Source organism: Vogesella indigofera (assembly GCF_028548395.1).
In the GTDB taxonomy this organism is placed as follows: domain Bacteria; phylum Pseudomonadota; class Gammaproteobacteria; order Burkholderiales; family Chromobacteriaceae; genus Vogesella; species Vogesella indigofera_A.
Window position 1 is genome coordinate 167,598 of the sequence record NZ_JAQQLA010000001.1, and the last position, 106,144, is coordinate 273,741.

Sequence of the window (106,144 nt, forward strand, 5' to 3'; positions counted from 1 at the left end):
ATGCTTTTCAGTACATCAGTTGCTATCACCCTAAGGATTACATTGACGCGCTGTACAAGGCGTATCAGCACGAGGAAAGCCCCGCCGCCAAGGACGCGATGGCGCAGATCCTGATCAACAGCCGCATGTGTGCCGAAGGCCGCCGTCCGATCTGCCAGGATACCGGCATTGCCGTGGTGTTCCTGAAGGTGGGCATGAAGGTGCAGTGGGACAGCACGCTCTCCGTGCAGGAAATGGTCAACGAAGGCGTGCGTCGCGCCTACAACAACCCGGACAACAAGCTGCGCGCCTCGGTGCTGCTGGATCCGGCCGGCCTGCGAAAGAACTCCAAGGACAACACCCCGGCCGTGGTGCACTTCGAGATCGTCGAAGGCGACGGCGTGGAAGTGATCTGCGCCGCCAAGGGCGGTGGCTCCGAGAACAAGTCCAAGTTCTACGCGCTGAACCCGTCCGACTCCATCGTCGACTGGGTGATCAAGACCGTACCGACCATGGGCGCCGGCTGGTGTCCGCCGGGCATCCTCGGCATCGGTATCGGCGGTACGCCGGAAAAGGCGATGCTGCTGGCCAAAGAGTCGCTGATGGACCACGTCGACATCCACGAGCTGAAGGCCAAGGCCGCCAGCGGCGCGGAACTGACCAAGGTCGAAGCGCTGCGCCTGGAGATCTTCGAGAAGGTCAACGCGCTGGGCATCGGTGCGCAAGGCCTCGGTGGCCTGACCACCGTGCTGGACGTGAAGATCCTCGACTACCCGACCCACGCGGCATCCTTGCCGGTGGCGATGATCCCGAACTGCGCCGCCACCCGCCACATCCACTTCCATCTCGATGGCAGCGGCCCGGCGCACCTGGAAACGCCGAAGCTGGAAGACTGGCCGGAAATCACCTACGACACCAGTAACGGCAAGCGTGTCGACCTCAACAATATCACCCGCGAAGAAGTGGCCAGCTGGCAGCCGGGCGACGTGCTGCTGCTCAACGGCAAGATCCTGACCGGCCGCGACGCCGCGCACAAGCGCATGATCGACATGCTGAACAAGGGCGAGAAGCTGCCGGTGGACTTCACCAACCGCTTCATCTACTACGTCGGCCCGGTGGATCCGGTGCGTGACGAAGTGGTCGGCCCGGCCGGCCCGACGACCGCCACCCGCATGGACAAGTTCACCCGCCAGATGCTGGAGCAGACCGGCCTCTTGGGCATGATCGGCAAGGCCGAGCGCGGCCCGGCGGCGATCGATGCCATCCGCGACAACAAGGCGGTTTACCTGATGGCGGTCGGCGGCTCGGCCTACCTCGTGTCCAAGGCGATCAAGGCCTCCAAGGTGGTCGGCTTCGAAGACCTCGGTATGGAAGCGATCTACGAGTTCGACGTGCAGGACATGCCGGTGACCGTGGCCGTGGATTCCTGTGGCACGTCGGTGCACAACACCGGCCCGGCCGAGTGGCGCGTGAAGATCGGCAAGATCCCGGTCAGCGCCGTCTGATCCGGCTTGCGGCCAACCTTGGCTGCAGACAAAAAAACCGCCAGCCCCCCATAACGGGGACTGGCGGTTTTTCATGGGTACACCGGCGCTTTAGCGCGTGGCGTACACCCACTGCTTGCCCTTGGCATCAAACGCCATCACCTGGTAGGGCTGCTTGACGCCGGTTTCCATGCCGGGGCTGCCCTGCGGCATGCCGGCCACCGCCAGGCCGCGGATGGCCGGTTTCTCGCGCAGTACCTTCTGTACCAAATCGGCCGGCACGTGGCCTTCGAACACGTAGCCGCCGATGCTGGCGGTGTGGCAGGAGCGCAGCTTGTCCGGCACCTGCAGCTTGTCCTTGATCGCGGCCATGTCGCTGCGGTTTTCGCTCGCGAGCGGCAACTGGTGGCTAGCCATGTGTTCGGCCCACTTGCTGCAACAGCCGCAGTTGGGGTCCTTGAACAGGGTGGCGACCGGTGCGGCCAGCACCGGCAGGGAAAGCGCCAGCAGTGTGCCGGCGCGGAACAGGGATCGGATCAGCATGGGGAGCCTCGTCGGGAATAGGGGGCAGGTGGCCAGTGACAGACCCTGGCCGGCGTCACTGGTTCCCGTCGTGACGGGCGGCCGCGGTCAGACGGTCAGCTGCACGCTGCTGCCGCTGTTGCTGTCGTCGTCGCTGCCGTAGGCGCGCAGCATTGCCATTAGCCGCATCATGATGCGACCATCCTGCTCGCTGTCGGCACTGGCAACGTCGCCGTCCTCGCTGCCGGTGCTGCTGCGTTGCGCTTCTTCGTAGGCGATGCTTTCTGCGAAGCTGACCTTGCCGTCCTGGTTGCTGTCGGCGCTGTCGAAGTTTTCCGCCAGCGCGGCGAAGCGGGCCGCCGCAACGCTGTCGCCGGCCTCGCTGGCGTCGGCGGCCATCGCCGACAACTGCTCCTGCCCAAGGCCGGTGTCGTCCTCGCCGCCTGCGGGCGGCGGCGGTGGCGGCATGCCCTGCATGCCGCCCGCCATCATCATGCCGCCCATGCCCTGGCTGCGCATGGCGTTGAACTGGCTGTCCAGCTCTTCCTCCAGCTCTTTCAGGCGCGTGCTCAGCTCGCTCTTGCTGACCTTGCCGTCGCTGTCGCTGTCCAGTGCGGCAAACAGGTCTTCATTGTCGCTGCCAAAATCGCTGGCTTCGAGATAACCCTGGTTGTCGGTATCCAGCTTGCTGAAAATCTCGCTGGCTACCTGCTCGCTGTCCGGGCGTTTCATCGCGCGCGGACCGCCACCCATGCCACTCATGCCGGACAGATAGCTGCTGCCGACACTGCTGATTGCGCTGCTCATTGTCATGCTCCTCGTCTCGCCTGCGGAATCCCCGCCGGCCATGCGGCGCTGTTGCGGGTGATGACAATTTATAGCCGGCGTGTCAGCACCATTTATCCGTTTTGTATCAAAGCTGATACAGAGCGCCGTGCGCGTCGCGCGGCAGGGTCAGCCGCGCGATCAGGCCGCCCTGCGGCGCATTGTGCAGCGTCAGCGTGCCGCCCATGCGCCGGGCCGCGTCGCGGGCGATGGCGAGGCCCAGGCCGACGCCGCCGGTGTGGCGGTTGCGCGACTCTTCCAGCCGCACGAACGGTTCGAACACCGAGCTCATGCGGTTTTCCGGAATGCCGGGGCCGTGGTCGCGGATCTCGATACACACCGTATCGCCGGTTTGCTGCAGGTGGATGTCGGCGCGCTCGCCGTAGCGCAGCGCGTTTTCCAGCAGGTTGTCGAGGCAGCGGCGCAGGCTGCCCGGCAGCGTGTACAGGCTGTCGGCGTGGCCGTCGACGCTGACGTGGTGGCCCTGTTCCTGCGCGTCCTCGGCCAGCACCTGCAGCAGCGCGGTGATGTCCAGCATCTGCCAGCTTTCCTGCTGCGATTCGTCGCGCAGGTAGGCCAGCGTCGCGTCCAGCATCGCGGTCATGTCGTCGATGTCCTTGCCCAGCTTGGCCTGCAGCGCGGTGTCGTCAAGTTGGGCGCTGCGCAGGCGGATGCGGGTCAGCGGCGTGCGCAGGTCGTGCGAGACCGCGGCGAGGAAGCGGTTGCGCTCCGCCATCTGCTGGCGCAGCTTGTCCTGCATGCGGTTGAACAGCCGCGCCGCCTGTCGTGTTTCCTGCGGTCCGCTTTCCGCGATCGGCGGCGCCTCCAGGTTGTCACCCAGCCGGGCCGCGGCCTGGGTCAGCTGCTGAATGGGGCGCGCCAGCCGCCGTGCGCCGTACCAGGCCAGCAGGCCGATGATCGCCAGCGTCACCAGCTGCGCCAGCCAGAATGGCGCCGGAAAGCGGTTGCGATTGTCCGGTGGCGGCGGTGGCGGCTGCTGCACGGCATCGCCGGGCGCCAAGGTTGGCCGCAGGCCGGCGCCGGGGGCGGTACGCTCCAGCGGCGGGCGCGGCGGCGGCTCGTCACGCGAAAAGTGCGGTCCGAAAAACAGCAGCAGGCTGGTCATCACCAGATGGGTGGTCAGCAGCGCCGCCACCACCAGCCCGAACAGGCGGGTGAAGACGGTATCGGGAATCAGGCGTTTCATTGGCGTACCTTGCAGTCAAACAGGTAACCCTCGCCGCGCACCGTCTTCAGCAGGCGCGGCGCTTTCGGGTCGTCGCCCAGCTTCTGGCGCAGGCGCGATACCAGCAGGTCGATGCTGCGGTCGAAGGCCTCCACCGTGCGCCCGCGCGCCGCGTCCAGCAGCTGCTCGCGGCTGAGGATGCGCTGCGGCCGCTCCAGGAAGGTACACAGCAGCCGGTATTCGGCGTTCGACAGCGGCACCAGCAGCTGCTGCGGGGTGGTGAGTTCGCGCTTCAGGTGGCTCAGCGTCCAGCCGTCGAAGTGCACGTCCTGCTGCGGGTTGCCGTTGCCGCCGGCGGCGCTGCGCAGGCTGCGGCGCAGCACGGTGTGGATGCGAGCCACCAGTTCGCGCGGGTCGAACGGCTTCACCACGTAGTCGTCGGCGCCCAGCTCCAGCCCCACCACACGGTCGGTGGCCTCGCCGCGCGCGGTGAGCATGATGATCGGCAGCTCGCCCTCGCTGCGAATCTGGCGGCACAGCGCCAGACCGTCCTCGCCGGGCAGCATCAGGTCCAGGATCACCAGGTCGAAGCGCTGTTCGGCCAGCGCCGCGCGCATCGCCACGCCGTCGCCGACGCAGGTGCAGTGCATGGCGTAGGCTTGCAGGTACTGGCCGAGCAGGCTGCGGATCTCCGGGTCATCGTCAACAATCAACAGGCGGGTGGCGGGGCTGGTCATGCGGGCTTCCGTTTCGGTTCGGTGGTGGGCAGCCGTGATTATGGCTGATCCTGCGGCGCCGCCGGCGCGGCAAGTTCGCTGTTCATGTGCGCCAGCAGGCATTGCCGCACCAGGCTGGCCTGTTGCGCGTCCAGGCTGTCGAGGAAGGCGAGCCACGCCGCGGGCAGGGCGCCCGCCGTTTCGCTGGCTGCCACGCTGGCGCGCAGTGCCGCCGACAGGCTGCTGCTGTCGTCTTCCAGCTGCCGGCGCAGGGTCAGCTGCGCCTGTTGCCGCGCCTGGCGGCGGGTGGCCTGCTCGCTGAGTTCGGCGATGTCGGCTTGCAACCACAGCGCCTGCTGTTTGGCGTTTAGTTGCAGATAGGGCAGCAGCGGCTCCAGCTGGCCGCCGAGGCTAGGCCGCGGGTGATGGGTACCGCTCTGGTGCGGCGGCGGGGCGGCCGGCGGCTGCGCCAGCGCGCCGTGCAGCACGGTCAGGCAGAGCAGGGTGGCGAGCAGGCGCGGCAGGGCGGGACGTTTCATCATGGCTTCCTTTGCATGGAAATGGGGACAAGTGACGGGGGCATCCCACAGCCTGCAGTGTCCGTTACCGCCGTGTCGGGGCGTTGTCGGCTTTGTATCGGCGCTGACACAGTCGTGCCGTTGCGGAGCGGTGATGGACCTTGGATGGCGCAATCGGTCCGCAGCCGGTCGGCTTTGCGCCTCGCGGCCAACGTTGGCCGCAGCCACAATAGCCTTATCCCCTGCCACTACCCGAGGAAGCCGCCATGTCCCGTTCCGCCCTGCTTGTGATTGATGTCCAGGATTCGTTCCTGCAACGCTCGTACTGGGATGCCGCTGCCTTGCCCGCGTTTCGCGACAAGCTGCTGGCGCTGATTGCCGGCGCCCGCCAGCGCGGCCTGCCGGTGGTGCATGTGCTGCACGAGGACGGCGACGGCCCGTTTTCCACTGCGTCCGGTTTTGTCCGGCCGATGGCGTGGCTGCCGGACGGCGCCGATGTCACCTTTACCAAGCACGTGCACAACGCGTTTACCGATACCGGCTTGCAGGCGTGGCTGGCGGCGCGCGGCATCGACCGCCTGATCGTCAGCGGCATCCGCAGCGAGCAGTGCTGCGAAACCACCACCCGCGTCGGCAGCGATCTCGGCTTTGCCGTCGACTATGTGTCGGAGGCGACGCTGACCTTTGCGATGACCCATCCCGTCAGCGGCCGCGTCTACAGCCCGGAAGACATCATCGCCCGCACCGAGCTGGTGCTGGCCGGCCGCTTTGCCGAGATCCACAGCGTAGACAGTGTGCTGGCGCGACTGGACGCCGAGGAGGTGTGCCATGCTTGAGCTACGCCCCGGCTGCGAAGCCTGCGATGCCGACTTGCCCGGCGACAGCGAGCAGGCGCTGATCTGCAGCTTCGAGTGCACCTTCTGCCGCGACTGCGCGGCGCGTTTGGCGCATCGCTGCCCCAATTGCGGCGGCGAGCTGCTGCCGCGGCCGCGGCGAACGGGCGCGAAACTGGTGGCCAACCCGGCCAGCAGCCAGCGCGTGTACAAGCCGCGCCAGCTGTAGCCGTGCAATCGTGAACACACTGTTGCTGTTGCCACTGGCATCCGTGGCGTAAGGTAGCAGACCGGGTTCACCCGCCCGGCCGCCGAGGTGGCCGGGCACAACTTCGCAGGAGCAAAGGCCATGAACTGGCAAGACCGACTGATTGCCCTCGCCATCGTCGCGGTGTGGGGCTTCAATTTCGTGGTGATCAAGTGGGGTGTGGCCGGCGTGCCGCCGTTCCTGCTCGGCGCGCTGCGCTTTGCCGCGGCGGCGGGCATCGGTCTGCTGTTCGTGCGCCGCCCCAACATCCCGTGGCGCTGGCTGGCGCTGTATGGCCTGACCATGGGGCTGGGGCAGTTTGCCTGCCTGTTTTCGGCGATGAAACTGGGCATGCCGGCCGGCCTCGCCTCCATCGTGCTGCAGTCCTCCGCCTTCTTCACCCTGCTGATCGGCATGGCCTGGCTGCGCGAGCGCTTCAGCGGCTGGCAGCTGGGCGGGCTGGTGGTCGGCGGCTGCGGCCTGTACCTGATCGGCGGCCTCGGCGCCGCCGGCCTGCCGCTGGCCGGCTTTGTGCTGACCCTGTGCGCCGCCGCCTGCTGGGCGTTTTCCAATGTGGTGGTGCGCCGCATCGTCGGCGCCGGCTACCAGCCGGACATGCTGGGGCTGGTGGTATGGGGTAGCCTGGCACCGATCGTGCCGTTCTTCGCGCTGTCGGCCATGTTCGAGTCGGCCAGTATCGACTGGGCGCAGGTGGTCAGCGGCAAGAGCCTGTTCGCCATCGGCTATCTGGCGCTGATCGCCACGCTGTTCGGCTATGGCCAGTGGAGCAAGCTATTGAGCCGCCATGCGGCCAACGTGGTGGCGCCGTATTCGCTGCTAGTGCCGCTGGTGGGGGTGTTGTCCTCGGCGCTGGTACTGGGCGAGCGCCTCAGCTTCTGGCAGCTGGCCGGCGGCGTGGTGCTGGTGTCCGGACTGGCCATCAATATGTTCGGTCCGCGGCTGCTGGCCTTGCTGCGCAAGCCGCAGCCGGCGTAAGGTTGGCCGCATGGCAAACGACATCACCCTGCGTCCGCCCGGTGCGGACGATTTTGCCGCCTGGCTGCTGCTATGGGACGGCTATAACGCCTTTTACGGCCGCCACGGCGCCAGCGCGCTGCCGCCGGCCATCAGCCAGCTCACCTGGCAGCGCTTTCTCGATCCGGACGAGCCGGTACATGCGCTGCTGGCCTGGCAGGGCGGGCAGCTGCTGGGTCTGGCGCACTATATCTTTCACCGTAACACGCTGATGCTGCACCACGCCTGCTACCTGCAGGACCTGTTTACCGTGCCGGAAGCACGGGGCAGGGGCGTGGCACGGCAGCTGATTGCCGCCGTGGCCGACGCGGCGCGCCAGGCCGGCAGTCCCAGCCTGTACTGGCATACGCACCACACCAACCATGCCGCGCGCCAGTTGTATGACCGTGTGGCGCGCGATACCGGCTTTGTGCTGTACCGCCAGACTTTTTAACTCCCGACAGGACGCGATATGAAACTGTACCGACTGCTGACCGGCCCCGACGACGCCACCTTCTGCCACCGCGTCAGCGAGGCGCTCAACCGCGGCTGGCACCTGCACGGCAATCCGACGCTGACCTTCAACGGCGAGCGCGTGATCGCGGCGCAGGCGATCGTGAAAGAGGTCGACGGCGAGTACGTGCCGGAGATCCGGCTGGGCGAGCTGTAGTCCCATCCGCTGCACATAAGGTTGGCCGCATGAAAGATGTGTATTTCCTTCTCACGCCGCGCTATCTGGCGCTGGATTTCGTCGGCCCGGCCGAGGCGCTGCGCATGGCCATCGACGAGGGCGCGCCGTTTCGCCTGCACGTCGCCGGGCCGGAACCGGAGTGCGTCAGCTCGCTGGGGCTCACGTCGCTGATCGACCCGCTGCCGCCGGCGCTGGCCGATGGTAGCCTGGTGATCCTGTGCGGCACGGTGGACGAGGATGCCGACTACGCCACACCGGCGGCGCAGCGGCTGATCGCCTGGCTGCAGCAGCACATCACGCCGCAGGTGAGCCTGGCGACGGTGTGCTCCGGCGCACTGCTGGCCGGCATGGCCGGGCTGCTAGACGGCCGCGCCTGCACCACCCACCACAGCATCACCGCCAAGCTGGCGGCACTGGCGCCGAAGGCGCGGGTGCTGGATAACCGCGTGTTTGTCGAGGACGAGCACATTGCCACCTCGGCCGGCATCACCACCGGCATGGATCTGGCGCTGGCGCTGATCGAGCACCACGCCGGGCCGGATGTGGCGGCGCGCGTGGCGCGGCGCATGGTGCTGTACAGCCGCCGTGCCGGCGACGATCCGCAGCTGTCGCCGTGGCTGGCGTTCCGCAATCACCTGCACCCGGCGGTGCACCGCGCGCAGGACCTGATCGCGCGCGATCCGGCGCAGCGCTGGCCGGTGGAGGCGCTGGCCGAACGCGTCCATCTCAGCCCGCGCCATTTGACGCGGCTGTTCCGCGAGCAGGCCGGCGTCGGCATCGTCGAATACCAGCAGCGGCTGCGGGTGGCGGTGGTGCGCCAGCTGTTGCATCAGGGCGTGGCGGTGGAGCGCGCCGCCGAAGGCGCCGGTTTTGCCTCGGCGCGCGACATGCGGCGGGTGTGGCACAAGTTCGAAAGCGTCAATCCCGGCCAGCTGGCCTGAGCGCCGGGCTAGCTTGCGTTAGCGCCAGTTGAAGTTCAGGCTGCGCGAGCCGTTCCGGCCCAGTTGCACGTTGCGCTGCTGGCGCATGCCCATATAGCTGGCCTCGACCCGGTAGCTGCCGGCCGGCAGGTCGGCATACAGCAGTGGCCCGGCCTGTTGCAGCGACAGCACCGGCTGTCCCTTGCTGCTGCGGATATCGACATCGACGCCGACCACATACTGGCCGGCACCTTCGGAAAAGGTCAGGTGCAGGCTGTAACCGGCACTTTGCTTGATGGCCTGCGATTCGTCCTGACCGACGCCGCCACTGAGATAGGCGATGCCGTTCTGTTGCTGAATTTGCAGATTGGCAGTCTGCAGCGTGGCCGGCATGACGTCTTCTGCGTGCAGTGCCAGCGGGGACAGCCCGAGCAGCAAGCCCAGCATCAGGTCCGAATATTTCCGTGTATGGATGGTGTTCATGATCAAGACTCCTTGCGGGCGGGGTGCCCGCTCATGTCGCCGTCGCACGGCGCTGGCGTAGCCAGTCGTTTGCCTGCGTGCGCAGGCCGCTAGCGGTGGCGATGAGGGGGTGCGGCCATGGCGCCGCCTCGGGAAGGGGCACGTCCGGACACACGCTTGAGTACGAGAATGTGACACGCGGGGGTGTCTTGTCGGTGCGGTGACGCACATGCTTTGCAGCAGCCGGGTTGCACCGCCCCTTGCTGGCGGCCAACGTTGGCCGCAACGGCCGGGCTTTCGCCGCCGCTGCCGCCCGCAATGCAGCAGCCGGCGCAATAACCCCGTACAATCCGGCCATTGTTTTTGCGGTACACCCCATGAAAGCCACACCAAAACCGACCGGCAAGGCCGGTCTGCACCCGCGCAACGCGCACCGCCAGCGCTATGACTTCCCGGCGCTGATCGCCAGCCTGCCGGAGCTGGCCGCCTTTGTGCGTCCCAACGACTACGGCGACGACAGCGTCGATTTTGCCGATCCGGCGGCGGTCAAGGCGCTGAACCGCGCGCTGCTGGCGCACTACTACGGCATCGGCTTCTGGGATCTGCCGCCGGGCTACCTGTGCCCGCCGATTCCGGGGCGCGCCGACTACATCCACCATCTTGCAGACCTACTCGCCGGCTGCAACGGCGGCACGGTGCCGCCGCGCGTCAACGTGCTCGACGTCGGCGTCGGCGCCAACTGCGTGTATCCGATCATCGGCCGCAGCGTGTACGGCTGGCGCTTTGTCGGTAGCGACATCGACCCGGTGTCGCTGAAAGCGGCGAAGGCGATTGCCGATTTCAACCCGGTGCTGTCCGGCGCGCTGACGCTGCGGCTGCAGGCCGACGCGGGCAAGGTGTTTGCCGGCATCATCCAGCGCAAGGACCGTTTCGACGTCACGCTGTGCAACCCGCCGTTCCATGCCTCGGCAGAAGAGGCGGAGGCGGTATCGCGGCGCAAGGTGACCAACCTCACCGGCGAGGTGCCGGACAAGCCAGTGCTGAATTTCGGCGGCCAGCACGCCGAGCTGTGGTGCGACGGCGGCGAAGTCACCTTCCTGCGCAACATGGCGCAGGAGAGCCGCGAGTTTGCCGAGCAGTGCTGCTGGTTCACCTCGCTGGTGTCGCGCGAGGCGCACCTGCACGAGCTGTACCGCCAGTTGCGCAAGCTGGGTGCGAAACAGGTCAAGACCATCGACATGGCGCAGGGGCAGAAGATCAGCCGTTTTGTGGCGTGGACCTTCCTCGACAACGCGGCGATGGCCGAGTGGCGCGAGGAGCGCTGGCAGGGGTGAGGCCGCGTCGCCTGTCGCCATAAAAAACCCCGCCAGCGATACTGGGCGGGGTTTTTCGTTGCCGGTGGCGCGAGCTGCGGCGGTGTTCAGTCCGGCTTGGCGGCCTGTTGCGCGGCGGCTTCTGCGGCGGCGGCGCGCAGCTTGTCCTTCTTGCTCGGGCGCTTGCCCTTGATGCCGCCGTTGTCGTCGGCTGCGGCCAACCTTGGCGCGGGTTCGTCAACCGGCACGAAGCCGGCCAGCTGCTCGCGCGGCAGTTTCAGCTGTAGCCGCTTCTCGATCAGGCGGAAGTGGGCGCGGCTGTCGGCGTCGATCAGGCTGATGGCGAGGCCGCTTTCGCCGGCTCGGCCGGTGCGGCCGATGCGGTGGGTGTAGTCCTGCGGCGAACGCGGCAGGTCGTAGTTGATCACCACCGGCAGCGCCGGGATGTCGATGCCGCGCGCGGCGAGATCGGTGGCGACGATCACTTGCAGCGTGCCGTCCTTCAGGTTCTCCAGCACCCGCTCGCGGCGGCCTTGCGCCAGCTCGCCGAACAGCGCGGCGGCGCGGATGCCCTCGCGCTGCAGCGTCTGCGCCAGCTCGGCGGCACCGTGTTTGCTGGCGACAAACACCAGCATCCGCGCGCCCTCCTGCTCGGCGATCAGCTGGCACAGCAGCGCGGTACGCTGGCGATTGTCGACCTCGATCGCGCGCTGGCGGATGTCCGGCGCCTGTTCCGCGATGTGGATGCGCTGCGGGTCGGTGAGCAGGCGCGTCGCCAGCTGCTGCACGTTGGCCGCAAAGGTGGCGGAGAACAGCAGCGTCTGGCGCTGTGCCGGCAGCGCGGCCAGCACCTGTTCCAGTTCGTCGGCAAAGCCCTGTTCCAGCAGGCGGTCGGCCTCGTCCAGCACCAGACTGCGCACCTGGTCCAGGCGCAGCGCGTTGTTGGCCAGCAGCTCCAGCAGCCGGCCGGGGGTGGCGACGATGATGTCGGCGCCGCCGCGCAGCGCCATCAGCTGCGGATTGAGCGAGACCCCGCCGTAGACGGTGACGATCTTCGGCGGCGGCAGGTGGCGGGCCAGCTGCTGCAGCACGCTGCCGACCTGTTGCGCCAGCTCGCGCGTCGGCAGCAGCACCAGCAGCGTCGGCTGCTTGCCGTCATGGCGGCCGTGCTGCCAGCGCTGCAGCAGTGGCAGGCAGTAGGCGGCGGTCTTGCCGGAGCCGGTGCGGGCGGTGGCCAGCAGGTCGCGGCCGTGCAGGATCGCCGGGATCGCCTCGCGCTGGATGGCGGTGGCGGTGTGGAAGCCCTGTTCGTCCAGCGCATGCAGCAGCGCCGGGTCAAGGCCGAGGGTGGAAAAGGGCATGGGCGGGCGCGGGGCGTGAATTCGTGAAGGCGGCAGTCTACGGCTTTTGCGCGCGCGGCACTATGGCGATGCGCGCCGGGCTGCTGCCTGACGGGGACGGGCAGGGGACGCGGGTTACCGATTGACGCAACTGTCATTCCCTTGGATGATTCAAGCGATTGTTTTAATGATGGCGCAGACCATCATCCGCGACACACGAGGAATCATGAAAAACCGCGAACACGATCTGTGGGTGCCGGTCACCGCCACCGACACGCTGTACCTGAAGCGCATCCGCCATCCGGAAAAGGACGGCGCGCCGGTGCTGCTGCTGCACGGGGTGATGGCCAACGGCCGCATCTTTTATTCGGACAATGGCAAGGGGCTGGCGCACTATCTAGCGCGCCACGGCTACGACGTGTTCGTCGCCGACCTGCGCGGTCGCGGCCGCAGCACGCCGCGCATCGGCCGCGGTGCGTGTCACGGCCAGACTGAAACCATCACCGAAGACCTGCCGGCGCTGCAGGCGGCGATCCGCCAGCTGAAGGGTGAGGTGGCGGTGCACTGGATGGCGCATTCCTGGGGCGGCGTGCACATGAGCAGCTGCCTGTTGCGCCAGCCGCAGCTGATCGCGCAGGTGGCCAGCCTGGTCTACTTCGGCAGCAAGCGCAGCGTGCACGTGCGCAATCTCAACAAGCTGCTGGAAGTCGACCTGCTGTGGAATATCGTCGGCCGCGTGCTGTGTCGCAGCGTTGGCTATCTGCCGGCGCGCCGCCTCGGCCTAGGCGCCGACGACGAAACCGACAAGAGCCACCGCCAGAGCAAGGTCTGGGCACAGAATCGGCCGTGGGTGGACAGCGACGACCGCTTCGACTACCGGCAGGCGGCGCAGACGCAGCAACTGCCGCCGGCGCTGTACTTCGCCGCGCAGAACGATCCCTGCCGCGGCCACCCGGCCGACGTGAAGCGTTTTCGCGACGAAAGCGGCGCGCACCTGTCGCGGCTACGGCTGCTGGCGCGCCACAGCGGCCACCGTCACGACTACAACCACGTCAGCCTGCTGACCCACCCCGACGCGGTGCGCGACCATTTTCCGCTGGTGCTGGAATGGCTTGCCGGCCGCTACGGCATGGTGCAGGAAAACTACTGAACACAGCGCGTGGCCGGGGTTGGCCGCAAGCCGGCGCCGATGCCTGACGGGAAACTACAGCGGGCTTGACCTGGCGCATTCGCCGCCGGCGGCCGGCTGTGGTAGAAAGCGGGCTGTGTTTATCCTTGCGACCGTTTCCGGCCATGTCCCAACTGCAATTCGACCTCGACCACGTCATCGACACCCTCGCCAGCGAGGGCTGGGTGGTGATCCCGCACGCGCTGTCCGCCACCATTACCGCCAACCTGCGCACTGCCTGCCTCGAGGTGTGGCAACAGGGCCTGTTCCATGAGGCCGCCACCGGCCGTGCCGACGGCCAGGCGCGCCGTGCCGAGATTCGCTCCGATTCGGTGCTGTGGCTGGACCAGGTGGCAGCGCTGCCGGCGGTGCAGGCCTACAACGCGGCGATGGACGACATCATGCAGGCGGTTAATCGCGGCCTCTACCTCGGCCTCGTCGAACTGGAGTCGCACTTCGCGGTGTATCCGGAGGGCGCGTTCTACAAGAGGCACCTCGACCGCTTCCAGGACGACGACGCGCGCACGCTGACCACGGTGTTCTATCTGAACGAAGGTTGGCCGCAGGATGCCGGCGGCCAGATCCGCCTGTATCTGGATGCCGACTGCCGCGAGTTCATCGACGTCGAACCGGAAGCCGGCACGCTGGTGCTGTTCCTGTCCGACCGCTTTTGGCACGAGGTGCTGCCGGCACGGCAGCAGCGGCTGTCGGTCACCGGCTGGTACCGCCGCCGCGGCGGCAACATGCCGTGGTGAGTTGCTGCTTCGCCACAAGCACAGCGCCCTGCGGGGCGAGTGCAAGTCAGCGAAGGTAAGCAAACGCCGCATCTCATGGTGAGAGTGCGGCGTTTTTACGTGATTCTGAAGTGAGCGCCGGCTTCAACGACGGTGCAACGCCTCGCTGCCCAGCATGCCCGGCGCGCTGCTGTTTGCGGCCAACGTTGGCCGCAAACAGCGCCTGATCCGGTCGTGCTTAATCCGGCAGCGCCGTCGTGGTCGTAATGTCCTTGCCGACCCGCTTCAGATGTTGCTCGACATAGAATGCGGCTGCATTTTCATCCCCAGTCGCAATCGCCTCATAAATCAGCCGATGCTCCGCGACATAAAGGCTGATTCGTGCCTCGTCGTAGATGCCGTCGTCGCGCAGCCGTTGCCAGAGCGGCTGCTCCATGGTCTTGGCAATTTCGTCGGCAATCCGGATCAGCAGGCTGTCCCCGGTCATCACCGCCAGTTGCCGGTGAAATAACCTGTCGGTTTCGCTCCACAGCTGTTGCTGGGCGGTGACGTCGATGTCTTTTACGTTCTGCATTTGCAGCAACAGCCGCTCCGCTTCTTCGTTGCGTTGCCCTCGCCGCGCCGCGAGCCGGGCAATTGCGGGTTCAAGCATCAGCCTGACCTCCAGCGTGGAAACGGGGCTGTCATCCGAGGACGACTCTTTCTCGTCCGGCAGCGGTGGCAGCGAACCGGGCAGCGGGGAGCAGACATAGGTGCCCGAGCCGCGACGGGTCATGACCAGTTGCTGATTCTGTAACGCGCCAATCGCTTCACGCACGGCCGGTCTGCTGACGCCAAACCGGATCGCCAGCTCGCGCTCGGATGGCAGCCTGGACTCCGGCGGAAACTCGCCCGAAACAATGCTGCGGCGGATCTGCTCGGCGACCTGTTCATAGATGTGCCGGGCACGAAATGGTGTTGCCGGATCAGTACTGTTGCTCATGTTGGTGGTCTCCATATGACCAGTTGTTGCACAACTGGTCATTTTTTCTGGCCTGCGTGTGGCGGGCTCAACGCTTTTTCTTGTGGTGTTGCGTCATTATTGGTAATTTTTCAACCAGATTAGAATTTTTGGTATGAGACATTTACCAATTTTAGCCCGATTTATCGACAGACAGGTTGCCAATCAGCTGTTTTGGACAACTATCTGGCCAATCAAAGGATCTGGAAAGCATGAATGCCCTGACGATGCTGTCACCACAGCAAACGGCCGAACTTTTACCGTATGGCGCACTGTGCGATGCAATTGCCGCTGCATCAATTGACTATATGGCGGGCCGGATTGTCAGCCCGGAACGGCAAGTGCTGCCGTTGCAACATGGTGGCGTGCTACTGTCGATGCCGGCGACCGGTAGCGATATCGGCATGCACAAGCTGGTCAATGTTTGTCCCGATAACCGCAGCAAGAACCTGCCGACCATCCATGGCGTAGTCAGTGTCTACGACAGCGAAAGCGGCAAACCGCTGCTGTTGCTGGATGGCCCGACCGTCACCGCACACCGCACCGCCGCGGTATCGCTGCTGGCGATGCGGACGCTTGCCGCCCAGCCGGTTGCACGCATTGCCATCATCGGCTGCGGCCGGCAGGCCGCCGGTCACCTTGATGCCATCGCTGCGCTGTACCCCGGTAGCCGGGTCGACATCCATGGTCGCAGCGCTGAAGAGGCGGCGCTGTTTGCGGCGGCGCACCAGCATCTGCCGCTGGAGTGCGTACCGGCCAGCGGCGAGGTTGCCGAAGACGTGACCGTTGTCATCACTCTGACCACCAGCCAGCAACCGGTTTACCACCAGGCGGCTCGCCCGGGGCGGCTGCTTATCGGTGTCGGTGCCTTCCGTCCTGATATGGCCGAATACGCGCCACTGCCCATTCATGGCAGCCAGATCTTCATTGACGACCCGATCGGCGCGCGCCACGAAGCCGGTGACCTGATCCAGGCCGGGATCGACTGGGACAACGTCGCCTCGTTGGCCGATGCCGTCAACGGCGTGATCGACCCGGCGCGTCCCAAGCTGTTCAAGAGTGTGGGCACCGCGGCGTGGGATCTGGCGGCCGCGCGCTGTGCCCTGAACTGCCTGCGTTGATGGCGCATTTAGCCAAGAGAGGAGCCGGAATGTCAGTCTCGGACGTCATCGTGGTCGGTGCCGGTGTGGTCGGTATCACCACCGCATTGAAATTGCGTGCTGCCGGCCTGAGTGTGTTGCTGGTGGATAAGGCCGAGCCGGCGGCCGGCACCTCGTCTGGCAACGCCGGCGCGTTTGCCGTCAGCGAGGTGGTGCCACTGGCCGAGCCGGGGATCTGGCGGAAGTTACCGTCCTGGCTGGCCGATCCGCTAGGGCCGCTGGCCGTTCGCTGGCGCTATCTGCCGTCACTTGCTCCCTGGCTGCTGCGTTTTGCCTGGGCTAGCCGGCAGGGGCAGGTTCAACTGCTGACCCGGCAACTGGCGGCGCTGTTGGGCAACGTCAATGCGGATTTTGCGCCGCTCATCGCCCGCAGCGGGCTGGATGAAATGTGGCGCCGTCATGGCGCTCTGGCCGTCTATGCCTCGGATGCCGCGCTAACAGCGGACCTGTCGCGCTGGCACAACCGGGGGGAGTATGGCGTCAAGTGGCAGGCACTGGACGACGAGGCCACACGGCAGGCCGAACCCGCCCTGCTGGCGCCGTGGCGTAATGCAGTATCGATCCCAGAATGGTCGCACGTCGATGACCCCTACCTGTTCACGCTGGGGCTGTTCGAGCAGTTTATGCGCGAGGGCGGGCAGTACTTGCAGCAGGAAGTGACCGGGCTGCTCAAGGAGAAGCAGGCCGTCCGCGGCGTGACGCTGGCCAATGGCGAGCAACGCCTAGCCGGAAAAGTGCTGATCACCGCGGGGGTCTGGAGTGATCACTTTGCGCGGCAGGCGGGCTTCAGCTTGCCGCTGGAGAGTGAGCGCGGCTATCACCTGACGCTGCCGGAAGCCGGCGTGACTCTGCAACGCTACCTGCTCAACGTGCCGGGCAGCTTTGTCGTGCTCCCGATGGTAAACGGCGGCATCCGTCTGGCCGGCACCGTCGAACTGGCGCATCGGGATGCCACGCCGGACTACCGGCGGGCACACCTTCTGCTGGACAAGGCGCAGGACATGCTCGGGCCGCTTAATACAAAAAACATGACGGCATGGATGGGTAATCGCCCCTCCGTCCCGGAGACGGTTCCGGTCATCGGCCCATCCTCGCGTGTCGACGGTCTGTATTTTGCCTGTGGTCATGGCCACCTGGGGCTGACCCTGGCGGCCACAACCGCGCGCTTGCTCCATGACCACTTTCTGGGCCGCGCTGACATCCCCCGCCACCTGTGGCCGGACCGCTACGACACACTGAATAAACAAGACGGCCAGCGCGTGCCACAGCTGGAAATAAGAAGTTAAGTCGTTGCTATGCCCCGTTCAATCCCCTTTGTCAGGACACTCATCATGAAACGTACTTTGCTGTGGACTCTGCTCGCCCTTGCCGCTAGCGGCGCCAATGCCGCCGATGTCGTCAAAATTGGCTTTATCGGTCCGTTGACCGGCCCCGATGCCCACTGGGGCAAGGACAATCAAAACTGTGCCCAGCTGGCGATCGAGACCCTGAACAGCAAGGGGATCAAGATCAATGGCAAACCGGTGCAGTTCACGCTGGTTTCCCAGGACGATCAGGAAGATCCGAAACAGTCCACCCTGGCGGCACAGCGGCTCCTCGATGACGGCGTCAATGCGGTGGTCGGCCCATTCGTCTCCGGTACCACCATTCCGGCGTCCCGCATCATCAATCAGTCCGGTGTGCCGCAATTTTCGGTGGCGGTGAATGCCACTTACACCAGCCTGGGCTACGGCAATGTTTTCCGCCTGAGTGCCATCGATACCCGAATGGGGCCGGCTATCGCGCAATACGCACTCAATGAGCTGAAAACCAAGCGTATCGCCATTGTGGACGACCGTACGGCTTACAGTCAGGGTCTGGCCGACAAGTTTGACGCCGAAATCAAGCGCTTGGGCGGGCAGGTTGTGCGCCGTGAGTACACCACGCCTGGCCAGAACAACCTCAGCCCGATCGTGACCGCCATCAAGGCTACCAAGCCGGATCTGGTCTTTGTCGCGGTATCGGACAGTCAGGCGGCGCCGTTTGCCTTGCAAATGAAGCAACTCGGCCTGACCACCAAGGTGCTCAGTGGCGACATGATCCAGACGGATACCTTCATTAAGTTGTCGGGCAAGAATGGCGAAGGCTTCATGGCCGCCGTGGCCGGTAACGTGCTGGAAAGCCGCCCGCAAGGGGCCGCGTTCATGAAGCGCTACCAGCAGAAGTACGGTAAGTTGCCGCTGTCGTATGGTCCGCAACACTATGACGCAGTGATGCTGGCGGCAACGGCCATGCAGCAGGCGAATACGATAGACCCGGTGAAGGTCAAGGCCGCCCTCAAGAAAATGACCTACGAAGGCGTGAATGCGACTTACCGCTTCGATGCCAAAGGCGACCTGGTGAAGGCACCGATCACGGTGTACCAGGTCAAGCAGGCAAAGTGGGCCCCGATCAAAGTGACTTATTGAGCCGTTTCTCCCTGCTGGTCAGTCTTAGCCCCGTCCAAGGACGGGGTTTTTTTGCGGCCAACGTTGGCCACCATGCCATCGGCCGGCACAGCCGGGCAGCGGGTACGCCGATGACGCTGTTTTAGCGGGTGGCGCGTGCCCGGCGACGCGGCCCGCCGGCGTTGCGGTTTGGTGAATTGTGACGCTGTGCAAGCGCCGGCAGCGTTGCCGGTCCGTGCTAGAATCAGCGGCGATCACCAAAAAATAGGCAAGGGATAAAGCGATGTCTGGCAATAGCATGGGCCTGCTGTTTACTGTTACTTCATTCGGCGAAAGCCACGGGCCGGGAATCGGCTGCATTGTTGACGGCTGCCCTCCGGGCATGACCCTGTCCGAAGCCGACATCCAGGCCGAGCTGGACCGCCGCAAGCCCGGCACCAGCCGCCACGTCACCCAGCGCCGCGAGCCGGACACCGTCGAGATCCTGTCCGGCGTGTACGAGGGCAAGACCACCGGCACGCCGATCGCGCTCTTGATCCGCAACACCGACCAGCGCAGCAAGGACTACGGCAATATCGCCGACACCTTCCGTCCCGGCCACGCCGACTACACCTACTGGCACAAGTACGGCATCCGTGACCCACGCGGCGGCGGCCGCTCGTCGGCGCGCGAGACCGCGGTGCGGGTCGCCGCCGGCGCCATCGCCAAGAAATGGCTGCATGAACAATACGGCATCGTGATCCGCGGCCACATGACGCAGATCGGCGATATCGAGATCCCGTTCCAGAGCTGGGACGAGGTCGGCAATAACCCGTTCTTCGCCGCCGACGCCAGCAAGGTGGACGCGCTGGAAGCGTATATGGACAGCATCCGCAAGAGCCTGGATTCGGTCGGCGCGCGCCTGCGCGTGGTGGCCGACAATGTGCCGGTGGGCTGGGGCGAGCCGGTGTACGACCGCTTGGACGCCGACATCGCCTACGCGATGATGAACATCAACGCGGTGAAGGGCGTCGAGATCGGCGCCGGCTTCGGCTGCGTCACCCAGCGTGGCAGCGAGCACGGCGACGAACTGACGCCTGAAGGCTTTGCCAGCAACCACGCTGGCGGCATTCTCGGCGGCATCTCCACCGGCCAGCAGATCGAAGTGTCGATGGCGATCAAGCCGACGTCGTCGATCGCGCAGCCGCGCCGCTCCATCAACAAGGCCGGCGAGGCGATCATGGTCGAGACCCACGGCCGCCACGATCCGTGCGTCGGCATCCGCGCCACGCCGATCGCCGAGGCGATGCTGGCACTGGTGCTGATCGACCACGCGCTGCGCCACCGCGCGCAGTGTGGCGATGTGCGGGTCGATACTCCGCGCATTCCCGGCCGCATCGGCTAAGCGTCTTCCATCCAAGAGGCAGCGTCAGGCTGCCCGTCGTTCGCACACAATAGGGTTTGCCATGTTCAAAAGTCTGTTTGGCAGCTTGACCGGCAAGGGGCAAGCGCAAGAGGTCAAGGAAAGCCGCGAGGTGAAAACTGCCGCCGCCAGTATGCCGGCCGCGGAGAGTGGTGACAATATCGCGTTGCCGCACACGCTGGGCTTTGTCACCCACCAGCCGTTGCACGACCTGCAGCAGCGGGTGGTGGCCTACGAGTTCATGGTGCGCGATACCGTCAAGCGCCGCGAGTCGTCGGCCGGCCAGTGGCTGCAGTTCGACCGGCTGATGATCAGCACCCTGATCAATATGGACGTGTTCCGGCTGCTGAATTCGCGCCGCGCGCTGGTGCACGTGTCGACGCTGTCGCTGCAGGACGCGTCGCTGGAGGCTTTCCCCAGCGACCGCGTCTATTTCGTGCTCAACCCGGCGATCGACGATCCGGTCAGCAATACCACCATCGCGCTGATCGACCAGCACCGCGCGCAGGGCCGTCGTTTTGCGCTGGAGCCGTCGCTGTTCGACCGCCGCGTGTTGCCGGAAGCGCTGCAGGACGAGCTGTTCTCGCGCATCGACCTGCTGATCCTCGACTTCAGCGGGGCCGCCGACGAGGTGCTGGCGCCGTTCATGGACCAGATGCTGGCGCGTTATCCCGCCGCGCGCTGGTATGCGCGCAATATCAGCTCCAGCGAGGATTTCGATGTCTGTGTCAAGACGCCGGGCGCCGCCAAGCGCTTCGTGCTGTTCCAGGGCGCGTTCCTGACCGCGGTGCGCTCGCAGTCCGCCGGCAAGGCCGACGCCAGCCAGATGCGGGTGCTGGAAATCATGCGCCTGCTGCGCGCCGGGGCGGAAACGCAGGAGATCGACGCCCAGTTCAAGCTGGATTCGGTACTGCTGTTCAAGCTGCTGCGCTTCATCAACTCGCCGGCCAACGGTCTGTCGCGCAAGGTGATGTCGATCGAGGAGTCGCTGCTGTTGCTGGGGCGCGAATCGCTGTTCAAGTGGCTGACGCTGCTGCTGTTCACCTCGCGCAAGGACGACGGCCGCTCGGTGGCGCTGCTGGAGCGCTCGCTGTTCCGCGCCCGCTTCATGGAGACGCTGGGCAAGCTGGGCGGCAACAACCGCCTGGAGTGCGAGCACCTGTTCCTGTCCGGCATGTTCTCGCTGCTGGACGCGCTGATGCACGTGGAGATGGCCAGCGCGCTGTCGCCGCTGGACCTGCCACCGACGGTGGCCGATGCGCTGCTCAGCCAGCGCGGCATGTTCGCGCCGTATCTGGCACTGGCCATTTCCGCCGAGCAGGACAACGCCGACCGTATCGTGGCGCTGGCCGAGCTGCTGAAGCTGGAGCCGGCGGACGTCAACAAGGCGCACATCGACGCCATGGTGTGGGCGCAGGAAATCCTGGTGCAGTCGGAGTAAGCCGATAGCCGGTGCCGTCGGGCGCCGGCAGGTAACAAAAAAACCCCCTGTTTCGCAACAGGGGGTTTTTTGCGGCCAACGTTGGAGGGCTTAACCGCCGACGTTGTAGTTCGGTGCTTCCTTGGTGATCTGTACGTCGTGCACGTGCGATTCGCGCATGCCGGCGGAGGTGATTTCCACGAAGCCAGCCTTGTCGTGCATTTCGTCGATGGTCTTGCAACCCAGGTAGCCCATCGAGGAGCGCAGGCCGCCCACCAGCTGGTGGATGACCTGGGCGATCGGGCCCTTGTAGGCGACACGGCCTTCGATGCCTTCCGGCACGAACTTGTCGGCGTTGGCGTTGCCGTCCTGGAAGTAGCGGTCGGCGGAACCCTGGCTCATTGCGCCCAGGCTGCCCATGCCGCGATAGGACTTGTAGGAACGGCCCTGGTACAGCTCGACTTCGCCCGGCGCTTCTTCGGTGCCGGCGAACATGCCGCCCAGCATCACGCAGTTGCCGCCGGCGGCCAGCGCCTTGGAGATGTCACCGGAGAAGCGGATGCCGCCGTCGGCGATCATCGGCACGCCGGTGCCTTTCAGCGCTTCGGACACGTTGTGGATGGCGGTCAGCTGCGGTACGCCGACACCGGCCACGATACGGGTGGTGCAGATGGAGCCGGGGCCGATGCCCACTTTCACGCCGTCGGCGCCAGCGGCTACCAGCGCGCGGGCAGCATCGGCGGTGGCGATGTTGCCACCGATCACGTCCACCTGCGGGAAGGTATCCTTCACCCACTTCACGCGGTCCAGCACGCCCTGGCTGTGGCCGTGGGCGGTATCGACCACGATCACGTCAACGCCGGCTGCCACCAGTGCCGCCACGCGGTCGGCGGTGTCGCCACCGGTGCCGACCGCCGCGCCGACGCGCAGGCGACCCTGGCTGTCCTTGTTGGCGTTCGGATGTTCGCTGGTCTTGACGATGTCCTTGACGGTAATCAGACCCTTCAACTCGAAGGCGTCGTTGATCACCAGTACCCGCTCCAGGCGATGTTTGTGCATCAGCTCGCGCGCTTCATCGATGCTGCCGCCTTCCTTCACCGTCACCAGACGCTCGCGCGGGGTCATGATGGAGGCCACCGGCTGGTCGAGACGGGTCTCGAAACGCAGGTCACGGTTGGTGACGATACCCACGACCTTGCCATCCTGTACCACGGGCAGACCGGAGATCTTGTGCTGACGGGTCAGCAACACCAGGTCGCGTACCAGCATGTCCGGGGCGATGGTGATCGGGTCCTTGACCACGCCGCTTTCGTAACGCTTCACCTTGGACACTTCCAGCGCTTGCTGCTCGGCGGTCATGTTCTTGTGAATGATGCCGATGCCGCCTTCCTGGGCCATCGCAATCGCCAGACGCGATTCGGTGACGGTATCCATTGCAGCGGAGACCAGGGGCAGATTCAGGCTGATGTTACGGGTGAGGCGAGTGGACAGGGCAACGTCACGTGGCAGAACGGCGGAGTGGGCCGGCACGAGGAGAACGTCGTCGAAAGTGTAGGCCTTCTCGATGATGCGCATCTTGCTTTCCTTTAGCGGCAAAAACGCATTATACCGATCCCGCGCACGCAGTGCAAAAGGCAGTGGTGAATGAGGTGCGCGCCGGTGGCGGGCATGGTCGCAACAAAGCTGTCTGCCGGTGCGGGCGCACGCTAGAATGGCGGTTCATGGTAAGGCGGAAGGCGAGAGGCGATGAAGGCTGTTTACGGGGTGTTTCTGGGCGCACTGCTGCTGGCGACGGCGGCGCAGGCGCAGGTCTATCGTTGGGTGGACGGCAATGGCCGCACCGTGTTTTCTGACCAGCCGCCACCGCAGGGCCGGAAGTCGGAAACCGTGAAGCTGCGTCCGCTGCCGGCTACGACGGCCAGCCCGGCCTCGGCACCAGCCAGCGACGGCGGCCTGCCGCAGCAGGTGAAGCAGCTCAACGACCGCATCGACGAGCACAACCGCAAGATCAAGCAGGAAAACTGCAGCACCGCGCGGACCCATCTGGCCAAGCTGGAAAGCCTGAACCAGCCCAAGGCGAGCACCAAGGCCGCGCCGCAGTCGGAGGCGACGCTGAGCGCCGCCATCGCCGCCGCGCGCGATCACGTCAGGACCTGGTGTGGCAACTAAACCGCCGGCCTTCGACGCCAAGGCCTTTCTGGCCAACCTGCCGAGCCTGCCGGGGGTGTACCGCATGCTGGACGCTGCCGGCAACGTGCTGTACGTCGGCAAGGCCATCGACCTGAAGAAACGCGTCAGCTCCTACTTCCAGAAAACCGACCACAGCCCGCGCATCCAGCTGATGGTGCGCCAGATCGCCGCCATCGACACCACCGTGGTGCGCAGCGAGGCGGAAGCGTTGATCCTGGAAAACAACCTGATCAAGGCGCTGACCCCCAAGTACAACGTCCTGTTTCGCGACGACAAGTCCTATCCCTACCTGATGGTGTCCGGGCACGCCTTTCCGCAGCTGGCCTATTTCCGCGGCGAGCCGAAAAAGCCGCACCAGTACTTCGGCCCCTATCCCAACGGTTACGCGGTGCGCGAAAGCATCCAGGTGCTGCAGAAGGTGTTCCGCCTGCGCACCTGCGAGGACAGCGTGTTCGCCAACCGCTCGCGCCCCTGCCTGCTGTTCCAGATCAAGCGCTGCTCGGCGCCGTGTACCGGCGAGATCAGCAGCGAAGCCTACCGCACCGACGTGCAGAGCGCGGTCACCTTCCTGCAGGGCAAGCACAACGAGCTGATCGACCTGCTCACCGCGCGCATGTTGGCCGCATCGGAGGCGATGCACTTCGAGCAGGCCGCCGAATTGCGCGACCAGATCCAGGCGCTGGCGCGGGTGCAGGAGAAACAGTTCATTTCCAGCAATACCAGCCAGCTCGATGCCGACGTGATCGCCATCGCCAGCGCCGGCGGCGTGGTGTGCGTCAATCTGGTGATGATCCGCGGCGGCCGCCACTTGGGCGACAAGAGCCTGTTCCCGCTCAACGCCGCCGACAGCCTTGCGGCCAACCTTGAGGCCTTCCTCGCCCAGCATTACCTCGGTGCGCCGCTGCCGGCGGCCATCATCCACAACGAAACGGTGGCGCCGGAGCTGCAGCAGCTGCTGATCGAGCAGGCGCAGAAGCGGCTGCAGTTCATCGGCAACCCAATCGGCGAGCGCCGTGTGTGGCTGGAAATGGCGGAGAAGAACGCGCAGCTGGCGATCAGCCAGCGGCTGGCCAGTGCCGCCAGCCAGAACGCCCGCCTGGCAGCGCTGGCGCAGCTGATGGAAGTGGAGGAGGTGGCGCGGCTGGAGTGCTTCGACATCAGCCACACCATGGGCGAGGCCACCGTGGCGTCGTGCGTGGTGTACGACCGTGGCGGCATGCAGCCGTCGGAGTACCGCCGCTTCAATATCGAGACCGCCGCCGCCGGTGACGACTACGGCGCCATGCGCGAGGCGCTGACCCGCCGCTACAGCAAGCTGGCGGCCGGGGAGGGCAAGCTGCCCGACGTGCTGCTGATCGACGGCGGCAAGGGCCAGGTCGGTGTGGCGCTGGAAGTGCTGGCCGAGGTCGGTGTCGACGTGCCCATTGTCGGTGTCGCCAAGGGGGAAAGCCGCAAGCCGGGGCTGGAAACGTTGATCGTTCCCCATCTGCAAAAGACGCTACAATTGCCGCGCGATCACGCCGCGCTGCACCTGATCCAGACCGTGCGCGACGAGGCACACCGCTTCGCCATTACCGGCCACCGCGCGCGCCGCGCCAAGGCGCGCACCAGCTCGACGCTGGAGGACATCGCCGGTGTCGGCCCGACGCGACGCCAGCGGCTGTTGACCCGCTTTGGTGGCCTGCGCGGCGTGGTGGCGGCAAGCATCGACGATCTGGCGCAAGTGGACGGCATCAGCCGCGCGCTGGCAGAAAAAATTTACCAAGCCCTGCACTGAATAAAGACAACCGGATAATGCCCTTCAACCTGCCGATTTTCCTGACCTGGCTGCGCGTCGCCCTGATCCCCGTCTGCGTGGCCGTGTTCTTCCTCCCCGACAGCGTGTTGTTGTCCCACCATCGCAATAGCCTCGGCGCCTTCATCTTTGCGCTGGCCGCCGCCACCGACTGGCTGGACGGCTACCTGGCGCGCCGTCTGGGGCAGACCTCGGCCTTTGGCGCCTTCCTGGACCCGGTGGCCGACAAGCTGATCGTGGCGGCGGCGCTGATCCTGCTGGTGGAGCTGGGGCGCACCGAGGGCTGGATGGCGATGATCATCATCGGCCGCGAGATCGCGATTTCGGCATTGCGAGAGTGGATGGCGGCGCAGGGCAGCCGCGGCAGCGTGGCGGTGGCCTATATCGGCAAGCTGAAAACGGCGGCGCAGATGATCGCCATTCTGTTGCTGCTGTATGCCGGCCCGGTATTGCCGGCTATTGATACCCTGATCCTCGGAAATATTTTCATGGTGATCGCCATTATTTTGACTTTGTGGTCAATGGTTTACTACCTGAAGATGGCCGCCACGCAGTTTTCTGGCAAAAAAATCGAGTTGTGAGAGGTTGACAATAATTTTTTGGTCATTATAATTCGCAGCTCTCGACAACGCAGTAACACAGCGACGACGAGAAGTGATGCGGGAATAGCTCAGTTGGTAGAGCGCAACCTTGCCAAGGTTGAGGTCGCGAGTTCGAGCCTCGTTTCCCGCTCCACACCGGTTTTACAGATGTACAGCAGTATCATGCGACGCGGGAATAGCTCAGTTGGTAGAGCGCAACCTTGCCAAGGTTGAGGTCGCGAGTTCGAGCCTCGTTTCCCGCTCCACCCGGTTTTACAGATGTACAGCAGTATCATGCGACGCGGGAATAGCTCAGTTGGTAGAGCGCAACCTTGCCAAGGTTGAGGTCGCGAGTTCGAGCCTCGTTTCCCGCTCCATACAATTTACGGCGTTATTGTAGTACCCCCTGCGGGAATAGCTCAGTTGGTAGAGCGCAACCTTGCCAAGGTTGAGGTCGCGAGTTCGAGCCTCGTTTCCCGCTCCAAATTCAGATGATTCGCCATGGCGAGCATCAAATGCTTACGGCGCGATAGCAAAGCGGTTATGCCCCGGATTGCAAATCCGGTCAGTCCAGTTCGACTCTGGATCGCGCCTCCAGATAAAACCCCGTTAAGTCAAAGACTTATCGGGGTTTTTTCTTTTCTACAGTCTGGCGATTGTTCCGATTCGCCTGCTATTCCCCGCCATTTCCCGCCGTTAACCACTCGGTAAAAGTGGACGACCACGCGTAGACTATACACTTTGCCGTACACGTGAGTTTTCCCGATGGCCACCAAACGACAACGCCCCAGCGGCAGCTGGGAGTTCATCATCCGCCGAAAAGGCGTCTTGCCCAAAGCTGTTTCCCTCACGTTCCATGATGAAACCGAAGGCGATGCCTACTGTGCGCGGCTGGAGTCCTTGCTGGATCGCGGCATCGTGCCGCCCGACCTGGTAGACCAGCGGCCAGACATTGCGACCATTGCCGATGCTATCCGCAGCTACCGGCAAACCGTGTCCGTCGCTGAGTCTGACAAGCCCATGCTGGATGCCGTATGGAACCGTGTTGGCGAAGTGGCGTTGCGCTCGGTGAATTACAACTGGGCAGAAACCTGGGTACGCCAGATGAAGCAAGAGCAACAACTGTCGCCATCGACCATCCGGCACTATGTCGGCACGCTGGCCCGTTGCCTCGATTGGCTCATGCGACGGCCAGACAGCACGTTCGTCAGCAATCCGCTGCGACTCTTGCCCAAGCGGTATTCAGCCTACACCGAAACCGACAAGGCCGTGATACAGGCCGCGAATGGCAAGACAGGCCAAACCGTCATCACGGAAGACCATGCGCGTGACCGACGGCTGAACGACGGTGAGGAGGAGGCCATCCGCGCAATCATCGCCGGCAGCAAGCCAGTAGGCCGCCAGCGCCCGCTGGAACTCAAATACCAGGCGGCCATCCTCTTGTTGTTTGACCTGGCCTTGGAAACGGCCATGCGCATGCGCGAGATGTACACCCTGACGCTGGATCAGCTCGACATAGAAAAGCGCACCATTTTTCTGGATCGCACCAAGAACGGCGATAAACGACAGGTGCCGCTGACTACCGTCGCGCTAGCCGCCATCGCGCGATATCAGGATGCCGTGGCAAAGAACGAAGATGGCATGGCAGGATGGGATGGAGAGGGGCGGATGTTCCCTTGGTGGAATGGCGAAACTGACTCCGTTGCGCTGGGCAAAATATCCAATCGCTTGTCTGGCCAGTTCGCCCGTATCTTCAGCGCGGCAGAGTGCGAAGACTTGCGATTCCACGACCTGCGCCATGAAGCTTCCAGCCGGTTTTATGAACGGACCCAGCTGTCCGATCTGCAGATCGCAAAAATCACAGGCCACAAAGACCCCCGCATGTTGGCTCGCTATGCCAACCTCCGTGGCAGCGACCTGGCCAATCAACTCTGGTAAAACAAAACGGGCCGCAAGGCCCGTTTCTTATGCTGCTGCACTTTCTAGACCGGTCAAATCCGGCAGTCCCTTGCGGCGCGACCGTACTCGACTGCCGGCTTGCGCCACGGCAGTTTTCACTCTGGCGCCGGCCTCCAGTTCGCCCTTGGCCTTGGCCAGCCGCTCAGCTGTCTGGCGGCGCGCCTCCTGCCGCAGGTAGTCCATCAGGTCGTCTTTTACAAACACCCATGCCATACCAATTTTGCAGCCTAGCACCTGGCCAGCTGCAGCCAGCTCCCGCATGGTTTCATCGCTGACATTCAGCAGCCGGGCCGCGCCCGAAATATCCAGTGTTTCGCTCATTTTCACCCCCGCTTACGCCACGTGGCGGATTTCGTTAATCAGGTCCGTCACCACCGGCGGGCACACCGCGTTGCCCAGCATGTGCACGGCGAGGCGATGCTGTGGCGGCAGAATGTAGCCTTCCGGAAAGCCCATGGCACGGCGGCACTCCTGCGCTGACAGCATGCGCATCCGGTCGCCATCGACAATCGCCCAACGGTCATGCGTGGTGATGGTGCCGATTGGCCGCTGCAGGCTGCGGCCGCCACGCTCGTTACCGTAGTACGCGGTAAGGAAGCGCTCACCATGCACGGCTCTGCCATTGGCAATCCTTGCCAGCGTATTGGACGCCCGACCCGGGCGCTCGATCTGTGACCAACGGCCCGCGGCGAAGTCGATGATTGCTTCCGCCGGAACATGCTCCCGTTGCGGCAGGCGAAGCGTCAGCGGGTTGCGGCTACGGGTGGCCACGATGAACATGCGCTCCCGGTTTTGTGGCACGCCATGGTTGGCCGCATCGACAACATGGGGCGTCAGCGCATAGCCCAGTGCCTCCATGGCCATGCGCCATGCCGGGTACAGCGACCACTGCAGGAATTCCGGCACGTTCTCGATGATGGCAACGGCTGGCCTGTGATGTTCGGCAGCGCTGACCACCGCCCAAGCCGTGCTGCGGCTGGAATCGTGCTGCGGGTTGCCGTGCGACTTCCCTCTGGCCTTGCTGTGGCCTTGGCAGCATGGGCTGGCCAGCAGCAGGTCGTGCGCCGGCACCTCGTCCCAATTGGCCTGATGCAGATCCTGGCAGACATGCAGTGCACCCGGGTGGTTAGCCGCATGGGTCTGCACGGCGTCTTGCCAATGGTTGGCCGCCCATACGATTTCGCAGCCAGCGGCATGAGCGCCGGTAGAGAACCCGCCGGCACCGGCGAACAGGTCAATGGCCTTCATGCGAAATCCCCCTCGCCAATATCGATCAAGCTGGGGCCGCAGTCCGGGCAGCCGCATTCGCTCTTCGGGCGCTCCATCGAAGAGCACCAGCCGGCGCCCGGCACCGCCGCACGCGGCATCACCTGGTAGCACTCGCCGTAGGCCAGATACGTGGTTTCATTCATGGTCGATACCTCCTCAAACTTCCTGCAGTAACAGCGGCATGCCCTGGGCCATGGCTTCGCCACAGCACACCAGGTAGGTTTCCCGCTCTTGGTTGAACTCGATGGCCATGCCCAGGGCATTGGCCGCCATCTGCACCAGGGATTCCGCATCAACGTGGCCCAGCGTCTCAATGGGCACCTGCAGCACCAGGAACGGCTGCGCCTGCTCGTCGCAGTCGGACACCGCCTGCAGCCCGCAGGTGTTCAGCTGGCTGGCCAGCTTGTCCGCCAGCTGCAGCGCGACAAGGTTGGCCGCAGCGCTGTCGATGGTCTGCTGCATGCGCTGGGCGGCGCGGACAAAGACCCGCGTTTCCAGGGGCGGGAAAATGAAATCCGGTTGCATCGTGGTTCCTCTCAGTGCCAGGCCGGATTGGCCTGCAGTTTTTGCAGCTGGGCCTTGGCCGCGGTGATGGCGTTGGTCAGCTGGTTGGATAGGGAAGGGGTGCCGCGCACGACACGGCTGCGCTTGGCCGGCGCCGCGGCGCGGGCCTCGGCCAGTGCGCGGGCGGTGGCCACGCTGTCGAAGATCTGGATGCCGGCGCCAGTGCCGGCGGCGAACTGCTTGTGGAGCGCCTGGGAGCGCACGCGGCGCAGGGTAGATTCGCGCTCACTGGTGGCCAGCGCCTCGGCATGGCGGATCAGCTCTTCCACGCCGGCGGCGAAACCGGCCAGCTGCTGGCGCTGGCGGTCGAAAACATCGCTGGCGGTGCGCTTGGCCACAACCTGGGCAGGAAGCAGGAACGGATCGTGATCTGGCGGCTGGATGGCCAGCTGGCGCTCGTAGTCGGCCATGGCCTCGATGGCACCGGCCATGTCGAAGTCGGGCTGCGGCTGAGCCGGGGCGATGGCCGAAATCGACGATTCCGTAGAGTTATTGACACGAGTCCAAGCGGCCGCTTCGCGTCCGTGAAAAACCTTCCACTCATGCATGCGGCTGATGGCCAACTGCCCGCTTTCTTTTTCAACCACCCCAAAGGCAGCCGGCTGCGCCGGTTCGCCGTAGCGGTTTGTCGGCTCGTTCACCTGCTTGGCCAGCGTCAGCGGCATGTCCTTGCGCTTGGCCTCCCAGCCGCCCATCACCTCCACGAAGCGGCCCCAATTGCCGGCATCTGCGGCGGCAGCGGCACGCATCATCACGTCCTCGGCGTCCTGGCTCATGTAGTCCCAGCGGCGTAGCTCACGCCACACACCCACCGGCGGGCCGCCCACTTGCTGGAACTGGCGGATGCCCCACGTTGCCGCCCAGGCGTCCACGCGCTGCACGGTGCGGCTGGCATCGGTATCGCGGTTGGCCGCATCGTATTCGTCGGCCAGCGGGGCGGCGCTTTGCGCCTCGTAGTCTTCACCGATGGATTCGCCGGTGGTCTTCACGCCGTCGATGTTCTTGGCCACGTACTTGGCGATGTAGCCGGCGGCGGTGCCCTTGTTCCAGTCGATGGCCTTGAAGCAAATACGCGCCTCGATGGCCTTCCACACACCGCGCGGCGGCTGGCTCCAGAACAGCGCCTCCCAGCCAACCTGCTCCATCAGGTCGGCAAGATAGCCCTTGGCACCGTCCGCCTTGCGTTCACGCGCCAGCGCACGAGCGGTCGCCTTGTTGGTGGCGTAGCTCAGGCCCAGCTCTTGTCTGTCCTCGCGCACGGCGTAACGCGCCACGATGCGGCGGAAGGCCGGCACATCAGCTGGCGACATGAAGAACAGACCATGGAAGTGCGGGGTGCCGTCGTGGTGCGGCTCGGCTACGCGGAAGCCGAAAATGCGGATTCCGGCGCGATCCAGCGCGGCGGTAATACGTGACCAGACCGTGCCCAGGTAATTGCGGGTGTCGGTCGGGGTGATGCCCTGCAGGTAGTGCTGATTGCGTCGGCCCGTCTTGGCCACGCGCGGGTGATAGCGGCTTGGCGCCGTCAGGGTGATGAACTCGCCGGCCATCTCCATGGCCTGGGCGATGTATTCGAAACCGGCAATGCGCGTCATCAGCTCGGCGCGCTTCACTGCCGGGTTGGACGTGCCCTTGTCGGCCAGCTCGGCCAGCGAGAATTCCTCGCCCAGCTCGTTGATGGCCACCAGCGCTTCCAGCAGTGCGCGGTTGCGGCGCGTCTGGTCGGCGCGGCGGTTTACCGCATCGTCGCTGCAGTACAGCGCGCGCTGCTTGTGCACCAGGCCCAGCGACAGCGACAGCGCCTCTGCCTTGCGGCCATTCGCCTTGCGCAGGTTCCGGCGCCACCACAGGCTGCAGCCCACGCGGCGGGCGATGGCCTCATTGTCCTGGCCTTGCGGCAGCGGCAGGCCGTGGGCCTCGCAGTACGCCTCCAGCTCGTCCAGGCTGGCACCGTTGACGCGCAGCCGCTCACCCTCGGTCGCCTTCTCGATGGCAAAGGCCACCAGCGCATCCTCGCTGGCGCCCAGCTCCAGCGCCTGCGCGGGGAACTGCTCCACCAGATGGCGCAGCCACACGTTGGCCTCTGCCTCGCGGCCATCATCCAGCACACCCATCCGCACCGCCGGCGCACGCAGCGGGCGGTTGCGCAGCCTCAGCCATTCACGGCGCACCGCCCGCGCCAGATGGCGCGGGAAGTGTTCGAATTTGCCGAGGGCGAAGCTGTCGGGGAGGTGGCTGAACGGGGCGACGTACATGGCTATTGCTTCTCTTCCGGAGTCCACACGCCATCCACCCACTTGCCGTTGTCGGCCAGGGTGCGCCAGTAGTAGTCGCGTCCTTGGTGGTTCCACAGGTCGGGGCGCATGTTCATCACGAAGCGGCTGATGATTTCGCGGCCAACGTGTTCGGCCAGTTCACCGGCGGCACGGTCTTTACTGTCTGCCGGGTTGGCCTGGGCGATATGCCACAGCTGCACCAGGTAGCTATCCGTGTATTGGGGCAGCTTGTCGGTGTCGATGTCGAAAGTGATAGACGTTTTCATGGCCACCCCCTTACGCCGCGATCCGGCCATCAGTGGCCAGATGCAGGGCTTCCACGACAACCGGCGACGGTGCCAGCGGGCGCACCTCGGCAGGGATGCCGCCACGCTTCAGCAGCTCGGCGGTGCGGGCGCTATCCCACAGCAACGCCTCGATCTCGGCATGCAACATGCCCAGCTCCACCAGCCCCACGCGGCGCACCGGCAGCGCGTGCAGGGTGGCCAGCTGGTTGATGGCGGCTTGCAGGCTGGCAATGCTGGCCATGGCATCCTGAATCTGCGCCAGCGCCTCCAGCTGCGGCAGCGTCAGTACCCGCGGCTGCATCTCGGCCACGCTCACCCCGGAGCGGTTACCACCGGCACCCATGCCACGCAGTGCCTGTAGGCAGTTGTCTCGTGCGATCGAATTCATGTTGTTACCCTCGCATCAGGTTGATCAGCGCCAGCACCGCCAGCAGCCCTGCAAATACCCCCACCGCGTGCCAGTCCTGCTTGGTCTGACCCAGCCACAGCACCCGCGGCAGGTGCGGGGTAAAGCACTCCGTTCCGTTGGCAAAACGCACTCGTTTCATGGCGATCTCCGTTTTTCAGGCAAAAAGAGTCCCTACGGGCCGCGCCGGCGGCTCGCATGGTGGTAATTCAGTAGGGGGGATTGGTTAGCTGGTCAGGTAACGTCCAGCTCTAGCTGCTTGTCGTCAGGCGGCATGCACTTCTTGCCGCGCTGGATATAGACGTCGGGGTTTGGCTTGCCACTTGGCGACAGGGTGCGCACCACCTCGGTCAGCGTCACAAAGGTGTGGCCGCATTCCAGATCGCTGCATTGCACATAGGCTTCACGCAACTTTCTGGAAATCCGGCGGCTGGAACGTGTGTGCGCTACGGCTTCGCAGTGCGGACAAGTAAAGGCCATGGTTACGGCTCCCGGCTGAACACTTTGAAGGTCAGGTCATTCATCTGCGTGGCCTTGGTGCAGATGGCCATGCGGATGGCGTCCAGGCGGGCGCGCTCTTTCTTGCACACCTCGCCGTCGCGGGTCGCCTCGCGCCACTCGCGCGCCAGCTTGCCCACTTCCTCCACCAGCGCCATGTACAGTGCCTGGATTTCTTCGTCGTCCACGCCATCAACCTGCGACAGCGGGATGAACACACCGCCGCTGTCGGCGGCCACCGCCTCGGCAAACAGGCTGGTGCCACTCATGGCCTGCATCTGCATGGCTTGGTGCACGGTGATTTCCTGCCCCTTGCGCTCGTAGACGCGGTTTTCCAGTCCATCCTTGGACAGGCCCAGCGCGGCGGCCATCGCCGCCCAACCACCCGGCATCGCGCGGCACATCTGCTGATAACTGGTGCGAAGTCTGTCCATGGTGTATTTTCCGTTTAGTCTTTTGGCATTTTTATTGGGGGGCTTTAAATGGCTGTCGTACCGAAGTCTGATAACCAACGTGTAAAACAACTTGCGGCTTCACTGTCAGCCGAGTCGCTCATGACTGTTCCATGCCAGCCGCTGCCCGATAAACCAGTTCTCGAGTGTTTCCGTATCGTTCCAGAGCAAGTGCAAGCTCATGGTGGTAAGCAGGTGACGGGGTGGACAATTTGGGAGTGGCCCAATGTGCTGATTGAGGCTGAGTTTCATGCTGTCTGGCAGCGCCCCGATGGCACGCTGGTAGACATCACCCCAAGGACGCAGAGTTTCGAATCCATCCTTTTTCTGCCGGACCCCAAAAAAGTGTATCGGGGCCGACAAGTCGATAATGTCAGGAGGGCATTGAGTGACAGCCTGCTGGTGAACAGATTGATCCAAGCCAGCGAAGAACTCTTTCGGGCCATGAATAAGGGTGATCTGGCCGACCAGCACGGAGAAATCGAGGCCACTCCGGCGATCATCAAGGCATACGAGCGTGTGGCGAAGGCCCACCAGCAAGTCGTGACCAAGTTTGGTATCTGAGTTGCCTACGGCCGTTGCTTTGTGAATGAGCCAGCTCATGCAGACTCTCCCGCCTGCCACTGCAGGACACCGCGGCAATCTGGTTGCACGCGGCTGCCAATGGCTTCCTTCAGGTAAGTCAGCACCCCGGCAAGCTGGTGGTCATTTCGGCAAGTCAGCAGGTACTTGGCGATGTAGCCATTCACGCTATGAGCAAAACCAAAGCGCTTTTTGATGTAGCGGTTTAGCACTTTTGTCTTTGCAGCGAAATTGACCTTGCTGCTGTTCGTCTTGGATTCCACCGGAATTACCTCGTTCGTGTGGTTTCGAATTGCGCTTGCGCGCACTAGAGTGGATTTAGGCCGCACGATGCTCAGCCTTCAGGACAGCCAGACCCTTGCGGTAGACCATCGCGGCAAAGGCGCTGTCGCCCAAACCGTACTGCACCGCCAGCGCCTCTAGCTCGTCGCGCTCCGCTGTCGGTAGCGACATTTGCACCCGTCGCTTATCGGCGCCGTTACGGACACGGGCACGCGTAATTACCTCGTTCGTAGTATTCATGGCTGTCCTGTGATACGTTCGTGTGTAACTGTGATGCATATTGTGTATTTTCCAGACGAACGTCTGGAAAGTCAACTGGATTCCATTCAATCGTGAGCATTGGCAATCGACTTCTAGAAGAACGTAGGCGTCTAAATCTCAACCAGACAGACATGGGGAAGCTTGGCGGAGTGGCTTATGGCACTTATGCAAACTACGAAAGTGGCAAGCGCTTCCCCGATGCAGAGTGCCTCGCAAAGCTATACGCGGCGGGCGTTGACGTGCTTTATGTGATTTCCGGTGTACGCAATACGGCGAACCTGACAAATGTCGATTCCGTGCTGCTGGAGCAATTCCACCGGCTGGATGAGCGGGCGCAGCGCGCCACAATGGCCATGATGCAAACCTACAACAGCTCCGTATGAAAACAATCGAGTTCGTCTACCAGGGTCCTAGCTCTGAGCCATCTTCCCGGCGTCTGACTGACTGGAAGGAAAGCGGCAAGTACATCGTTGGCTTCTGCGAGGTGGCTGGAGCAGTACGCACATTCCGTAAAGATCGCGTGGTGCAATACGGGGAGGGGGTAGCCGAGTTTCTGCAGGAGCCTTGCCCAGCGCCGCCGCCCAAGGCGATTAAGCAACCTGAAATCCTGTTCACTGGCTTTACTGCCGCCGAACGTTTCGAGTTGGAGCTGTTCGCTTCGGAAGCCGGTATGAAGGTGGTGAAGTCGGCGACCCAGCACCTAGCCTACCTGTGTGGCGGTCCGAATGCAGGCCCCACCAAAGTGGATAAGGCTAGGAAGAACGGGGCATGGATTCTTGATCGGGATTCGTTAAATGCGCTTGTTGAAACCGGTGAGCTACCTGAATCATAAGGTCGTGATGTCACGCGACAAGCCCTTCCTGGGGCAATATCGACACGGCCAGAACTTAACTATGTGCGTTGAGAAATGACTGATAAAGCTAAAAATATGGAAGTGAATGCAGCTCTGGCAGATGAAGAGGTCGAAGGCCTGGAGGAAGATTCACAACAAACTGGTTGGGGTGAAGATTACCCACTAGATGCTGTCTTTGTTCGAAATGAGTATAGAACCGTAAGTGAAGTTGTTAAAAGAGTCGACGCTGGTCGATATCAGCTAGATCCTGATTTCCAACGCGATTTTGTTTGGCCCATTGACAAGCAGTCACGTCTTATCGAATCCTGCACTATGCGGATTCCACTTCCTGTTTTTTATGTGGCAGAAAAATTAGATGGCGGCATTGCTGTGGTTGATGGTCTCCAGAGATTGACAACCTTTCATCGATTTTTAAATGATGGTTTTGAATTGGTTTTGAAGGCGGGTGAGAAACAAACGCATCACCCATTGGATGGTATGAGATTCTCAGATTTGCCAATTCAACTGCAGGAGCGAATCGAAGATACGCAACTCACTCTTTATATTCTTGATGCGAAAGCCCCCGAAAGAGCAAAGCTAGATATATTTGAGAGGGTTAATAATGGTGTTCCCCTTACGCGTCAACAAATGCGTAATTGCATTTTTAATGGCCCTGCTACAAACTGGTTAAAAAAGGCGGCAAGTAGTTCGGAGTTTCTTTCTGCTAGCGGGCGTTCGTTGGATAAAAAAACTATGCGAGATAGAGAAGCTATAAATCGCTTCTGCGCATTTTATTTGCTTGGTGAGAGTTCGTATACGAGTGCAGATATGGATGATTTCCTTGCTCGTGCACTAAAGGAAATGTCTAAGCCTTCTGCCGATTTAGAATTGTTGTCGAAGCGATTTAAAAATTCGATGCAGGCAAATCGATATCTCTTTGGTGATCATGCTTTTAGGAAGTCGTTGGCATATGGCTTTTCCTATGCAAATCGAAGTGTTCTAAACATTGCTCTTTTTGATGTTTGCTCTGTGTTGTTTGCTGATGCTAGCTCGTCAGTGGTGAAAGAAAATGAAGAATATATAAAAAATGCTTTCTATGCACTGCTTGATGATTCGGACTTTGTAAATGCGATAACATATTCGACTAATAGTACTCGGCAGGTCGCTAAGCGCTTTGAAATGGCTAGGGCTGAATTGAAAGATTATTTATTATGATTGATTATTTTCGTGTTTGCAATCTCAAGTGTTTTGAGAATCAAGCTTTCCCGGTTTCGTCACTTACATTGTTGACCGGTTTTAATGCGGCGGGAAAGTCAACGGCCTTGCATGGTTTGTTGTTGATCTCTCAGTTTGTTCGGCAAGGTACTTGTTTTGATAGATTGCCCTTAAATGGTGAACTTGTTCGTTTGGGCACTCCTGGTGATGTCCTTAGAGAGGGAAATACTTCCTCGCTGATGATCGAGATTGAGGGACATGGAGCAATTGTTTGTTGGATATTTCAGGCTGGAGAGAGCCGTACAGGTCATGACCTCGAAGTTAAGTATGTAATTACACCTGACTCTAGGGGTGCACAGGTAAGTGAGCTTATTAATGTTGATGGTTTAAACAAGTTCTTGCCAGATTTAGCTCCCGAAGGTGCGAGCTTAGTTATTAAAACCCTTGCTGAACTGGTGTATATATCTGCCGTTCGATCGGGTGCGGATGATGTGTTCCCTATTCCAAACAGTCCAGATATTGTTTGGGCTGATGTCGGTGTGAGGGGGGAATATGCTGCATGGTGGTTTGCCGATTGCATGGATGATGACGTAGAAGTGGATAGGCGGCATCCTAATGAGTTAGCTCCAAACTTAAGAAGACAATTCAATGCTTGGGCGGGGGAACTTTTCCCTGGAGTAGAAGCGAATGCTCAGATCATTCCTGGTACTGGTCTTGTTAAACTGGAGCTGAGAAATAATCCAACTGGTGCTTGGCGCCGTCCTGCAAATATTGGATATGGTCTGAGTTATGCCTTTCCAATCCTAGTCGCAGGGTTGCTTGCAAAAAAAGGGCAGATACTTGTTGTTGATAGCCCAGAAGCTCACCTCCATCCAATGGCGCAGTCACGTATTGGTTATTTTCTTGCCGTAATTGCCCAGGCAGGGGTCCAGGTTTTAATTGAAACACATAGTGATCATGTTTTAAATGGCATTAGGTTGGCGGTTCAAAGAAGGAAGCTGTCGCCAAGAGATGCTGCCATTTATTTTTTCAACCATGCTCCAGTAAATGATAATGATCCGGCTCATGTTGTCTCGCCTGTTGTTTATGAAGATGGGAAGCTGAGTGAATGGCCAAATGGGTTTTTTGACCAGGCGGAAAAGGATTTGGGTGAACTTGCAGGCTGGAGTTGATTGATGAGCTGGTTTGTTAATGATGTTTCATTGTCTGGTCAGTATGATAAAGCTGCAGATTTTAATGGTGAGCTAAAGGAAATATTGGCGGCCAAGCTCGCTAACCCATTGTTGAAATCCTTTTTTTATTGCTCTAAATCACTGGCCTGCTGCCAAGTTACTTCTGTTCAAAATTTACAGCAGGCTGTTATGTCTGAACGGAATCCCGACTATACAAGGTCTGTCTTGAGTTGGCTAACTAGCGTTGGGCCATTTTGGGAAGACATTCGTCAGAATGTTCCTGATGATTATTTTGAGTTTGATGGTGTAGATGTTACTGATCGCGGCTTGGGTGAAGCTGCAAGGCATTTGTCTTTGAATTTAAAAGCTGATTCTTTCAGCTTTAGTGGTGGTGGATTCGATTTTTCTCCCGTAAAAATTCTACATGGTTTGCCAGAGGATCCTCTTGGTGATATTGATGTTGTCAATATTTGGAAATTGGCTGAGCTGATTGGTTCGGCCGTACAAAGAGCTCCACTTCCAGTTAACTGGGTGCAGATGCTAAATTTGTGTCGTGAAAAATATTCGAACCTTGTCTTGATTGATGAATGTGTTGACTCGTTAAAAAGGGAACCATTTTCGGAGTATGCTTGCCATCGATTCATTTTTTTGCTTTCTATTTTGGATCGATATCAAGCTTGTTTAAATATTGGGGAGGATGGTGAAAGTGAGAGAAATGAACTGCGCGATAATTTTTTTACCGGAACAAAAGCATTGTTTACTGATGAGTCCAAAAGCAATAAGATCGATTTTGAGTCCGAAATGACTTTTGTAGACCCGTCGAATGGGGAGGAGGTTTTTTGTCCGTTTCATGGGAAAATAAAAACTCCGCAGTATAGAGTTCATTTTGAGTGGCCGCCTGTCAGGGATAGGAAGATTAGGGTTTTTTATCTGGGGCCGAAAATTACAAAAAGCTAAGTTTCTTTACTGGGCTAATGTGTCGAAGTGTCTTTTCTATCTATAGGGAATTTTTATATATCTTCGACTAAATCATGTAGCCGTATTTCCAGCTTGACCCCTGTAGTAAACCCTCCTCCGCCATCAATGGTGTGATCCACGCTTGCGGCCAACCATTGCGTGCCGTCGATCACCGGCTTGAAGCCCGACACCCGTACCGGCACTTCCGGCATCAGTTCTGCATTACCTCTGGTCAGCGTGATACTGAATTCCGCCACGCCGCGCTGCAGCTTTTCCCACGCCGCGCGGGCCGCCCGGGTGGCCGTGGCTTCGCTGGCGTATACGTGGCGCAGCACCTTTACGTTGTCGGCCGCTGGCTCGAAGTGCGGCTGCTTGGTGGCCTGCAGCTTGGTGCGCTTGCTCTGCCTTCCTCTCTTGGTGCGCTCGTGCACGCGCTGGAACTCGGTCTTGGCGTCGACGGTGACTTCGCCTTTCTTAGCGCCGGCGGTGTCCTGCCAGCACGCCTTCACCGCGGTGTAGTTCTGCCGCTCGGCCACGCTGAAGGTGTGGCGATCACCGTCCCGCCGCTTGATGGTGACCGTGCCCAGCGCTTGGCCGCTGGCGGTTTCGCCCAGCCCTGCTTTGTAGAACAGCAGGCGCTTGGATTTCACCGTAGCCACGGCGTCGAACTGCTCTGCCAGGCGGGTGAGCAGGTTGGCGTCGGATTCGCTGGTCTGGTCGATGTGATCCACCAGCTGGTCGGCAAAGTCTGCGCCCACCACCGGTATCAGGTTGTTCTGCCCGGCGATGGTCTTGATGATGGTTTCCACGGTTTGCTTGTGGAAGCTGCGCTCGCGCTTGGTGGTCATGCCTTCGCGCATGTCGGCACTGCGGCCGCGCAGGGTCAGCACGTCGGGCGTACCGCTGTGCTCCACCTCGTCGACGGTGAACTCGCCCTTGTCCACCAGTGGCGCTCCCTTCCAGCCGATGGCCACCTGCAGGGTGGCGTTGCGCGGCGGTATCTCCAGCAGGCCGTCGCTGTCGTCCAGCTGGATCTCCACCTGGTCGGCTTCGAATGCCCGGTTGTCTGTCAGGTGCAGGCTGATCAGCCGCGCCCGAAACCGTGACGTGATGTCGCGGCCATTCAGGCGGATGAGGTAATCCGGTGCCGGGTGGTCGGCCTGCTGGCTCGGCAAGCCTGGCGTGACGAAAGCGCTAAAGCTCATCAGAAGAAGCTCCGCATGATGCTGGCCAGATCGCCCAGCATGTCCTGCATGTTGTCGTCGGCGCGCAGCAGGTTCAGGGTGAACTCGTAGCGCCGCGCCGCGCCGTCGGCAAAGAACAGGGTTTTGGTGATGTCCAGCGATTCGATGACGAACAGGCCGAGGATGTCGCCGGTGCCTTCGATCAGCGGCCACGCTTTGCCCTGGTCGCCCATCTGGCGAATCATTTCCAGCGAGGCGCGCCCGCCGGTCAGTTCCGGCAGCAGCACGCCGGACAGGCTGATGGTTTCGTCATCCGGTCCCACAAACTGGTGCGCCGGCCTGGCGCCGACGCGACTGCTACCCGGGTGGCGCCATGCCAGCCGCTGCTTGAAATCCTGGTAGGGCAGGGTGTCCATGCTGAACACGAACATGCCCAGGGTGAGCATTGCCATGGTGAGGTGTCCTTAGTCGCTGTCACGCAGGCTGGATCGCTTGCGCGCGTCTTTCTGTCGCTGCAGCTTTTCCACTTCGATGGCCACCAGCTTGGCGAGGCGCGCTTCGTCCATGCCTGGTGCTGCGTTGATGATGATCTGGATCGGCTGGCTGCTGGCGGGGGCGGTGGCCGCCGGTGGGCTGGCCGATAGCGGCGGGCGTGTATCCAGCGCGATGCCACCGGCAGCAGCGCCAGCCGACACCGCGATGCCGGCGCCGGCGGCGGTGACTTTCTTGGCTACGCTCAGCACCGCGGCCAGCGGTCCGCCCTGGTTGTCGGCCAGACCTTGCGTAAGCCCAGCCATGGTGAAGCCGCCCAGCTGGGCAAACACCCGCGACGGCGAGTGGATGCCCAGCTTTTCCTTGAACCAGCCGATTGTCTTTTCGCCTGCGCCGGTGATGGCGTTCTTGACGGCCCCCATGCCGGACAGGATGCCGTTCGCCAGTCCCTGCAGGATGTTGGCGCCGAACTGCGTGAACTTGGCCGGCAGGGATACGCCGAACCAGCTCATCACGCCAGCGAATGCCTGGTAGAAAAGGCCCAGCGGTGACCAGTTGATGATCAGCTGGCCAACGCCCAGGATGCCGCCGGCAAAGGCTTGTTTGATGCTGGCCCACAGCGAGCTGGCCACCGACGACACGGCATTGAACGCGGCAATGGAGGCGCCCTTGATGCTGTCCCACATGCGGCTGGCACCCGCCTTGATGCCATCCCACATCGCGGCGAACTTTGGCCCGATGGTGGACCAGTTGGCCCACAGCAGATAGGCGCCCCCTGCGATGACGGTAATGGCCAGCCCGATAGGGTTGGCCATGAACAGCCGACCCAGCCACATGAAGGCGCGGCCAACCATGCCGATGGCGCCACCCAGCTTGCCCAGCACACCCACCCCGCTGGTCAGGTTGATGCCCAGCACGGTCAGGCTGAGCTTGGCCATAGCCAGCGGCCCGAGGATGGCGGCCACGGCCAGCCCCAGCCCGCCGGCGGCTACCATCAGCACGGCGGCCACAGCAGCGACTTTCATCAGCGTGCCAGCCAGCAGCGGGTTTTCCTTGGCCCACGCGCCCAAGCCTTCCGACAGGTTGCCCAACCATTCGGTCAGCATTTTCAGCTCAGGCGCGATTGCCTCGCCAAAGTTAACCATGGCGTTGGTGAACGTACCGCTGGTGGCATCCCACAGGTTCTGCAGGGTGCCCAGCTGGGCGTTAACGCGCTCCTGCAGCGATGCCTGGCTTTCCAGCTTGGCGCGCATGGCGGCGATGCCGGTGTTACCGGCCTTGCTCAGCGCGGTCATCACTTCGGCCACTTCCTTGTCGGAGCCGAAGACGGTTTCGATGACGGTCTTTCGTTTCTGGTCGGACAGGCTGTTCAGCTTCATGATCTGGTTGACCATGTTGTCGACTCCGGCAAAGTTGCCCTTGGCGTCGACAAAGTTCAGCTTCACGCCGGTGCCTTTCAGCACCTCGTTGCTCTTGTCGACCTTCTTCTTGTCGACCGATCCGCGAATGATCTTGTTGTAGGCGTTGCCCGCGCTGCCGGCGTCCATGCCCGCCGCGTCGGTGATGGCCAGCAGCGGCGCCAGTGCCTTGACGGCATCGATGCCGCCCTTGCGCACGTAGGACAGCACCGGCCCCATGGCCTTGAAGCCTTCCTGTATCTGGCCAACGTCCATGCCCACGGAGAACAGGCGTTGCATCTGGTCGGCGGCAGACACCATGTCCTTGTCCAGCACGCCCATGGAGTCCTGCAGCACGCTGATGGCGCTGGCCGACTCAGTGAAGCTGACCTTGGTCAGCACGGCCAGCTTGGCGGTGGCCTCGCCGGCGCCGCCCAGCACCACCTGGGCCGACATGCCCTTCTGGATCAGGATGCGCATCATGTCCTGGAATTCGGACGTGGTGCCCGGCAGCTGGTTACCCAGCTGCACGGCCAGTGCGTTGACGGCGCCGAACTCCTTCCGCACCTGGCCGCCGGCGCCCATCATGGCCACCTTGAGCTGGGTGGCCGAGTCTTCCGCTTTGGCGTATTCGCCAACCGGCACCATCAGCGCGGCGCCGGTGGCGGTGCCTGCTGCCAGTGCGCCGGCAGCGTTGCCGGCCAGCTGGTCGCGGACGGCGGTGGTTTTGCCGTAGCTGGCATGCGCGGCGGTCAAGCGCTTCTGCTGGGCGTTGACGCGCGCCAGCCGCTGTTCCTGCTGCTGCAGGCTGCTGGTGGTGGCGGCGATCTGCTGCTTGAGGTCGCGCTGGTGGCTGGCCAAGTTGCGCGTGCTGATGCCGGCCAGCTCCAGCCGCCCGCGGGCGGTCTGCAGTTTCTGGCTGAGTTCCTGCTGGCGCTGCTTGAGGGCACTGGCTTCGCGCACGGCCTCCTGAAACTGCCGTGTCATCGCCTTGGATGGCGCCGCGGTGCCGGCCATTTCCTTTGACAGCAGCCGTACCTTGTCCTGCGCCAGCTTCAGCTGGTTGCCGGTGATGGCGGCGTCGCGCGCCATGTTGCGGAAGGTGGTGATGTCACCCTGGGCGCTTTTCAGCGCCTTGAGGCTGTCGCGGGTTTCCTTGAGGGTGCGCGTCAACCCGACGCTGGATGCGCTGGCCGCCTTGAGCGGGCCGGTAATCTTGTCGATGGCCTTGAGGACGACTTCCAGTTTCAGGTTGCGCGCTGCGCTCATGCTTCGTCTGCTCCGCTTCGTTTTCTGGCGCGTTCACGCCACTGCATCAACTCGGTAAGGGTGAACTGGCCCATCTCTGCCGGCGTCCAGTGGAAGATGGCCGCCACGTCGGCCATAGCGTCTTCCACCACGTTCGGCAGCATTACGCGGGGGCCGATTCCTTGGTCGAACCAGTCGTCTCCGTCGGCTCCGTCTTCTCGCCAATCTCCGCTTTCACCTGATCCACTACGGACTTCGGCACCAAAAAAGCGGACACCTCCTGCCCCAGCGCCAGCAGGTCTGCCGGGTCCATGTTCTGCACGTCACGTTGGGTGAGGGTGGGGGTGGTGAGGCGCGGCAGTACCACGACCAGCGCGTTGACATCCATGTTCAGCACGTCGGTCAGCGAGGTGCCTTTCAGGGTGTTCACGGTGGGGCGGCGCAGCTCTACTTGCTTGATTTCCTGCTGGCCACGAGTGACCGGGTTTTCCAGGGCGACGATGATGGTTTTACTCATGATGGGGTGTCCTGTTGGGTAGGTAGGTCGGCCAACGCGAAAGGTTGGCCGCAATGGTTATGCCAGGCCGATGGCGCGGCGCTGCTCGGCGAGGCGGTCGACGCCGCCGACGATTTCGATCATGCCCAGCACGTCGATCTCGACCAGCGCTTCGCCGTTGACTGTGAGTTTGTAGTAGGCCAGCGATGCCTTGATCTTGAATTCGGTGTCGTCACCGGGCTTGTGGCTGCCCGCGTCGATCTCGGTGTAGCGGCCACGCATGACCACCTCGATGGCGTCCACCTCGCCGGTGTCGTCACGTTGGCCCGCGCCGGCAAAGCGCAGCATCACGCCGTCCACCTTGGTGATGCCGAATTCCTTGATGGCGTCGTACATGTAGCCGCCGAAGGTGAGTTCGGCTTCCAGTTTCTCCATGCCCAGGTCCACGTCGACCGCGGCATTCATGCCGGCACCGCGCCACTCTTCCAGCTTGCGCGCCAGCTTGGGCAGGGCGACTTCGGCTACTTGGCCGCGCCAGTCGGTGCCGTTTTGGAACATGTCGAAATTCTTAATCTTGCGGGGCATGCCCATGGTGCAGTCCTTTCAGAGGCAGGCCGGTTGCCCGGCCCGCGTGGTTACACGGCGACGGCCTTGGCAAAGTCGACCAGGTAGCGGTCGGTGATGCGCTGGCGGAAGGTGAGGTTTTCGAGCGGTGGCACCGGGGTGTAGTCGTAGTCGATGTACAGCTTGCCGGCCTTGAGGGTGTCCTTGGTGTTGATGTCCACATCCACCCAGGCTTCGCCGCCGATCAGATATTCCAGGCGGGTCCACTCGCGGAACTTGGCGTTCAGCCCTTCCACCAGATCACGGGCACGCGATACGGTCAACGGGCCATCCACCGCCCACATGTGCGCCTCGGCCATGGTGTCGGCCACGATCTGTGCGGTGCGGGTGTAGTTCTCGAACTGGAACAGCGGGTCGATGCTGCAGGTGCGCGAACCCCAGAAGCGGTAGCCGCCCTCCTGAATCAGGGAGGTGACCTCGTTGGCGTTCAGATAGCCGGCGTCGGTGTTCGGGTCCTGCAGATCCCAGAACACGTCGTGGCTGATGCCGGTTACACCGTTGACCGGCACGTTGGACAGGGTTTTGTGCCAGCCGATTTCGTGGTCGATCTTGGCGCGCAGGCCCAGCGCACGGGCGATGGCGTAGGCGCTCTTTTCCTGGTTGGCCGTGGTATCCCAGCCGGTGAAGTCCGGCCAGATGGTCATGATTTCGCGGGCGCCGAAGTTGTCGCGGTAGGCGACGGCAGCTTCCTTGGTTTCCGCGCCGAAGGCCGAGGCGTACACGAAGCCGCGCAGCTTCTGCGCAATGCTCACCAACTCGGTAGCCACCGGCAGGCTGTCCAGCCCTGGCACGCCGAGAATGCGCGGCTTCACCTTCAGGCGGGACTTGGCCGCCAGCAGCGCTTTCATGCCGGTGTAGCGGGCGCCGTCCACGGTGCCGATCAGGTTGGAGGTGGTTTCTTCCGGCGTAGCACCTTCGCGGGCCCGCACCATGACAATAATCGGGTTGGTCTGGTCGCTGATGGCGTCCAGTGTGTGCGCCATGGTGCCGGTGTCGCCGGCCTTGCCCAGGGCGTTCATCACGTTGGTGATCAGCACCGGGGTGTCGTAGGGGAATACGGTGTCGTCGGCGTCTTCGGCGGTACACACCACCCCGATGGTGGCGGTTTCCGCGGTGCGGATGGTACGGGTGCCATCGCTGGCTTCCACGACCCGCACGCCGTGGTGGTATTGGTCTGCTGCCATTCCTGTGATCTCCGGAGATTAGAATGCAGAGCAGAGCATGCCGCGCGTGCGCTTTAGCCGCTGCTCGTGCTTGTTGTGCCGGCTTGCGGCACAAGCGGCAGACAGCTATCACGGAAAGAATCAGGCCACAGGCCGAGCAACGAGCATGGACCCTTCATCTGCCACCCTGCTACGAGACATCCTCGGAGCGGCAGACACTGGCGATATGCTGTTGATATTGGAGTGTGTCATCGGGAAGTCTGAAGGCATCGCCATGGACATCGATGCGGAGCGAAGAGGGGAGTTGGCCAGCGATCTGCTGCAGCTGGTCAACGATGGCTTGGCGCGGGCCAGTCGTCGGGCGGGCGTGCTGGCTCAGCTGACAGAGCGCGAGCGCGATATTGCCAGCCTGCTGGAGTGCGGCATGACCAACGACGCGATGGCCGCCGCACTTTTTGTCAGCGAAAGAACGGTGCGGGCACACCTAGAGATGATCGCCCGAAAGCTGGGCACTACCAACCGCACCGAGCTGGTTGCCCGGTTACTGGGTGCCAATACTGGCGGTTCCGCCAATACCAAGTGAATACAGTTTGATTCAAAATATGGCATTGTTATTTTGTTTTGAGCGATGCCCGACCTATGTGTACCCGAATTGCAGCCACCACCCTCAATCCCCTGATCGGCGACAGTCCGGCCGATACCCTCGAAAACCTCTGTTCCTGTCTGGCCGGGATGGGGGAGGCAATGAGCAACCACCACAAAGACCCCACGTTACAGTTCTTCATGACCTCGGTGAGCAGTGCGTTGCAGTTTGAGGCAAGGCAGCTACAAGGGGACCGTGACCACTAAATGTTTTCCTCCAGATAACAAAAACCCCCGCAGTTAACAGTGCGGGGGTAAGTTTTGTTTCAGGTTATTTCTTCATTACCTCATTGACCACCTTACTTTGTACCGTCAATCGCATGCACTCATTGTTAATTGCATGCTCTAAATCTGGATTCACCTTGTCGGCTTCCTTGATGATTGCATCAGTACAATCTGCCTGAGTCTGAGCAGCAGAGAGCCCAAATAAACCCATGTTGAATAGATACACCATATAAGCAAAAGAAAGTGCTGCGGCCAAGGTGGTGAGAAATGTTCGACCCATCTCATTATCCATGAATGGTTGTTTATACCTTTGGCATGGTAGGTGTTGCCTACGTTATTTGCAACTATTTGTTTTAAATTTGTGCTTAATACATAAGTGGCACGGCTGCTTATTTTATTTGTCGACGGGAGCGGGCCGGCCTTCATCTGTTTCGATGCTCTTCTGGCAGTGGCCGGGGTCCAGCCAGTCAAGCAGCCGGCACAGTAGGCACCAGTGCCAGATGCCGGCGCGTGCGCCTTTGCCGGCGCGGCTGCTAATGGTTTCGTCCTCGCTACCGCCCCACGCCGCATTCAGCATCTGGTCGCCGCCGACGGCGATGCGCACCGTGCGCGGCGAGCCGACCAGCGCAGCGGGCAGTCCCCACAGCAGGGCCAGCAGCGCGGCCAACGTTGCGGCCAGCCACAGCCCGAGCAGGACCAGGCGGCGCCTCATGCGGCACTGCCAGGCCAGCTGGCCTGAATGTCGATGGCGGCCAGCTCTGCCTCGCTGTCAGCGGCCTCCACCTCTGTTTTCAGCTGGCGCGCATGAGCGTGCAGCGCAGCCGCGTGCTGCGCCAGCGCCACAGGTATGCCGATCACGCCGGCTGCATCGAGGGTCAGTACGCTGTTGTCGGCGCAGGTCCATTCAATGCCGAACGGCTGGCCGGCTGCCAGCGCAGCCTGGGCAGCCAGCGCGGCGGCAGTGATGCGCTGCACACTGCGTGGGGTGGAGTCGAGCAGCTTGCCGCGATACAGGAAGCCCGCTTCTTCGCGTTGGTCACGCTCGGCGGTGATGGCGGCCAGTAGCTCGATGCGGCGGGCGGCGAAGTGTGTAGCTTCGCCAGCGGCATCAAGCGTCCATGCCTCACCATCCCACACATGCAGCGAACTAGGCGGTTCCGGCACCTTACGGATGCCGAGTGCAGCAAGTTCTTCTGTAGTAGCGAGTGCCAGCCAGCCCGGTGGGTAGGTCACCTCCTGGTGAGTAAACCCGGTGTCAAAAATCGGTTGTCCGTCTCTCAGAAACACAATGCATCCTCCGTTTGTTATGGTGCTGCGCCGTAAATCGTGCCGCGCACAAGGTAGGTCACCGCACCGCCGGCGACGGCGATGGCCGCGCCAGCCGCACCGCCTGCACCGGCGGCGTCACCAGATGTCGCGCCAAAATCCTGAGGCCGTTTGCCGGTACCACCAGCCACCCCCAGTGCTCCGCCCGTACCGCCTGCGTTTGCATAGGTAGCGCTGTTACCCGTTGTAGTACCGCCACCGCCGGCCGTGCTTTGTGTGGCCGTGGCGCCGGCTGTTGGCGTGCCGGTGCCCGATCCGTTGCCGCCACCACCCGCACCGCCGCCGCCACCACCTCCGCCGGCAATGACACCCGCGTTGCTGACTTGCAGCGGCACCGCCGTTTGCACTGCGATACCACCAGTGCCACCGGGTTTGCCCACTGTCGAGCCGGTGTTGGCTGCACCGCCAGCTCCCAGCGGCACCCCACCGCCACCGCCACCGCCGCGGTACACACCGGTACCGCCCTGACCACCGGTACCACCACGGCCGTACACCGTGCCCTGGTTGTCGAAGATCACGGTATTGCCGGCAAACTCGGCTCCGAACGAGAAGCACGCGGCGGCAGCGGATGCTGCGATCAGGGTCACCCCCGGCAGCACCTTGACGCGGATGACCGCGCCGGTACGCCAGCTACCACCCAGTGCGGCCAATGTTGCCGTATTGAGCGCCGTGGCACTGAGCGCCAGATCGGTCGTTGCAAATAGCACTAGCACCTCGGCACCCGCCAGCAGCGGTGCCGCCAAATTAGCTGGCACCGTCATTTCACGTCCTTCACCAGGGAGACAAATACGCGAGTCGCTGTTTCGACGTAGTACGCCAGGTAGTCCACAGCACCGGCGGCCGTGGACAGCGCCGGCGCAGTGCCGCCGCCAAATTTCCAGTTGGCGCCGAAGGCCAGCGTGCGCGAGCCGGTAGCATCTTGCGTCACGGCGATGATGCCGCTCTGGCCAGCAACGGCATTAGTCGGTGTGCCGAGTGTGCGGTTACCCGCCAGCGTGAGGCTGTAGTTGTTGGAGAGGGCCAGATCCACGGCGATGGTGGCGGCATCGGTCAGTGCTGCTACGGTGCCGCGCTGCGCGGCACTCCAGCCTTGAACTCGATCGATCTCAGCAACCAGATCGGTGCCACTGGTGATCTTGCTCCAGTCCAGCGACGGAATATCCGCGGCGGTCAGAGCCGCACCGCCGGTGACCCGGCCGTAGGCATCGACCGTCACTTTCGGATAGGTGCCGGCGCCAACACCACTGGCGGACAACGCGACGGTCGGGTTGCCAGCGACGCCATCGCCGTTGGTCACTGTGACGCCGGCACCGGCTGTCAGCGTCCGTGCGGCAACTGTGCCCGCGCCGGTACGGATCACCATGCCGGTGCTGGCGAGGTTGTGCAACGCGAGCACGTTGCTGCCGGCGGCGAGTGCCACTTGGTTGCCAGACACGGCCAGACCAGTGCCGGCGGTGACCGTGCCGGCGCCGGCAAACTGCGTCCAGCTGACGCTGGTGGTGCCGAGCGTGCCACCCGGATCGACAGTACACACCCAGCCGCTGTCGGCGTTGCTAGTGCCGCTCTCAACAAAGACAAAGGCGCTGATCAGCTCGCCCCACGCGTCGGTGTCGGTGGTGCGCGTCCACGCGCCGGCCGCTACCAGGTAGATGCCGTTCTGGCTGGCAGTGGCCTGGTTTTTCACCAGCACACGATCACCGGCGACCAGCGCTACGCCGTCGACAGTCTGCGTGCCGGACAGCGTGATATTGGCTGTGGTGGCGGCGCGTACCGAGGTCTTGACCTCAAGGCCGGCCGCCATGTTGTCGACGTATTGTTTGGTGGCGGCATCGAGGGCGTTGCTCGGGTCGGATGCGAGAGCGACCTGGGCGAACGACGGCTTGGCGCCGCTGTGGATCGCCTGTGGCAGCGACAGCGTGATGCCGCCGGACGCCGCCGACACGTTGACCTGGTTGGTGGTACCAGCCAGCGAGGTGACTCCGGTGTTGGTGATCACCGGATTGCCGGCGACGCCATCGCCATTGCTGATACTGATGCCGGCACCGGCGGTCAATGTACGTGCGGCCACGGTACCGACACCGGTGTTGACGTAGAAACCGGTGGTGAGGAGCGCGGCCAGTGCGGTCAGATCAGCATCGAGCGGCTGTGCGTCGGTGATGCCGTAGCCCGCCAGCGTGCTGGGGTTGCTGCCGGCGGTAACGCGGCCCTTAACGTCGACAGTGACGCTGCGGTAGGTACCAGCGGCCACGCCAGTGCTGGCCAGCGTCATCGCCGAGGTGACATTGCCGTTGCCATCGAACGCTGCCGCCCAGCTGCCGTCGCCGGTCATGGTGATGGTGCGAGCGGTCTTGAGGCGGGTGGCGTACATCACAGTCAGCGCGCCGGATACCGCGTCGTCGATCTGTTTTTTCAGGAAGGCTGTGCGGTTGGCCAGCACCTGCACCGGGATGTTGTCCGGGCAGTCCGGGCCTCCGGTCAGGATGGCATCCGCTTCAAAGTAGGGCACGCCGGCCGCCCAGGTGGCGGTTTCAATCAAGTTTCCCATGAGTTCTCCGGGTGATCGGGGTTAGGTGGAGCCGCGTGTGTAGCTGCCATTGCGACTGGCCAGTCCGTTGCGGGTGAGTGCTGCCTGGCTGAAGTCCAGCTCGAACAGGTGGCAACGGACGGGGGCAATCTCGGCCAACATCTGGCGAGCAAAGGTTGCCTGCTGCACCGTCAGGCGGCTGTGGCAGACCACGCGGTATTCGGCCCAGGCATCGGCGCGGGTGCCGCGCTTGTTGAAGGCCGTACGGGTGCGGGTGCCGTCGCGGCGGTAGCCGGAGCGACCGGTTTCGATGTCAACCTCACCGAGACCCAGCGCGCGGAAAACATCACGCACGGCAGCCACAGTGCCTTTGCGCTTGTGGATGTCGATCGACTGGCGGATCAGCGCGCGCTGGCGCTCTACACTGCTGGCGGCGTCGAAGCCTTCCACCGAACGTGCCCACGCCAGCCATGGCAGGAAGGCGACGGGGCAGCGGTTGGCATCGGCCAGCCAGCGCAGTGGTGTCGGGTCGATACCTGGCGCACAAACTTCCGCTGTTCTGATTTCCAGCTGCGTGCTACCTGGCGGTAGCAAGGTGCGATGGGTCATGGCGCGGCGCTTAGCGTGATGGCGGTACAGTCTGGAAATTCGCCATCGGCACAATCAATATCCGCTGCCGGTAGCAGTAGGGTGACGCGCTTCACATCGGCGGCATGCAAGGTGGCGTCGATCAGCGATCTCGGAACGCTTTCCCCGAGACGACGCTGTTCGGCAAGCATGGCATCCAGTCTCAGCCTGGCTGCATCCAGTCCGCCCCCCGCGGTCAACGCACCGTCCTTGAACTCGATTTCTGCCGTGATGGCAAATGCCTTTGGCTGGCCAGCCGCAGCTTCTACGGTGTCGCAAAGCGGGATGCGGTCTTCTGCTGAAAGGTAGCTGGCCACGGTGTCCAGCAATGCCTGGTCCGGCGTGCCGTTACTGCGACGATCCATGATATAGACCCGTATCAGCCCCGGTTCCGGTCGAATCACCTTGGCGTGAAGCACGTTGGCCGATGCGGTCATGGTGTGGAACAAGTAGGCGCCGCGACTGCCGGCTACGGTGAGTCCTTCCAGCGACAGCTGGCAGCGATAGCGCAGTCGATCATCGTCTTCCCATACCGCCGGCACCGGTGGCACAGCGTCAAGGTTGGCAGAGGCAATCAGCAGGCGCTCAACGCCGTAATCGGCGGCACGATTGTCAAGGTCGGCGCCGGTGGCGAACGCCAACATAGTTGCACGGGCAGCCTCATTTATCCGCTGACGCAAGATCAACTCGCGGTAGGTGTTCTCTCGCAGCATGCGTACCAGCGGTTCAGACTCCAGTTGCAGGGTTAGGCGGATGGCGTCCTGTTCGTCTGCAGGGTACAGAGCGATCAGTGCTTCCTTGCGCTCGGCCAGCAAGGTGTCGAAGTCCAGCGCTTCGACCAGATCAGGTGGCTCCAGCTTGCTCAGGTCTACGGTCATGTGCGTGTCCTTGTATAGGGCACTGACAGAGCCACCGCTTTACCGGCCAGCGGCCCTTCGGTACGCACCATCGTCAAGTTGAATTCCCACCGGCTGGTTTGTTCGCCCATGTCCAGCGATACATTGGCCGGACGCGCCCGCGGTTCCCAGCGCAGTAGGGCCATTACGGTGGCGGCGATCAGCTGCAGCCGCAGCGCCTTGGTCATCGGCTGGTCAATCATCTGCATGTTGTAAGTGCCGTATTCGCGCAGGGTGATGACACTGCCAATCGGCGTGCCGATGATGTCGGCCACCGATTGCTGCAGGTGTTCGGTATCGGTGATGGTGCGGCCGGTTCGTACATTCAGGCCGGTGTAGGTTGCGGTCATAGTGGCGCCCCTGTTGTGCCGCCGTCAGCATCCGGGTGGCGGTGGGTCGCCAGTACCACCCCGTTGCTGCTGATACTGCCGGTGTTGGTCAGTTCTCCGTTGTGATCGATCGGGCCGCTGATGGTGGCGCCGGTGCCGGTGCCAGCGTTATTCAGCCCGTCCAGGTATGTGAGCGTCCCGCGCACCAGCACGTTGCCGGTGAACTCCGATTCCGGGCAGTCGACGGTGCATTTTTCGGAGGCTTCTACCAAGGCGGTCTTGATACCGGTTGCCGACAGCGCACCAGTGGCGTGGTTGTAGAGGATGCGGGCACCGTCCGGGTACTCGCGCAGGTGTTCGTCCGGGCTGGCGCTGGGGGCTGGAATAGCGTCAGAAAAGATGCCCAGCAGCACGATGCCGGCGGCCATCTCACCGCCGGGGCTTAGCACCAGACACTGTTCGCCCGCTGTCGGAGGGTTCCATTCGCGAGTGGTGCCGGCGCGCAGACTGAGCCAGGCCAGCCAGTTGCTGTCGTTGCCGCCGGATTTCACCCGCACGCGCGCCGTTGCGTGGTTGACCTCGGCTATGGTGCCGAGGCGTATCACGTTGTCGGTGCGGCGGATTTGTTCTGCTGATTCGCTCATGTGGCAAGGTTGCCGCGCGCCGGGCGGCAGGTCATGCGGTGGATGTTGTGTCGTTGACTGGCACAAGTCCGGCTATCTGGCGAGGTGCGCCAGCACCAGTTCGGTGATCTGGTCTTCGTCCTGGTCGGTGTAGCCCAGCAGCTCGCGGCGGGTGTACTGCACTTCCGGCCCACCGGGGCGCACGCGGTCGCGCAGGCCCAGCTGGTGCACGCTGGCGATGCGCTGCACCTGGCCGGCAAAGCTGACCACGGCGGCGTCACTGCTGGCCTGCATCTTGAGATAGCGGGTGGTTCGCATCTTGGCGAACATCTGCCGGCGGATGTGGCCAGCCTTCTGGCGCAGGCGGGGGGCGTAGGCGGTGCCGTCCGGGTTGGCCTGTGAGGCAATGCGCTTTTGCTGGCTGGCGCGCAGCTGTTTGGCCACGTCGCGCGCCAGTTGCCGGCGGGCGGCGGGGGATATTTGCTGCAGCAGGCCATCGGCCCACTGGTGCAGGCGGGTCAGGTCGTCGGCCATGTTTCACTGCCATCGATGGTGTCGCGCACCAGCAGCTCCCATGTCCAGCCGTCGTACTGGTCGACCGGTTCAGGCAGGCATTCTGCCACCAGCTGCTGGCCGTTCTCGCTGACGCGCACGCGCTCGGTGAGCTTGAGCTTGATGGCGATGTCCACGACCTTGTGGCTGATCTGCTCTGCCTCAAACTTGAAGCCGTCGCGCATCAGATCCTTGTTGCGCAGCATTTCCGGTTGATGGCTGCGTAGCCACACCAGGGTGGCCAGCATCAGCAGGTTGGGGTGGTCGCCGTAGTCGGTGACGATGACGTTGAGGGTGTAGCCGTATTCGAACGACAGCGAGGCGGTGCCGGTCGACACCACCTGACCTTCATCGATGAACACCTTGAGCTTGTCCGGGTTGGCCTTCACGTCCGGCAAGGCGGCCTCGATGGAGCGGCGCAGCGAGGTGGGCTTGTTCATCGGCGTAGCTGCTCACGGGCAGACTGGCACGGCACGCAGCGAGTGCAGCCAGGCACTTTCTCTCGGCGTAGCGGTGGGATTTCATCGCCACAGTCATCGCAGTGGCTAAGGCTCGGCCCCAGCGCGCGACTGGCCGCTGCCTGCCGTGCCAGTGCTTCATCACGGAAGCGTTGCTCCCGATCCTGGGCAAGGTCGAATAGTTTAGTCATCGGCTGGCTTCGCTTGTCGTTGCTGACAGGTGGTAATGGCGTCGATTTTGGCGGCGCAGGCGTCAAGCGCCGCCCGCGTCTGCTGCAGTGCCGCTGCCAGCTGGCCGTTGCGCTGCGGTGCCGAGCGCGGCAGCAGGCAGGCCGTTACCGGCGGGCACGGCTGGACGATCTGCACCGGCGCCGGCTGCAGCGCTGGCGCCGGCGGTGTTGTCGAGCACGCTGGCAACAGCAGCAGGCAGCTGAGTAGCAGCCCATTGTTTTGCGGATTCGGTTTCATTGATGGCGGCTTCCAGTTTGGCGGCCTGCAGGTTGGCCGCATGGTTGATGGCTTCCAGCTTGGCGATCAGCGCGCGGGCGTCCTGCTGCTGGTCCACGGCAAAGCGTTGCAGCCATTCCAGCTGCTGCGCCTGGGTGGCGTTGGCCTGGCGCGCGGTGTCGCGCTGGGTTTCTGCGGCCAACAGCTCACGCTGCAGCCGGTCGTGGTCATCCTTGAGCTGCCAGACGGCGCTGGCCCCCTTCCACAGCAGCAGGCCGGCAACGAGCGCCGCGCCGAGGCGCAGCATGGTGGCGGGTGTCATGCGGCCAACCTTTCGTAGCGCGCGGCGGCGCGCGCCAGCTTCACGTCGTAGAGGTTTTCCCGGTACTTCGGCCCGTTGTAGAGACGGGCGAAGGCGGCCCAGCGCCCTTCGCGCAGCGCGCGGTGGATCAGCGGGCTGGCCTCGATGAAGCGGGCGAAGGCTTCCAGCTGCTGCCCTTCGTCCTGGCACTGCAGGGTGGCGAAGGCTTCGACGCTGGCGTAACCCAGCCGCTGCCAGTGATAGCCCATGATCTGGAACAGCCCCCAGCTGGCGGATTCGTAGGCAATGGCGCGGTCAATGGTGGCCGCGCCATTGAGGCGACCCCATTCCGCGCTGCCGCCGGCGTAGCCGCCACGCTTGGTGGCTACCAGGTTCGGATAACGCTCGGCCAGTGCCTTGGCATCTCGGCCCGCCGCCTGCAGGCGCTGGTAGAACACATGACGTTCGAACAGCACATCCGGGCGGCCATCGGCGGCAAAGCCGCTGCCGTCGCTTTCCACGTCGCACACGGCGCGGATACTGGCAGCGGTTACCTCCAGCCGCTTGGCCACGCGCTTGATGTCCGCTTCGGTCAGTGCGCGCGGGTGGCGCTGGCCATTGCGCAGCGCGTCCAGCGTGCGTGGCCCGGCAGCACCATCTACCACCAGCCCCGCCTTGCGCTGGAAGGCCGACACCGCCTTGGCGGTAGCTTCTCCGTAGTCGCCATCGACCAGCACCTTGATTCCGGCGGCCACCAGCAGCCGCTGCAGCTCGGTCACGGCGGCGCCCTTGCTACCGACGATCAGAACCATGATGTTTTCCTTAGGAGCGTGAGCAGGCGGCAGTCGGCGGCGTAGGGGTCAACCTGGCGGAACAGCTCCACCACGTTGCCACGCACCGCCCATAGCGCGGCGGTGAATACGGCATTGATGACCAGCTGCGGCCAACTGGTGCCGTGCACCCGGCCGAACAGGATCAGCAGTGCCAGCGCGCCGGTGGCCACAATCAGCAGATAGGCCAGCAGGCTGGCGTAGGGGCGGTGGGCGCCGCCGCCACGCGCAAACAGGATCAGGCGTAGCGCCGACAGCGCGCACAGCAGGGCGGTGAACAGGTCCAGCTTGCTCATTTGCCACCCCCGCGTAGGCTGGCCAGCAGGGCGCCTGGGTCGCCGGCGCGGTCGATCAGCCAGATCAGCAGCTTGATGACGATGGCCGCTGCCAGCAGGGCACCGACACTGGCCGGCACCTGCACTTTTTCCGGCAGCACGGTGGCCAGCAGGCTGGCTGCCATCGGTGCCGCCAGCAGACCGGCAAAGAAGGCCAGACAGAGATAGGCGATCTTTCGCGGGTTGCTGATGTCGTTGCTGCTGAGCACGAACACGGCGGCGCCGGCAAATGCGCCCAGGACAACGCCGGCATCGACACCGGGGAAGAGGGCAAACAGGCTGGCGCCGGTGAGCGCAAAGGTGGCGGTAGTGGTGCTGGTCGGTTCTGCCATTTTCAGTCCCATAGGTTGACCATCCGCTTTTGCGGTGGCGTGGTGAGTTCGGGGAGTTCCACCAGGGTGCCGTGCGGCAGGGTAGGGCCAAAGTCGGCCAGGCCCGGATTGGCCAGCAGCACCTGCTCGTTGACGCCGGCGGTGCGCCCGTAGTGGCGCCAGCAAATGGCGTCCACGGTGTCGCCCTGGTGCGCGCGGACTTTCATCAGATCAGCTCGATGGTGCTGCGCGACTTGCCGGCAATGTCATTGATGGCCCACAGCGCATCGCGGCGCAGGTCATCAATGGTCGGGTCCAGTCGGTCGGCGCGCTTGTCGCCGGCAGTGGTGGTGTCAAAGTCGCGCAACCGCTCCACCAGGATGGCCTTGGTGCGGCAGCCAACCGCGCGCAAGTAGCGCTGCAGGATGATGCTAACGCCCGCGATTTCATCTGCTGGCACCTGGTCCGCCTTGGCGTAGCCCTTGGCCAGCTGCTGCTGGCGCCAGTCGCGCAGCTCATGATTGACCGACGCCATGGCCTCGGTGACCGCTCCCAGCAGACGGCCCGCTGTTACCGTGTTGTCGATGCGCATGGCGTCCCGCAGGTCCGACAGATTGATGTCGGGCCAGAACGGGCTATTGGGGACGGTTACGGCGGGGCTTTGGCTTGGGTCGTCTTCTGCTACGGCAATGAATCCCATGGCTGGCCTTGTCAGAAAAGGGACGGTGGAGGGGAGCGTCAGGCGATGGCGAGTGTCTGCCCTTGCTCCCCTGCCGTCGGTTCGCGGGGTACGCTCGGTTTAGCCGTTTCCGGCTGAGTTCTTGAGATTGCGGGTAATGCGCTCGATGTCCTTCACCACCCCCACCTTGTCATCCAGCGACTTGGCGCGGGCCAGATACTCCAGCGCCGCTTGCGGGTCGGTCTGTTCGATGGCAAGGCCGGTTTCCTTGAGCAGCTTGGCGCGCACCGGGTCGAACATGTCGCAGGCTTCGGTGAGGGAAAGCGCGTTTTTCAGCACGGCAGCATCGAAGGCGGTTTTCTCGTCGCGGGCACGTTTGGCCGCGTCCGCGATTTCTTCTGCCAGGGTGTTGGCCGCGTCGCGCTTGTAGGTGTCTGGCATGGCCAGCTTGAAGCGCAGCGCATAGGCGCCAATCATCAGTGCCGTAAGGTAGTTACCGGCATCGACTGCCCACAGCATGACGGTCATCAGCACGTCATCCTGCTGACCTGTTTCCCCCAGCAGCACACCTTCCACCCATGGCTGGTATTCCGGCAGCACCTTGCGCTTGTATTCCGCCTTGGCTTGGTTGGACTGGATCTGCTTGAGCCGGCGCTTGTCCTCGGCCAGCTTCATCAGCATGCGCTCGTAGTGAGTGGCATCACGCAGGCCGCCGCCGTCATTGACGGCGACCTGGGCTGCGGCCTTTCTCAGAAAGTGACGGCGGGCTGGGCTGGTCATTACGCAGCCACCTCGGCCACCAGTTCGATGTTTTCCACCAGGCAGCCGGCCTCGTAGTTCTCCACCACGTAGGCATCGTTGGACGACTCGTAGAACGCGATGCGGTCGAACTCTTCTTCGTCCTTCACGCTCTGGCGGCGGGCACCGTCCTGATAGTAGATGGACAGGTTTTTCAGCGGGGTGATCAGCAGGGCGTTATCGGGGAAGAACGGCACGCGCACCGCCGGCAGGTTGCCGATGCGCTTCTGGCTGATGATGGTCTGCAGCGCCAGTTGTTCGCTAGGCGCGTTGTCCTTGTTGGCTTGCGGGAAGTATTTGTCGCCCAGCAGCTTGCGGCCAACGATGACTACCAGGTCGGTGTCTTCGGCAAACTGCGGTTCGATCAGGTTGTCGACGGCATCCATGACCAGGGCGTCGAGGTTGCGATAACCATCCGCCACGGCCACGCTCGGGCCAACTTTCACTTTGCCGGAACCTGCCGCCACTTCGGCCATGACGCGCTCTTCCGCTTCCAGGCGGTATTTCTCCAGCCAGCCGATGTTCACGTCCTGCAACAGCGGGTTGGTGGCAATGTCGGTGGTGGCGGCAACATGGGTGCCGTTGAAGCCGATCATGATGCGGTCGCGGGCCTGCTGGCGAATGGTGACGGCACGCACGCGCGACTTGAAGTCCTTGAACTTGCTCCAGGCATCCAGCTTGGCGTAGTTGATGGCGGTATCGAAGTTGGTTTTCTCGCAGCGGTACTTGTGCGACTGCAGGCCGGTCGGGTCTTTCGGCTGGCGGCGCGCGCCGCCGGAAGTATCTGTACGGCTGGCTACCGGCGAGGCGGCATACAGGCCCAGCGGCTCGCCTTCTTGATCGTCCACCGGCTGGATGTTGATCATCTGCAGGAAGTTGGCCGATTCCTGGATTTTTTCTTCCAGCGTCTGCTGCACGGTCGGCACGACGGAGTAGGACTTGGTCGGCTCGGCGGCATTGTTCAGCGTGGCCAGGGCAATTTGCAGCTCGGTGAAGCGCTTGCGGGTCAGTTCTTTCATTTTCGGTCCTTTGGGGTGACGGGGTGTGGTGCCGCGTGATTAGCAGTCGAGCACATCGTCGGCGTTGTCTTTGGCGCCGGTGGCGAAGCTGCGCGGCTTGCCGGCATCGTCTTCACTCAGCTGCTGCACCAGGGCATCGTGGGCCGCCTTGAGCTGGTCAAAGTCTTTCTTGGCCACGAACTCGCCAGTGGCCGGCGAACCGGTCGGCAGCGCGGCAAACTTCTGCAGCAGGTCTTTCTGGCTGTCGGCAATCAGCTCGATGGCCTGGGTGAGGGCGGTGAAGTTGCCGTCATTGGTGGCCTTGTGGCCGCCCAGCATCTGCTTGATCTTGGCGGTGAAGGTTTCCAGCGCACTGGTAGTGACGCCGTCTTCTTCGAACTCGATGTCGGCGAGCAGGGCTTCGGTGAACAGGTTGGCCGGGCGCTGCTTGCGGGCGGCCAGCGGATTCGATTGCGCACCGGCACAGAACTTGAGCATTTCGGTGCCGAGGCTGGCCGGGGTGTCGGTGACGGCGACCCCGACCAGGTAGGCCTCACCTTTACCGGCAAAGTCGGGGTCAATCTCGATGGAGGTGAAGACCTTCTGGCGCTTGATGTTGACCATGTCCACCAAGTCAGTGGTGGGGTCGATCTGAGCAAACAGCCCGAGCTGTTTTTCACCGTTGATGGTGACTTCCTCGGATTTCAGCGCCTGCACATCGCCGTACATGCGGAAAGTGCTATCCGGCGCGATGCTGCGGAAGTGTTCTAGGTTGACGCGGGCACCGTAGGTGGCCGGGTTGTAGTTGGCCGCCATCTGCTGGATGTCGAGGCGGGAAATGGTGCGGCCATCGGTGGTGGCGCCACTTACGGCCACGCGGAAAAACTTGGATTTCTTGGCGGCTTTGTCGGCCATGTCGGTTTCCTCTGTCGGTCGGTCCAGGGTTGATGCGGCCATGTTGTTGTGCTGGGCCGGCCTCATCAATCGGTGGTTGTTGTGCCGGACCGCCCGACAATCCGGCCTGCAGGCCAGCGCCCCGCCGTGGCGGCACCATCGCCACATGATTGAAATTGCCCAAGACCTAGACCCGCGCCGCATCGCCCGCGACCTGTACTTTCAGGGCTGGCGTATTTCCCGCATTGCCGAAACGATCGGCGAGAATCCGGCGACCGTGCACAGCTGGAAGCGGCGTGACAGCTGGGATGACATGACCCCGGTTGACCGGGTGGATGTGGCGCTGGAAGCGCGCATGATTCAGCTGATTGCCATGCCGAACAAAGGCAACAGCGAGTACAAGGAGCTGGACGCGCTGGGCCGCCAGATGGAGCGCACCGCACGGGTGCGCAAGTTCAACAACGGCGGCAACGAGGCGGACCTGAACCCGAAGGTGGCCAACCGCAATGCCGGGCCGCGCAAGCCGCCGGTGAAAAACGGCATCAGCGAGGAGCAGCAGGAAAAGCTGGTGGCGGCTTTCATGGATGGCCTGTTCGACTACCAGAAGCATTGGTACCGCGCCGGCCTGAAAGAACGGATCCGCAACCTGCTGAAAAGCCGCCAGATCGGCGCCACGTTCTACTTTGCCCGCGAAGCACTGGTGGACGCGCTGCAGACCGGGCGCAACCAGATTTTCCTGTCGGCCAGCAAGTCGCAGGCGTTCCAGTTCAAGAGCTACATCCAGCAGTTCGCCCGCGAGGTGGCCGAGGTGGATTTGAAGGGCGTCGACAAGATCGTTCTGCCCAACGAGGCCGAGCTGATCTTCCTGGGCACCAACAGCCGCACCGCACAGAGCTATCACGGCAACCTGTACCTGGACGAATACTTCTGGATTCCCAAGTTCCAGACGCTGCGCAAGGTGGCCAGTGGCATGGCCAGTCAGAAGCGCTGGCGCCAGACCTACTTTTCCACCCCCTCGGCCATTTCGCATGAGGCGTACCCGTTCTGGTCCGGCCAGCTGTTCAACCGTGGCCGCGCCAAGGCCGAGCAGATCAAGCTGGATGTCAGCCATGCCGCACTGGCCGCCGGTCGACGCTGCGAGGATGGCCAGTACCGGCAGATCGTAACCATTGACGACGCACTGTCCGGCGGCTGCGACCTGTTCGACCTGGACCAGCTGCGACTGGAGTACAGCCCGGACGAGTTCCTGCAGCTGTTCCAGTGCCAGTTCATGGACGACAGCGGCAGCGTGTTCCCGTTTGCCATGATGGAGCGCTGCATGGTGGACAGCTGGGAGATATGGGACGACTTCAAGTCGTTCGCCGCGCGCCCGTTTGGCAACCGCCCGGTGTGGATTGGCTACGACCCCAGTTTGTCCGGTGACAGCGCCGCGCTGGTGGTGGTGGCGCCGCCGCTGGCACCTGGCGGCCCGTTCCGCATACTGGAGCGCCACCAGTTCCGCGGCATGGACTTCGCCCCCCAAGCCGAAAAAATCAAGCAGGCATGCAACCGCTACAACGTGACCTACCTGGGTATCGACGTGACCGGCCTGGGGCAGGGCGTGTACCAGCTAGTTCGCCAGTTCCGACCGGATGCGACTGGCTTCAACTACAGCCCGGAGGTGAAAAACCGCTTGGTGCTGAAAACCTATGACGTGATCAGCAAGGGCCGGCTGCAGTTCGACGCCGGCTGGAACGAGGTGGTGGCGTCCTTCATGTCGATCCGCAAAACGATGACCAGCAGTGGCCGGCAGGCAACCTATGCCGCCGGCCGCTCGGAAGAAACCAGCCACGCCGATCTGGCGTGGGCAACGATGCACGCCCTTTACAACGAACCGCTTGAAGGGCAGGACGGTGCCCTGAAAGGCACAGTGGAGATTTTCTGATGTCCGAATTGGATACCCTGCCAACCCCTGCCAATGTCGAGGCGTTTGCCTTTGGCGACCCGGAGCCGGTGCTTGATCATCGCGGGCTGATGGACTACCTGGAGTGCGCACCCACCGACAACTGGTTTGAGCCGCCGCTGAGCTTTGACGGCCTGGCCCGCGCCAAGGATGCCAGCGTGCACCATGCCAGCGCGCTGGTGGTGAAGCGCAACATTCTGGCCAGCACCTTTACCCCGCACAAGCTGCTGAGCCGGTCGGCGTTCTCGCGGCTGGCCATGGATTACCTGGTGTTCGGCAACTGCTACCTGGAGCAGATCGAAAACCGCTTCCGTGCGGTGATCAGCCTGAAACCGGCACCGGCCAAGTACGTGCGCCGCAGCCTGGATATGACCGGCTACTGGTGGGTGCCAAAACTGGATAACGCCCACCTTCTTGGCCGCACCATCCACCTGATGGAACCCGACATCAACCAGGAGGTGTACGGGCTGCCGGATTATCTGGCCGGCCTGCAGTCAGCTTTGCTGAACGAGTCGGCCACGCTGTTCCGCCGCCGCTATTACCTCAACGGCTCACATGCTGGCTTTATCCTGCACCTGACCGACAGCGCAATGAACCAGGAGGATGTGGACGCGATCCGCGATGCGATGCGCCGCAGCAAGGGGCCGGGCAACTTCCGCAACCTGTTCCTGTACACGCCCAACGGCACCAAGGACAGCTTGAAGGTGATCCCGGTGGCCGAGGTGGCGGCCAAGGACGAATTCCTGGGCATCAAGAACGCCACCCGCGACGACGTGATGGCCATGCACCGTGTACCGCCCCAGCTTATGGGCGTGCTGCCGAACAACACCGGCGGGTTCGGCGACGTGGAGAAGTCGGCCAAGGTGTTCTGGCGTAACGAGCTGGTACCGCTGCAGGAGCGCTTCCTCGAAATCAACGATCTGCTTGGCATCGAGGTGGTGAAGTTCCAGCCGTACCAGCTGGACGACTGACACCTCGCCAGCACCCCACCCAACCGCCGCAAGGCGGTTTTTTTTCGCCTGCAGTCAGTTGGCCAGCGCCGCGTCGCCTGGCTCAATTTCCAGGCTGCCAACCCCCGGCGCGCGCCCTCGTAGCCCCGCCACGCCTGCCCGCTTCATGCGTGGGTTTTTATGCACCAGCATGACCCCAATGTGAACCCGTGTTGACGCGGCTTTCGACCATATTTTCCCCCCACAACAAGATTGGCATTTTCATGCGCTACAGCATAGTTTTGATGCAGGCACTGCGATAAGAATGCGACACTACTTTTATCAGAGTGGTTAAATTGGTGGTTGTTATTTTAAGTGTTTGATAAATATGCTTTTGAAATGGATTGCAAATCCGGTCAGTCCAGTTCGACTCTGGATCGCGCCTCCAGACAAACCCCCAGCAAACCAAGTTTGCTGGGGGTTTTGTTTTGTCCGCCTTGCCTGTTGCGCTACGGCGGCACCGCCGATGCCGATTGCCGTGCCCGGCGATGTTGCCTAAGCTGGGAGCATCTCCCTGTTGCGGCCAACCTTTGCCATGAACATCCCCGTTACCGATTGTCTGTCCCTGCTGCACCGCTGCAGCTCGCTGGCGCTGGCGACACAGTCGCAGGCGCTGCCGGGTTATCCCTTTGTCACCGTGTTGCCGTTTGCACTGGATGCGGCGCACCGGCCGTGGCTACTGATGAGCGAGCTGGCCGAGCATTGCCGCAATGTGCGCGCCGACGGCCGCGTCAGCGTGCTGCTGCAACAGGCGGGGGAGGACGTGCTGCAAGGCGAGCGCATGACGCTGGTGGGCGATCTGCAGGCAATGTCGCCGGACACGGCGACGCAGGCGCGGCTGCTGCGCTATTGCCCGGCGTTCGCCGATTACCTGGCGCTGGGTGATTTCCATTTCTTCTGCCTGCAGCCCAAGCGCCTGCGCTTTATCGGCGGCTTCGGCCGCATGGGCTGGGTCGATGCCAGCGACTGGGCGGCGTTGCCGCAGCTGGCGGCGGCGCAGGAGCAGGCGCTGCTGGCGGTACTGCAGCCGGCGGATACGGCGCTGCAGCTGCTGGGGCTGGATGTCTGCGGGCTGGACGTGCTGCGCGACGGCGTGCGGCAGCGGCTGGACTTCGCCACACCGGCGAGCGAGGCGACCTTGCTGGCGACGGCACAGGCGCGACTGGCCGCGGCCGCTTAGGCGCGCTGCCGTCAGCGGGTAGTGCTGGCGCACAAGACCCTGCGCAAGACTGCAGCCGTTCGAGTACGGAATGCTGCCGCGTGCTCTAACCCGTTTGCTGGCCTCGTTCAGACTCTGCCGGACTAGGCGTTGCGCCAGTCGCAGATAATCTCCCTGTGTGCAGCGTCGGGCGGCGAGCCAGCCGCATTCGATGCCGCCCGCAAGCCGGGCGCCGCCGAGGCCACAGTGAGCCTCTGTACGATTCCTGCCTGCCTGCCCAGCCGGGCAACGGCAGCGCGCTGGACGCCTGCTACATCCGCACCTTCACGCCACGTCACACCGCAGATCGGGCTGCAGCCAACCTTGCGTTGGCCCTGAGCGCCGGACTGCATGATGTAGCAATCCCCATCCCGTCCAAGGGCAAGTCCCAGTTTCTCTCTGCTGCTGGCAAGACCCGGTACTTGCCGGTCTGGTCACGCTCATGCGACGGCGTATCGCCGGATGCTCGGTGTGATTCACAAGGCCGAAGTACTGCCGCTAGGCGGTTGGCGTGGCGGTTTTGATGGTGTCCTGTGCCAAAAGCCGAATGTTTTTGATCGATTGTATGCAAATTTATGTTTGCGATTTCGATTATGTCAAAAGAGTGCATGGATTGGTTTGTGGCTGCAATTGACCGGCTTTGGCAATATTTTTTGCAGAAAAGAATAAACGGTAGCGTTTTCTGAAATGGCGGTGCCGGCGCCAGGCAAGCGGCGTAAAGGCAGGCGCCGATCGGAGTATTTGCCGGTCCCTGTGCTTGCGGTAACATCCCGCCCCTTGTTTGTCACGGTACTGCGTTAGCCCCCGGCGGCGGGCGGCAGCGCCGCTGGCAAACCCTGGACAAATCAGACGATCTGCCGCCTGCCGGATTGCCGCCTTGAATAACAACAGGCAGCCGCTGCGGCCAACATTAGGGACAAGAAATACATGGGCTTGATGCGCAAAAAAAGCGTTCAGGGCATGCTGGAGTTCGCGCAGACCTCACAAGGGTTGCGCAAGGAACTGACGGCGTTCGACCTGACCATGCTGGGGATTGGTGCCATTATCGGTACCGGGATTTTCGTGCTGACCGGCACCGGTGCCACCGTGGCCGGGCCGGGGCTGGTGCTGTCGTTCGTGATCGGCGCGCTGGCCTGCGGTTTTGCTGCGCTGTGCTACGCGGAATTCGCGGCGATGCTGCCGATTTCCGGTTCGACCTATACCTACGCCTACGCCACGCTGGGAGAACTGGTGGCGTGGATCATCGGCTGGGACCTGATGCTGGAATACCTGCTGGCGTCGTCGGCGGTGTCAGTGGGCTGGTCCGGCTACTTCCAGAGCCTGCTCGCCGGCTTCGGTGTCACCCTGCCCGAGGCGCTGACGGCGGCCGCCGGCGCGGTACCGGGCAAGGACACGCTGTTCAACCTGCCGGCGTTCTGCATCGCGATGATCATCACCGGCTTGCTGGCTTTCGGCATCAAGGAATCCAAGCGCGTCAACAATATCGTGGTGCTGATCAAGGTGGCGGTGGTGGTGCTGTTCATCGTCATCGGCGTATGGCACGTGAAGCCGGTGAACTGGTCGCCGGCACTGCCGTACGGCTTTGACGGCGTGTTCCACGGCGCCGCCATCGTGTTCTTCAGCTTCCTCGGCTTCGATGCGGTGACCTGCGCGGCGGAAGAGGTGAAGGACCCGGCGCGCGACATTCCGAAAGGGGTGATCTGGTCGCTGGCGATCTGCTCGCTGCTATACGTGATCGTGTCCGCGATCATGACCGGCATCGTGCCATACGCGCAGTTTGCCGGCATCGACCACCCGGTGTCGCTGGCGCTGCAAGTGGCGAAGCTGGACTGGTTTGCCGGTTTTGTCGATCTGGGCGCCATTCTCGGCATGATGACGGTGATCCTGGTGATGACCTACGGCCAGACCCGCATCCTGCTGGCCATGTCGCGCGACGGGCTGCTGCCGAAGGTGTTCTCCGAGATCAATCCGAAATACGGCACCCCATACAAGGCGACGTGGCTGATCGGGACGGTGATCGCGCTGATCGCCGGTTTCGTGCCGCTGCACACGCTGGCGGAGCTGGTCAACATCGGCACCCTGGCCGCGTTCTCGCTGATCGCACTGGCGGTGATCGTGCTGCGCAAGCGCGAGCCGGATCTGCCGCGCAAGTTCTACTGCCCGGCGGTGCCGTACGTGCCGATGCTTGCGATCCTGTTCTGTGTGTTCCTGATGACGCAGCTGTCGGCGCTGACCTGGCTGTGCTTCGTGGTGTGGCTGCTGATCGGTCTCGGCGTGTACTTCGGCTATTCGCGGCGCAATTCGCTGCTGCACAAGCCACGCTGATCCGCTGTCAGTAGCGGTAAGCGGATGCGGCCAACCTTGGGTTCAAGGTTGGCCGCATTGTTTTGGTGTGGCGTGGTTGTGCTGGCAGCACACATTGCCGTGTCGTTTGAAACGGGTGTTTAATGGTTGGTCGCCGCGCCCGGCGCGGCCACACCATAACAACACATCACCACCGCACACGAGGATTCCCCATGCTTCACGGCCAGCCCCGCAAGGTCGCCATCGTCGGCGCCAACCGCATTCCCTTTGCCCGCTCCGGCACCGCCTACGCCCAGCTTTCCAACCACACCATGCTGACCGACACCCTGAAGGGACTGGTGGACAAGTACGGCCTGCAGGGCAAGGTGCTGGGGGAGGTGGTGGGCGGCGCGGTGATGAAGCACGCCCGCGACTGGAACCTGGTGCGCGAATGCGTGCTGTCGTCCGGCCTGCACCCGGCCACCCCGGCCTACGACGTACAGCAGGCCTGCGGCACCGGGCTGGAAGCGGCTATCCTGGTTGCTAACAAGATTGCGCTGGGACAGATCGACGTCGGCATCGCCTGCGGCAGCGACACCACTTCGGATGCGCCGGTGGCGGTGCATCGCGGCCTGCAGCGGGCGCTGATGGACCTCAACGCCGCCAAGGGCAGCGGTGCCAAGCTGCGCCATCTGCTGCGCGCACTGAAGCCGGCGCACCTGCTGCCGGAGCTGCCGGCCAATGCCGAGCCGCGCACCGGAAAATCCATGGGTCAGCATGCCGAAATCACCGCCCGACGCTACGGCATCAGCCGTCAGGCGCAGGACGAGCTGGCGCTGGCCAGCCACCAAAAGTTGGCCGCAGCCTACGAGCGCGGCTTTTTCGACGATCTGGTGATGCCGTACCACGGCCTGCAGCGCGACAACAACCTGCGCCCGGACAGCACGCTGCAGAAAATGGCGACACTGGCACCGGCGTTTGATCGCGGCAATGGCAGCATCACCGCTGCCAACGCCTCGCCGCTCACCGACGGCGCGTCGGCGGTGCTGCTGGCCAGTGAGGAATGGGCGGCGGCCAATAATCTGCCGGTGCTGGCCTGGCTCGACGCCGGCGAAGTCGCGGCGGTCGATTTTGTCGACGAGCGCGAAGGGCTGCTGATGGCGCCGGCCTACGCCATTCCGCGTCTGCTGCAAAAGCATGGCCTGCGCCTGCAGGATTTTGACTTTTACGAAATCCACGAGGCCTTTGCCGCGGTGGTGCTGTGCACCCTGGCCGCGTGGGAGTCGGACGACTTCTGCCGAGACCGCCTGGGTCTGCCCGGCGCGCTGGGCAGCATCGACCGCAGCAAGCTCAACGTCAACGGCAGCTCCATCGCAGCCGGTCACCCGTTTGCCGCCACCGGCGGCCGCGTGGTGGCGACACTGGCCAAGCTGCTGGCCGAGAAGGGCAGCGGCCGCGGGCTGATCTCGATCTGCGCCGCCGGCGGTCAGGGCGTCACCGCCATCCTGTCACGCTGAGCAAGGCGGCTAGGCTTGGCCGCAGATTGCCGCCGGCAGCGCTTATGCGCTAGAATCAGCGCCCTGTCTGTGCCCCTGTGGTGAAATTGGTAGACACAAGGGACTTAAAATCCCTCGGCGCAAGCTGTACCGGTTCGATTCCGGTCGGGGGCACCAGCCACTAGCACAAAACCCGCATCCATCAGGTTGCGGGTTTTTTGTCGTCCAGGCTTTACGTAGATTGGGCCGCCGGTCGCCAGCGCCGCCACAGCGGGGCGAGGCTGCCCTGGGTCAGGCTGACGCCGAGCAGGATCAGGCCGCCGCCCAGCCAGTGGTAGGCGTGGATGGTTTCGCCCAGCGTCACGCTGGCGATCAGCGCGGTAAACAGCGGCAGCAGGTTCATGAAGATGGCGGTGCGTTCACTGCCCAGCTGCTGCAGGCCGCGCATCCAGAAGTAGGCGGCGAGGATGGAAGAGGCGATGCCGGCGAACAGTACCAGCGGGATGCCGGCGGCGGGGATGGCCAGGCTGTCGGCGCTGGCGGCAAGCGGGCTCAGCATCGCCACCGCCAGCAGCACCTGGGCGTACAGGTTCAGCCACTGCCCGAACGGCGGCGCCCAGCGCTTGTAGAGGATGCCGTACAGCGCGTACGACGCCGAGCCGATCAGCATCAGCGCGTCGCCACGGTTGATGCCGCCGGCCAGCAGGCTGGCCGGATCGCCGTGGCCGAGCAGGTACAGCACGCCGGCCAGCGACAGCGTCACGCCCAGCATGGCTGCCGGCGCGATGTGCTGGCGGAACACCACGCCGTTCAGCACCAGCCCCAGCAGCGGGATCAGCGCGCAGATCACGCCCATATTGGTGGCGGTGGTGCTGTGCGCGGCGTAGTAGGCCAGACACTGGTACATCACCATGCCCAATAGCGACAGCACGGCAAGCTGCGGCAGGTGCGGGCGCAGCTCGGCGCGACGGCGCCACAGCGGGCGCGCCAGCAGCGGCGTCAGCACCACGGCGGCGACCAGCCAGCGGTAGAAGGAAATGGCGGCCGGGTCGAACACGCCGGCGGCAGCCTTGGAAACAACGGTGTTGGCGGCCCAGATCAGCACCGCCAGCAGGGGAAACAGTACGGCCATGACAACGCTCCTGCAGCAAGATGGCGCCAGTGTAAGCCTGTCTGTTTTGTTGCTTATAATGCGAAACAGACAAACTCATGCACCGAATCCGACAACATGCTGCCGCCTTACTCCGCCATCGACCTGCAGCTGCCGCCGCCGGCACCGCTGTACTTCCGCTACGAGCAGTTCATGGCCAATACCGACTTCGGGCCGCACCGCCATCCGTGGGGCCAGATCAATCGCATCAGCCTCGGCCTGCTGGAACTGGTGCTCGACGACAGGCGGCTGATCGCGCCGGCTGATTATCTGGTGTGGGTGCCGGCGGAGATGGCGCACGCCGCGCACGTGCGACAGGCGATGGACTATCTGTCGGTGTATGTCAGCCCGGCGCTGGCTGCGCGTCTGCCGGCACACGCCTGCCTGATCGCGCAGACGCCGCTGGTACGCGCCTTGCTGGAGGATTTCCGCCAGCGCGAGGTGGCGGCGATGGGCGACGCGTGGGATGTGTGTCAGGCCGAGCTGCTGGTCGAGCATCTGGTGCGCGCCGGCAGCGTTGACAGCTACCTGCCGGACAGCAGCGACCGCCAGCTGCAGCCCATCCTGGCCGCCATCCGTGCGGCACCAGGCGACAACACCACGCTGGGCCACTGGGCACAGCGGGTGCACAGCACCGAGCGCACGTTGGCGCGGCGCTTCCAGCAGCAGCTGGGGATGAGCTTCGTGCAGTGGCGCAACCGTGTGCGGCTGCTGCAGGCGCTGGCGTGGCTGAAGGAGGGCTGGCCGGTGCAGGACATCGCTGCACAGCTGGGCTACGGCACGCCGTCGGCGTTCATCGCCATGTTCGGCAAGCAGGTCGGTTTTTCGCCGGAGCGCTACCGGCGGCAGATGCGTGGCGAGGGCTGAGGCGGCGCGCGTGTGACAAAACAGCACGGCACAAAGCATTGCGGCCAACCTTGTCGCCAAGGTTGGCCGCAATCGTTTTAACGGCGAGCTTACTTGCGGCCGGTGCTGCCGAAGCCGCCCTCGCCGCGTTCGGAGGCGTCGAAGCTGTCGACGATGTTGAAGCCGACCTGAACCACCGGCACGATGATCATCTGTGCAATGCGTTCCAGCGGCTTCAGCACGAAGTCGCTGTCGCCGCGGTTCCACACCGACACGAACAGCTGGCCCTGGTAGTCGGAATCGATCAGGCCGGTGAGGTTGCCCAGCACGATGCCGTGCTTGTGGCCGAGGCCGGAGCGCGGCAGGATCATCGCGGCCAGTTTGGGGTCGGCCAGGTGGATCGCCATGCCGGTCGGCACCAGCACCGTCTGGCCGGGCACGATGGTCATCTCGGTGTCGATGGCGGCGCGCAGATCCAGCCCGGCGGAGCCGCTGGTGGCGTAGGCGGGCAGGTTGTCCTTCAGGCGGGCGTCGAGGATTTGAACGTCGATGGTGGGTTTCATGCGCTAACTCGTTTCATTGGCTAAAAGGAAAGGTTGGCCGCAAGCCTGCGGCCAACCTTGATGGTTCGGACTCAGAGCAGGCGTGCCAGGTGGGCGACGATGGCGCGCGCTACCTCGGCCTTGGCCATCGCCGGCAGCGGGTGTTGGCCGGCGTCGTCGAGCAGGGTGACTTCGTTGTCGTCGCTGCCCATCGCCTGCTGCGCCAGGTTGGCGACCAGCAGCGGCACCTTTTTCTTGCGGCGCTTGCTGTCGGCAAACTGCAGCAGGTTCTGGCTTTCGGCAGCGAAGCCGACGCAGAACGGCGCCGCCGGCAGGCTGGCGACGGTGGCGAGGATGTCGGGGTTTTCTTCCAGCTCGATCAGCGGCAGCGCATCGCCCTTCTTGATCTTGTGTTCGCTGCGGTTCTTGACGCGGTAGTCGGCGACCGCGGCGACACTGATGAATACCTGGCTGCGGCCAACCTCGGACAGCACCGCCTGGTACATCTCGCTGGCGCTTTGCACCGGCAGCAGGCGCACGCCCAGCGGCGCGGCCAGTGCGGTGGGACCGGATACCAGCGTCACCTCGGCGCCGGCGTCGCGGCAGGCGCGGGCCAGCGCGTAGCCCATCTTGCCGGAGCTGATGTTGGTGATGCCGCGCACGGTGTCGATCGCCTCGTAAGTCGGCCCGGCGGTGAGCAGCACCTGCTTGCCGGCCAGCACTTTCTCGTCGAAGAAACCGTTCAGCAGGTCGAAGACTTCCTCCTGCTCCAGCATGCGGCCGGGGCCGGTCTCGCCGCAGGCCTGCACCCCGTGCGCCGGGCCCCACACCTGCACGCCGTCGGCCTGCAGCTGGGCGACGTTGCGCAGGTTGGGCGGGTTCTCCCACATCTGGCGGTTCATCGCCGGCACCACCACCAGCGGGCAGGTGCGCGCGCTGGCCATGGTCGAGATCAGGTCGTTGGCGGCGCCGTGCGCCAGCTTGAACAGGCAGTCGGCGGTGGCCGGCACGATCACGAACACGTCGGCGCGGCGCGACATCTCGATGTGCGCCATCGCGTTGTCCGGGCGGCTGTCCCACACATCGCTGTACACCGCATTGCCCGACAGCGCCTGGAAGGTCAGCGGCGTCACGAAGCGGGTGGCGGCCTCACTCATCACCACTTCGACGTGATGGCCGGCCTTGACCAGCAGGCGGGTCAGCTCGGCGGCCTTGTAGGCGGCGACACCGCCGGTAATGCCCAGCAGGATGCGTTTTTGCGTCATCGGTTCGGCTTTGTGTTGGTTGGCAACAGAGCGCGAATTGTAACGTATTCACCGCCGCCGGCAGCGCGGCGCGCGCGTGTGGCAATACATAATAGTGATATGTCATTAAAAACCTGCTACATATCATGCTATAGCCCAATAAGGAGTCTGCGATGTCGATTGCCCACTGGCCGGAAGCGGAACGTCCGCGCGAAAAGCTGTTGCAGCGCGGCCCGGCGGTACTGTCCGATGCCGAGTTGCTGGCCATATTCCTGCGCACCGGCATCCGCGGCTGTTCGGCGGTGGACATGGGCCGGCAGCTGATCCAGCGCTTTGGCAGTCTCGGCAAGCTATTGGCGGCGGAGCCGGGCGATTTTGCCCGCGGCAGCGGGTTGGGGCCGGCCAAGTACGCGCAGTTCATGGCGGTAAAGGAGCTGGCGCGGCGGGTGCTGGCCGAGGAAATGCAGCTGGGCGATGCGCTGTCCAGCCCGCAGGCGGTGCGGCAGTACCTGCGGCTGGCGATCGGGGTGCGCGATGTGGAGGTGTTCGTGGCGCTGTTTCTGACGGCACAAAACCGGGTTTTGGCGGTCGAAGAGGTATTTCGTGGCACGTTGACGGAAACGCGGGTCTACCCGCGCGAAATCGTGCGCCGTGCACTGCAGCACAACGCCCACGCCGTGATCGTCGCACACAACCATCCGTCCGGGGTGGCGGAACCCTCCGCCGCCGACCGGGCTTTGACCGCCAGCCTCAAGCAGGCGCTGGCCTTGGTCGATATCAGTTTACTGGATCATTTTGTGGTCACCGGCAGCCACGCCGAATCCCTCGCGGAGCGTGGCTGGATGTAGCAGGCTGCGGCTACCGGCACGCTGCGGCAAAGTTTGTCATGGCTTGTAGCATGTAACCCGGCCCCGCCTTTCGTGACGGAGCGTGGCAGCACCAAGGAGACCATCATGAACATCCTGCGCTTGCTGAATCAGTCCGACTACATCCAGATCAACAACCAGTTGATCAAGCCCGAGTTCATGTACGCCTCGGAAGACTACGCCGACGAAGACGACGTGGCGCTGGAGGCCTCGCTCGACGGCAGCGAGTTCACGCTGACCGTGGCCGAGCTGGAAGAGGCGACGCCGCTGTCCGACGGAGGCTACTGGCTGGAGAGTGTCGGTTACATCCGTTTCCTGTCGCAGACCAGCCTGCACTGAGTGTAGCTGTGCCGCGCGGCACCGGGCTGCCAGCTGTCCGCCACCAGGCGGGCACTTGGCAGCCTTTTTCATGGCGGCGATACTGCGTGCGGGGCGCCGCGGCGATGGCGGCTGGCGCGCCTCTTCAGATTTCAGATAACGACAGCACACGAGGGCAGGGCATGGGCAAGGTGGTGGTGGTAGGCAGCATCAATATGGATCTGGTGGCGCTGGCGCCGCGCTTTCCGCAACCGGGCGAAACCATCACCGGCGAGCGCTTCCTGACCCTGCACGGTGGCAAGGGCGCCAACCAGGCGGTGGCGGCGCGGCGGCTGGGCGCCGAGGTGAGCATGGTGGGCAAGGTTGGCCGCGATGCCTTCGGCGGCGAGCTGCTGGCCGGGCTGCGGGCGGAAGGCATCGACACTCGCCATGTCGGCGTGGCCGACGACGTCGCCACTGGTGTGGCGGTGATCACCGTCAGCGGCGGCGACAACCACATCGTGGTGATCCCCGGCGCCAACCACCAGCTGTTGCCGGCCGATATCGAGGCCGCCGCGGCCACCATCGCCGCCGCCGACGTGATCCTGACACAGCTGGAAATCCCGCTGCCGACGGTGCGCGCGCTGCTGGCGCTGGCGGCGCGCCACCGCGTGCCGGTGATACTCAACCCGGCGCCGGCAATTGTTTTGCCGCCGGACATCATCGACGGCGCCAGCCTGCTGACGCCGAACGAACACGAACTGGCGCTGCTGCTGCAGCGCGAGGGCGAGAGCATCGAGACGCTGCTGGCCACACTGCCGGGCAAGGTGGTGATGACGCACGGCAAGCAGGGCGCCTGGCACGCGCGCGCCGACGGCAGCCTGCATCACCAGAGCGGCTTTGCGGTGACGGCGATGGACAGCACCGGTGCCGGTGACACCTTCAACGGCGCACTGGCCGCCTTCCTGCCGCAGGGAGTGGAGACGGCGATGCGGCTGGCCGCTGCCGCCGGTGCGCTGGCGGTGACCCGGGTCGGCGCCCAGGGCGGCATGCCGACACAAGCCGAGCTGCAGGCCTTCCTGGCGGCGCAGGATACGGCGGGGAATTGATCCAGCGCAATTCGCCGGCCGGCGCGGATTGCTAGAGTGTCGCCTTCTGATGCCTGATGCCTGGTGCATAGGCAGTCATGGAGGTCACAATGGAAAAAATCCGCATTGCCATGGTGGGGGCCGGTGAAACCGGGACGCCACTGCTCAAGCAGCTGCTGGCTGCGCCTTTTGTCGAACTGGTCGGTGTCGCGGAGCTGAATCTCGCGTTGCCGGGCATCGCGATCGCGCGCGAAGCGGGGGTGCCGGTCACCGACAACTTCATCGAGCTGGCCGAGCAAGGCGAACGCATCGACATCATCATCGACCTCACCGGCTCGCGCAAAGTCCGCGAGGACCTGCGCCGTTTCATGCAGTTTGCCGGTAACAGTCACACGGTGATCATGCACGAACGCATCGCCCTGCTGATGATGTCGCTGTCGGCCGGGGCGCTGGTGCCGACCCGTCACGAGTCGCTGTCCTACTGAGTACCGCAGTGCACGCATCAAAAAAGGGAGGCCGCGGCCTCCCTTTTTCTTTGTGCACTGTCGCCGTTCAGGCGCACGACTTGGCGTAGCTGGCGCGATGGATGTCGCGCACCTCCACGCAGCGTTGCAGCGCAACGCCGGCTGGGGCCGCGACCTGCGCGTCCAGCACCTGCAGCAGCGCCGTCGACAGTGCCTGCTTCACCGTGTCGCTGCGCCCGGACAGCAGGTCGAGGCGGACATGCACGAAGGCGTGGCCGCTGTCGGCCTCGCCCACCAGGTAGTCGTCCAGCCGCAGCGCGCGGCTCTTGATGTCCAGCGCCTCGAACTGGCCGCTGGCGATGAGCGCGGCATTGAGCGCGTGCAGCAGCGGGCGCACGGCAACATGATCGAGATTGGCGCTGTATTCGGCGGTCAGGTGCGGCATGGGGGCTTTCCGGCCTTGCGGCCAACGTTGGGAATAGATCAGGACTGGTGCTGTAGCAGCGGCGCGCCGTCGCGGAACAGGATCATTTCGCCGGCCTGCATTGCCGTCCACTGCTCGTTGTCGGTCAGCGGGATGGTGGCGATCACCGCGACACGGTCGTTGGGAGTGGTCACGGTGGCAAAGTCGACGGTGACGTCCTCGTCGACCAGGTGCGCCGCCGGGAACGGTGCCTGGCGCACGATGTAGTGCAGCTTGGTGCTGCAGTGGGTGATCAGCCAGTCGCCATTGGACAGCATGAAGTTGAAGATGCCGTGGCCGTGCAGCTCGGCGGCCAGGCGCGCGATTTCGGCAAACAGCGTGGCGGTGTCCGGCGGCATGCACCACTTGGCGCGCAGCGCCTCCATGATGTAGCAGAACGCGGCCTCGGAATCGGTGCTGCCCACCGCGTTGTAGTAGCAGCCGGGGCGGGCGTGGAAATCCTTCAGGTCGCCGTTGTGGGCAAAGATCCAGTACTGGCCCCAGATCTCGCGCTGGAACGGGTGGCAGTTGGCGAGGTTGATCACGCCCTGCGTCGCCTTGCGGATGTGCGCGATCACGTTTTGCGACTTGATCGGGTACTGCCGCACCAGCGCCGACACCGGCGAATCGGCCGACGGCTTGTCGTCGATGAACAGGCGCACGCCCTTGCCCTCGAAAAAGGCGATGCCCCAGCCATCGGCGTGATGGTCGGTCAGCCCGCCGCGGCGGTGGAAGCCCTCGAAGGAAAACAGGATGTCGGTCGGGGTATTGCAGTTCATGCCGAGCAGCTGGCACATGGTGGGTCCGTTTCTGCGGTGTTGCCGGGGTAATGCCCCATTGTTTCACGCAGCGGCGCGCCCGCCAAGCCTGTTGCCGCGCCGGATGCAGGCAGGGCTTGCAATTTCCAGTAAAATCACCACCTTTGCTTTCTTTTCCGGGGGAGATGGCGATGACCACCATCGTGGTAGTACGCAAGAACGGGCAGATCGCTATCGCGGCGGACAGCCAGACCACGTTTGGCGACGACCAGCGCTTGCCGGCGGCCTATGACGTGTTCCACGACAAGATCTTCCGCCTCGGCGACAGCTATCTGGCCATTGCCGGCTCGGCGGCGCACGATCTGGTGCTGCAGGGCGCGCTGAAGGGGATGAAATCGCGCGACCTGTCCAGCCGCAGCGGCCTGTTCGAGACCTTTCGCAAGATCCACCCCAAGCTGAAAGACCACTTTTTCCTGCGCCCGGAAGAAGACGAGGAAGACCCGTACGAGTCCAGCCAGATGATGGTGCTGGTGGCCAATACCCACGGCATCTTCGGCGTCTACCCGATGCGCGAGGTGTACGAATTTTCCCGTTTCTGGGCCATCGGCTCCGGTCGCAAGTTCGCGATGGGCGCGATGCACGCGCTGTACGACAGCACGCTGGACGCCAGGGCGATTGCCGAGGCGGCGGTGCGTGCCGGTGCCGAATTCGACGCCAGCAGCGCTTTGCCGATGTCGCTCTACACTGTTTCGATTGATAAGGATTCTGACAAATGAACCAAGCCGATACCCTGCAGCGCTTCCTGTTCGACGGTGTGCCGGTCCGCGGCGCGCTGGTGCGCCTGGACGGTGCCTGGCAGCAGGTGGTGACCCGTCACAACTACCCGGCGGTGGTGCGCCATGTGCTGGGCCAGATGATCGCCGCCAGCAGCCTGTTGGCCGCCAACCTCAAGTTTGACGGCACGCTGATCATGCAGCTGCACGGCAAGGGCGCACTGCGGCTGGCGGTGGCGGAGTGCACCAGCGAGCGTACCGTGCGCGCCACCGCGCGCTTCGATGCCGCCATCGACGACGCGCCGCTGGCCGAACTGCTGGGCGAGGGCGGCACCTTCGTGGTGACGCTGGAGCCGAAAGAGGGCGAGCCATGGCAGGGCATCGTGGCGCTGGAGGGCGACAGCATCGCGCAGATGCTGGAGAACTACATGCAGCGCTCTGAGCAGCTGGACACCCGCCTGATCCTGGCCTGCAACGACGACACCGCCGCCGGCCTGCTGCTGCAGCGCCTGCCGGACGGCCACGGCGACGTCGAAGGTTGGCCGCACGTGGTGGCGCTGGCCGACACCCTGCAGCAGGACGAGCTGCTGGCGCTGGGCGCCGACGACATCCTGTACCGGCTCTACCACCAGGAAACGGTGCGTGTGTTCGATCCGGAGACGGTCGGCTTTGCCTGCAACTGCAACGAGGAGCGTGTCGGCGAGATGCTGAAGCTGCTCGGCGGCCAGGAGGCGGCCGACGTGGTGCTGGAGCAGGGCAGCATCGAGGTCGGCTGCGAGTATTGCGGCCAACGTTATGTGTTCGACGAAGACGACGTCAACCGCCTGTTCAACTTCGACGTGATGGCGGCGGTGCGCGAAGCGCGCCACTGAGCGCGGCGGGCGGACAAACAAAAACCGGACGGCAACGTCCGGTTTTTTTATCGCCATCACACGGCCGTGCTCAGTGGTGCAGCTGGTGGTGCATGCCGTCGACCCAGTCCTCGAACTCGGTGCTGTCCATGCCCAGATAGGCGACGATGTCGTCGGCGCGCTCGCGCCAGGCGCCGTCGCCGTGGTGGTCGATGCTGGTGCGCCACACATACTGTGCCGCGCGCGCCACCGCCACCATCATCATGTGCTCGTGGTCCAGCAGCGGCTCGCTGCCAATCTGGAACAGCTCCGGCTGGTGTTGCAGCAGGATCGCCTGGCAGAACGGCTCCGGCATGTTCCAGGTGCGCGCCACCAGGTAGCCGACGATGTCGTGGCTGGTGTTGTGGAATTCCTGCTCAATCTTGCTGATCTGGCGGTCGCGCGCTTGGCCAATCAGGCGCAGCGTGCGTTCGTAGCGCGGATCGCGCATCAGCATTACCGCGATGCCGCAGCTGCGGAACAGCGCGAAGCTCTGGCACTCCTCCGCCGGCCGTCCCAGCCGCTCACACAGCGCGGCGGCGATGGCCGCCTCCTGCATGCTGCGTTCCCAGAACTGCTCGATCGCCGGCGGCGATTCCGCGGTCAGCGCCAGGCGCAGCAGCAGGCCGCTGACCAGGGTGATGGTGTTGCGGGTGCCGAGCAGGCTGACCGCCTGCTGCACCGAGGTGATGTTGCGCTGGCTGCTGAACAGCGGGCTGTTGGCGGCCTTGAGGATGGCGGCCGACAGGCCGATGTCGGTGGCGATCAGCCCGGCGACGTCCAGCAGGCTCATCTCCGGGTCGTTGCGCAACGCGGTGAGCTGGTCCAGCAGCGCCGGACGCGGCGGAATCACCAGGTTGCGCACCAGCGCGGCGGTGGTGTCTTGGTCGAAATGGGGAACCTTCATGTAGCGGCCGCTTTTATGGTGGGGTGGGTACAGGGCAATACGGCACAGTGTACCCGTGTTCAGCCCTGCACCAGCACGGCAATGGTCGAGTCTTGACATGCGTCAGGATGGGCGGTGACGCGCAGGATGTGCTGCATCGCCGGATGCGGCGGACGGTGCACCGCGATGCCCTGCTGCAACAGGGCCTTTTGCCGCTGCAGCGCGCTGTCGGCATCCGGGTACACGATGCAGACAAAGTTGGTGTGCGACGGCAGCACGCGCAGCCCGCCGCCGGCCAGCGCCGTGTGTAGCTGCTCACGCAGCAGGCAGGTGTCGCGGATGATGGTGTCGGCGCAGTGCGGCGCATCCAGCACCGCCGCCGCCGCCGCCTGTGCCACGCTGGAGACGGCAAACTGGGTGCGGATCTGGTCGGCCTTGGCGACCCACTCTTCCGGGGCGATGGCGTAGCCGACGCGCAGCCCGGCGAGGCCGTGCGCCTTGGACAGCGTGCGCAGGCGCACGGTGTTGGCCAGCACGCCCTGGCGCTCGGCGGCGGCGCAGAAGTCGACATAGGCCTCGTCCAGCAGCAGCAGAGTGTCGTCGGCCAGTGCGGCGCGCAGGCTGGCGATGGCGTCGCGCGGGTGGAAGGTGCCGGTCGGGTTGTCCGGGTTGGCGAGGTAGACCAGCGCCGCCTGGTGCGCGTTGGCGGCGGCGGCTAGCGCCGGCAGGTCGTTGACCAGCACGCCGTCGTGCTCGGCGTACGGCACCTCGACGATCTCGGCGCCGACGCCCTCGGCAAAGTAGCGGAAGGTGGGGTAGGTGCCGGCGGTGCACACCACCACGTCGCCGGGCGACACCCGCGCGCGCAGGAACAGCGCGATCAGGCTGTCGGCACCGGCGTCGACCACCACGTTGGCCGCATCCACGCCGTTCAGCGCCGCGGCACGCTCGCGGATGGCACCGGCGTACGGGTCCGGATACAGCCGCGCCAGCTCGTACAGCGCCTCGCCCCACTGCGTCGCCAGAGGGTGGCCGGCAATCGGCATGCTCTCGTTGGAACCGATGCGCGACACGATGCGGCGGCCGATGGCGGCCTCCAGCCGTGGCAGGCCCTGGAACGGGTTGACGATGGTGCGCTCTTGCAGGTGGCGGGCGTAGCGGGTCATGGCGGGCTCCGGTAAAAAGGACAATGGCGTTTACCTTACGTTAAGGGCAGCCCGAAATCCAGCACCCGCTTAGACGGATTGTTCCTGAGCAAAGAACGATTGCAGCGTTGCGGCCAAGCCTGCCGGCTGCTCCCACTGCACCATGTGGCCGGCGTCGGCGATGACGGCTTCGTGCAGATCGGCAAAGCAGGCGCGGCGCTCGTCGAGGCTGTCGAATACGCCCTTGGCCATCGGGTGATCCCACATCTCGCCGCCGATCACCCACTGCACCGGGCAAGCGATGCGGCGCCAGCAGGCCTTGGCCTCTTCCAGCCGGTACAGCACCGGGTTGACCATCTTGTGGCGTGGATCGGCGCGGTAGTTCAGCGCGCCGTCGCGCTGTATGGTCAGGGCCTGCGCCATGAAGGCGGCCCGGTCGGCGCTCAGGTGCGGGTTGCGCTCCTGCAGCCGCCGTGCCACCGCCTGCAGCGAGGCCAGCGGCTGGTAGGCCGGTGGCTGTTGCTTCTCGCGCAGCCAGCGCGCGTAGCGCCCCGGTGCCTCTTGCGCGCGGCTATCGGCGAGGCCGAAGCCCTCCACCAGCGCCAGCCGCGCCACCCGCTCCGGGCGGATGCCGGCGTACAGGCCGCTGACCATGGCGCCCATGCTGTGGCCGACCAGGTTGGCCGCCGCCTGCGGGCTGTAGTGCTGCAGCAGCGCGTCGAGATCGGCGAGGTAGTCGGCGCTGTAGTAGCTGCCGCTGTTCCAGCCGCTATCGCCGAAGCCGCGCCAGTCCGGGGCGATGATCTGCCACTCTGGCAACAGGTCGGCAACGAACTGGAAGGTCAGCGCGCAATCCATCCAGCCGTGCAGCATGAACAACAGCGGCGCGTCGGCCTCGCCCCAGCGCAGCACGTGGCAGGGATGGCCGTTGAGGTGGTGGTATTCGCTGCGCGGCTGGCGCAGCGGTTGATAGCAGTCTGGCATGGTGGCAATCCGGCGCAAGCCGGCACAATTGGCGTGCTGTAGTGTAGCGGCTGGCATCCGGCCTGCCGAGTGCCGCGCTTGCGGCCATGGTTGGCCGCACGCCGCCGCCCGGCGCGCAAATACAGCGGCGGCGGTTTTTGATAGGATGGAGGCCTTGTCCGCGGCGGCTGTCGTTGCCGGCGCGGCGTTCACTCAGTCTGGAACAGATGTGCCGATCATGAAAAACAGTGGCGAGGCGCCGGAAAGCGGTGCGGTGGTCAAGCAAAAGCGCAAGAACAACCCGGAGGGCATGAAGAAAAGCATACTCGATGCCGCGGTGAGCGAGTTCGCGCTGACCGGCTTCAGCGGCACCACGCTGGACGCCATCGCCGAGCGCGCCGGCACCATCAAGCGCATGGTGGTGTACTACTTCCGCAGCAAGGAAGAGCTGTACATCGCGGCGCTGGAGCGCTGCTACGGCGAGATCCGCGATATCGAAACCGGGCTGGACCTGGCCGAGCTGTCGCCGGTGGACGCCATCATCCGGCTGGCGGAGTTCACCTTCGACTACCACGCCGCGCACACCGATTTCATCCGCCTGGTCAGCATCGAGAACATCCACCACGGCAAGTTCATCGCACAGTCGTCGAAGATCAAGTCGCTGAACCGCAGCATCATCGAGGTGCTCGACGGCGTGCTGGCGCGCGGCAAGGCGGCGGGCGTGTTCCGCCCCGAGGTCGACGCCACCGACCTGCACATGCTGATCAGCTCGCTGTGCTTCTTCCGTGTCGCCAACCGCTACACCTTCCAGACCATCTTCGGCCGCGACATGGTGAGCGAGGCGTCGCGCGAATCGCACCGCAAGATGCTGGTGGAGGCGGTGCTGGCCTATCTTCGGCAGCCGGGCTGAGCCGCACGCGCGGCGGATACCACCGGCTGGCCACGACCGCGCCGCTTAAGCAAAAAGCACCGTCCCGGTAGGGGAACGGTGCTTTTTTATTTGCGACGTCAGCGCGGTTTGGGGCGACCCCGCCTCAGCGGCACTCGAACAGCATCAGCCCGGCGGCGGTGTTGGAGATCGGGATGTGGTAGTTGCGGTGCAGCTCCACCACCTCGCCCGGCAGTGCACCGCGGGTGGTCAGCCACATCAGCAGCTCCACGCCCTGGGTGCCGGTCTGCTCCACCAGCTCCTCGTTGCTGTACTGCGTCGCCCATTTCGGCGCGGCGGTGAGGCTGTCCATGAACTGCAGGTCGAAGGACTTGTTGATGAAGCCGGCGCGCTCGCCGTCCAGCTGGTGCGACAGGCCGCCGGTGCCGATCACCACCACCTTCAGTTCTTCCGGCCACGACGCCACCGCGCGTGCGATCGCCTCGCCCAGCTTGTAGCAGCGGGCGGCCGACGGCAACGGGTACTGCACGGTGTTGATGCACACCGGGATGGTGCGCACCGGCGGGCTGTCATGCTCCGGCCACAGCAGCTTCATCGGCAGCGAGAAGGCATGGTCGACCAGCATTTCCTGGCAGGTGGTGATGTCGAACTCGTCCGCCACCAGGCTGTTGATCAGCTGCCACGACAGCTCGGCGTCGCCGGCAAACGGCGGCAGGGTGGGGATGCCCCAGCCTTCGTCGGCGTTGTGGTACTGCGCGGCGGCGCCGACGGCGAAGGTCGGCAGCTTGTCGAGGAAGAAGTTGAGGCCGTGGTCGTTGTAGATCACGATCGCCACATCCGGCTTCACCTCGTCCAGCCACTTTTGCACCGGCGGGAAACCGTCAAAGAACGGTTTCCAGTACGGGTCTTGCTGCAGGTTCTGCGCGATGGCGCGGCCGATGGCCGGAACGTGTGAAGTGGTAATGCCGCCTACGATTTTTGCCATGATTATTTCCCTGCCTCCAGCAACATCTGTTTGAACGCTTCCTTGCTCATCCCGGTTTGCAGCGCGCCGAGGTCCTGCACGTCCAGCCCGAGGATGCCGGCGAACTTGGCTAGGTAGTAGACATTGCCGCCGGCGGCGAGCAGGCCGAGCACATCGCGCTCGCGGATCACACGGGACTGTTCCTCGTTCAGGCCGTAGCGCTGGCAGTAGCCGGCCTCGTCGGCGGCAAACGCCTGGCGGTTGGCCGCGTCGTTGAAGGAAAAGCACATCTTGTTGAGGGCGTAGCCCTTTTGCGCCAGATCGCCGTCGAATACCGCGGTGCCGGTGACCCTGAGCTTGCGTTTTGTTGTCTCCATTCTTTTCTCCTGATTGGTTTCCCTGCTTGCAGCGTTGGCTGTGTCAGGTAGTATCGGCAAAGCAATAACCGGAATAAAGACAGGGGTATTGATGGCACGTATGAGCGATTTCGATCATTTGCAGCTGGACGGCCGTTTGCTGCAGCTGCTGCTGGCGGTGCTGGAGGAACAGTCGGTCACCGGCGCGGCGCGGCGGCTGGGGGTGACGCAGTCGGCGGTGTCGCACCTGCTGGACAAGCTGCGCCAGATCACCGGCGATCCGCTGTTCGTCAAGAGCGGGCGCGGCATCGTGGCCACCGCGCGCGCCGAGGCGCTGGCGCTGCAGGCGCGGGTGCTGCTGGACGAGATGCGGCGCTTTGCCGCCGGCGAGGCGTTTGCGCCGGCGACGCTCACCACCACCTTCACCATCGCCGCCAACGACTTCCAGCGCGACCTGCTGCTGCCGCCGCTGTGGCAGCGGCTGCGGCAGCAGGCGCCGGGGGTGCGGCTGCGGGTGATCCCGTCCGACGTGCCCAGCAGCGAGATGCTGCGCGACGAGCATTGCCAGCTGGCGATCTCGCCGCGACCGCCGGAGGCCGGCGACATCCTGCAGAAGCGGCTGTTCGAGGACGACTACCGCGTGTTCTACGATCCGGCGCAGCGCGCGGCGCCGGCGCGGCTGGACGACTACCTCGCCGCCGAGCACGTCACCGTGCTGTACGCGCCGCGGCGGATGCTGGACGTGGACCTGCAGCTGGAGGCACGCGGCATCGCGCGCCGCTTCGCCGTCACCGTGCCGTCGTTTGCCGGTATCCCGGCCTTCCTGCGCGGCAGCGGCCTGCTGGCGACGCTGCCCGGCCTGCTCGGGCGCGGGCTGATGCGCGACTTTGCCAGCTGCCCGTTGCCGGCCAAGGTTGGCCGCATGCCGATGTATCTGATCTGGCACCTGAAATACCGCCACGACCCGGCGCACAGCTGGCTGCGCCGCGAGCTGGAGCAGGTGGCGGCCGAAGTGCTGGCGACCGCCTAGAAAAAGTCACCCCCGCCGGCGGCGGGGGTGACGGTGGCCCGGGCAAGACCGGGGACGGAAGGCGAGGTGCTTATCCGGGCAGCGGCATCATTCCGGCAGGGTTTCCACCTGCCGTGGCGCCATGAAGTACAGCCAGGTCAGTGCCACGAAATAGCAGCACGGAATCAGCGTGAACAGCACCGCGTAGTTGTTGTTGGTCACCGTCAGCACATAGCCGACGATCTGGGTCATGAACATGCCGCCCACGGCGCCGATCATGCTGCCAAAGCCGAACACGCTGCCGACCACCTCTTTCGGGGTGAAGTCCATCACCAGGCTCCAGATGTTGGCGGTCCACGCCTGGTGCGCGCCGATGGCCAGCGAGATGGCGGCCACCGCCAGCCACAGGCTGCTGGCGCCGGCGGCGGCGATGATGGACAGGATGCACAGCGCACACAGCAGCATGGCGGTCAGCCGCGCCGGAATAGGCGCCATGCCGCGCGCGATCAGCCACGACGACAGCATGCCACCGCCGACACTGCCGACGTCGGCGGTGAGGTAGATCACGATCAGCGGGATGCCCATCTGTGTCACGCTGATGCCCAGCTGGTACTGCTGGTTGAGGAAGGGCGGCAGCCAGTACAGGTAGAACCAGAACACCGGCGCGGTCATGGTGAAGGCCAGCGCGTAGGCCCAGGTGCCGCGCAGGCGCAGGATACGCGAGTACGGCACCTTGCCGGCCGGCGCCTCTGCCTCGGCGCTGATGTAGTTCAGCTCGGCGCGGCTGACGCCCGGGTGCTGCGCCGGGTCGTGGTAGTGGCGCAGCCAGTACAGCAGCCAGATCAGGCCGAAGCTGCCGATGACGAAGAATACCGCCTGCCAGCCCCACACCATCATGATCAGCGGCAGCAGCACCGGCGTCACCAGCGCGCCGACGTTGGTGCCGGCGTTGAACAGGCCGGTGGCCATCGCGCGTTCACCGGCCGGGAACCACAGCCGCGTGGTCTTGACGCAGGCCGGATAGTTGGCCGCCTCGGACAGGCCGAGCAGGAAACGGCAGATCATGAAGCCGACCGCCGACGCCGCCAGCCCGTGCGAGGCGGCCGCCAGGCTCCACAGCAGCACCGCCAGCGCAAAGGCGTGCTTCACCCCGACGCGATCGATGAAGCGGCCCTGCACGGCAAAGCCGATGGCGTAGCCCATCTGGAACCAGAAGTTGATATTGGCGTAGTCCTGCGCCGTCCAGCTCAGCTCCTTGGCCAGGATAGGCTGCAGCACGCCCAGTGCGGCGCGGTCGATGTAGTTGATGGTGGTGGCAAAGAACACCAGTGCCAGCATCCACCAGCGCGTGTGGCCAACGGCCATCGCGCTGTGCCAGCGCTGGCGCAGGGTGGGCTGCGCGCCGGCGAGGGCGGTGATGGGGGTGTCGTGTTGCGGGGTGTGCATCTTGGGTTGTCTCCTGCGAGGTGGGGTAATGCCCGGTTGCGGGCTGTTTCTCGTCGTCGCTTGATGTTGGCCGCACCCCCTGCGGGGATGCGGCCTGCCGTCTTTGCGGCATGTGGCCCGGGTCTGTGCCCGGTACCTAAGACCCGTTAACGCTTGATTTTGTCGAGGCAGCCGGGCAAGCCCGGCCCCACGCTAAAACAAGCATCAACAGGCCTAATAAAACGGGTAATGCTGCAGCAGCCAGATCGCGGCGCTGATGGTGAGAAAGGAGCTGGTGGTCGCCAGCAGCAGGGTGGCGGCGCAGAAGCCCTGCATGTCGTGGCGCTGGCCGAGGATGGGGAAGATGCTCAGCATCGGCATCGCCGCGATCAGCACCCCGGCCATCGCCAGATGCGGGTCGAGCGGGCCGAACAACAGCAGCGCCCCCGCCACCAGCAGCGGGTGCAGCAGCAGCTTGCCGCTGGCGAGAATGCTGACGTCGCGCAGCATGCTGCGCAGCGGCAGGCCGACCAGCGAGCCGCCGATCACGAACAGTGCCACCGGCGCCGAGGCGGTACCCAGCATCGCCACCGGCTTGGCCAGCAGCGACGGCAGGCGGAGGTCCAGCAGCGCCAGCGTCACCCCGGCGACGATGGCGAGGATGATCGGGTTGCGGCGCAGCCCCAGCAGCGAGCGGCCGAAGGCGCGCAGGAAGCGCTCCTGGCGCGAGCCGTCGGCCTCGGACAAGGCGATGCCCAGCGGCAGCATCAGCAGGTTTTCCACCACCATCGACAGCGCCAGCGCCAGCGTCGCCACCGGCCCCAGCAGCTGCTGCACGATGGGGTAGCCGACAAAGGCGCTGTTGGAGCAGGACATGCCCAGCCCGTACAGCGCCGCGCGCGGCAACGGTTGCTGCCGGGCCAGCATCGCCCAGCCGGTGCCCAGCAGCAGCATCGCCAGCGAGCCGGCGGCGTACGCGGCGAGATAGGGGGTATTGAGCAGTTCCGCCGGCGAGCGGCTGGACAGCGAGTGCAGGATCAGCGCCGGCAGCGCGAAGCGCACCACCAGCAGGCCCAGCACCGCCAGCTTGTCCTGCGGGAACAACGCCAGCCGCACCGCGAGGTAGCCCAGCCCGATCAGCATGAAAATGGGGGCGATCACCGCCAGGATATCGAGCATGGGTCGCAATCAGTGTTGCGCCTCAGGCGCGGTATTCTTCGGTGTCGATCTCGGTCTGCGTCGCCGCGTTGTAGCGCGCGCCGGCAATCGGCAGTCGCGCCAGCAGCGCGTCCAGCTGTTGCAGTGTCTCCACGCTCAGCTGCACGCGGCTGGCGGCCACGTCCTCGCGCAGGTGCGTAATGCTGGTGGTACCGGGAATCGGAATCACGTGCTCGCCGCGGGTAAACAGCCACGCCAGCGCCAGTTGCGCCGGGGTGCAGCCGGCGGCGGCAGCGATGTCGCGGTAGGCGGCGAGGAAGTCAAGGTTGGCCGCATAGTTGTCCGGGGCGAAGCGCGGCATGGCGCGGCGGATGTCCTTGCCGTCCAGTGCGGCCAACGTTGCCAGGTCCGGCAGGCCGTCGGCGAGGAAGCCGCGCCCCAGCGGGCTGAAGGCAACGAAGGCCACCCCCAGCTGCTTGCAGGCATCCAGCACCGCGATGTCCGCGTTGCGCGTCCACAGCGAATACTCGGTCTGCAGCGCAGCGATCGGGTGCACCGCCTGCGCGCGGCGCAGGGTGGCAGCGGATACTTCCGACAGGCCGATGCTGCGGATCTTGCCCTCGCGCACCAGCTCGGCCAGCGCGCCGACGCTGTCCTCGATCGGCACCTGCTTGTCCCAGCGGTGCAGGTAGTACAGGTCGATGACCTCGGTACGCAGCCGGCGCAGCGAGTCCTCGCAGGTGCGCTTCAGCGTCTCCGGGCGGCCGTCGATCACCCGTTTACCGTCTACGCCGGTCATGCCGCACTTGCTGGCCAGCGTGATGCGGCTGCGGTGCGGCGCCAGCACGCGGCCCACCAGCTCCTCGTTCGCGCCAAAGCCGTACAGCGCGGCGGTATCGAACAGGGTGATGCCGGCGTCCAAAGCCGCCAGCAACAGCGCCTCGGCCTGCTGCGGCGCCGGCGGCGTGCCGTAGGCGTGGCTGAGGTTCATGCAGCCGAGGCCAATGGCCGAGACCGAGAACGGGCCGAGTTGTCGCTGTTGCATGCGGAGCTCCTTACAGACCGGCGTTCAGCTGTTGTTCCAGCTTGGCCAGCACCTGGTAGCACGGCAGCACCTTGGCCACCGACGAGTTCGGCTCGCGGCCTTCGCGGATGGCGGCGAAGAATTCGCGGTCCTGCAGCTCGATGCCGTTCATCGACACCGCCACTTTCGATACATCGATCTGCTCTTCCTTGCCGTTGTACAGGTCGTCGTAGCGCGCGATGTAGGTGGCACTGTCGCCGATGTAGCGGAAGAAGGTGCCCAGCGGGCCGTCGTTGTTGAACGACAGGCTCAGGGTGCAGATGGCGCCGTTGGCCGCCTTCAGCTGGATCGACATGTCCATGGCGATGCCCAGTTCCGGGTGGATCGGGCCTTGCAGCGCGTTGGCCTGCACGATGGGGCTGCCGGCCTGGTAGGCGAACAGGTCCACGGTATGGGCGGCGTGGTGCCACAGCAGGTGGTCGGTCCAGCTGCGCGCCTGGCCCAGCGCGTTCATATTGGTGCGGCGGAAGAAGTAGGTCTGCACATCCATCTGCTGGATGTTGAATTCGCCGGCCTGCACCTTCTGGTGCACGTACTGGTGGCTGGGGTTGAAGCGGCGGGTATGGCCGACCATGGCCACCAGCCCGGTCTGCTGCTGCAACGCGACCACCGCCTCGGCGTCGGCCAGGCTGTCGGCCAGCGGAATCTCCACCTGCACGTGCTTGCCGGCCTTCAGGCACTGCATTGCCTGCGCGGCGTGCACCTGGGTCGGAGTGCACAGGATCACCGCGTCCACTTCCGGCAGCGCCAGCGACTCGGCCAGATCGGTGGCCACGTGAGGGATACCGTACTTGTCGGCCACTTCCTTGGTGGCGTCATAGCGGCGGCCAACCAGCGATACCACTTCCACGCCGTCGATCAGCTTGATGGCGTCCAGATGCTTGATGCCGAAGGCGCCGGCGCCAGCCAGCGCTACCTTGATGGTCTTGCTCATTGCTTGTTCTCCAGAATCAGATGACCCACGGCGGTATTGGAAGCCGGCACGTGGTAGAAGCGTTGTTTCAGCTCCGGCGGCGGGCCACCGGCGACGTCGCTCATCGCGCCGCGCGCGATCAGCCACATCACCAGTTCGATGCCCTCGGAGCCGGCTTCGCGCACGTAGTCGATGTGCGGCATTTGCGCGAGATCGGCCGGGTCGGCGATCAGGCGGTCAAGGAAGGCGTTGTCCCATTCCTTGTTGATCAGGCCGGCGCGCGGGCCTTGCAGCTGGTGGCTCATGCCGCCGGTGCCCCAGATCTGCACGTTGAGGTCGCCGTCGAACGACTCCACCGCGCGGCGGATGGCCTGCCCCAGCTGGAAGCAGCGGCGGCCGGACGGCACCGGGTACTGCACCACGTTGACGGCGAACGGAATCACCGCGCACGGCCAGGCCTCGGGCTGGCCGAACATCAGCGACAGCGGCACGGTCAGGCCGTGGTCCACGTCCATCTTGTTGACGATGGTGAGGTCGAAGTCGTCCTGGATCACGCTTTGCGCGATGTGGGCGGCCAGCTGCGGGTGGCCCATCACCTTGGGCACCGGACGCGGGCCCCAGCCTTCATCGGCCGGCTGGTATTCGGCGCCGGTGCCGATGGCGAAGGTCGGAATGAAATCCAGGCTGAAGGCGGTGGCGTGGTCGTTGTAGACCAGGAAGATCACGTCCGGCTTCTGCTCCTTGATCCACTGTTTGCCGTAGTCGTAGCCGGCAAATACCGGCTGCCAGTACGGCTCCTGCGCCTTGCCCAGATCCAGTGCCGCGCCGATGGCCGGCACGTGCGATGTGTAAACGCTCGCGGTAATGCGTGCCATATCAGTTGCTCCCCTTGCTCTTGCCTTGCGGCTGGTGCTGCGGCTGGGCGTCGCCGTCTTCGCCCAGATAGCGGTTGCCTTCTGCCGAGCGACCACCGCCCAGCATCATGTCACGGTACTCTTCCTCGCTCATGCCGGTCATGCTGCCGGCCATCTGCTGGAAGCTCTTGCCGTCGGTGGCGCCGATCTTGGCCAGGAAATAGATGTTGCCGCCCAGCGCGATACAGCGGTTCAGATCGCGGTCCAGTACCGCCTGCTTCTGCTCCTCGCTCATCGCCCACTCGTCGAGATAGCCGCGCTCGTCGGCCTTGAAGCGCGCACGGTTGGCCGCAGTCATCAGCGACATGCAGAACTGGTTCAGCCAGTAGCCCTTGCGCGATTGCTCGGCATCGAAAATGGTGGTGCCGGGCAGGTCCAGATACGGTTTGTTCAGTGCCATGATTTACGCTTCCTGTGTTTCTTCCGGCCAGTACAGGCGCATCGGGTTGGCCACCAGCAGCTGGTGTTGCAGCTCGGCGGTCGGTGCGATGTGCGGGATGAAGTCCACCAGCAGGCCGTCGTCCGGCATGTGGTCCTTCAGGTTCGGGTGTGGCCAGTCGGTACCCCACAGTACCCGATCCGGGAATTCCTCGACTACCCGGCGTGCAAACGGCACCACGTCACGGTAGGCATCCTGCTCGCCGTCCAGCGCGCGCGGACCGGTCAGCGACAGCCGTTCCGGGCAGCTGACCTTGCTCCACACGTTCGGGTGCTCGCGCATGAACTTCAGGAACAGCTCGAACTCCGGGCCGTCCAGCGGCTTGCTCACGTCCGGGCGACCCATGTGGTCGACCACCACGGTGGTGGGCAGGCCGGTGAAGAAGTCCCACAGCTCCGGCAGGTCCACTGCTTCAAAATAGATCACCACGTGCCAGCCAAACTTGGCAATGCGGCCGGCGATCTCCATCAGCTCGTCCTTGGGGGTGAAATCCACCAGCCGCTTGACGAAGTTGAAGCGCACGCCGCGCACGCCGGCGTCGTGCATCGCCTGCAGTTCCTCGTCGCTCACGCTGCGGCGCACGGTGGCGACACCGCGTGCCTTGCCGTCGGAATGCAGCAGCGCATCGACCATGGCGCGGTTGTCGGCGCCGTGGCAGGTGGCCTGCACGATCACGTTGCGGGCAAAGCCGAGCTGGTCGCGCAGCGCGAACAGCTGCGCCTTGCTGGCGTCGCACGGGGTGTACTTGCGTTCCGGCGCGAACGGAAACTCTGCGCCGGGGCCGAACACGTGGCAGTGGGCATCCACCGCGCCGGCCGGCAGCTTGAACTTGGGTTGGCTGGGGCCCTGGTACCAGTCCAGCCAGCCGGGGGTTTTTTCAAAGTGCATGGTTCAGTCTTTCTGTGTGAGGCTGGCCAGCAGCCGATCGGCTTCGGTGCGCCAGTCCGGGCTACGGGCAAAATCGGGGGCGTGCTTGCTGCCGAACACGCCGGCATCGGCGAGATCGGCCATCCACGCCTGACGGGCGGCGGTACCGCTGGCCGACCACGGCGTTAGGCCGGCGTCGGCGACGGTGTTGGCCACTTCGCGCACTTCCTCGCTGCGGCGGCGACCGTGCTCGATCACGCGCTGGAAGAAATACGCCGCCTGTTGTTCCCAGTCGATGCCGGGAAAGGTTTCGTACAGCGAGGCCAGCACCGCGTCTTCCACGCCGTAGTGGCGGGCGGCGCTGAGGCTTTCGATCACCATCGCTTCCAGCCCCTTGATCATCACGCTGCGGCACATCTTGGTGGCCGAGGCGACGCCCAGCTGCGCGCTGGCAACGCGGGCGGCAAAGCCCAGCTCGCCCAGCAGCGGGCACAGCGCCGCCGCCGACTCGCCGCCCAGCAGCAGCGGCACCTTGCTGCGATACGGCGGCACGCTGGTCATCACCGCGCCTTCCACGTAGCGGCCGCCGGCGCCGTCGATCAGCGCCGCGGCCGCCTGCTTGGCCGCCGGCGAGGCGGAGTTGAGGTCGAGGAAGAAGGCGCCGTGACGCAGCGCCGGGGCGCAGGCTTCGGCCACCGCCACGGTCTGGTCGGCGGTCACTGCGCTGATCAGGCAGTCGGCGTCGGCGGCCAGTGCCAGCGGCGACGGTGCCAGCGCCGCCCCAAGGTTGGCCGCATGGCAGCGCAACGGCTCGGCACTGGCCGGCTCGTCCAGCTTGCGGTCGTAGGCGCTGACGCGCACGCCCAGCTGGCGCAGGTCTTCCGCCAGGATGCGGCCAACCTCGCCGTAGCCGACGAGGCCGATGTGCCAGTGCAGAGGGGAGCGGGGCTGGCGCATGCTGTTCAGTCGATGTAGCGCAGGCCGGCCTGGGCCAGCGGTTCGCGCATCTTGTACATGTCGAGGCCCAGCACGCCGGCAGCCAGCTTGGCGCGCTTCTCGCCCTCGAAGCTCTCGCGCTTCTCGGCGGCGTCGGCTACCTGCTGCGCCAGCGCCGCCGGTACCACCACCACGCCGTCCACGTCGGCAATCACCACGTCGCCCGGGTTCACCAGCGCGCCGGCGCAGATCACCGGGATGTTCACCGAGCCCAGCGTCGCCTTGATGGTGCCCTTGGCGTTGATGGCACGGCTGAATACCGGGAAGCCCATCTGTTCCAGCTCTTCCACGTCGCGCACGCCGCCGTCGATGATCAGCCCCTTGGCACCGCGTGCCTGGAAACTGGTGGCCAGCAGGTCGCCGAAGAAGCCGTCTTCGTTGTCGGTGGTGCAGGCGGCGACGGCGACGTCGCCCGGCTGCAACTGCTCGGCGGCGACGTGCATCATCCAGTTATCGCCCGGCTGCAGCAGCACGGTGACGGCGGTGCCGCAGATCTTGGCGCCGCGGTACACCGGGCGCATGTACGGTTTCATCAGGCCGACGCGGCCCATCGCTTCGTGGATGGTGGCGACGCCGAACTGTGCCAGTTTGGCGACGGCGGCCGGATCGGCGCGCTCGATATGGCGCTTGACCACGCCTAATTGGTTCATGGCTTGTGTCATGTCGGTGTCCTTACTTGCCTTTGGCTTTCAAAGCGGCGTCCAGACGCGGATACACGCGGCGGGCATTGCCTTCGTAAATCAGGTGGCGCTCTTCGGCGCTGATGTTGGCCGCCTCGATGTAGCGCTTGGTGTCGTCGTAGTAGTGGCCGGTTTCCGGGTCGATGCCGCGCACCGCGCCGATCATCTCGGAGGCGAACAGCACGTTTTCCACCGGAATCACGCGGGTCAGCAGGTCGATGCCCGGCTGGTGGTAGACGCAGGTGTCAAAGAAGATGTTGTTGAGCAGGTGGTCCTTCAGCAGCGGCTTTTTCAGCTCCTGCGCGAGGCCCCGGAAGCGGCCCCAGTGGTAGGGCACCGCGCCGCCGCCGTGTGGGATCACGAACTTCAGCGTCGGGAAGTCCTTGAACAGGTCCGAGGTCAGGCACTGCATGAAGGCGGTGGTGTCCGCGTTCAGGTAGTGGGCGCCGGTGGTGTGGAACGCGCAGTTGCAGCTGGTGGACACGTGGATCATCGCCGGGATGTCGTACTCCACCATTTTTTCGTAGACCGGGTACCACTGCTTGTCGGACAGCGGCGGGCTGGTCCAGTGGCCGCCGGACGGGTCCGGGTTGAGGTTGAGGCCGACAAAACCGTAGTCCTTCACGCACTTTTCCAGCTCCGGGATACAGCTGGCCGGATCGACCCCCGGCGACTGCGGCAGCATCGCCGCGCCGATGAAGTGGTCGGGGAACAGCTCGCTGACGCGGAAGCACAGCTCGTTGCAGATCGCCGCCCAGGTCGACGAGGTGTTGAAGTCGCCGATGTGGTGCGCCATGAAGCTGGCGCGCGGGCTGAAGATGGTCAGGTCGGAGCCGCGCTGCTTCATCAGCTTCAGCTGGTTGCTCTCGATGGTCTCGCGCAGCTCGTCGTCGCTGATTTTCAGCTCGGACACTTTCGGGCCCAGCTCGGGGGTGGCTAGGTTGGCCACCTGGCGCTTGCGCCAGTCTTCCAGTGCCTGGGGCGCGGTGGTGTAGTGGCCGTGGCAGTCGATGATCATGTCGGTTTCCTCTCGGTAGCAGGGGGCGGCGCGCGGGCCGGGGCAGGTGGGGGCCCCGGCAGCCGCGGCGGTGATTAATGGCTTTGCGGCATGGCCTGCAGCGATACCTTGCCGCTGTCAGGATGGGCGCGCAGCTTGATGAACAGCGCGGTGGCGGCGATCAGGCCCGGTACCGCCAGCACCATGAACACCTGGTCGAAGCCCAGCTGGCGGCGCGCGAGTTCAGCCACCAGGAAGGAGCCGGCGATGCCGCCGAAGCGGCCGATGCCCAGCATCCACGCCACGCCGGTGGCGCGGCCCTGGGTCGGGTAGAAGCCGGCGGCCAGTGCCGGCATCGACGATTGCGCGGTATTCATGATGGTGCCGGCAACGAACACCACCACCACCAGCATGCCGACACTGCCGGTTGCTTGGCCGATGGCGTAGATCGCTGCCGCGGTGAGCAGGTAGCCGATGGCGATGATGCGGTCGGCGTTGAAGCGGTCCATCAGGTAGCCGCAGAACACGGCACCGATGCCGCCCAGCGGGAACAGCGCCGAAATCAGCATCGCCTGTTTCGGGGCGATACCGGCGTCCTTGAACAGGATCGGCATCCAGTTGACCAGCGCGTAGAAAATCACCAGACCCATGAAGTAGGCCAGCCACAGCATCACCGAGCCGACGCGGTAGGACGGCGACAGCACCACGGCGAGGCCGCTCTTGCCGGCGGCGACGGCGCGGGTTTCGGACAGGAAGAAGGAACTGGCATTGGCGGCAGTGGCGGAGATGCGGCTCAGCACGGCCTGGATGCGGGTGTGGTCATAGCCCTTGGCCACCATGTAGCGCACCGATTCCGGCAACAGCAGCAGCAACACCACCAGCAACAGCAGCGGCGACACGCCGCCGAATACCAGCACGCTGCGCCAGCCCCACTGCGGAATCATCCACGAGGCGAGGAAGCCGCCCAGCGCCGCGCCCAGCGGGAAGCCGCAGAACATGGCATTGGTCAGCAGCGAGCGGCGCGCGGTGGGGCAGTATTCGCTCATCAGCGTCACCGCATTGGGCATCGCCGCGCCGAGGCCGATACCGGTGATGAAGCGCATCACGGTCAGGCTCTGCAGGTCGGCGGCAAAGCCGGAAAGCAGGGTGAACAGGCCCAGCACCAGCACCGAACCGGTCAGTACCTTCTTGCGGCCGAGGCGGTCGGCCAGCGGGCCGGCCATCAGCGCACCGGCGGCGAGGCCGAACAGCGCGGCGCTGAGTACCGGCGCCAGCGCCGGCTTGCTGACACCCCATTCCTGGATCAGCGACGGCGCGATATAACCGATGGCGGCGGTGTCAAAACCGTCCAGCAGCACGATGCAGAAGCAGAGGGCGAAGGTAATCCACTGGAACCGCGAAAACGGATGGCGGTTGATGAACTCCTGCACATCAACAGATGGTTTGGTCATGGTCGTTATCTCTATGTTGCGTTTGGACTCGAAACCGCTCTATGGCGGTTTGGCGGGGGTACTAGGATTGCCGGCTGCCGCGTGGCGGCGGGATCGTCCTCTCCTGTTGTTGTATGAAGGATCGATCGACCGGCGGATGCTGCTTAACGCTGCCAGACGGCAGCCGGAATCATCACTTCACCTTTCATGATCAGGCGCGCGGTGCGCAAAAGCGCGGCGCGGGTCACGTTTTGCGGGTTGGCCGGATCGGTTTCCAGCTCCACCGAGAATTCGCCGGTCGGGTGTTCCACCGACACCCGCTTGCTGCTGCCGCTGCCGATGCGGGCGATGCCGTCAGTAATGGCGCCGTCCAGCACGCAGGCGGTGCCGACGGTGACCGCGGCCAGCACGCCGATGGCGTCGTGGCACACGTGCGGGATGAAGCTGCGGGTCGTCAGGCTGCCGTCGTCGCTGCGTGGCGGTGCGATCAGTGTCATCTTGGGATAGGTTTTCTTGCTGACGTCGCCCAGTCCCATCAGTTGGCCGCAGGTCAGGCGCAGCGCTTCCAGTTTTGTTTTCAGCTCGGTGTCGGCATTCAGCTCGGCCACGCTCTCGTAGCCGCTGCGGCCAACGTCGGCGGCGCGCAGCATCACCAGCGGCATGCCGTTGTCGATGCAGGTCACCTCGATGTCGCCGATGCCGGCCACGGTCACCACGTCACGGACCTTGCCGGTGGGCAGCAGGCCGGCGCACACCGAGCCGGCGGTATCCAGGAAATTGATGGTGATCGGCGAGGCGGTGCCGGGCACACCGTCGATGCGGGCGTCGCCGTCGTAGCGCACCTGGCCGTTCGGGGTCTCGACGGTGATGTCGCAGGCCATGTCGGTATTCAGGGTCAGCACGCGGAAGGTGCTGGTCTCGCCCTGCGCCTTGAGCATGCCGGTCTCCAGCGCGAACGGCACCACGGCGGCCAGCATGTTGCCGCAGTTGGGGGTGGTGTCCACGCTGTCCTTGTCCGGCGTGATCTGCGCGAACAGGAAGGTAAGGTCGATGCCGGGCGTGGTGCCCAGGGCCACGATACCGACCTTGCTGGTCAGCGGATTGGCGCCGCCGAGGCCGTCGATCTGGCGGCGGTCCGGCGAGCCCATCACGGCGAGCAGCACGCGGTTGCGCAGTTCAATGTCGGCGGGCAAATCCGCTGCGTTGAAGAACGGGCCGCGCGAAGTACCGCCGCGCATGAACAGGGTAGGGATAGAGGTCTGCATGCGGCCAGTATCTGCCGGCCGGCGATGCTGCAAAATATGGATAGCTAACTAGTAGATATAGCAGTTTGCTATGGGTTGAATTCGAGAAAAGCCGCCAGTCGCGGCGGCGTGTGTCCAGTCTTGCACCCGGCGCCTTACGCCGCCGGCAAGACCTTGCCCGTCACGATGGGGGGCACCATCTCGCGCACCAGTTCCTGCATCGCCTGCTGCGTCAGCGTGCTGGGGCGGTGCGAGCTGACCGCCAGCGCCAACCGGCTGACCAGGCCCGGCTCGCCGATCGGGCGCAGCCGCAGCCGCGCCGCCTTGTCGCTGGTCGACACCGCCAGCCGCGACAGCACCGCGCAGCCGGCGCCGTCGGCGACCAGTTCCAGGATCGCCGGCACGCTGTCGATCTCCAGCGCAATGGTTGGCCGCAAGCCCTGCGCGCCCAGCTGCGACTCCACCAGCATGCGGATGGCGTGCGGCTGCGACGGGATCACCAGCGGCTTGGCAGCCAGCTCCGCCAGCGATACCGCGCCCGGCGCCGCGTCGCCATCGGCCAGCTCCACCAGGTACAGCGCCTCGTCGCACAGCGGCGTGATGTCGATGTCGGACGACGGCACCGGGTTGTACAGCAGCGCGATGTCGAGGCGGCCGTTGCGCAGCGCCTCCAGCATGTTGGCGGACAGGCCCTCGCGGATGGCCAGCGACGCCTGCGGCAGCCGGGTGCGAAAGGCACGCGACAGCGGCACCGACAGCACCCGCGACAGGCTGGGCGGCAGCCCCAGCGCCACCTTGCCGGCCAGCGCGCCGCGCACGCGGCCCAGCTCCTCCTTGGCGCGCTCCACCTGGTGCAGCACGCCGCGGCCGTGCTCCAGCAGCAGCTTGCCGGCCTCGGTCAGCGTCACGCCGCGGCCGTTGCGCAAGAGCAGCGTCTGGCGCAATTCCACCTCCAGCTGGCGGATCTGGCGGCTGAGCGCCGGCTGCGCGATGTCGAGCACGATGGAGGCGCGGGTGAAGCTGCCCAGCTCGGCAACGCGGACGAAGTACTCGATCTGTTTCAGGTCCATGGCGGCGCGGCAAACGGAAGGGGGACAGTACAGCATACGCGATGGCAGGCAGCGCAGGAATGCCTTTCCGGCATAACCGCCGTGCCGTCAGACAAAAAAACGGCCCGACCGGTGACAACACCGGCGCGGGCCAGACAAGCAACGCAACGAGAAAGGGGAATAACGCTTCAGGCCTGGGCGGCGATCATGCTGCGGAAGTGGCGCTCCATGCGCGCGGTATCCGGCTGCCGCCCGGTGAACAGCTGGAAGGCGCCGATCGCCTGCCACACCGCCATGCCGCCGCCGTCGAGCACGCGGCAGCCGCGCTGGCGTGCCAGCTGCAGCAATTCGGTTTCCAGCGGGAAGTAAACCACTTCCGCCACCCACAGGCCGCCGTGCAGCAGCGCCTCCGGCAGCGGCAGGCCGGGATGGCCGTCCATGCCGGTTGGCGTGGCGTGCACCAGACCGCTGGCGCCCGGCATCGCCTGGCTCACGTCGTTGCTGCCCGTCACCTGCCGGTCCGGGAAGAAGCCGTGCAGGCGTGCGGCCAACGTTGCGGCGCGCTGGGCGTCCTGGTCGACGATCACCAGCTCGCGGGTGCCGGCCACCAGCAGTGCGTGGGCGACGGCGGAGCCGGCACCGCCACCGCCGAGCAGCACCACGCGCTGCAGGTCGTCGGCGGCGAAGTGGCGGCGGAACGGCTCGGCAAAGCCGGACCAGTCGGTGTTGTGGCCGTAACGCTTGCCGTCGCGGAACACCACGGTGTTGACGGCGCCGATCTGGCGCGCGTCCTCCGACAGCTCATCGAGATAGGGGATCACCGCCTGCTTGCAGGGGTGGGTGATGTTGACGCCGGCAAAACCGCAGGCTTCGGCGGCACTGAGCAGCTCCGGCAGCGCCTCGACGCCCTTGCCGATGCGGCTGAGATCGATCAGCTGGTAGTGCAGCTTGAAGCCCAGTTCGGCCGCTTCCTGCTCGTGCAGATAGGGCGACTTTGAACGCTGGATATCCGCACCGATCAGGCCGATCAGCACCTTGTCCGGCACGCCGTGCTCGGTTGCGAATGATGAAACTTCAGAGATCATGTCATGCCTCGGTGGTTGGCTCCCGGCGCGGCCTGCGGGGCGGCGCCGGGATTGGGGGGAGTGGGGTTAGCGCAGTTTGGCCAGTTCGCTGTTCAGCTCGCCCATCAGCTGCGGGCCGACGTTCTCGCTGAACTTCTTGGTCACGCCCTGCAGCTTGATGCGGATGCGGCCTTTTTCGGCGGCGGACAGCTCGTTCACCTTCATCGTCGCCTTCAGCTTGGCCAGCGCCTGGGCGGCGCCGTCACGGTTGACCTTGCGCTGGTACAGCGTGGCGTCACGCGCGGCCTTCTGCAGCAGCTTCTTCTCGTCGGCGGACAGCTGGTCCCACAGCTTCTGGCTGGCCAGCAGCACCTGCGGGTTGTAGACGTGGCCGGTGAGGGTCATGTACTTCTGCACTTCGTTGAGCTTGGTGCCGAGAATGGTGGCTTCCGGGTTTTCCTGGCCGTCGACCGCACGCTGTTCCAGCGCGGTGTACAGCTCGGTGAACGGCATCGGTACCGGGTTGGCGCCCAGGGCCAAGAACATCTCGATGTACAGCGGTGACTGCACCACGCGCACCTTGAGGCCGGCGATGTCTTCCATCTTCGCCACCGGGCGCACGTTGTTGGTCAGGTGGCGGAAGCCCAGCTCCCAGTAGCCGAGACCGACCATGCCCTTGCCCTGCAGCTTGGCCAGCAGCTTGGTCCCGATCGGGCCGTCGACGATGGCGTCGGCTTCCTTGCCACTGTTGAACAGGAACGGCAGGTCGAACAGCACGAATTCCTTGGCGTTGCTGGACAGCAGGCCGGCGTTGAGCACGGTGAAGTCGAGGGTGCCACCCTGGATAGCGGACACGGTCTGCACGTCGCCACCGAGTACGCCGGACGGAAACAGCTTGACGGTGATCTTGCCGCCGGAAGCCTTGTTCACCAGCTCGGCGAACTTGGTGGCGCCCATGCCCTGCGGGTGCTCCTTGGCATTGAGGAACGAGAAGCGCAGCGTGCGTTCCTTGATGTCGGCGGCGCTGGCCTGGCCGGCGAGGCCGAGGGCAAGGATGGTGGCAGCGCTGAGCACGGCGATGTTGTTCAACTTCATGATGTCTCTCTCCATGTTGGAATTGGACTCCGGGGTCTCCTCCCCGGAGGTGCTACGTAAACTTAATGGGCAAACCAGGCGGCCGGCACGGTGACGATGCTCGGGAACAGCACCAGCAGGAACAGCACCGCCAGCTCGGCAATCAGGAACGGGGTGATCGCCGTGATCAGCGCCCCCATCTTGGTGCGGGTGGCGCCGCACACCACGTTGAGCACGGTGCCCACCGGTGGCGTGATCAGGCCGATCGAGGTGTTGATGATGAACAGCACGCCGAAGTAGATCGGGTCGATGCCGGCCTGGGTCACCACAGGTACCAGCACCGGCGCCAGGATCAGGATGGTCGGCGCCATGTCCATCGCGGTGCCCACCAGCACGATGATCAGCATGATCACCAGCATCAGCAGCGTCGGATCGTCCATCAGCGGGGCCAACAGCTCGATCAGCTGCGACGGCAGGTCGGCGATGGTGATCATCCACGCCGACACCAGCGAGGCGGCGACTAGGAACATCACGATGCCGGTGGTCTGGGCCGACACGGTAAAGACATGGAACAGTTGTGACGGCTTCAGCTCGCGGTAGATCACCATCGCCACGAACAGCGAGTACACCGCGGCCACCACCGCCGCTTCGGTCGGGGTGAAGATGCCGAACTTGAGGCCGCCGATGATGATGCCGGGCAGCAGCAGCGCCCAGAACCCGTCACGCACCGCTTCCATGATTTCGGCCAGCGACTTGCGTGGCGCCGGCTGGATGTCTTCCGAGCGCGACACCCACCACCACGCCACGCACAGCGACAGCGCGATCAGGATGCCGGGCACGATGCCGGCAAGGAACAGCTTGGAGATCGACAGGTTGCCGGCCACCCCCAGCAGGATGAAACCGATGCTGGGCGGGATGATCGGCGCGATGATGCCACCGGCGGCGATCAGTGCACTGGAGCGGGCCTGGTCGTGGCCGGCGCGCACCATCATCGGCACCAGCAGCACCGCCAGCGCCGCGGCATCGGCCACCGCCGAGCCGGACAGGCTGGCGAGGATGCAGGAGGCGAGAATGGCGACGTAGCCGAGGCCGCCCTTGACGTGGCCGACCAGCGCCATCGCCACGTTGACGATGCGACGCGACAGGCCGCCGACATTCATCACCTCGCCGGCGAGCAGGAAGAACGGTACCGCCAGCAGCGCGAAGCTGTCGGCGCCGTTGATCAGGTTTTGCGCCACGATCTGCGCATCGAACATGTCCATGTGGTACATCAGCGCCACACCGGACAAGAGCAGGGCAAAGGCAATCGACATGCCCATTGCCATGGCACCGAGCAGGGTGCCAAGGAAGATAGTCAGAATCACGATGAAGTCTCCGGCCGGGGCTTAGTCAGCGATATTCAGCGTGGTGTGCGCGTCGGACACCGGTGCACCACTGAATACCTTGTACAGATCGAATACGACGACGATGGCGGACAGCACGCTGAACACCAGGCCGGCCAGATACACCGTCGCCATCGGCAGGCCGGTCATCGGCGCCGGGACATCAAGGTTGATCACCACCTGCTGCCAGCTGCCGCTGCCGAACAGCCACAGCAGGTACAGCACGATGCCTTCCATCTGCACGTGGCAGACTTTCTGCGCCAGCACCGGCAGGCGCTTGACCAGACTGTCGACATTGAGGTGACCCTTTTCGCGCACGCCGACGATGGCGGCGAGGAAGGTCATCCAGATCATGAACCAGCGCGACAGCTCTTCGGACACGCTGATGCCGCTGTTGAAGCTGTAGCGCAGCACCACGTTGGTGAACACCAGCAACACCATGCCGGCCAGCAGCAGGGCCATCATGCCCTTCAGTATCTGCATCGATACGTCGATTACTTTTTCCATCACAACCTCCATGCAGCACGCCGCTGCGGCGCCGGGGCGCGACAGGAGCGGTCTGCCAGTCAAGAAAACGGCTTGTCGTTTATTTCTTCAGGTGGCAGGCAAGGTGGTGCACCGCGAGGTTGTAACCCGCCGTACCCAGACCGCAGATCACGCCGGTCGCCACTTTTGAAACGTAGGACAGATGCCGGAAACTTTCGCGGCGATGGATGTTGCTGATGTGCACTTCGATGATGCTGCCGGGGAAGGCGGACAACGCATCCATCAGCGCGACGGAGGTGTGGCTGTAGCCGGCCGGATTGATCACGATGCTGGCGTGCTGCTCGCGCGCCTGGTGGATCCAGTCGATCAGCTGCGCTTCGTCGTTGCTCTGGCGGAAGTCGATGGTGAGGCCGTATTCGCGCGCCACGCTGCGGCAGCTGCGCTCGACGTCGGCGAGGGTTTCGTGGCCGTAGATTTCCGGCTGGCGTTTGCCCAGCAGGTTCAGGTTCGGGCCGTTGAGTACCAGGATATCGGTGGCCATGTCAGCGCGCTCCCTGCTGGGTGGCGGCCACTGCTGGCGATGGTGGGAAGAACATGTCGTGCTCCTCAATCTCTCTGTGTCTTTTTTAGAAATGTACCTGTTGGTACATAATGAAAGAATGGCGTATCGGTGCCGCTTTGTCAATGTCTGATTGAGGCAAATCAAGGTCTTGCGGAAGCGGATTGTGGTTATCCGCAACAGTGCTGGCTGGCCCGTATTTGCTGCATTGCGGCAAACGGACGCCGCCGCCGCAAACCGCGCCGCCACGGCCGGCAGCAGGCAAAAAAACGGGCGCCGACTGGCGCCCTAAGGAGAGTGTGGTGATAGCGGAAACTAGCCGCCCTGGCGGTTGCGGCGCTGTGCCTGTGCCGCCAGCCGCACCGGCGCGTTGGCCGCACCGTACTGGTCGTAACTGCCGAGGCGCTGCACGATCTCGAAGAAGAAACGCTCGTCGAACGGCGCGGAGTACACGTGCAGGAATTCGCCGCCGTTGGCGTCGCGGTCGTACAGCACGTTGTGCTGCTGCAGGCGTGCGACAAAGTCGTCGTCGAGGCTGAAACGCGCCAGCAGGTCGTCGTAGTAGTTGTCGGGGATGTCCAGCAGCGGCACGCCGTTGGCGCGCGCCTGCACCACCGCGGCGAAGATGTCGTCGCTGGCGAAGGCGATGTGCTGCAGGCCGGAACCCTTGTAGGTCGACACCGAGCGTGCGATGGCGGTGTTGCGGTTTTCCGAGATGTTGAGCGGAATGCGGATGCTGTTGTTGGCGCTGCGCACCACGCGGCTCTTCATCAGGCCGTACGGGTCCGGCAGCGTCCACTCGTGCTCGGTGGCAAAGCCGAAGATGGCGCGGAAGTGCAGGATCCAGTTGTCCATCGTCTCCGCCGGCAGGCCGATGGCGAAGTGATCGAGCGCGGTCAGGCCGAGGCCGGGTGTGGTCGCGGTGCAGGCGTCGAAGTCCGACTGGTAGATGGACGCACCGTCAACGTTGGCCGCAACCAGATACTGCAGGCTGCCGTCCGGCGCGCGCACCGCCGGGATGTGGCGCTCGTTGGGGCCGACGCGGCTTTCGAACGGCTTGCAGCCGTACAGCTTGGCGCGGGTCAGCGCCTGCTGTGCGTCGTCGGTGCGGAACGCCGCGGCGCACAGCGACGGGCCGTGCGACACGTAGAAGGCATGGGCGAAGGAGTCCGGCTCGGCATTGAGGATCAGGTTGATGTCGCCCTGCTGGTACAGCGTGACGTCCTTGGACTTGTGCTGTCCAGCGCGGCTGAAGCCGAACTGTTGCAGCAGCTTGCCCAGCCGCGCGCCGGAGTCGTCGTCGACTGCGAACTCCAGGAACTCCACGCCGTGGTAGTCGGCGGCCGGCGGGGGCGAGAACAGGCTGTCGGCCACCGCGCTGGCGCCCTGTGCGCGCAGGGTGCGGGCGGTGACTTCTTCCAGATAGCGCAGCGAGCGCAGGCCGTCGATGGCGGTCAGCCGTGTCGGCGCGGCGCGGAAGCCGTCGTTGAACACCTCCAGCGACAGCGGGCCGCGGTAGCCGCTCGCGATGATGGGCGCGAGGAAGGCGCCCAGCTCGAAATCGCCCTGGCCGGGGAAGCTGCGGAAATGGCGGCTCCACTCCATCACGTCCATGTTCAACAGCGGCGCGTCGGCCAGCTGCACGAACACGATCTTGTCGCCGGGGATCTGCGCCAGCAGCGACAGGTCGTCCTTGATCGCCAGGGTGTGGAAGCTGTCGAGGATGATGCCGAGGTTGGGGTGGTCGGCCTGCTGCACCAGGCGCCAGGCGTGCTGGTAGGAGTAGACGTGGCGACCCCAGGCCAGCGCCTCGTAGCCGACCAGGATGTCGCGGCGCGCGGCGCGTTCGGCCAGCTGGCGCAGGTCGTCGGCAATCAGCGCGTCGTCCTGGCTGGTGTCCGCCGCCACGCTGCTGCACACCAGAATGCGGTCGGTGCCCAGCTCCTGCATCAGGTCGAACTTGCGTTCAGCGCGGTCGAGGTTGCGCGCCAGCCGCTCGCGCGGGCCGCCCTCGAAATCGCGGAACGGCTGGAACAGCATGATTTCCAGTCCCAGGTCGGCGCACATGCGGCGCACGGTGGCCGGTGTGCCGTCGAAGTAGAGCAGGTCGTTTTCAAAGATCTCGACGCCGTCAAAACCGGCTGCCGCAATCGCCTCCAGCTTCTCCGGCAGCGTGCCGCTCAGGGACACGGTTGCAATGGAATGCTTCATGCCATCCTCCGTTATTGGGTGTGTATCTCCTTATTATGTACCAATTGGTACATAAGTGGAAAAATCTTGCAGCCGTGCGCCGTGACACGCGGCCGGCTGCGACAAATTGGCGACAGTGCCGGTGCCGACGCGGCAGCCACGCCATTGCGGTTGCGGCCAACCTTGGCCGCAAGCCCGGCAGTGGGCGGCATGAAAACCGTTGCTGCAGGCTGTTGCCGGGCAGCGGCGGCAGCGGCCGGTTTTAGCTGCTACGTTTCAGTGGAGGCGGTGGCCGGATTCGCGGCCGGGGAGAGGACGGTCAACGCCATCACGGAAAATCGTTTTTTATGTCAGTCACTTAGCTGGTTTCACATTTTTGTAATCCAAAAACTACATTTCCCAAAAAAGTGCCATAAATACCCAAAAAACGATATTGAGAGGCTGCGGCTTCAACTATAGAGTTTTAGCACCACTACCAGATTGATCTTGCAACAACATTGCATCAGGTCAAGAGAAAGTCTGGTTCTGGTTGGCAAACGGTTTCACCCCGTCATCAAGCAGGCAACAACAGTTTCGCCGTGGCCGAGCCCGGCGCTGCGCCGTCATCAAGCTGACAGCGCGCGCCGCGCGGCGACGGCAAGCGGGTGAAGTGCGGACACACACAAGGAGAAAAATGGTGAGTAACGGGAACAGGATCAGCACGCGCGCCGTGCCGGGTGTGCTGCTGGCAGCCTTGCTGGCAGTGCCGGCGATGAGCGCCAGCGCCGAAGGCACGGCCGAGATCTCCAGAGGCCAGCAGTACTACGAAAAAATCTGTGCCAAGTGCCACGAGGCCGGCATCGGCCCGGTACTGCTCGGCCGCGGCCTGCCGGAGGTGATCTTCACCACCATCCCGCGCAGCGGCCTGCGGGCGATGCCGGCATTCCGGGTGTCGGACATCGACGACGCCACCTTGCAGAGTCTGGCGAAATACCTCGCCAACTCCAAGCCAAAACCGTAAGCGGGAGGAGCAGGCATGACTACTGATCGTCGCACTTTGCTCAAGGGCCTGGCCGCCGTCGGCCTCGCCTTCACCGGTGGCTCACTGGCGCAGGCCGCCACCGCGCTGCCGGCCGGCAAGACCTTGGCCGCAAACGCCACGCTGCCACTGACCGCGGTGGTGTCCGGCAGCGCGCTGGACAGCCAGTTTCTGGCCGGCGTCGCCGCCGCCGCGCAGCAGCACGGCATGCAGCAGCAACCGGCGCTGCGCCTGAACGGGCTGGACGGCACGCTGCTGAACCATATTCACGCACTGGCACAGGATGCGCAGCCGGCGATGCTGGTCGGGCTGGTGGATGACGCCACCGCCACCGTGTTGCTGGACCTGGTGCGCTCGTCCGGCGGCCGCGTGCTGTCGCAACAGCCGCAGTGGCTGGGCAGCGATGCCGCGCAGCTGGCCGCGCTGGGGCAGGCCCTGGTGGCCAGCCCGGAGCACGTGCTGCCGGCATCCCATCCGCAGGGCAGCCCCTGCGTTTCCTTCTGCTGCGTGATCTGAACGGAGTTATCTCATGGCTAGTAAATATCTTGCCCTGCCCAAGGGCGTCAGCGAGGCCCGTTTCGACGCGGCCATCAAGAAGTTCACCGCCGCACTGGGCAAAGACAATGTGCTGACATCCGGCGAACACCTGCAGCCCTACACCAAGGTGATGATGGCGGTGGAAACCGAGAAACACATCCCGTCCGCCATCGTGATGGCCACCACCGTGGAGCAGGTACAGGCGGTGGTGAAGATCTGCAACGAGTACAAGATTCCGGTGTGGACCATCTCCACCGGCCGCAACTTCGGCTACGGCTCGGCGGCGCCGGTGGAGCGCGGCCAGATCGTGCTCGACCTGCGCAAGATGAACAAGATCATCCACATCGACCCGGAACTGTGCACCGCGCTGGTGGAGCCGGGCGTCACCTACCAGCAGCTGTACGACTACATCGAGGACAACAAGCTGCCGCTGATGCTGTCGTTCTCGGCGCCGTCGGCCATCGCCGGCCCGGTCGGCAACACCATGGACCGCGGCGTCGGCTACACCCCGTACGGCGAGCACTTCCTGATGCAGTGCGGCATGGAAGTGGTGCTGGCCAACGGCGACGTGTACCGCACCGGCATGGGCGGCGTGAAGGGCGACAAGGCGTGGCAGGTGTTCAAGTGGGGTTACGGCCCGACGCTGGACGGCATGTTCACCCAGTCCAACTACGGCATCTGTACCAAGATGGGCTTCTGGCTGATGCCGAAGCCGCCGGTGTTCAAGCCGTTCGAGATCAAGTTCGACAACGAGGCCGACATCAGCGAGATCGTGGAAATGCTGCGTCCGCTGCGTATCGCGCAGATCATCCCCAACGCGGTGGTGATCGCCGGCACGCTGTGGGAAGCGGCTACCTGCAACACCCGCCGCTCCGACTACATCACCACCCCCGGCCACACCCCGGATCACATCGTCAAGCAGATCCAGAAGGACAAGCACCTGGGCGCCTGGAACGTGTACGCCGCGCTGTACGGCTCGCCGGAACAGGTGGAAGTGAACTGGAAGATCGTCACCGAGACCATCAAGAAGGCCGGCAAGGGCCGCATCGTGACCCAGGAAGAGGCCGGTGACACCCAGCCGTTCAAGTACCGCGCGCAGCTGATGTCCGGCGTGCCCAACCTGCAGGAATTCGGCCTCTACAACTGGCGCGGCGGTGGCGGCTCGATGTGGTTCGCCCCGGTCAGCCAGGCGCGCGGCAGCGAGTGCGACAAGCAGGTGAAACTGGCCAAGACCATCCTCAACAAGCACGGCCTCGACTACGTCGGCGAATTCATCGTCGGCTGGCGCGACATGCACCACGTGATCGACGTGCTGTTCGACCGCAGTAGCGAAGAGGAAACCAAGCGCGCCAATGCCTGCTTTGCCGAGCTGCTGGACGAGTTCGAGAAGGAAGGCTACGCCGTGTACCGCGTCAACACCGCGTTCCAGGAACGGGTGGCCAACAGCTACGGCCCGGTGAAGCGCAAGCTGGAAAAAACCATCAAGCGCGCACTGGACCCGAACGGCATCCTGGCACCGGGCAAGTCCGGCATCCGCATCTAAGGCAGGAAACAAGCGATGACAACGAAACAAGCATACGACGGCTTCGAACTGCAGCCGATCGCCGGCCAGTGGCGCCGCGGTGGTTCCAGCCAGCAGCTGACCGACAGTAATCCGTACTCCGGCGACACCCTGCTGCAGCTGCAGCTGGCCAGCCGCGACGACGTGGACGCGGCCTACGCCGCCGCTGCCGCCGCGCAGCAGGAGTGGGCGGCCCGCCTGCCGGAAGAGCGCGCCGCGGTGCTGCACCGCGCGGTGGA

General features: G+C 64.2%; 123 protein-coding genes and 6 tRNA genes (2 of these 129 only partly in view). 51 read left to right on the forward strand and 78 right to left on the reverse strand.

The genetic code is table 11. The features are described 5' to 3' along the window. Nucleotides 1-1,484, forward strand: partial view of a fumarate hydratase gene (locus tag PQU89_RS00765; RefSeq protein WP_272758640.1) — the 3' portion only. The gene continues 43 nt to the left of window position 1, outside the view; only the last 1,484 of its 1,527 coding nucleotides appear in the window; its start codon lies off the left edge, out of view; the stop codon is at nt 1,482-1,484. 90 nt (nt 1,485-1,574) lie between these two features. On the opposite strand, the gene PQU89_RS00770 is transcribed toward PQU89_RS00765, so the two are convergent. From PQU89_RS00770 to PQU89_RS00790, 5 genes are all read right to left on the reverse strand, one after another. Continuing rightward, nucleotides 1,575-2,006 (reverse strand): DUF411 domain-containing protein, encoded by a 432-nt coding sequence (locus tag PQU89_RS00770; RefSeq protein ID WP_272758641.1) that lies wholly within the window; start codon nt 2,004-2,006, stop codon nt 1,575-1,577. A gap of 87 nt (nt 2,007-2,093) precedes the next feature. After that, a complete protein-coding gene (locus tag PQU89_RS00775; RefSeq protein WP_272764158.1) occupies nt 2,094-2,792 on the reverse strand; it encodes an EF-hand domain-containing protein in 699 nt (232 codons plus the stop codon). A 106-nt stretch (nt 2,793-2,898) separates the two neighbouring features. After that, nucleotides 2,899-4,017: an ATP-binding protein gene (locus PQU89_RS00780; RefSeq protein WP_272764159.1), complete on the reverse strand. Its 1,119-nt coding sequence runs from the start codon at nt 4,015-4,017 to the stop codon at nt 2,899-2,901. Further along, on the reverse strand, nt 4,014-4,733 hold the full coding sequence (locus tag PQU89_RS00785) for a response regulator (RefSeq protein WP_272764160.1): 720 nt from the start codon (nt 4,731-4,733) through the stop codon (nt 4,014-4,016). The genes PQU89_RS00780 and PQU89_RS00785 overlap by 4 nt, the downstream gene beginning before the upstream one ends. Nucleotides 4,734-4,771: 38 nt before the next feature. After that, nucleotides 4,772-5,251 (reverse strand): hypothetical protein, encoded by a 480-nt coding sequence (locus PQU89_RS00790; RefSeq protein WP_272764161.1) that lies wholly within the window; start codon nt 5,249-5,251, stop codon nt 4,772-4,774. A 245-nt stretch (nt 5,252-5,496) separates the two neighbouring features. Here PQU89_RS00790 and PQU89_RS00795 point away from each other — a divergent pair, with 245 nt between their 5' ends. The 6 genes from PQU89_RS00795 (at nt 5,497) to PQU89_RS00820 (ending at nt 8,956) form a co-directional block, all read left to right on the forward strand. Next, nucleotides 5,497-6,066: an isochorismatase family protein gene (locus tag PQU89_RS00795; RefSeq protein ID WP_272764162.1), complete on the forward strand. Its 570-nt coding sequence runs from the start codon at nt 5,497-5,499 to the stop codon at nt 6,064-6,066. Further along, a complete protein-coding gene (locus PQU89_RS00800) occupies nt 6,059-6,292 on the forward strand; it encodes a DUF1272 domain-containing protein (RefSeq protein WP_272764163.1) in 234 nt (77 codons plus the stop codon). Before PQU89_RS00795 ends, PQU89_RS00800 begins: the two co-directional genes overlap by 8 nt. A 120-nt stretch (nt 6,293-6,412) precedes the next feature. Continuing rightward, a complete protein-coding gene (locus PQU89_RS00805) occupies nt 6,413-7,306 on the forward strand; it encodes an EamA family transporter (protein WP_255908848.1) in 894 nt (297 codons plus the stop codon). 10 nt (nt 7,307-7,316) lie between these two features. Continuing rightward, nucleotides 7,317-7,778, forward strand: coding sequence for a GNAT family N-acetyltransferase (locus tag PQU89_RS00810; RefSeq protein WP_272764164.1), 462 nt, complete (start codon nt 7,317-7,319; stop codon nt 7,776-7,778). Between the two features lie 18 nt (nt 7,779-7,796). Then, entirely contained in the window at nt 7,797-7,994 is a 198-nt protein-coding gene (locus PQU89_RS00815; protein WP_272764165.1) for a DUF1737 domain-containing protein, read from the forward strand. A gap of 29 nt (nt 7,995-8,023) precedes the next feature. Further along, on the forward strand, nt 8,024-8,956 hold the full coding sequence (locus PQU89_RS00820; protein WP_272764166.1) for a GlxA family transcriptional regulator: 933 nt from the start codon (nt 8,024-8,026) through the stop codon (nt 8,954-8,956). A gap of 18 nt (nt 8,957-8,974) precedes the next feature. Here the strand turns inward: PQU89_RS00820 and PQU89_RS00825 are convergent, their stop codons facing one another. After that, the gene (locus tag PQU89_RS00825) at nt 8,975-9,418 is read right to left on the reverse strand and encodes a hypothetical protein (protein ID WP_272764167.1); all 444 of its coding nucleotides are present in this window, start codon (nt 9,416-9,418) and stop codon (nt 8,975-8,977) included. 356 nt (nt 9,419-9,774) lie between these two features. On the opposite strand from PQU89_RS00825, the gene rlmF reads away from it, so the two are divergent. Further along, nucleotides 9,775-10,731 (forward strand): 23S rRNA (adenine(1618)-N(6))-methyltransferase RlmF, encoded by a 957-nt coding sequence (rlmF, locus tag PQU89_RS00830; RefSeq protein WP_272764168.1) that lies wholly within the window; start codon nt 9,775-9,777, stop codon nt 10,729-10,731. A gap of 86 nt (nt 10,732-10,817) precedes the next feature. Here rlmF and PQU89_RS00835 read toward each other — a convergent pair whose 3' ends face one another. Next, nucleotides 10,818-12,071 carry a DEAD/DEAH box helicase gene (locus tag PQU89_RS00835; protein WP_272764169.1) on the reverse strand — a complete coding sequence of 418 codons (1,254 nt, stop codon included), beginning with the start codon at nt 12,069-12,071 and terminating at the stop codon, nt 10,818-10,820. Between the two features lie 205 nt (nt 12,072-12,276). On the opposite strand from PQU89_RS00835, the gene PQU89_RS00840 reads away from it, so the two are divergent. Beyond that, nucleotides 12,277-13,200 (forward strand): alpha/beta hydrolase family protein, encoded by a 924-nt coding sequence (locus PQU89_RS00840; RefSeq protein ID WP_272764170.1) that lies wholly within the window; start codon nt 12,277-12,279, stop codon nt 13,198-13,200. 143 nt (nt 13,201-13,343) lie between these two features. After that, entirely contained in the window at nt 13,344-13,973 is a 630-nt protein-coding gene (locus tag PQU89_RS00845) for a 2OG-Fe(II) oxygenase (RefSeq protein ID WP_272764171.1), read from the forward strand. A gap of 217 nt (nt 13,974-14,190) precedes the next feature. On the opposite strand, the gene PQU89_RS00850 is transcribed toward PQU89_RS00845, so the two are convergent. After that, nucleotides 14,191-14,934: a FadR/GntR family transcriptional regulator gene (locus PQU89_RS00850; RefSeq protein ID WP_272764172.1), complete on the reverse strand. Its 744-nt coding sequence runs from the start codon at nt 14,932-14,934 to the stop codon at nt 14,191-14,193. Between the two features lie 245 nt (nt 14,935-15,179). Between PQU89_RS00850 and lhpI the strand changes: the two genes are divergently transcribed. The 5 genes from lhpI to PQU89_RS00875 all read left to right on the forward strand — a co-directional run bounded on the left by lhpI (nt 15,180) and on the right by PQU89_RS00875 (nt 21,381). Continuing rightward, the gene (gene lhpI, locus PQU89_RS00855; protein WP_272764346.1) at nt 15,180-16,073 is read left to right on the forward strand and encodes a bifunctional Delta(1)-pyrroline-2-carboxylate/Delta(1)-piperideine-2-carboxylate reductase; all 894 of its coding nucleotides are present in this window, start codon (nt 15,180-15,182) and stop codon (nt 16,071-16,073) included. 29 nt (nt 16,074-16,102) lie between these two features. Continuing rightward, nucleotides 16,103-17,398, forward strand: a complete 1,296-nt coding sequence (locus PQU89_RS00860; protein WP_272764173.1) for an NAD(P)/FAD-dependent oxidoreductase — start codon at nt 16,103-16,105, stop codon at nt 17,396-17,398. A 45-nt stretch (nt 17,399-17,443) separates the two neighbouring features. After that, entirely contained in the window at nt 17,444-18,559 is a 1,116-nt protein-coding gene (locus PQU89_RS00865; protein WP_272764174.1) for a branched-chain amino acid ABC transporter substrate-binding protein, read from the forward strand. Between the two features lie 262 nt (nt 18,560-18,821). Continuing rightward, nucleotides 18,822-19,922 carry a chorismate synthase gene (aroC, locus tag PQU89_RS00870; protein WP_047965655.1) on the forward strand — a complete coding sequence of 367 codons (1,101 nt, stop codon included), beginning with the start codon at nt 18,822-18,824 and terminating at the stop codon, nt 19,920-19,922. A gap of 61 nt (nt 19,923-19,983) precedes the next feature. Continuing rightward, nucleotides 19,984-21,381, forward strand: a complete 1,398-nt coding sequence (locus tag PQU89_RS00875; RefSeq protein WP_272764175.1) for an EAL and HDOD domain-containing protein — start codon at nt 19,984-19,986, stop codon at nt 21,379-21,381. Nucleotides 21,382-21,471: 90 nt separating this feature from the next. Here PQU89_RS00875 and guaB read toward each other — a convergent pair whose 3' ends face one another. Continuing rightward, complete coding sequence (gene guaB / locus PQU89_RS00880; RefSeq protein WP_272764176.1) at nt 21,472-22,935, reverse strand: IMP dehydrogenase; 1,464 nt, start codon at nt 22,933-22,935, stop codon at nt 21,472-21,474. A 171-nt stretch (nt 22,936-23,106) separates the two neighbouring features. Between guaB and PQU89_RS00885 the strand changes: the two genes are divergently transcribed. The 9 genes from PQU89_RS00885 to PQU89_RS00925 all read left to right on the forward strand — a co-directional run bounded on the left by PQU89_RS00885 (nt 23,107) and on the right by PQU89_RS00925 (nt 27,864). Beyond that, nucleotides 23,107-23,529 (forward strand): DUF4124 domain-containing protein, encoded by a 423-nt coding sequence (locus tag PQU89_RS00885; RefSeq protein ID WP_272764177.1) that lies wholly within the window; start codon nt 23,107-23,109, stop codon nt 23,527-23,529. After that, nucleotides 23,519-25,327, forward strand: coding sequence for an excinuclease ABC subunit UvrC (uvrC, locus tag PQU89_RS00890; RefSeq protein ID WP_272764178.1), 1,809 nt, complete (start codon nt 23,519-23,521; stop codon nt 25,325-25,327). The genes PQU89_RS00885 and uvrC overlap by 11 nt, the downstream gene beginning before the upstream one ends. A gap of 17 nt (nt 25,328-25,344) precedes the next feature. After that, a complete protein-coding gene (gene pgsA, locus PQU89_RS00895) occupies nt 25,345-25,926 on the forward strand; it encodes a CDP-diacylglycerol--glycerol-3-phosphate 3-phosphatidyltransferase (protein WP_272764179.1) in 582 nt (193 codons plus the stop codon). 78 nt (nt 25,927-26,004) lie between these two features. Further along, nucleotides 26,005-26,080, forward strand: a tRNA-Gly gene (locus PQU89_RS00900). A gap of 36 nt (nt 26,081-26,116) precedes the next feature. Beyond that, nucleotides 26,117-26,192, forward strand: a tRNA-Gly gene (locus PQU89_RS00905). 35 nt (nt 26,193-26,227) lie between these two features. After that, a tRNA-Gly gene (locus PQU89_RS00910) sits at nt 26,228-26,303 on the forward strand. 31 nt (nt 26,304-26,334) lie between these two features. Next, a tRNA-Gly gene (locus tag PQU89_RS00915) sits at nt 26,335-26,410 on the forward strand. Between the two features lie 39 nt (nt 26,411-26,449). Beyond that, nucleotides 26,450-26,523: transfer RNA gene (locus PQU89_RS00920), tRNA-Cys, on the forward strand. Between the two features lie 168 nt (nt 26,524-26,691). Then, on the forward strand, nt 26,692-27,864 hold the full coding sequence (locus PQU89_RS00925; protein ID WP_272764180.1) for a site-specific integrase: 1,173 nt from the start codon (nt 26,692-26,694) through the stop codon (nt 27,862-27,864). Nucleotides 27,865-27,891: 27 nt separating this feature from the next. On the opposite strand, the gene PQU89_RS00930 is transcribed toward PQU89_RS00925, so the two are convergent. The 10 genes from PQU89_RS00930 to PQU89_RS00975 all read right to left on the reverse strand — a co-directional run bounded on the left by PQU89_RS00930 (nt 27,892) and on the right by PQU89_RS00975 (nt 33,619). Further along, the gene (locus PQU89_RS00930; RefSeq protein WP_272764181.1) at nt 27,892-28,206 is read right to left on the reverse strand and encodes a helix-turn-helix domain-containing protein; all 315 of its coding nucleotides are present in this window, start codon (nt 28,204-28,206) and stop codon (nt 27,892-27,894) included. A gap of 12 nt (nt 28,207-28,218) precedes the next feature. Next, complete coding sequence (locus PQU89_RS00935) at nt 28,219-29,133, reverse strand: DNA cytosine methyltransferase (protein WP_272764182.1); 915 nt, start codon at nt 29,131-29,133, stop codon at nt 28,219-28,221. After that, entirely contained in the window at nt 29,130-29,297 is a 168-nt protein-coding gene (locus PQU89_RS00940) for a hypothetical protein (protein WP_272764183.1), read from the reverse strand. Before PQU89_RS00940 ends, PQU89_RS00935 begins: the two co-directional genes overlap by 4 nt. A 13-nt stretch (nt 29,298-29,310) precedes the next feature. Further along, complete coding sequence (locus PQU89_RS00945; RefSeq protein ID WP_272764184.1) at nt 29,311-29,679, reverse strand: hypothetical protein; 369 nt, start codon at nt 29,677-29,679, stop codon at nt 29,311-29,313. 11 nt (nt 29,680-29,690) lie between these two features. Next, on the reverse strand, nt 29,691-31,973 hold the full coding sequence (locus PQU89_RS00950; RefSeq protein WP_272764185.1) for a replication endonuclease: 2,283 nt from the start codon (nt 31,971-31,973) through the stop codon (nt 29,691-29,693). Between the two features lie 2 nt (nt 31,974-31,975). Further along, nucleotides 31,976-32,260: a hypothetical protein gene (locus PQU89_RS00955; protein WP_272764186.1), complete on the reverse strand. Its 285-nt coding sequence runs from the start codon at nt 32,258-32,260 to the stop codon at nt 31,976-31,978. Between the two features lie 10 nt (nt 32,261-32,270). Beyond that, nucleotides 32,271-32,669 carry a hypothetical protein gene (locus tag PQU89_RS00960; RefSeq protein WP_272764187.1) on the reverse strand — a complete coding sequence of 133 codons (399 nt, stop codon included), beginning with the start codon at nt 32,667-32,669 and terminating at the stop codon, nt 32,271-32,273. 4 nt (nt 32,670-32,673) lie between these two features. Beyond that, complete coding sequence (locus PQU89_RS00965) at nt 32,674-32,829, reverse strand: hypothetical protein (protein WP_272764188.1); 156 nt, start codon at nt 32,827-32,829, stop codon at nt 32,674-32,676. A gap of 92 nt (nt 32,830-32,921) precedes the next feature. Beyond that, entirely contained in the window at nt 32,922-33,167 is a 246-nt protein-coding gene (locus PQU89_RS00970; protein ID WP_272764189.1) for an Ogr/Delta-like zinc finger protein, read from the reverse strand. A gap of 2 nt (nt 33,168-33,169) precedes the next feature. After that, on the reverse strand, nt 33,170-33,619 hold the full coding sequence (locus tag PQU89_RS00975; RefSeq protein WP_272764190.1) for a YmfL family putative regulatory protein: 450 nt from the start codon (nt 33,617-33,619) through the stop codon (nt 33,170-33,172). Nucleotides 33,620-33,667: 48 nt separating this feature from the next. Here PQU89_RS00975 and PQU89_RS00980 point away from each other — a divergent pair, with 48 nt between their 5' ends. Next, nucleotides 33,668-34,201 carry a hypothetical protein gene (locus PQU89_RS00980; RefSeq protein WP_272764191.1) on the forward strand — a complete coding sequence of 178 codons (534 nt, stop codon included), beginning with the start codon at nt 33,668-33,670 and terminating at the stop codon, nt 34,199-34,201. Between the two features lie 35 nt (nt 34,202-34,236). Here the strand turns inward: PQU89_RS00980 and PQU89_RS00985 are convergent, their stop codons facing one another. Beyond that, on the reverse strand, nt 34,237-34,482 hold the full coding sequence (locus PQU89_RS00985; protein ID WP_272764192.1) for a hypothetical protein: 246 nt from the start codon (nt 34,480-34,482) through the stop codon (nt 34,237-34,239). 55 nt (nt 34,483-34,537) lie between these two features. Beyond that, complete coding sequence (locus PQU89_RS00990) at nt 34,538-34,672, reverse strand: hypothetical protein (RefSeq protein WP_272764193.1); 135 nt, start codon at nt 34,670-34,672, stop codon at nt 34,538-34,540. A gap of 161 nt (nt 34,673-34,833) precedes the next feature. Between PQU89_RS00990 and PQU89_RS00995 the strand changes: the two genes are divergently transcribed. The 5 genes from PQU89_RS00995 to PQU89_RS01015 all read left to right on the forward strand — a co-directional run bounded on the left by PQU89_RS00995 (nt 34,834) and on the right by PQU89_RS01015 (nt 38,938). Continuing rightward, nucleotides 34,834-35,145, forward strand: coding sequence for a helix-turn-helix domain-containing protein (locus PQU89_RS00995; RefSeq protein WP_272764194.1), 312 nt, complete (start codon nt 34,834-34,836; stop codon nt 35,143-35,145). After that, nucleotides 35,142-35,594: a BRCT domain-containing protein gene (locus tag PQU89_RS01000; RefSeq protein WP_272764195.1), complete on the forward strand. Its 453-nt coding sequence runs from the start codon at nt 35,142-35,144 to the stop codon at nt 35,592-35,594. Before PQU89_RS00995 ends, PQU89_RS01000 begins: the two co-directional genes overlap by 4 nt. A 75-nt stretch (nt 35,595-35,669) precedes the next feature. Beyond that, nucleotides 35,670-36,809 (forward strand): DUF262 domain-containing protein, encoded by a 1,140-nt coding sequence (locus tag PQU89_RS01005; protein WP_272764196.1) that lies wholly within the window; start codon nt 35,670-35,672, stop codon nt 36,807-36,809. After that, nucleotides 36,806-37,981: a DUF3696 domain-containing protein gene (locus tag PQU89_RS01010; RefSeq protein ID WP_272764197.1), complete on the forward strand. Its 1,176-nt coding sequence runs from the start codon at nt 36,806-36,808 to the stop codon at nt 37,979-37,981. The genes PQU89_RS01005 and PQU89_RS01010 overlap by 4 nt, the downstream gene beginning before the upstream one ends. Before the next feature lie 3 nt (nt 37,982-37,984). Continuing rightward, on the forward strand, nt 37,985-38,938 hold the full coding sequence (locus tag PQU89_RS01015) for a hypothetical protein (protein ID WP_272764198.1): 954 nt from the start codon (nt 37,985-37,987) through the stop codon (nt 38,936-38,938). A 53-nt stretch (nt 38,939-38,991) separates the two neighbouring features. On the opposite strand, the gene PQU89_RS01020 is transcribed toward PQU89_RS01015, so the two are convergent. Genes PQU89_RS01020 through PQU89_RS01050 form a run of 7 tightly spaced genes read right to left on the reverse strand, consistent with a single transcriptional unit; the run spans nt 38,992 to nt 45,563 of the window. Beyond that, nucleotides 38,992-40,143 (reverse strand): phage late control D family protein, encoded by a 1,152-nt coding sequence (locus PQU89_RS01020; protein WP_272764199.1) that lies wholly within the window; start codon nt 40,141-40,143, stop codon nt 38,992-38,994. Next, the gene (locus tag PQU89_RS01025; RefSeq protein ID WP_272764200.1) at nt 40,143-40,574 is read right to left on the reverse strand and encodes a phage tail protein; all 432 of its coding nucleotides are present in this window, start codon (nt 40,572-40,574) and stop codon (nt 40,143-40,145) included. Before PQU89_RS01025 ends, PQU89_RS01020 begins: the two co-directional genes overlap by 1 nt. Before the next feature lie 12 nt (nt 40,575-40,586). Then, nucleotides 40,587-43,280 (reverse strand): phage tail tape measure protein, encoded by a 2,694-nt coding sequence (locus PQU89_RS01030; protein WP_272764201.1) that lies wholly within the window; start codon nt 43,278-43,280, stop codon nt 40,587-40,589. Then, nucleotides 43,277-43,423 (reverse strand): GpE family phage tail protein, encoded by a 147-nt coding sequence (locus PQU89_RS01035; RefSeq protein ID WP_272764202.1) that lies wholly within the window; start codon nt 43,421-43,423, stop codon nt 43,277-43,279. The genes PQU89_RS01030 and PQU89_RS01035 overlap by 4 nt, the downstream gene beginning before the upstream one ends. Then, nucleotides 43,423-43,776, reverse strand: a complete 354-nt coding sequence (locus PQU89_RS01040) for a phage tail assembly protein (RefSeq protein ID WP_272764203.1) — start codon at nt 43,774-43,776, stop codon at nt 43,423-43,425. Before PQU89_RS01040 ends, PQU89_RS01035 begins: the two co-directional genes overlap by 1 nt. 57 nt (nt 43,777-43,833) lie before the next feature. After that, a complete protein-coding gene (locus PQU89_RS01045; protein ID WP_272764204.1) occupies nt 43,834-44,340 on the reverse strand; it encodes a phage major tail tube protein in 507 nt (168 codons plus the stop codon). 50 nt (nt 44,341-44,390) lie between these two features. Further along, a complete protein-coding gene (locus tag PQU89_RS01050) occupies nt 44,391-45,563 on the reverse strand; it encodes a phage tail sheath protein (RefSeq protein ID WP_272764205.1) in 1,173 nt (390 codons plus the stop codon). Nucleotides 45,564-45,816: 253 nt separating this feature from the next. On the opposite strand from PQU89_RS01050, the gene PQU89_RS01055 reads away from it, so the two are divergent. Then, nucleotides 45,817-46,125: a helix-turn-helix domain-containing protein gene (locus PQU89_RS01055; RefSeq protein ID WP_272764206.1), complete on the forward strand. Its 309-nt coding sequence runs from the start codon at nt 45,817-45,819 to the stop codon at nt 46,123-46,125. Between the two features lie 330 nt (nt 46,126-46,455). Here the strand turns inward: PQU89_RS01055 and PQU89_RS01060 are convergent, their stop codons facing one another. From PQU89_RS01060 to lysC, 13 genes are all read right to left on the reverse strand, one after another. Further along, a complete protein-coding gene (locus PQU89_RS01060) occupies nt 46,456-46,701 on the reverse strand; it encodes a hypothetical protein (RefSeq protein ID WP_272764207.1) in 246 nt (81 codons plus the stop codon). Between the two features lie 102 nt (nt 46,702-46,803). Further along, entirely contained in the window at nt 46,804-47,121 is a 318-nt protein-coding gene (locus PQU89_RS01065; protein WP_272764208.1) for a hypothetical protein, read from the reverse strand. Next, nucleotides 47,118-47,642 carry a DUF4376 domain-containing protein gene (locus PQU89_RS01070; RefSeq protein WP_272764209.1) on the reverse strand — a complete coding sequence of 175 codons (525 nt, stop codon included), beginning with the start codon at nt 47,640-47,642 and terminating at the stop codon, nt 47,118-47,120. The genes PQU89_RS01065 and PQU89_RS01070 overlap by 4 nt, the downstream gene beginning before the upstream one ends. A gap of 71 nt (nt 47,643-47,713) precedes the next feature. Continuing rightward, nucleotides 47,714-48,496 (reverse strand): hypothetical protein, encoded by a 783-nt coding sequence (locus PQU89_RS01075; protein WP_272764210.1) that lies wholly within the window; start codon nt 48,494-48,496, stop codon nt 47,714-47,716. Continuing rightward, complete coding sequence (locus tag PQU89_RS01080) at nt 48,493-50,280, reverse strand: phage tail protein (RefSeq protein WP_272764211.1); 1,788 nt, start codon at nt 50,278-50,280, stop codon at nt 48,493-48,495. The genes PQU89_RS01075 and PQU89_RS01080 overlap by 4 nt, the downstream gene beginning before the upstream one ends. Nucleotides 50,281-50,301: 21 nt before the next feature. After that, nucleotides 50,302-50,868, reverse strand: coding sequence for a phage tail protein I (locus PQU89_RS01085; protein WP_272764212.1), 567 nt, complete (start codon nt 50,866-50,868; stop codon nt 50,302-50,304). Then, nucleotides 50,865-51,764: a baseplate assembly protein gene (locus PQU89_RS01090; RefSeq protein ID WP_272764213.1), complete on the reverse strand. Its 900-nt coding sequence runs from the start codon at nt 51,762-51,764 to the stop codon at nt 50,865-50,867. The genes PQU89_RS01085 and PQU89_RS01090 overlap by 4 nt, the downstream gene beginning before the upstream one ends. Then, complete coding sequence (locus tag PQU89_RS01095) at nt 51,761-52,132, reverse strand: GPW/gp25 family protein (protein ID WP_272764214.1); 372 nt, start codon at nt 52,130-52,132, stop codon at nt 51,761-51,763. The genes PQU89_RS01090 and PQU89_RS01095 overlap by 4 nt, the downstream gene beginning before the upstream one ends. Further along, nucleotides 52,129-52,755, reverse strand: a complete 627-nt coding sequence (locus PQU89_RS01100; protein ID WP_272764215.1) for a phage baseplate assembly protein V — start codon at nt 52,753-52,755, stop codon at nt 52,129-52,131. Before PQU89_RS01100 ends, PQU89_RS01095 begins: the two co-directional genes overlap by 4 nt. Nucleotides 52,756-52,827: 72 nt before the next feature. Then, nucleotides 52,828-53,268, reverse strand: a complete 441-nt coding sequence (locus PQU89_RS01105) for a phage virion morphogenesis protein (protein ID WP_272764216.1) — start codon at nt 53,266-53,268, stop codon at nt 52,828-52,830. Then, nucleotides 53,253-53,726: a phage tail protein gene (locus PQU89_RS01110; RefSeq protein WP_272764217.1), complete on the reverse strand. Its 474-nt coding sequence runs from the start codon at nt 53,724-53,726 to the stop codon at nt 53,253-53,255. Before PQU89_RS01110 ends, PQU89_RS01105 begins: the two co-directional genes overlap by 16 nt. Then, nucleotides 53,723-53,935 (reverse strand): TraR/DksA family transcriptional regulator, encoded by a 213-nt coding sequence (locus PQU89_RS01115; RefSeq protein WP_272764218.1) that lies wholly within the window; start codon nt 53,933-53,935, stop codon nt 53,723-53,725. Before PQU89_RS01115 ends, PQU89_RS01110 begins: the two co-directional genes overlap by 4 nt. Next, nucleotides 53,928-54,254: an Rz1-like lysis system protein LysC gene (gene lysC, locus PQU89_RS17130; RefSeq protein ID WP_373322764.1), complete on the reverse strand. Its 327-nt coding sequence runs from the start codon at nt 54,252-54,254 to the stop codon at nt 53,928-53,930. Before lysC ends, PQU89_RS01115 begins: the two co-directional genes overlap by 8 nt. Between lysC and PQU89_RS17135 the strand changes: the two genes are divergently transcribed. Continuing rightward, nucleotides 54,253-54,531, forward strand: a complete 279-nt coding sequence (locus PQU89_RS17135) for a hypothetical protein (RefSeq protein WP_373322765.1) — start codon at nt 54,253-54,255, stop codon at nt 54,529-54,531. The genes lysC and PQU89_RS17135 overlap by 2 nt on opposite strands. On the opposite strand, the gene PQU89_RS01125 is transcribed toward PQU89_RS17135, so the two are convergent. From PQU89_RS01125 to PQU89_RS01160, 8 genes are all read right to left on the reverse strand, one after another. Further along, nucleotides 54,510-55,304 (reverse strand): N-acetylmuramidase domain-containing protein, encoded by a 795-nt coding sequence (locus PQU89_RS01125; protein WP_272764220.1) that lies wholly within the window; start codon nt 55,302-55,304, stop codon nt 54,510-54,512. The genes PQU89_RS17135 and PQU89_RS01125 overlap by 22 nt on opposite strands. Continuing rightward, nucleotides 55,295-55,618, reverse strand: coding sequence for a phage holin family protein (locus PQU89_RS01130; protein WP_272764221.1), 324 nt, complete (start codon nt 55,616-55,618; stop codon nt 55,295-55,297). The genes PQU89_RS01125 and PQU89_RS01130 overlap by 10 nt, the downstream gene beginning before the upstream one ends. Beyond that, nucleotides 55,615-55,989: a putative holin gene (locus PQU89_RS01135; RefSeq protein WP_272764222.1), complete on the reverse strand. Its 375-nt coding sequence runs from the start codon at nt 55,987-55,989 to the stop codon at nt 55,615-55,617. The genes PQU89_RS01130 and PQU89_RS01135 overlap by 4 nt, the downstream gene beginning before the upstream one ends. Before the next feature lie 2 nt (nt 55,990-55,991). Further along, on the reverse strand, nt 55,992-56,195 hold the full coding sequence (locus PQU89_RS01140) for a tail protein X (protein ID WP_272764223.1): 204 nt from the start codon (nt 56,193-56,195) through the stop codon (nt 55,992-55,994). Beyond that, entirely contained in the window at nt 56,195-56,668 is a 474-nt protein-coding gene (locus PQU89_RS01145) for a head completion/stabilization protein (protein ID WP_272764224.1), read from the reverse strand. Before PQU89_RS01145 ends, PQU89_RS01140 begins: the two co-directional genes overlap by 1 nt. Before the next feature lie 99 nt (nt 56,669-56,767). Beyond that, nucleotides 56,768-57,427 carry a phage terminase small subunit gene (gene gpM, locus PQU89_RS01150; protein WP_272764225.1) on the reverse strand — a complete coding sequence of 220 codons (660 nt, stop codon included), beginning with the start codon at nt 57,425-57,427 and terminating at the stop codon, nt 56,768-56,770. Further along, a complete protein-coding gene (locus tag PQU89_RS01155; protein WP_272764226.1) occupies nt 57,427-58,464 on the reverse strand; it encodes a phage major capsid protein, P2 family in 1,038 nt (345 codons plus the stop codon). The genes gpM and PQU89_RS01155 overlap by 1 nt, the downstream gene beginning before the upstream one ends. Before the next feature lie 39 nt (nt 58,465-58,503). Continuing rightward, nucleotides 58,504-59,358 carry a GPO family capsid scaffolding protein gene (locus tag PQU89_RS01160; protein WP_272764227.1) on the reverse strand — a complete coding sequence of 285 codons (855 nt, stop codon included), beginning with the start codon at nt 59,356-59,358 and terminating at the stop codon, nt 58,504-58,506. Nucleotides 59,359-59,503: 145 nt separating this feature from the next. On the opposite strand from PQU89_RS01160, the gene PQU89_RS01165 reads away from it, so the two are divergent. From PQU89_RS01165 to PQU89_RS01190, 6 genes are all read left to right on the forward strand, one after another. Continuing rightward, nucleotides 59,504-61,261 (forward strand): terminase ATPase subunit family protein, encoded by a 1,758-nt coding sequence (locus tag PQU89_RS01165; RefSeq protein WP_272764228.1) that lies wholly within the window; start codon nt 59,504-59,506, stop codon nt 61,259-61,261. After that, nucleotides 61,261-62,250, forward strand: coding sequence for a phage portal protein (locus PQU89_RS01170; protein WP_272764229.1), 990 nt, complete (start codon nt 61,261-61,263; stop codon nt 62,248-62,250). Before PQU89_RS01165 ends, PQU89_RS01170 begins: the two co-directional genes overlap by 1 nt. Before the next feature lie 553 nt (nt 62,251-62,803). After that, a complete protein-coding gene (locus PQU89_RS01175; protein WP_272764230.1) occupies nt 62,804-63,448 on the forward strand; it encodes a HugZ family pyridoxamine 5'-phosphate oxidase in 645 nt (214 codons plus the stop codon). 954 nt (nt 63,449-64,402) lie between these two features. Continuing rightward, nucleotides 64,403-65,791: a branched-chain amino acid transporter BcaP gene (gene bcaP, locus PQU89_RS01180; RefSeq protein WP_272764347.1), complete on the forward strand. Its 1,389-nt coding sequence runs from the start codon at nt 64,403-64,405 to the stop codon at nt 65,789-65,791. Between the two features lie 191 nt (nt 65,792-65,982). Further along, a complete protein-coding gene (locus PQU89_RS01185; protein ID WP_272764231.1) occupies nt 65,983-67,266 on the forward strand; it encodes an acetyl-CoA C-acetyltransferase in 1,284 nt (427 codons plus the stop codon). A 71-nt stretch (nt 67,267-67,337) separates the two neighbouring features. Then, nucleotides 67,338-67,422 (forward strand) — tRNA-Leu (locus PQU89_RS01190). 55 nt (nt 67,423-67,477) lie between these two features. On the opposite strand, the gene PQU89_RS01195 is transcribed toward PQU89_RS01190, so the two are convergent. Further along, on the reverse strand, nt 67,478-68,377 hold the full coding sequence (locus tag PQU89_RS01195) for a DMT family transporter (RefSeq protein ID WP_272764232.1): 900 nt from the start codon (nt 68,375-68,377) through the stop codon (nt 67,478-67,480). A gap of 96 nt (nt 68,378-68,473) precedes the next feature. On the opposite strand from PQU89_RS01195, the gene PQU89_RS01200 reads away from it, so the two are divergent. Next, a complete protein-coding gene (locus tag PQU89_RS01200; RefSeq protein WP_272764233.1) occupies nt 68,474-69,262 on the forward strand; it encodes an AraC family transcriptional regulator in 789 nt (262 codons plus the stop codon). 89 nt (nt 69,263-69,351) lie between these two features. Here the strand turns inward: PQU89_RS01200 and dut are convergent, their stop codons facing one another. Next, a complete protein-coding gene (gene dut, locus PQU89_RS01205) occupies nt 69,352-69,804 on the reverse strand; it encodes a dUTP diphosphatase (protein WP_272764234.1) in 453 nt (150 codons plus the stop codon). A gap of 71 nt (nt 69,805-69,875) precedes the next feature. Further along, nucleotides 69,876-71,048 (reverse strand): bifunctional phosphopantothenoylcysteine decarboxylase/phosphopantothenate--cysteine ligase CoaBC, encoded by a 1,173-nt coding sequence (coaBC, locus tag PQU89_RS01210; protein ID WP_272764235.1) that lies wholly within the window; start codon nt 71,046-71,048, stop codon nt 69,876-69,878. Nucleotides 71,049-71,200: 152 nt separating this feature from the next. On the opposite strand from coaBC, the gene radC reads away from it, so the two are divergent. From radC to PQU89_RS01230, 4 genes are all read left to right on the forward strand, one after another. Further along, entirely contained in the window at nt 71,201-71,875 is a 675-nt protein-coding gene (gene radC / locus PQU89_RS01215; protein WP_272764236.1) for a RadC family protein, read from the forward strand. Between the two features lie 105 nt (nt 71,876-71,980). Continuing rightward, a complete protein-coding gene (locus PQU89_RS01220) occupies nt 71,981-72,232 on the forward strand; it encodes a hypothetical protein (RefSeq protein WP_047965788.1) in 252 nt (83 codons plus the stop codon). A gap of 161 nt (nt 72,233-72,393) precedes the next feature. Continuing rightward, a complete protein-coding gene (rbsK, locus tag PQU89_RS01225) occupies nt 72,394-73,299 on the forward strand; it encodes a ribokinase (RefSeq protein WP_272764237.1) in 906 nt (301 codons plus the stop codon). Nucleotides 73,300-73,388: 89 nt separating this feature from the next. Next, complete coding sequence (locus tag PQU89_RS01230) at nt 73,389-73,763, forward strand: oxidoreductase (RefSeq protein WP_047965620.1); 375 nt, start codon at nt 73,389-73,391, stop codon at nt 73,761-73,763. A gap of 67 nt (nt 73,764-73,830) precedes the next feature. Here the strand turns inward: PQU89_RS01230 and PQU89_RS01235 are convergent, their stop codons facing one another. Together PQU89_RS01235 and PQU89_RS01240 are read right to left on the reverse strand one after the other, a co-directional pair. Beyond that, nucleotides 73,831-74,187, reverse strand: coding sequence for a 5-carboxymethyl-2-hydroxymuconate Delta-isomerase (locus PQU89_RS01235; protein ID WP_272764238.1), 357 nt, complete (start codon nt 74,185-74,187; stop codon nt 73,831-73,833). Nucleotides 74,188-74,225: 38 nt separating this feature from the next. Then, complete coding sequence (locus PQU89_RS01240; protein ID WP_272764239.1) at nt 74,226-75,002, reverse strand: class II glutamine amidotransferase; 777 nt, start codon at nt 75,000-75,002, stop codon at nt 74,226-74,228. Nucleotides 75,003-75,154: 152 nt separating this feature from the next. On the opposite strand from PQU89_RS01240, the gene PQU89_RS01245 reads away from it, so the two are divergent. Together PQU89_RS01245 and hslO are read left to right on the forward strand one after the other, a co-directional pair. Continuing rightward, nucleotides 75,155-75,739, forward strand: a complete 585-nt coding sequence (locus tag PQU89_RS01245) for an Ntn hydrolase family protein (RefSeq protein WP_272764240.1) — start codon at nt 75,155-75,157, stop codon at nt 75,737-75,739. Continuing rightward, nucleotides 75,736-76,608, forward strand: coding sequence for an Hsp33 family molecular chaperone HslO (hslO, locus tag PQU89_RS01250; protein ID WP_272764241.1), 873 nt, complete (start codon nt 75,736-75,738; stop codon nt 76,606-76,608). Before PQU89_RS01245 ends, hslO begins: the two co-directional genes overlap by 4 nt. A gap of 70 nt (nt 76,609-76,678) precedes the next feature. Here hslO and PQU89_RS01255 read toward each other — a convergent pair whose 3' ends face one another. The 3 genes from PQU89_RS01255 to PQU89_RS01265 all read right to left on the reverse strand — a co-directional run bounded on the left by PQU89_RS01255 (nt 76,679) and on the right by PQU89_RS01265 (nt 79,641). Then, nucleotides 76,679-77,533 carry an HDOD domain-containing protein gene (locus tag PQU89_RS01255; protein ID WP_272764242.1) on the reverse strand — a complete coding sequence of 285 codons (855 nt, stop codon included), beginning with the start codon at nt 77,531-77,533 and terminating at the stop codon, nt 76,679-76,681. A 59-nt stretch (nt 77,534-77,592) separates the two neighbouring features. Next, nucleotides 77,593-78,678, reverse strand: a complete 1,086-nt coding sequence (locus tag PQU89_RS01260) for an aminotransferase class I/II-fold pyridoxal phosphate-dependent enzyme (RefSeq protein ID WP_272764243.1) — start codon at nt 78,676-78,678, stop codon at nt 77,593-77,595. A 69-nt stretch (nt 78,679-78,747) separates the two neighbouring features. Further along, nucleotides 78,748-79,641 (reverse strand): alpha/beta fold hydrolase, encoded by an 894-nt coding sequence (locus tag PQU89_RS01265; protein WP_272764244.1) that lies wholly within the window; start codon nt 79,639-79,641, stop codon nt 78,748-78,750. A gap of 217 nt (nt 79,642-79,858) precedes the next feature. On the opposite strand from PQU89_RS01265, the gene PQU89_RS01270 reads away from it, so the two are divergent. After that, the gene (locus PQU89_RS01270; RefSeq protein WP_272758676.1) at nt 79,859-80,530 is read left to right on the forward strand and encodes a TetR/AcrR family transcriptional regulator; all 672 of its coding nucleotides are present in this window, start codon (nt 79,859-79,861) and stop codon (nt 80,528-80,530) included. A 124-nt stretch (nt 80,531-80,654) separates the two neighbouring features. Here PQU89_RS01270 and PQU89_RS01275 read toward each other — a convergent pair whose 3' ends face one another. Then, nucleotides 80,655-81,494 carry a class III extradiol dioxygenase family protein gene (locus PQU89_RS01275; RefSeq protein ID WP_272764245.1) on the reverse strand — a complete coding sequence of 280 codons (840 nt, stop codon included), beginning with the start codon at nt 81,492-81,494 and terminating at the stop codon, nt 80,655-80,657. Between the two features lie 2 nt (nt 81,495-81,496). Next, nucleotides 81,497-81,850, reverse strand: a complete 354-nt coding sequence (locus PQU89_RS01280) for a protocatechuate 4,5-dioxygenase subunit alpha (protein WP_272764246.1) — start codon at nt 81,848-81,850, stop codon at nt 81,497-81,499. Nucleotides 81,851-81,950: 100 nt separating this feature from the next. Here PQU89_RS01280 and PQU89_RS01285 point away from each other — a divergent pair, with 100 nt between their 5' ends. Continuing rightward, nucleotides 81,951-82,859 (forward strand): LysR family transcriptional regulator, encoded by a 909-nt coding sequence (locus PQU89_RS01285; RefSeq protein WP_272764247.1) that lies wholly within the window; start codon nt 81,951-81,953, stop codon nt 82,857-82,859. An 87-nt stretch (nt 82,860-82,946) separates the two neighbouring features. On the opposite strand, the gene PQU89_RS01290 is transcribed toward PQU89_RS01285, so the two are convergent. From PQU89_RS01290 to PQU89_RS01380, 19 genes are all read right to left on the reverse strand, one after another. Continuing rightward, entirely contained in the window at nt 82,947-84,284 is a 1,338-nt protein-coding gene (locus tag PQU89_RS01290) for an MFS transporter (RefSeq protein ID WP_272764248.1), read from the reverse strand. A gap of 213 nt (nt 84,285-84,497) precedes the next feature. Then, complete coding sequence (locus PQU89_RS01295) at nt 84,498-85,442, reverse strand: AEC family transporter (RefSeq protein WP_272764249.1); 945 nt, start codon at nt 85,440-85,442, stop codon at nt 84,498-84,500. 22 nt (nt 85,443-85,464) lie between these two features. Continuing rightward, a complete protein-coding gene (locus tag PQU89_RS01300; RefSeq protein WP_272764250.1) occupies nt 85,465-86,466 on the reverse strand; it encodes an aldo/keto reductase in 1,002 nt (333 codons plus the stop codon). Nucleotides 86,467-86,476: 10 nt separating this feature from the next. After that, nucleotides 86,477-87,439 carry a Gfo/Idh/MocA family oxidoreductase gene (locus PQU89_RS01305; RefSeq protein ID WP_272764251.1) on the reverse strand — a complete coding sequence of 321 codons (963 nt, stop codon included), beginning with the start codon at nt 87,437-87,439 and terminating at the stop codon, nt 86,477-86,479. Beyond that, complete coding sequence (locus tag PQU89_RS01310; RefSeq protein WP_272764252.1) at nt 87,436-88,293, reverse strand: class III extradiol dioxygenase subunit beta; 858 nt, start codon at nt 88,291-88,293, stop codon at nt 87,436-87,438. The genes PQU89_RS01305 and PQU89_RS01310 overlap by 4 nt, the downstream gene beginning before the upstream one ends. A gap of 1 nt (nt 88,294) precedes the next feature. Then, complete coding sequence (gene ligA / locus PQU89_RS01315) at nt 88,295-88,732, reverse strand: protocatechuate 4,5-dioxygenase subunit alpha (RefSeq protein WP_255909598.1); 438 nt, start codon at nt 88,730-88,732, stop codon at nt 88,295-88,297. Between the two features lie 3 nt (nt 88,733-88,735). Continuing rightward, the gene (locus tag PQU89_RS01320; protein ID WP_272764253.1) at nt 88,736-89,659 is read right to left on the reverse strand and encodes an amidohydrolase family protein; all 924 of its coding nucleotides are present in this window, start codon (nt 89,657-89,659) and stop codon (nt 88,736-88,738) included. A gap of 3 nt (nt 89,660-89,662) precedes the next feature. Continuing rightward, nucleotides 89,663-90,595, reverse strand: a complete 933-nt coding sequence (locus PQU89_RS01325; protein WP_272764254.1) for an NAD(P)-dependent oxidoreductase — start codon at nt 90,593-90,595, stop codon at nt 89,663-89,665. Nucleotides 90,596-90,600: 5 nt separating this feature from the next. Continuing rightward, nucleotides 90,601-91,284 (reverse strand): 4-carboxy-4-hydroxy-2-oxoadipate aldolase/oxaloacetate decarboxylase, encoded by a 684-nt coding sequence (gene ligK, locus PQU89_RS01330; RefSeq protein ID WP_272764255.1) that lies wholly within the window; start codon nt 91,282-91,284, stop codon nt 90,601-90,603. A 22-nt stretch (nt 91,285-91,306) separates the two neighbouring features. Further along, nucleotides 91,307-92,332 carry an amidohydrolase family protein gene (locus PQU89_RS01335; protein WP_272764256.1) on the reverse strand — a complete coding sequence of 342 codons (1,026 nt, stop codon included), beginning with the start codon at nt 92,330-92,332 and terminating at the stop codon, nt 91,307-91,309. Nucleotides 92,333-92,406: 74 nt separating this feature from the next. Beyond that, nucleotides 92,407-93,762: an MFS transporter gene (locus tag PQU89_RS01340; protein ID WP_272764257.1), complete on the reverse strand. Its 1,356-nt coding sequence runs from the start codon at nt 93,760-93,762 to the stop codon at nt 92,407-92,409. 143 nt (nt 93,763-93,905) lie between these two features. Further along, nucleotides 93,906-95,006: a 4-oxalomesaconate tautomerase gene (locus tag PQU89_RS01345; RefSeq protein ID WP_272764258.1), complete on the reverse strand. Its 1,101-nt coding sequence runs from the start codon at nt 95,004-95,006 to the stop codon at nt 93,906-93,908. 134 nt (nt 95,007-95,140) lie between these two features. After that, complete coding sequence (locus PQU89_RS01350; RefSeq protein WP_272764259.1) at nt 95,141-96,055, reverse strand: LysR substrate-binding domain-containing protein; 915 nt, start codon at nt 96,053-96,055, stop codon at nt 95,141-95,143. A 167-nt stretch (nt 96,056-96,222) separates the two neighbouring features. Continuing rightward, nucleotides 96,223-97,119 carry a shikimate dehydrogenase gene (locus PQU89_RS01355; protein ID WP_272764260.1) on the reverse strand — a complete coding sequence of 299 codons (897 nt, stop codon included), beginning with the start codon at nt 97,117-97,119 and terminating at the stop codon, nt 96,223-96,225. Nucleotides 97,120-97,185: 66 nt separating this feature from the next. Further along, entirely contained in the window at nt 97,186-98,193 is a 1,008-nt protein-coding gene (locus PQU89_RS01360) for a TRAP transporter substrate-binding protein (protein WP_272764261.1), read from the reverse strand. Nucleotides 98,194-98,255: 62 nt separating this feature from the next. Beyond that, nucleotides 98,256-99,536: a TRAP transporter large permease subunit gene (locus PQU89_RS01365; RefSeq protein ID WP_272764262.1), complete on the reverse strand. Its 1,281-nt coding sequence runs from the start codon at nt 99,534-99,536 to the stop codon at nt 98,256-98,258. A 21-nt stretch (nt 99,537-99,557) separates the two neighbouring features. Then, the gene (locus PQU89_RS01370; protein ID WP_272764263.1) at nt 99,558-100,061 is read right to left on the reverse strand and encodes a TRAP transporter small permease; all 504 of its coding nucleotides are present in this window, start codon (nt 100,059-100,061) and stop codon (nt 99,558-99,560) included. A gap of 79 nt (nt 100,062-100,140) precedes the next feature. Beyond that, the gene (aroQ, locus tag PQU89_RS01375) at nt 100,141-100,581 is read right to left on the reverse strand and encodes a type II 3-dehydroquinate dehydratase (protein WP_272764264.1); all 441 of its coding nucleotides are present in this window, start codon (nt 100,579-100,581) and stop codon (nt 100,141-100,143) included. Nucleotides 100,582-100,914: 333 nt separating this feature from the next. Further along, on the reverse strand, nt 100,915-102,810 hold the full coding sequence (locus PQU89_RS01380; RefSeq protein ID WP_272764265.1) for a bifunctional sugar phosphate isomerase/epimerase/4-hydroxyphenylpyruvate dioxygenase family protein: 1,896 nt from the start codon (nt 102,808-102,810) through the stop codon (nt 100,915-100,917). 655 nt (nt 102,811-103,465) lie between these two features. Here PQU89_RS01380 and PQU89_RS01385 point away from each other — a divergent pair. The 4 genes in view from PQU89_RS01385 to PQU89_RS01400 are tightly spaced (at most 15 nt apart) and all read left to right on the forward strand, a layout consistent with a single transcriptional unit that may run on beyond the window. Continuing rightward, nucleotides 103,466-103,789, forward strand: coding sequence for a c-type cytochrome (locus PQU89_RS01385; protein ID WP_272764266.1), 324 nt, complete (start codon nt 103,466-103,468; stop codon nt 103,787-103,789). A 15-nt stretch (nt 103,790-103,804) separates the two neighbouring features. After that, a complete protein-coding gene (locus PQU89_RS01390) occupies nt 103,805-104,323 on the forward strand; it encodes a hypothetical protein (protein ID WP_272764267.1) in 519 nt (172 codons plus the stop codon). Nucleotides 104,324-104,336: 13 nt separating this feature from the next. Next, nucleotides 104,337-105,887 carry an FAD-binding oxidoreductase gene (locus PQU89_RS01395; protein WP_047965592.1) on the forward strand — a complete coding sequence of 517 codons (1,551 nt, stop codon included), beginning with the start codon at nt 104,337-104,339 and terminating at the stop codon, nt 105,885-105,887. Nucleotides 105,888-105,902: 15 nt separating this feature from the next. Continuing rightward, nucleotides 105,903-106,144, forward strand: the 5' end (the start) of a protein-coding gene (locus PQU89_RS01400; protein ID WP_272764268.1) for an aldehyde dehydrogenase family protein. 1,231 nt of this gene lie beyond the right edge of the window; the window shows 242 of its 1,473 coding nt (coding positions 1-242); its start codon is at nt 105,903-105,905; the stop codon falls past the right edge of the window.

What these genes read in the sequence shown, in the direction of transcription:
- PQU89_RS00770 (WP_272758641.1), bottom strand. Translation starts at nt 2,006, where the DNA reads ATGCTGATCCGATCCCTGTTCCGCGCCGGCACACTGCTGGCGCTTTCC.
- PQU89_RS00775 (WP_272764158.1), bottom strand. Translation starts at nt 2,792, where the DNA reads ATGAGCAGCGCAATCAGCAGTGTCGGCAGCAGCTATCTGTCCGGCATG.
- PQU89_RS00780 (WP_272764159.1), bottom strand. Translation starts at nt 4,017, where the DNA reads ATGAAACGCCTGATTCCCGATACCGTCTTCACCCGCCTGTTCGGGCTG.
- PQU89_RS00785 (WP_272764160.1), bottom strand. Translation starts at nt 4,733, where the DNA reads ATGACCAGCCCCGCCACCCGCCTGTTGATTGTTGACGATGACCCGGAG.
- PQU89_RS00790 (WP_272764161.1), bottom strand. Translation starts at nt 5,251, where the DNA reads ATGAAACGTCCCGCCCTGCCGCGCCTGCTCGCCACCCTGCTCTGCCTG.
- PQU89_RS00795 (WP_272764162.1), top strand. Translation starts at nt 5,497, where the DNA reads ATGTCCCGTTCCGCCCTGCTTGTGATTGATGTCCAGGATTCGTTCCTG.
- PQU89_RS00800 (WP_272764163.1), top strand. Translation starts at nt 6,059, where the DNA reads ATGCTTGAGCTACGCCCCGGCTGCGAAGCCTGCGATGCCGACTTGCCC.
- PQU89_RS00805 (WP_255908848.1), top strand. Translation starts at nt 6,413, where the DNA reads ATGAACTGGCAAGACCGACTGATTGCCCTCGCCATCGTCGCGGTGTGG.
- PQU89_RS00810 (WP_272764164.1), top strand. Translation starts at nt 7,317, where the DNA reads ATGGCAAACGACATCACCCTGCGTCCGCCCGGTGCGGACGATTTTGCC.
- PQU89_RS00815 (WP_272764165.1), top strand. Translation starts at nt 7,797, where the DNA reads ATGAAACTGTACCGACTGCTGACCGGCCCCGACGACGCCACCTTCTGC.
- PQU89_RS00820 (WP_272764166.1), top strand. Translation starts at nt 8,024, where the DNA reads ATGAAAGATGTGTATTTCCTTCTCACGCCGCGCTATCTGGCGCTGGAT.
- PQU89_RS00825 (WP_272764167.1), bottom strand. Translation starts at nt 9,418, where the DNA reads ATGAACACCATCCATACACGGAAATATTCGGACCTGATGCTGGGCTTG.
- rlmF (WP_272764168.1), top strand. Translation starts at nt 9,775, where the DNA reads ATGAAAGCCACACCAAAACCGACCGGCAAGGCCGGTCTGCACCCGCGC.
- PQU89_RS00835 (WP_272764169.1), bottom strand. Translation starts at nt 12,071, where the DNA reads ATGCCCTTTTCCACCCTCGGCCTTGACCCGGCGCTGCTGCATGCGCTG.
- PQU89_RS00840 (WP_272764170.1), top strand. Translation starts at nt 12,277, where the DNA reads ATGAAAAACCGCGAACACGATCTGTGGGTGCCGGTCACCGCCACCGAC.
- PQU89_RS00845 (WP_272764171.1), top strand. Translation starts at nt 13,344, where the DNA reads ATGTCCCAACTGCAATTCGACCTCGACCACGTCATCGACACCCTCGCC.
- PQU89_RS00850 (WP_272764172.1), bottom strand. Translation starts at nt 14,934, where the DNA reads ATGAGCAACAGTACTGATCCGGCAACACCATTTCGTGCCCGGCACATC.
- lhpI (WP_272764346.1), top strand. Translation starts at nt 15,180, where the DNA reads ATGCTGTCACCACAGCAAACGGCCGAACTTTTACCGTATGGCGCACTG.
- PQU89_RS00860 (WP_272764173.1), top strand. Translation starts at nt 16,103, where the DNA reads ATGTCAGTCTCGGACGTCATCGTGGTCGGTGCCGGTGTGGTCGGTATC.
- PQU89_RS00865 (WP_272764174.1), top strand. Translation starts at nt 17,444, where the DNA reads ATGAAACGTACTTTGCTGTGGACTCTGCTCGCCCTTGCCGCTAGCGGC.
- aroC (WP_047965655.1), top strand. Translation starts at nt 18,822, where the DNA reads ATGTCTGGCAATAGCATGGGCCTGCTGTTTACTGTTACTTCATTCGGC.
- PQU89_RS00875 (WP_272764175.1), top strand. Translation starts at nt 19,984, where the DNA reads ATGTTCAAAAGTCTGTTTGGCAGCTTGACCGGCAAGGGGCAAGCGCAA.
- guaB (WP_272764176.1), bottom strand. Translation starts at nt 22,935, where the DNA reads ATGCGCATCATCGAGAAGGCCTACACTTTCGACGACGTTCTCCTCGTG.
- PQU89_RS00885 (WP_272764177.1), top strand. Translation starts at nt 23,107, where the DNA reads ATGAAGGCTGTTTACGGGGTGTTTCTGGGCGCACTGCTGCTGGCGACG.
- pgsA (WP_272764179.1), top strand. Translation starts at nt 25,345, where the DNA reads ATGCCCTTCAACCTGCCGATTTTCCTGACCTGGCTGCGCGTCGCCCTG.
- PQU89_RS00925 (WP_272764180.1), top strand. Translation starts at nt 26,692, where the DNA reads ATGGCCACCAAACGACAACGCCCCAGCGGCAGCTGGGAGTTCATCATC.
- PQU89_RS00930 (WP_272764181.1), bottom strand. Translation starts at nt 28,206, where the DNA reads ATGAGCGAAACACTGGATATTTCGGGCGCGGCCCGGCTGCTGAATGTC.
- PQU89_RS00935 (WP_272764182.1), bottom strand. Translation starts at nt 29,133, where the DNA reads ATGAAGGCCATTGACCTGTTCGCCGGTGCCGGCGGGTTCTCTACCGGC.
- PQU89_RS00940 (WP_272764183.1), bottom strand. Translation starts at nt 29,297, where the DNA reads ATGAATGAAACCACGTATCTGGCCTACGGCGAGTGCTACCAGGTGATG.
- PQU89_RS00945 (WP_272764184.1), bottom strand. Translation starts at nt 29,679, where the DNA reads ATGCAACCGGATTTCATTTTCCCGCCCCTGGAAACGCGGGTCTTTGTC.
- PQU89_RS00950 (WP_272764185.1), bottom strand. Translation starts at nt 31,973, where the DNA reads ATGTACGTCGCCCCGTTCAGCCACCTCCCCGACAGCTTCGCCCTCGGC.
- PQU89_RS00955 (WP_272764186.1), bottom strand. Translation starts at nt 32,260, where the DNA reads ATGAAAACGTCTATCACTTTCGACATCGACACCGACAAGCTGCCCCAA.
- PQU89_RS00960 (WP_272764187.1), bottom strand. Translation starts at nt 32,669, where the DNA reads ATGAATTCGATCGCACGAGACAACTGCCTACAGGCACTGCGTGGCATG.
- PQU89_RS00965 (WP_272764188.1), bottom strand. Translation starts at nt 32,829, where the DNA reads ATGAAACGAGTGCGTTTTGCCAACGGAACGGAGTGCTTTACCCCGCAC.
- PQU89_RS00970 (WP_272764189.1), bottom strand. Translation starts at nt 33,167, where the DNA reads ATGGCCTTTACTTGTCCGCACTGCGAAGCCGTAGCGCACACACGTTCC.
- PQU89_RS00975 (WP_272764190.1), bottom strand. Translation starts at nt 33,619, where the DNA reads ATGGACAGACTTCGCACCAGTTATCAGCAGATGTGCCGCGCGATGCCG.
- PQU89_RS00980 (WP_272764191.1), top strand. Translation starts at nt 33,668, where the DNA reads ATGGCTGTCGTACCGAAGTCTGATAACCAACGTGTAAAACAACTTGCG.
- PQU89_RS00990 (WP_272764193.1), bottom strand. Translation starts at nt 34,672, where the DNA reads ATGTCGCTACCGACAGCGGAGCGCGACGAGCTAGAGGCGCTGGCGGTG.
- PQU89_RS01000 (WP_272764195.1), top strand. Translation starts at nt 35,142, where the DNA reads ATGAAAACAATCGAGTTCGTCTACCAGGGTCCTAGCTCTGAGCCATCT.
- PQU89_RS01005 (WP_272764196.1), top strand. Translation starts at nt 35,670, where the DNA reads ATGACTGATAAAGCTAAAAATATGGAAGTGAATGCAGCTCTGGCAGAT.
- PQU89_RS01010 (WP_272764197.1), top strand. Translation starts at nt 36,806, where the DNA reads ATGATTGATTATTTTCGTGTTTGCAATCTCAAGTGTTTTGAGAATCAA.
- PQU89_RS01015 (WP_272764198.1), top strand. Translation starts at nt 37,985, where the DNA reads ATGAGCTGGTTTGTTAATGATGTTTCATTGTCTGGTCAGTATGATAAA.
- PQU89_RS01020 (WP_272764199.1), bottom strand. Translation starts at nt 40,143, where the DNA reads ATGAGCTTTAGCGCTTTCGTCACGCCAGGCTTGCCGAGCCAGCAGGCC.
- PQU89_RS01025 (WP_272764200.1), bottom strand. Translation starts at nt 40,574, where the DNA reads ATGGCAATGCTCACCCTGGGCATGTTCGTGTTCAGCATGGACACCCTG.
- PQU89_RS01030 (WP_272764201.1), bottom strand. Translation starts at nt 43,280, where the DNA reads ATGAGCGCAGCGCGCAACCTGAAACTGGAAGTCGTCCTCAAGGCCATC.
- PQU89_RS01035 (WP_272764202.1), bottom strand. Translation starts at nt 43,423, where the DNA reads ATGCTGCCGAACGTGGTGGAAGACGCTATGGCCGACGTGGCGGCCATC.
- PQU89_RS01040 (WP_272764203.1), bottom strand. Translation starts at nt 43,776, where the DNA reads ATGAGTAAAACCATCATCGTCGCCCTGGAAAACCCGGTCACTCGTGGC.
- PQU89_RS01045 (WP_272764204.1), bottom strand. Translation starts at nt 44,340, where the DNA reads ATGCCCCGCAAGATTAAGAATTTCGACATGTTCCAAAACGGCACCGAC.
- PQU89_RS01050 (WP_272764205.1), bottom strand. Translation starts at nt 45,563, where the DNA reads ATGGCAGCAGACCAATACCACCACGGCGTGCGGGTCGTGGAAGCCAGC.
- PQU89_RS01055 (WP_272764206.1), top strand. Translation starts at nt 45,817, where the DNA reads ATGGACATCGATGCGGAGCGAAGAGGGGAGTTGGCCAGCGATCTGCTG.
- PQU89_RS01060 (WP_272764207.1), bottom strand. Translation starts at nt 46,701, where the DNA reads ATGGATAATGAGATGGGTCGAACATTTCTCACCACCTTGGCCGCAGCA.
- PQU89_RS01065 (WP_272764208.1), bottom strand. Translation starts at nt 47,121, where the DNA reads ATGAGGCGCCGCCTGGTCCTGCTCGGGCTGTGGCTGGCCGCAACGTTG.
- PQU89_RS01075 (WP_272764210.1), bottom strand. Translation starts at nt 48,496, where the DNA reads ATGACGGTGCCAGCTAATTTGGCGGCACCGCTGCTGGCGGGTGCCGAG.
- PQU89_RS01080 (WP_272764211.1), bottom strand. Translation starts at nt 50,280, where the DNA reads ATGGGAAACTTGATTGAAACCGCCACCTGGGCGGCCGGCGTGCCCTAC.
- PQU89_RS01085 (WP_272764212.1), bottom strand. Translation starts at nt 50,868, where the DNA reads ATGACCCATCGCACCTTGCTACCGCCAGGTAGCACGCAGCTGGAAATC.
- PQU89_RS01090 (WP_272764213.1), bottom strand. Translation starts at nt 51,764, where the DNA reads ATGACCGTAGACCTGAGCAAGCTGGAGCCACCTGATCTGGTCGAAGCG.
- PQU89_RS01095 (WP_272764214.1), bottom strand. Translation starts at nt 52,132, where the DNA reads ATGACCGCAACCTACACCGGCCTGAATGTACGAACCGGCCGCACCATC.
- PQU89_RS01100 (WP_272764215.1), bottom strand. Translation starts at nt 52,755, where the DNA reads ATGAGCGAATCAGCAGAACAAATCCGCCGCACCGACAACGTGATACGC.
- PQU89_RS01105 (WP_272764216.1), bottom strand. Translation starts at nt 53,268, where the DNA reads ATGGCCGACGACCTGACCCGCCTGCACCAGTGGGCCGATGGCCTGCTG.
- PQU89_RS01110 (WP_272764217.1), bottom strand. Translation starts at nt 53,726, where the DNA reads ATGAACAAGCCCACCTCGCTGCGCCGCTCCATCGAGGCCGCCTTGCCG.
- PQU89_RS01115 (WP_272764218.1), bottom strand. Translation starts at nt 53,935, where the DNA reads ATGACTAAACTATTCGACCTTGCCCAGGATCGGGAGCAACGCTTCCGT.
- PQU89_RS17135 (WP_373322765.1), top strand. Translation starts at nt 54,253, where the DNA reads ATGGTTGATGGCTTCCAGCTTGGCGATCAGCGCGCGGGCGTCCTGCTG.
- lysC (WP_373322764.1), bottom strand. Translation starts at nt 54,254, where the DNA reads ATGCGGCCAACCTGCAGGCCGCCAAACTGGAAGCCGCCATCAATGAAA.
- PQU89_RS01125 (WP_272764220.1), bottom strand. Translation starts at nt 55,304, where the DNA reads ATGGTTCTGATCGTCGGTAGCAAGGGCGCCGCCGTGACCGAGCTGCAG.
- PQU89_RS01130 (WP_272764221.1), bottom strand. Translation starts at nt 55,618, where the DNA reads ATGAGCAAGCTGGACCTGTTCACCGCCCTGCTGTGCGCGCTGTCGGCG.
- PQU89_RS01135 (WP_272764222.1), bottom strand. Translation starts at nt 55,989, where the DNA reads ATGGCAGAACCGACCAGCACCACTACCGCCACCTTTGCGCTCACCGGC.
- PQU89_RS01140 (WP_272764223.1), bottom strand. Translation starts at nt 56,195, where the DNA reads ATGAAAGTCCGCGCGCACCAGGGCGACACCGTGGACGCCATTTGCTGG.
- PQU89_RS01145 (WP_272764224.1), bottom strand. Translation starts at nt 56,668, where the DNA reads ATGGGATTCATTGCCGTAGCAGAAGACGACCCAAGCCAAAGCCCCGCC.
- gpM (WP_272764225.1), bottom strand. Translation starts at nt 57,427, where the DNA reads ATGACCAGCCCAGCCCGCCGTCACTTTCTGAGAAAGGCCGCAGCCCAG.
- PQU89_RS01155 (WP_272764226.1), bottom strand. Translation starts at nt 58,464, where the DNA reads ATGAAAGAACTGACCCGCAAGCGCTTCACCGAGCTGCAAATTGCCCTG.
- PQU89_RS01160 (WP_272764227.1), bottom strand. Translation starts at nt 59,358, where the DNA reads ATGGCCGACAAAGCCGCCAAGAAATCCAAGTTTTTCCGCGTGGCCGTA.
- PQU89_RS01165 (WP_272764228.1), top strand. Translation starts at nt 59,504, where the DNA reads ATGATTGAAATTGCCCAAGACCTAGACCCGCGCCGCATCGCCCGCGAC.
- PQU89_RS01170 (WP_272764229.1), top strand. Translation starts at nt 61,261, where the DNA reads ATGTCCGAATTGGATACCCTGCCAACCCCTGCCAATGTCGAGGCGTTT.
- PQU89_RS01175 (WP_272764230.1), top strand. Translation starts at nt 62,804, where the DNA reads ATGAACATCCCCGTTACCGATTGTCTGTCCCTGCTGCACCGCTGCAGC.
- bcaP (WP_272764347.1), top strand. Translation starts at nt 64,403, where the DNA reads ATGCGCAAAAAAAGCGTTCAGGGCATGCTGGAGTTCGCGCAGACCTCA.
- PQU89_RS01185 (WP_272764231.1), top strand. Translation starts at nt 65,983, where the DNA reads ATGCTTCACGGCCAGCCCCGCAAGGTCGCCATCGTCGGCGCCAACCGC.
- PQU89_RS01195 (WP_272764232.1), bottom strand. Translation starts at nt 68,377, where the DNA reads ATGGCCGTACTGTTTCCCCTGCTGGCGGTGCTGATCTGGGCCGCCAAC.
- PQU89_RS01200 (WP_272764233.1), top strand. Translation starts at nt 68,474, where the DNA reads ATGCTGCCGCCTTACTCCGCCATCGACCTGCAGCTGCCGCCGCCGGCA.
- dut (WP_272764234.1), bottom strand. Translation starts at nt 69,804, where the DNA reads ATGAAACCCACCATCGACGTTCAAATCCTCGACGCCCGCCTGAAGGAC.
- coaBC (WP_272764235.1), bottom strand. Translation starts at nt 71,048, where the DNA reads ATGACGCAAAAACGCATCCTGCTGGGCATTACCGGCGGTGTCGCCGCC.
- radC (WP_272764236.1), top strand. Translation starts at nt 71,201, where the DNA reads ATGTCGATTGCCCACTGGCCGGAAGCGGAACGTCCGCGCGAAAAGCTG.
- PQU89_RS01220 (WP_047965788.1), top strand. Translation starts at nt 71,981, where the DNA reads ATGAACATCCTGCGCTTGCTGAATCAGTCCGACTACATCCAGATCAAC.
- rbsK (WP_272764237.1), top strand. Translation starts at nt 72,394, where the DNA reads ATGGGCAAGGTGGTGGTGGTAGGCAGCATCAATATGGATCTGGTGGCG.
- PQU89_RS01230 (WP_047965620.1), top strand. Translation starts at nt 73,389, where the DNA reads ATGGAAAAAATCCGCATTGCCATGGTGGGGGCCGGTGAAACCGGGACG.
- PQU89_RS01235 (WP_272764238.1), bottom strand. Translation starts at nt 74,187, where the DNA reads ATGCCGCACCTGACCGCCGAATACAGCGCCAATCTCGATCATGTTGCC.
- PQU89_RS01240 (WP_272764239.1), bottom strand. Translation starts at nt 75,002, where the DNA reads ATGTGCCAGCTGCTCGGCATGAACTGCAATACCCCGACCGACATCCTG.
- PQU89_RS01245 (WP_272764240.1), top strand. Translation starts at nt 75,155, where the DNA reads ATGACCACCATCGTGGTAGTACGCAAGAACGGGCAGATCGCTATCGCG.
- hslO (WP_272764241.1), top strand. Translation starts at nt 75,736, where the DNA reads ATGAACCAAGCCGATACCCTGCAGCGCTTCCTGTTCGACGGTGTGCCG.
- PQU89_RS01255 (WP_272764242.1), bottom strand. Translation starts at nt 77,533, where the DNA reads ATGAAGGTTCCCCATTTCGACCAAGACACCACCGCCGCGCTGGTGCGC.
- PQU89_RS01260 (WP_272764243.1), bottom strand. Translation starts at nt 78,678, where the DNA reads ATGACCCGCTACGCCCGCCACCTGCAAGAGCGCACCATCGTCAACCCG.
- PQU89_RS01265 (WP_272764244.1), bottom strand. Translation starts at nt 79,641, where the DNA reads ATGCCAGACTGCTATCAACCGCTGCGCCAGCCGCGCAGCGAATACCAC.
- PQU89_RS01270 (WP_272758676.1), top strand. Translation starts at nt 79,859, where the DNA reads ATGAAAAACAGTGGCGAGGCGCCGGAAAGCGGTGCGGTGGTCAAGCAA.
- PQU89_RS01275 (WP_272764245.1), bottom strand. Translation starts at nt 81,494, where the DNA reads ATGGCAAAAATCGTAGGCGGCATTACCACTTCACACGTTCCGGCCATC.
- PQU89_RS01280 (WP_272764246.1), bottom strand. Translation starts at nt 81,850, where the DNA reads ATGGAGACAACAAAACGCAAGCTCAGGGTCACCGGCACCGCGGTATTC.
- PQU89_RS01285 (WP_272764247.1), top strand. Translation starts at nt 81,951, where the DNA reads ATGAGCGATTTCGATCATTTGCAGCTGGACGGCCGTTTGCTGCAGCTG.
- PQU89_RS01290 (WP_272764248.1), bottom strand. Translation starts at nt 84,284, where the DNA reads ATGCACACCCCGCAACACGACACCCCCATCACCGCCCTCGCCGGCGCG.
- PQU89_RS01295 (WP_272764249.1), bottom strand. Translation starts at nt 85,442, where the DNA reads ATGCTCGATATCCTGGCGGTGATCGCCCCCATTTTCATGCTGATCGGG.
- PQU89_RS01300 (WP_272764250.1), bottom strand. Translation starts at nt 86,466, where the DNA reads ATGCAACAGCGACAACTCGGCCCGTTCTCGGTCTCGGCCATTGGCCTC.
- PQU89_RS01305 (WP_272764251.1), bottom strand. Translation starts at nt 87,439, where the DNA reads ATGAGCAAGACCATCAAGGTAGCGCTGGCTGGCGCCGGCGCCTTCGGC.
- PQU89_RS01310 (WP_272764252.1), bottom strand. Translation starts at nt 88,293, where the DNA reads ATGGCACGCATTACCGCGAGCGTTTACACATCGCACGTGCCGGCCATC.
- ligA (WP_255909598.1), bottom strand. Translation starts at nt 88,732, where the DNA reads ATGGCACTGAACAAACCGTATCTGGACCTGCCCGGCACCACCATTTTC.
- PQU89_RS01320 (WP_272764253.1), bottom strand. Translation starts at nt 89,659, where the DNA reads ATGCACTTTGAAAAAACCCCCGGCTGGCTGGACTGGTACCAGGGCCCC.
- PQU89_RS01325 (WP_272764254.1), bottom strand. Translation starts at nt 90,595, where the DNA reads ATGCGCCAGCCCCGCTCCCCTCTGCACTGGCACATCGGCCTCGTCGGC.
- ligK (WP_272764255.1), bottom strand. Translation starts at nt 91,284, where the DNA reads ATGAACCAATTAGGCGTGGTCAAGCGCCATATCGAGCGCGCCGATCCG.
- PQU89_RS01335 (WP_272764256.1), bottom strand. Translation starts at nt 92,332, where the DNA reads ATGATCATCGACTGCCACGGCCACTACACCACCGCGCCCCAGGCACTG.
- PQU89_RS01340 (WP_272764257.1), bottom strand. Translation starts at nt 93,762, where the DNA reads ATGACCAAACCATCTGTTGATGTGCAGGAGTTCATCAACCGCCATCCG.
- PQU89_RS01345 (WP_272764258.1), bottom strand. Translation starts at nt 95,006, where the DNA reads ATGCAGACCTCTATCCCTACCCTGTTCATGCGCGGCGGTACTTCGCGC.
- PQU89_RS01350 (WP_272764259.1), bottom strand. Translation starts at nt 96,055, where the DNA reads ATGGACCTGAAACAGATCGAGTACTTCGTCCGCGTTGCCGAGCTGGGC.
- PQU89_RS01355 (WP_272764260.1), bottom strand. Translation starts at nt 97,119, where the DNA reads ATGATCTCTGAAGTTTCATCATTCGCAACCGAGCACGGCGTGCCGGAC.
- PQU89_RS01360 (WP_272764261.1), bottom strand. Translation starts at nt 98,193, where the DNA reads ATGAAGTTGAACAACATCGCCGTGCTCAGCGCTGCCACCATCCTTGCC.
- PQU89_RS01370 (WP_272764263.1), bottom strand. Translation starts at nt 100,061, where the DNA reads ATGGAAAAAGTAATCGACGTATCGATGCAGATACTGAAGGGCATGATG.
- aroQ (WP_272764264.1), bottom strand. Translation starts at nt 100,581, where the DNA reads ATGGCCACCGATATCCTGGTACTCAACGGCCCGAACCTGAACCTGCTG.
- PQU89_RS01380 (WP_272764265.1), bottom strand. Translation starts at nt 102,810, where the DNA reads ATGAAGCATTCCATTGCAACCGTGTCCCTGAGCGGCACGCTGCCGGAG.
- PQU89_RS01390 (WP_272764267.1), top strand. Translation starts at nt 103,805, where the DNA reads ATGACTACTGATCGTCGCACTTTGCTCAAGGGCCTGGCCGCCGTCGGC.
- PQU89_RS01395 (WP_047965592.1), top strand. Translation starts at nt 104,337, where the DNA reads ATGGCTAGTAAATATCTTGCCCTGCCCAAGGGCGTCAGCGAGGCCCGT.